Source organism: Brucepastera parasyntrophica, assembly GCF_022376835.1.
Taxonomy (GTDB): Bacteria; Spirochaetota; Spirochaetia; order Treponematales; family Treponemataceae; genus Brucepastera; species Brucepastera parasyntrophica.
The window spans coordinates 552,501-667,843 of record NZ_CP084606.1 but is presented as its reverse complement, the minus strand read 5'-3'; the positions used below and the strand labels follow the sequence as shown (position 1 = coordinate 667,843).

Below are 115,343 nucleotides of genomic sequence, written 5' to 3'. Positions count from 1 at the left end.
CCCTGACTTACGAACAGTATATGCTCGAGTTTAACAAAACGGTTAAATCTTCGCATAAAAAGCTTACGCTCATGCATAAGTCAAATGATATGGACAAGCTCGGTTCGGAAACAGCGACCGGCGCAATAAGCGGGAATTTAAACTATACCGCCAAAGTCCAGGGCGTCGGCGCCCGGATTACCATGCATTACAGTAACTATGCCGACTTTTATATTGAAAATGACAGCGCCAATGGGGTGTACTTCAGTGTGACCGGAGACACCAATACAACCGCAAACATGAGCGCGAACGGTTCAATGGACGGAACAATGGTTTGTACCGGAATGTATCCGGGGAAAGTATATTATGACGGTGTTGAAATTAAAGGCGGTTCGGCGGGCGGCGGATTATACGTAATAGAACCTGCAGGTTTTTTACAGGGTTCGGTCAGTTGGACAGTAGGGGAGAGATAAAATATGTTTTCTAAAGGAAAAAAGAGTTTGTATGCCGGGTTCTGCCTCACGGCTGTTCTTGCGCTCGCCGGATTTTTTTCGGCCTGCACAACGCCAAGTCCTCTGTACGGGAAATGGGCGGACAACAGAGGCGATACGCTTACTTTTGTAAATGACGGAACCTTTGTGGCTTCAATAGCGGATTTCGTTCAGGGCAAACTTAATTATGACGGTGATTATACCGTACTCCTTAATTCACTTGTGCTTACCTGTTCCACCGGCAAGCAGATTGTAACGGAATGGGATATCCGCGGAAATATACTGTATATGAACTGGACTGATGAAGACGGCAATCTCATCCCGCTCAGCCTGTATAAAATAGCTAATTAAGGAGCCCGAATTGAAAAAACGACTGACGCTCGTCTTATTGTTTCTCCTCCTGGTATTTGCTGTCAGCGCGGAGTCAAATAATGAAGAAGCTTCTGTTTCTGATATAAATGATACTATCGCGGCGCCGGACGCGGCGGACAATGCTTCCGCCGACAAAAAAACAGCATCCCGAATAGATAAAAAACCTTTCGTTGTATTTAATGAAGGTGTAACCGCCGCTTGGGTAACAAGAATCATTAGAAAAGAAGACAGGAGCAATTTTGTTTTTGTTGATTTTATGCCAGGGGCTTATTTCGGAATAAAAACTGTAAACATGCAGCCCCTTAACAGTATAGTCCGGCTTTCGGTTTATTACCCGCTTACCTTTACTTTCAATGAGGTACCTCAGGTTGCAAAAAATGTTATCAGATATGCTGTTGACCTTTTTGCCGGCGTGGATTTTGAGCTGAACATGTGGCAGTATGTCCGTTTTAACCTGTCGCCCGGTCTGCATGTATTTTTCCAGAATTCCGACCGGTGGAATTATGTGAATGTCGGAATCGCCGCCCTGGTCGGACTTGAACTGCCGGTAAGCCGGGGCTGGACAATTCTCCTGAATGGACTTGCTTCGCTTGATAACGGCAATCTCGGAACAAACGGTACTATGGAACCATACAATATTGTCTACCAGTATCAGATTGATTTTGGTGTCAGATACAGCAGGAAAAACCCGAATCTCTATCCGTACATCAAGCCCAAAAACAAATAACCTCCCGGTCGGATTATACGGATTGCTGTTCCATGTCTTTTTCCGGCTTCTGGGGAACAGCGTTCCCATGTTGTTCCGTGCCGACTTAACCAGCGCGGAAACCGCGTGAACAACCGCGTCCCTGGTTTCTTTATCTATGCTGCCGAGGCTGTGAACAATGGAGAGGCTGCTTTTCAGCCATGAAGTACTTAACTCCGGAACTGTCTGGGCTTCGGTTGAGCTGAGTACCTGATACAGGGTATCGGCAAACTGTCTGCGCTGTTCATTATTCAAACCGCTTATCCACTCGTTCATTGTTTTGTCCATAAAAGCGCTTCCGCTTGTAACAGTATGCAGACGAAGCACATCATTAGGCGTTACCTCCCAGGAATACAGATCATGCTGGAGAAGCCCCTTTTTCGTACTGCTGACTACCGTATAATTGTCTCCGTGCTCAAAAAGCATGCCGACTACCGAGCCCTGTGGTACAAAAGTCTGAATCCTTCCCACGACCTTCCGGTATTCTTTTCCGGTTACTATTTCTTCCCTGAAACCGGGGCCGTCATTATTGAAAATTCCGGTAATGCGGTTCTGGACATGCCTGCCGCAAAAAGCCGCCGCGTATACGGCAAGATTTCCTCCCTTGGAATGTCCCCCGGTCATCAGCTTTCCTTTGAACTTTTGGGCCGCGTTATTCAGATATTCGGCCGCGTCCTGCTGGGAAGGGATATGGTCGAGGAACGCCATATTGAGATCTTCCTTCCAGCCTACAATAGTATTATCTGTGCCCCGGTAGGAAACAAATACCGGACCTTTTTTCATCAGGATAGTGAGCGCGGCAAACTGTTTTTCCTGGGAGGCATCAACATGGTTAACAAACCCGGCAAGTCTGAAATCACGGAAGCGCCTGCTTTCCCCAAGGGCTTTCAGCAAGGCCGAGTCTTCCGGACGGCTGACACGCGCCGACAAGCTGTTTTCCCCATCCGCCGTAAGTTCACTGAACCGTTTCACCGCCTCCGAAACAGTTATTGTTTTTCTTTCGGAAGGCGGCGGAACAATACCTTCAAAAGGAAGATATGAAAGCCGTGAAAGGATAATGCTGTCAACAGCATTGAACGGTGCCTGTCGAAAATCAAGGTCTCCCCGCCAATTCAGATAATCAATAATATTCGCCATGAAATAACCTGCCTGTTTAAAATATATATAAATCAGCAAAATAGACAAGCACCGCCGCCGTTTTTCTTGTAGTCAATCGATAACCCTGTGAAGGACGGAGTATTAAGCCTGCATGCGAATAAAAGACGGGTATTTTTCAGATTCAGGAAATACTCCAGGAAAGATTTTTAATGTACGCTGTTATAAGAAACAGGACAGATTTGAAAATTTCCATACACATGGATTTGCAATTTTATGTGTATGGAAATTAACGCGCCGCTGGGCAATACGATACTGTATCGTATCCGGTATCGTATCGGTCCGGTTTCTGATTGGGCAGCCGGTCATCGGGGCAGGGATATACCCGCTCCTCTGCGCGGATACATACGGACAGCATAAAATACTGAAAGGATATAACCCTCCCATGCGGAAGAATTAAAGCAGGGATAAATATTCAGATGAGGTTTTATTTACGGCTGGAATTTAATATTCCGGTACTAACCCCGGGACCCACTCCACGGAAGAACGAAACACCCGCGGCTTTGCGGGGTGTTTTATTTCCGGAACGGAAAAACAGTATACAGGCTGTTAAAATGGATTCCGGAACCTTCAGGCAAATTCACGATTCACACCGGAACATACTGATTTTTTAAAAATAATCGGGCAACCCGGATTTGAACCGGGGACCCCAAGTCCCCCAGACTTGTACGCTAACCAACTGCGCTATTGCCCGAATGCTCAATACCTTAACATGAAAAAAACGCCTTGTCAATGACGGCAAAATGGTTCTTTTTTTCATTTTTTAGTTGAAGTATTCAGAAAAACGGAATAGACTTATTATGTGAGATTTTTTAAATCGCTGAAGATTTATGAAATTCCGGGAAAACAAAGATGTAAATACAATATGGAGCTGCTTGAATGAAGGAGTATATTTACGGATATACCTGCCCTGTTACTGTTTTCCCGCCTTTACGGCAGGCTTTTTCAACAAGCGACTATAAGGTTATACATGCCAGACTTGATAAATGATAGTCATACAAAAATTCTGATCGCCGAAAGTGACCCTATCGTTGCTCTTGATTTACAGGGTATGGTAATGAGGATAGGCTATGATGTAGTAGCCCTGGCTGATGCGTGCCCTGCAGTAATTACCGCGGTAAAGCGCTTTCTTCCTGACGTCGTGCTTCTGGATATGACCCTGAAAGGGGATCAGGATGGAATTGAAATTGCCCGTGAAATTCAAAAAGACTTTGACATTCCAATAATTTTCTGTATCACAACTCCCGATTTATCGGCGCTTGTAAGGGCCAAAGAGCTGACATATGCCGCCTATCTGCTGAAACCGATCAGTCCTGATAATCTTTCAACTACGCTTGATACCGTATTATACAAGTATAAGCTTGAAAAACGTATGAAGCAGACTGAAGCCCGTTTTCAGCAGCTTGCGGAAAAAGAAGAAATACTCCGTTTTTTCATGGACGACAAGTCAGCTTTTGTCTGGCACTGGGAAAAAGACGGGGGAGTTAAACTCGAAGATTACGATGAGTACGGCATACCCGAAAAGGTATTGGAAGATCACATCAATGCCGTTATCGGGGGTTCCGCAAGTGAAAAAATTGCCACCCTTCTTTCCATTAAAGCGGATACGGCGGGTGATACCTTTCAGTTTTTTACTGTGATAGCGGCCAATACCCCGGATGGCGACCGTTTTTCAGGACTGCTGATTCCCCTCAAGGAACCATAACTCCCGTGCCTTCACAAATCTTTCATGTTTTGGCAGGTGAAAAAGCCCTTGCCCTTTCCGGAACGGTTATTGAAAATTTTGACAGCGCTGCCTTCAGGCTGGGCTGCCAGGGGCCGGATATTTTTCTGCATAACAGGAGAACAAAACCGCTCGCGCTTGCATACGGGCGCCTTCTGCACCGCAGGGATTACGGCCGGTTTTGCGCTGAATTTGTTTCAGCTCTTCCTCCTGATATCCCCGCAGGCGTATTGTCCTGGTTTTATGGTTTTATAACCCATCAGGTCGCCGACAGGCTGCTTCATCCGTATATTGTTTACCGGTCATATACCGACGGAAAAACCGGAATACCGGGGGTTTCTTCAGCGCAGTTTCACGCTTTTTTCGAGCGTATCCTTGATTCCGAACTTTTGCGTAAAACTGAACGGAAAAAACTTGATTCCTTTGATACAGGTTCATCTTTCTGGCTTTCGGGTAATGAAATAGACCTGCTTGCGAAGGCTATAGCTCCGGTTCTTTCCGCTGTGTATCCGGGCGAGGCGGAAAAAGATCCCCAAATCCTGCAGAGGATCCGGAACGCTTTTACCGATTCGATTTATTATTATGATATATCGAATCCCCGGCTGATCAGTATACATGATAAAATGGGAATTATGTGCATGCGCTATTTTGTGGAACTGGGCGCCGCCGGCGTGGCCCTGCTTCATCCTGATGAGCCTGATCCGTCCATAGACTGGATGAATACTGAAAAGCGGGAATGGAGGCATCCGGTCAGCGGGGAAAAAAGCAGCAGCTCGGTTCCCGAACTGTTTGAAGCTTCGGTGCAGGAGTCCGCCCGGGTTTTTAAACTGCTGAGGGACCTGCTCGGAGGGAATCTCTCTTTTTCCGATTTTGAAACAGCCATCGGAAATGAGTGTCTCTCGGTAGCGGGCCCGGACGGAAAACTCGGGAAAGTCCGCTTCTGGGACGCTTTTGATCTGGGTTCCGCCCTGCTTGCGGAAAAGGAAAAGAGGCTTGCCTGGCTCGGGACTGCTTAGTTGACCGCCTTTCCGGGCGCTGATATGATGGTAATATGAATCTGAATGATAAACGCCTTGGCGCATATAATAAAGAAATAAAAAAAGGTTCCTCGCCGCAGGATCAGACACAGAAAAATCCCCGGCCGTTTACACCTGAACACATTTCACGTTCCCAGAGCGGCAATCCCGGAAAAACGGAGCAGGAAAAAAAGAAACCGGAAAAAACCAATACGGCCACGGCTCCGGCAACAGACGGGAAAATTATACTTCCGGGACTTGTTAAAATCCAGCGTGACCCTGATTCGCAGGAGCAGCAGGACGGGACTTACCGTAAAGTAGCAAAATTTCTGTTACTGATTGGGGTTGATGAAGCCGCGAAAGTAATGGCCCAGTTAACGCCTGAACAGGTTGATAAAATAGTACTCGAAATCGCGTCCATACGGAGAGTAGAGCCGGATGAAGCAGAAATTATTCTCGCGGAATTTCAGGCCCTTTTAAAGCAGGCCCGGGAACCTTCCGGCGGTGTTGCGACCGCGCGTTCCATTCTGGAAACTGCCTTCGGTGCTGAAAAAGCCGAAGCTCTGCTTCAAAAGGCCGTGCCGAATGTCCACGGAAAACCGTTTGACTATCTTGAGGGTATTGATCCCGAACGGATATATCTTATCATTTCCGATGAACTTCCGGCGGTCAAGGCCCTGGTTTTGTCCCAGCTTAAACCTGTCGAAGCAGCGGAAGTAATAAAGATTATGAAGCCCGAAGAAAAGAAGGAGACCGTTCTCAGGCTCGCGAAGCTTACCGAAATTAATCCTGAAGTTCTGCGCCGCGTTGATGAGGGAATGAGGGAAAAAATCCAGAATATCAATACTTCTTCCGCAAACCGGGTTGACGGCCGCTCCGCCCTTGCCGGCATTCTCAGGAAAATGGATCTTACCAGCGAGAAAATGATTCTGGATACCCTGTCCGATACTGACCCTGAACTGGGAAAAGATTTGCGGGAACGTCTGTTTACTATTGATGACATAATACATTCCGATAACCGCTTTATTCAGGAGTATCTCAGAACCCTGACCGAACATGATATTGCCGTCCTTATTGCAGGCAAGCCGGAGAATTTCAGGGAGAAAATACTCGGCAATTTATCGCGGACGCGTTCAGCCCTCGTTCTGGATGAAGAAAAAATAGTAGTGCCGGTATCCCGGGCCGAATCAGAACGCGTGACTTCAAAGTTCTTTTCAGTCATGCGTCGGGCATGGGAAAAAGGTGAAATATATGTCGAAGGCAGGGATGATAAAACAACATGGGTACAATAAAAAAAGGAAGTGAAATTCACGGATTTGAAATTACCGATATTCAGGAACTGCCGGAGATGAATGCCCGAGGTATCAGTGCGCGGCATACAGTTACCGGACTTGAAGTATACCATATTCTCAATTCAGATGAAGAAAACTTTTTTTCTTACGCTTTTATGACCCCGAGCAGCGACTCTTCCGGAACGCCCCATATTCTTGAGCATTCGGTATTATGCGGTTCCAAAAACTATCCCCTCAAAGATCCCTTTCTTGTTCTTGTAAGGCAAAGTGTAAAAACGTTTCTTAACGCCATGACTTTTTCTGACAAGACGGTATATCCGGCAAGTTCCATGGTGGAATCCGACTATTTCAATTTAATGTCTGTTTATGGAGACGCGGTCTTTTTTCCCGGACTGGAAGAATGGGTTTTCCGGCAGGAAGGACACCGTTTTGAAATTGATGAAGCAAGCGGAAAAGTTTCCATTCAGGGAGTTGTGTTCAATGAAATGAAGGGAAATTATTCTTCCTTTGACAGTATAGCCGGAGACTGGTCATTGAAATCCCTGTTAATGGGCACTCCGTATATGCATGATTCCGGCGGAGACCCGGCGGAAATCCCGGCTCTTACGTATGAACAGTTTAAGGATTTTCACAGAAAATATTATCATCCGGTGAACTGCAGGGTTTTTCTGTGCGGAAATATTTCCACGGAAAAACAGCTTGAACTCCTTAATGAACGTTTTTTACGGCACTTCACTCCGGCTGAAAAACCGGTGTTTGAAAGTATCCCGCAGAGTTTTGACCAGCCCAGGAAATTTGAAATCCCGGCCCCTGCCGAAACCGGACAGGACCCCGAGAAAACTACTGTTCTGCTTAACTGGCTCCTGCCTGACGCAACCGATCCTGTAGCAATTCTGGAAGCAAGTCTTCTTACGGAAATTCTTATGGGCCATGACGGTTCGCCTCTGAACAGGGTTCTTCTTGAGTCGGGACTGGGCGAAGACATAGCCCCTGCCAGCGGTCTGGAAACGGAAATTAAACATATGTGTTTCTCTATCGGGCTGCGCGGAGTCCATACCCGGAATACGGCCCGGGTTGAAAGTACTATACTCGAAACCCTCGCGGAACTTGAAAAAAATGGTATGCCAGAAAAAGATATACAGGCTGCCGTCCGGTCAATAGATTTCAGCAACAGGGAAGTACGCAGGTCCGGCGGTCCCTTTGCCCTGGCTCTTATGCGCCGCTCTCTCCGCGGCTGGATTCATGGATTCGGACCTTCACATACTCTGCGTTTTATTCCCGCCTTTGAGGAAGTAAAACGCAGAATTGACGGTAACCCTTCATATATAACGGACCTCCTGAGAAAATGGCTGGTAGGAAATAAACACCGCGCTGTAGTTGTAGTATATCCGGACCAGAATTGGGAAAAAAGCTTGATGAAACGCTGGCTTCCTATACTGACTCCTTTGAGAAAAGCCTAACTCCCGAAAGCAGAGAAAATTTTCTTGAAAAACAGCGGAACTTTTATGCCCTTCAGCGAAAGGAAGATTCTCCCGAACTGCTTGCGCTTATCCCTCATCTCAGGAGGGAGGACTTGTCGGGCGTTCCTGACCGCATAGAGACTGAAATCGGTTTTTCCGGAACCATCCCTGTTCTGACTCATGAGCAGCCGACAAACGGCATTGCGTATATGGATATAGGAATTCCCGTAGATACACTCCCGCCCGGATTCTATCCTCTGCTTCCTTTCTTTGCCTCGGCTTTTACTGGAATGGGTCTGTCAGCGGGGAAAAACGGGGAACCTGCCCTGAACTGGGCGGAAGCCTCCGCTCTGCTTGCGCAGACCGCCGGCGGATTCGGGACAAGCCTTTATTCAAGTTCCCCGGTTCAGAATACAAAATTACCTGAACTTCTCCCCGGGAATCTTACCGGCAGGGATCTTCTGATAATACGGATAAAAATGCTTGAAGAGCTTATTCCCGAAGCAGTTCCGCTTCTGTTCAGATTTCTGGAAAATATTGATTTTTCAGATAAAAAACGTCTGGAAGATCTTTTACTGGAGTATAAAAATGATCTCGGCTCGTCAATCGCTCCAGCCGGAAACCAGTACGCCATTTCCAGATCAGCCGCCTTTACCGGCAGGTCCCGGGCTATTGATGAAATATGGAACGGAATTTCACAAATACAGTACATCAGGGCCTTGTGCAAAAAAATACAAACCAAAAAGGCCGCGGCCAGGCTTGCGGCGGACCTTGATGAAATTCATACGAGGCTGCTTTCCGCCGGAATTATAATCAACATAACCGGGACTTCTTCAATTATTACTTCGGTATCGGCAATGCTTCCTCGTCTGACGGAACCCTTTGGAGCTCCTTCCGGGCCTGATTCCGATTCCTCCCGGGCTGAGCCGCATTTTGCGACCCTTCTGAAAATAAACGGCAAAAAGCGGTCCCGTTCAAAAAATCCGGAATTCGAATTCATTGTTTCTTCTTCTCTTCAGGTAGGATTTGCCGCGGCCGTTCTTCCGGCGCCTCCGTATGGTACCTTTGAGCAGGCCGTTGTTACAGTCCTCGGGAACTGGCTTGCAAACGGAGTCCTGTGGGAGCAAATCCGTACAACAGGCGGCGCATACGGCGCCTTTGCGTTTCCGGATTCTCTTGAGAAACTGTTTATTCTGGCAACATACCGGGACCCCCAGCCCCTGCGTTCTCTGGCTGTTTTCCGCGAAGCTCTCACTCTGGTTTCCGGACAGGCAATAGACCCTGTTGATCTCGAAAAAACAATTGCGGGGTGCTATAGCAGGGAAATCCAGCCCCGGTCACCTGCTGACAAGGGTTTTACAGCCTTTATAAGGATTTTATACGGTATTACCGATGAATTACGTTTGCAGAAAATAAAGCATATAATTTCTGTCCAGCCTGAAGATATACAGACTTCCGCCCGGAACCTTTTCAAAGAATTCGATACGGCAAAACAGGTTATTCTGGGGGGAAAAAAACAGATAAAGACTGCGAAAAAGACGGAATTTACTGGAAATAATACGAAAATTACTATATAATAGTGAACAATAATTGCTTGAGGAGAAACAGCATGAAACATCTGGATCATGAAGGTATTGAGATTATGAAACAGCTGGTTTCTGATATTCAGGGCGCTCCCTATCCTAATGTTGTTGACAACGAATTATACAGGATATGGTATGAGCATGTGCAAATCGTAGCAAGTAAATGTCTGGAATATATTGACCGAACCTTTCCTAATGAGAAAAAAACCGGAAAATCCCGAAATTCTAAATTTAAAAATCCCTGAAAATAGACATATCCCCATCCGAATTAGTATATTTAAAGTATGAATTTAGATAAATGTACATTAAAAACACGTGAGGCAATTCAGGAAGCAACCTCGATTGCCCAGAGAGATGATTATGCTCAGGTTGAAAGTGATCATTTGCTCCTTGCTCTTCTGCAGCAGGAGGGCGGGGTTATCCCTCCGCTGGTCGAAAAGATAGGAGTTTCTCCTGACAAGCTTATAAAGGAAACGGAAGACCACCTGGATACACTTCCGCGGGTAACCGGCGAATCGGCCCAGGTATATTTTTCACCCGCAACACTCAAAACTCTCGCCAAGGCGGAAAAAGAAGCCGCGGATCTTAAAGATGACTATGTTTCAACCGAACATTTACTGCTGGCAATGAGCCAGGCCTCTGACTCCGCGGGTAATCTGCTTCGGAAGGAAGGGATAAACAAAAACGCCATACTTTCCGCGCTCAAGGATATCCGGGGAAGCCAGCGGGTTACTTCTGAAGATCCCGAGGCGACCTTCCAGAGTCTTGAAAAATACTGCAGGGACCTGACAGCCCTTGCCCGGCAGGAAAAAATTGACCCGGTAATAGGCAGGGATGAAGAAATCCGGCGTGTTATGCAGGTTCTGTCCCGCCGGACCAAGAATAATCCTGTTCTCATCGGGGAACCCGGTGTCGGAAAAACCGCGATAGTCGAAGGACTTGCGCGCCGCATTGTTTCGGGTGATGTTCCCGACAGCCTTAAGGGCAAAAGACTCCTCGCCCTTGACCTCGGGGCTCTTGTCGCCGGCGCAAAATTCCGGGGTGAATTTGAAGAACGTCTCAAAGCTGTTATATCGGAGGTCCAGAAGTCAGACGGACTGATTATTCTTTTTATTGATGAACTGCATACTCTGGTCGGAGCAGGCGCCAGCGAGGGTTCCATGGACGCCTCCAACCTGCTCAAACCTGCCCTTGCCCGGGGCGAACTCCGCGCAATAGGCGCGACCACTTTAAATGAATACCGGAAGTATATCGAAAAGGACGCCGCCCTTGAGCGCCGTTTCCAGCAGGTTTACTGTCCTGAGCCAAGCGTAGAAGACACCATAGCTATTCTCCGGGGACTGCAGGAAAAATATGAAGTCCATCACGGGGTCCGCATCAGAGACGAGGCCCTTGTTGCCGCTGCGACCCTTTCCGACCGGTATATTACCAGCAGGTTTTTACCTGATAAGGCAATAGACCTTGTTGATGAGGCCGCCAGCCGTCTGAAAATGGAAATAGAAAGCCAGCCGACAGAACTGGACCAGGTTGAACGCAAAATTCTGCAAATGAATATTGAAAAACTTTCCCTTTCAAAGGAAAAAGATCCCGCATCCGTGGAACGCCTGGGCAAGATCGAGGCGGAACTTGCAGAGATGGGTGCCAGGCGCGATGCGATGAAAGCCCAATGGCAGAATGAAAAGGGCCGCATTGACGAAGTCAGGAAGTTCAAGGAAGAACTTGAACAGCTCCGCAATGAAGAAACACGCTATACCAGGGAAGGAAACCTGACAAAGGCCGCTGAAATTAAATACGGCAGTATCCCTGAAATTGAAAAGAAAATGCAGGCAGCAACCGACGCCCTCGAAAAAAACGCCGGCAACTCGGGCCAGCTTCTGCGTGAAGAAGTATCGGAAGAAGATATCGCAAAAATCGTTTCTTCATGGACAGGGATTCCCGTTTCAAAAATGCTCGCAAGCGAGCAGCAAAAATATCTCCAGCTTGAGTCAGTACTCCAGAAAAGAGTTGTCGGACAGGATGACGCCGTCAAGGCTGTTTCGGACGCAATCCGGCGCAATAAAGCAGGGCTTTCGGATATAAACCGCCCTCTCGGAAGCTTCCTTTGTGTAGGACCGACCGGCGTAGGCAAGACCGAACTGGCGAGGACCCTTGCGGATTTTCTTTTTAATGATGAAAGAGCCCTTACCCGCATAGATATGAGCGAGTATATGGAAAAACACGCGGTAAGCCGTCTTATCGGCGCGCCTCCGGGCTATGTCGGTTATGAAGAAGGCGGTCAGCTTACCGAGGCTGTCCGCCGCCGGCCCTACAGCGTCGTTCTTTTTGACGAGGTTGAAAAAGCCCATCCTGATGTTTTCAATGTCCTTCTTCAGGTGCTTGATGACGGGCGGCTTACTGACGGGCAGGGGAGGGTTGTCGATTTCCGAAATGTCATAATTATTATGACGAGTAATATAGGTTCCGATTATATCCTTACCGCAAAAACGCTTGATGAAATTAAACCCCGCGTCGCTGAACTATTGAAGGAAAATTTCCGTCCCGAATTCCTGAACAGGATAGATGAAATTCTGACCTTTAACCGGCTAAACAAGGACAATATTCTCAAGATCGCCGATATTCAGCTTAATTCGGTTGCATCCCGCCTTGAAAGCCGGAGACTTAAACTTGTTATTGATCCTGAAGCAAAACAGTATCTGGCCGATGTCGGATTTGATCCGCTTTACGGCGCCCGTCCTCTGAAACGGGCAATCCAGAGCGAACTTGAAAACCCTCTGGCAAAGCATGTGCTTGCCGGCGAATTCCCGGATGGGTCAGTAATTCATGTAACCTATCCGCCGGGAGCGGACGGGCTGGTTTTTGAAAAAGGAAAGGCCGCGCCTGCAAAAAAAATAATTTCCTGAATTCAGAAAAAAGAGCCAGCGGGAAGGAGGCTGTTAATAAAACAGCATAATGCAAAACGGAATTATGGCAGCTGCCTTATGGGGATGCAAATGACGAACAGGCGTATCGCTAAAAAGAACGATACGCCTGTCTTTTCACGCTTTAGAAACTTATTTTCAGGATAATCGGCGGCTAAACTACAAAACACCCCGGGTGTACATGCATTCTTAATCTATCCTGCATACAGAGTTGCGACCTTGTTTCTCTCCTGAAAAAGTGTGCATCCTCCATTATGTGTGTCCGCATTTTTTGCGATTTCTCTTAACTCCGCAAAATAGCCGGACTGTAACACGTCAAGAACAGAACATGACTTCAGGTTGTACTTCGCATAAGGTGAAAAGGGGCAGGGTTCAGCGCCGCCAACGGAATTAATGTGAAAAAAACCGCGTCCCGATGCCAGACATCCACCCATTGCCTCTTCGTCTCCGGGGAAAGAGAGGATAACCATATCAGACATATCCCCTCTCAGCGCTGAAACGGCATTGCCCAACTCGGCCAAATCCTCCTTGTCCAATGCAAGATGTTCCGTTTGTTCGCTTACAGGCACATACTCTACAAAGAATGCCAGGCCACAACCCATGTTCCTTAAATTAGAAATATAAGAGGGGTCTGTAACTGCCTGCATGTTTTCTGTTGTGACCGTTATAGAGACACCAAACAATATCCCTTTTTCCTGCAGACGGCTCATTGCCTTCTGTACCGCCGCGTATACACCTTCGCCGCGGCGCACATCTGTTTTCGCTGCATCTCCTTCCAGGCTGAAAATCGGGATTACATTGCGGCTGCGATCCAGCAGCGAAAGGCAGTCATCGTCAATCCGGGTTCCATTTGTGAAAACCGGAAAAATAATATCCCTGACGCGGGACGCGGCCTCTATAACGTCATACCGCAAAAATGGTTCGCCGCCGGCCAGCAGGATAAAAGGAATACCGAGCTGTGCCGCCTCATTAAAGATGGATTCCCATTTTGCGGTGTCAAGATCAGGCTGCGTTACACTGCTGCCGCAAGCGCCATTGGCTCTGGCATAGCATCCGGAACAATGCAGATTACACTGTGAAGCAATGCTGGCAATTAAAAATGATGGAATGTGGATACCGGCTTTTTCATAACGGTTTCGGATTGCGGCGCTTTTTGAACGCGGGGCAGCATGCGGGAAAGAAAAGCGCGTCCTTCCCGGCTGCTCATGTAATAACGCCTTACTGTTTTCAGAATATTGTTGATTCCTCGGTTCATAAAAATGTTCAGATTCATTTTACCACCCCGTTTCTAATTTGGTATACAATCGCAAACTGTTCAATGTGCCGCATGAGCAGCATAACCGCGTCGCCTTCTTTTTCCGGCATAGTATCATATTGGCAAAGGATCAGATAAAACGGAGCGTAAAATTGCAGCGCAATGATATCCGCGGGCCCTTTCCGAAAAAACCCCTGGGCAATCATTTCAGAAAAAAGCTCGGTTTGGAAATGCATCGCTGAATCAATAAACCAGTTCTGAAATGTTTTTGCTGCATTGCTGTTTTTGTATTGCTCGATCATCAACATTTTCCGAAACCGGGACGCTTTCGGGTCCTTGAGGAAAAACAAAAAGATTGCCTCGCATGCCTGCTTCAGCCAGACAAGGTCATTGCGGCCATATTCTGCGGCTACCCTTTTAATTTCACCTTGGGGAAGGCGATACATGGAAACTGTCTCCGCAAAGCGCGCATCCATTTCTTCCAGCAGGGAATCGTATATCTCCTGCTTGCTCTTAAAGTGTTTGTACAGCGAACTGTCCTTAATACCTACAGCATCGGCGATGTCCTTCACGGTTACACCGTCATAGCCGCTGACAGAAAACAGCTCAAGCGCTTCATCCAAAATTAATTGTTTTGTGTTTCTTCTTTCCACAGATATCCCCTGTATGCAGGCTAGTATTTACTAGCTTAAATATAGCTAGTAAATACTAGCCTGTCAAGAGGAAAAACCTTTTTTTAAATAAAAAAAACGGACAGCGTAATTACCCTGTCCGCAACAATTCTTGTCAGAATTAATGGTTCTACTGTATGTATCTAAGCCGGGAAAAAGTATGAGGTTTCTTTCAGGACTCCGCCTTGGCGGCGCGTCTTTCAGATATAATCCTGTTGATCCGTTCGGAGGGGATAAACATAAGGATACTGTAGGCAAGCAAAAAATACGGAAACAGGGAAAGCCCCATTTTTGACGCTATCAGACCAAACAGCGGAGGCAAAAAGGTTCCTCCCATATAGGCGAAGGCCATCTGCATTCCCATGATTTTCTGGGACTGCTGTTCCCCAAACCGGTAGGGTGTCTCATGAAGCATACCCGGGAAAACGGGAGCGCAGCCAAGCCCGATGATTATGATGCCGGCAAGAGAAAACCACGGACTGAAGGGAATAATCAGTAAAAGTGCGCCTGCTGTTACCAGAATCTGTCCGGCCCTTATCAGCACGGAACTGCGGAATTTCATGGTCAGAAAGCCGGAAAGAAACCGTCCGACTGTAATTCCCGCAAAGAACAGGGATATCCAGCGGGCTGCCGTCGCGGGAGAAAGATTTCTCGCTTCCACGAGAAAGGTGCTTCCCCAGTAATTTAACGAATGCTCCACGCCGCAGTAAAAAATAAAGGCCGCAAGGGATGCCTTTACTCCCCTGATTTTCAGCACAGGCCCGGAAAACTCTTCTTTTCCTGAAACAGGTTCTGCCGCTGATGTTTCACGTTTTTCATTTTTTTTCCATAGGGGAAGGGTCACCAGCAGCAAAAGAACAACAGCTGTCTGGATAATTCCCACAGTCAGGTATCCACCCCTCCAGTTATTTCCGTTCTGGATAAAACGGGCCATAATCATGGGTCCGGTAAAAGCTCCTATCCCCCAGAAACAGTGCAGCCAGCTCATGTGATGGGGTTTGTAATTCAGCGCAACATAATTATTCAGGGCCGCGTCAACGGAACCCGCGCCAAGTCCGAGCGGGACGGCAAGAAAGGCCAGCCACAAAAAACCGGGCGCGAACGAAAATCCCAGCAGGGCTGCGGCTGTCGCGAGTACGCTGAAGAACGTAACCGGTCCGGTCCCGAATTTCCGTATAAGCCTTTCACTCATCAGGCTGGAAAGGATAGTTCCTCCGCTTATTATCATTGAAATAATCCCTATCATCCCTATACCAGCGCCCAGATCGGGATACATGACTGGCCAGACAGAACCCAGAAGTGAATCGGGCAGGCCGAGACTGATAAAGGTGATGTAAATTACAATCAGAAAAAAAGTCGCCATTGCTTTCTCCTTTTATTTTTGCGGGACATATTCAGCCTATAGTTTTTTTTCCGTAATCTGGAGCGGGTACGAGGCAAAATCGAGGGCCATGGAAAAAAGCCCCCTGAAGTAATACCCGCTGATATCCGACTCAATATGAATCCCCGGCATATGTTCGCGCGGGATATCCTGGCGGCACTGGTGCAGTATGTCCCTGAGCATTTCCTTGCCGAGAAGGCTGCCGGTAAGCAGGATCACTTCCGGATTTAAAACAGCGATTATGGAACTTACAGCCTTAGCCGCAAACCCGGGGACCTCCCCGGGGTCTTTCAAAAGAAGCCGCTGCTTTTTTCTATTGAACCCATAGGGCAGAAAAGAAATTTCCCCGGCAAAATTACTGCTGCCGCGTATTATGCGGCCGTCCGCAACCAGCCCCGAACCTGGAAAATTGTCTTCAGGAAAGGTCATAACCACGGCGGATTCCCAGCCGTGCTGGCGGGCGAACCCCAGAGCGGTAAGATTCATATCATTTTCGAGAATAACCGGTACGCCGAATTTTTTCTCAAGGAGGTCAGCCATTTCAAGCTGTTCCAGACTTTCAATATCGCATATATCAATGGTCCTGTTTTTCAGGACAACTCCCGGTATGCCCAGCGCGATACAGCGTATTTCGGGATATTTTTCCAGGAGTGATGCCGTCAGCTGTTCAGCCTCGTCGTAGCCGAAGGCCCGGTAGCGTATATTCTTCCGCTCCGTTTCCTCTCCTTCAAGATTGCAGACAGAAAAAAAGACTTCAGGCCGCTGGCCTTCGTTTGTAAAAAACATGCACAGGATCCGCGCGAAATCCCCGTTATACCTGTACTGATGGGCGGGGCGGCCGCTCTCCGTTTTAAATTCGTCCAGGACAAGAATTTCGCCCGAGGCCGAAAGCTCGTTCAGTACGTTGCTGCAGGTCGCGTAGGAAAGACCGCTCCGCCTCGAAATGTCCGATTTTGTAGCGGTTTTAAGGGACCGGAAAATATCCCGGATTGTCTCGGTATTCATTTTTCTCAGCTGTTCATTGGTTCCTGTCATTCTGCCCCCTTTATTATAACACTTATTATAATACTTATAATAAGTGTTATAATAAGTCCTGTCAATAAACTTTCCGGTCAAGCTGCGGGGTGTCCCAGACCTGTTATTCTGCGGGGAGATTTGTTCAAGAGGAAATTTAAAATACAGGATTTTTGAAAGCGTTCTGTGATTTCAGCCGCAGTGAACTGCGGGGTATTCGCGGGTTATCAAAGCGGCCATTACATATGTCCCTTAACAGAACACGGACGCGGTCCGCATTAAACGGGACTTTCGAATAAAAAAATCCCTGAACCGGGGTCCAGGGATTTTACTATTGAGTGCCGCTTACTGGAAAATGGGCGTGGCATTACCCGACTGGACAATTTTGTAAATCTTGTAAACGTCGGGATCATCTTCCTTGAGATAAAAGGTGAAGCTGGTGGAATTTCCGTTTACCAGGACCGTATCCCCGCTGCGGGAACCATATGAAAGATTAAGGGCTGTTTCAAGTCTGGTCTCCCAGAAACTGGAGTTTGCCTGATTGTACTGGGCGGCGTCCGGATGGGTATGGGCTTTCAGACTGCTGTAACTTTTCGCGTTCGCGTCCGAGATAAACATTTTAACGCGTTCTTCCACACTTACCGAATCGGAGTTCATATTGCATCCTCCGAGGACGCACACCAGCGCGAGTATGATAACCGCGCCCGCAATATACCTTGTTTTCTTCATTATTTCCTCCAAAAAAGGGCCCGCAAGCTCTTAATAATCGTTCGGGTTTAATTCCGGCACGATAAATTCTTCATATTCCGCCAGCAGCTCGGCATGGCGCGTAAAAAACTGTTCAACCTCAGCCGGCCTGTTTACCGGATACCTGCTTTTCATTTCCATATACATATTCGAAAGAACATACCTTCTGACTGAAAGATAGTTCAGGGCGTAATATCTGATTGTCAGAATCAGATCGGCCCGTTCATCCTGCGCGGGAAAGAGTTTTTCCTGCTGGAAGGCCTTTATCGCCTCATCGTCTCCTCCGGCAAGAAGGGTTTTATATTCCTCAGCGGACTGCCGCCATTTTTCGGTGGCGTCCTGGTATGGCGCGTGAAGGGCGTCAAGGGAAGTCTGATATTCCTTCAGCATGACGGCCGCCTTTTCAAGGCCTCCGGCCGGATCCGCGATAAAGCCGTCGGTTTTTCCTTTATTCCAGTCACTGAAGTCAAGTTCCCGTCCGGGCCACAGGAATTTTTCCCCCGGAGGCTGTCCCGCTCCGACCTCAACAGCCTCGTCCTTGATCAGCGAAACCGTCTTTCCCTGGGCGGTTACGTCGACAATGCCTTCGATGACCGAAAGCAGGACCGAGCCGTCGCGGCCCGCATAGATGGTGAACTCTGTTCCCCTGACGCCTCCGACCATGCTGTTTGTCTGTATCAGGGGTGAGTTGCCGGCGGCGCGGTTCAGTTTAAAGGCAATCTGTCCGGCAGCCGCCGCAAGAACGGGCTGCGTATCGGCCCCCGAACCGGTATTCGAATAATTGAAAACCGAATTCGGCGTGACCCTGATGGTGCTCCCGTTTTCCAGGGTCATTTCCACGAGTCCGCCGCGGCCGGTAATTACCGATTCCCCATAGGTGACTGTATGTCCTATGGCCGCGTTTTTAGTCACTCCGGCGCCCGTTTTAATCTGCGCGCTCCCCTCAACATATACTACATTGGCCTTTTCGGCCCACACTGGTATGGTACAGAGCGTGAGTACAGTAAATAATAAACAGAATTTGTGTATTTTTTTCATTTTACCGGCCCTTTAAACCCTCTGATTTTCGGGTAACCCTTGACCTTGCGCTCAAGGATAAGATAATAACGACCGTCAGCGGTATCAATAGTGACCACGGAAGTATCCTTATCGGTATATTTTTCAAAGAAATTTTTCATGTCAAAAGTATCCGCAAAAATTTTGTATGAATCGGGGGTAATATGTTCGGTCTGGACAAATACCGCGTTTGACATTGTAAAGGAAGCCGCCTTCAGGTTTTTCCAGAGAGTTTCAATGTCGCTTTCCAGATAGAGGGTTTCTGAGTCAAGAACAAAGGGCGCCGGTGAAAGTCCCTCAACTTCCGTTACCTTTCCTTCGTTTATCAGCCGTATAAGTTTTAAAACATCCGCCTCTTTTTGAACATGGGGCGATGAACTGCACGATGCGAGTACAGCCAGCAATACCGCCAGTAACAGAATACCGGCGGTCTTTCCCGTTTTGTTGCTTCTTTTCACGGGATTCACCTCCAACCTTATTGTGATCTAATGCATTTAAAATACATGTTTCCTCTATCGGTTACAGTATACAGTGTATCACAGGGAACGGGTATATTCAAATATTCTTTTGGAATTCGGAGGCTTCCGGAAAGTTTTTTTCTCTGTTCCACAGACTCGGCGCAATGCCGGTTAAATCCCGGTGACTTCATGCCAGGCAAAGTCCCGCAGTTTTACACAATGGCCTTTGTCTGCCAGCGCTTGCTTTTCCAGCGGAAGAGCATGGCAATGGCGCGTATGAATTCATCGCTTCCCATTGCGATCCATATGCCTACCAGCCCGAGTCCCATTTTCATTCCCAGAAGATGGCTGCCGCCTACAAGAATAAGCCACATTGAAACAATGCCCCAGGAGACCGGATAACGGACATCCCCGGCCCCCTTGAGCGCGGGAATAGTGATGAGATTCACGGACCGGCCTATTTCTATATATATAGAATAAAGGAGAAGGCTTGAGGTAAGCGCGGCGATTTCAGGTTCTTTGGTAAAAAGTCCTATTATCGGGGTTTTTACCACATTCAGGAGTATTACGGCGGCCGCCGAAATGAGAGTGCCGACACCCTGGTAGAGATATACCCGCTTGTAAGCGGCTTCCGGCTGTTTCGCGCCGACAAAGTACCCTGTTTTTATCTGTACCGCGTTTCCGATTGCCGAAGCAGTGGCATAGACAAAGCGGACAATGGTCTGGGCGTATATCTGGGCCGACATTGCCCAGGTCCCGAAGGTGGAAATCATTGCCATTATTACAATCTGGGCAATATTATAGGACAGGGATTCGCCCGCGGTCGGGACCCCTATGGAGAGTATTGTTCTATATATATTCCGCGGGACCCTTGTTATACCCGCGAGCGGAAGCTGGACATCGGGTTTTACCCTGATCCGCCATGCGAGCAGAATGCAGGCGACTATCTGTGAAAGGGCAGACGACATTGCGACGCCCATTACGCCGAGTACCGGAAAACCGAAAAAACCATATATTGAAAACGCGTTTCCGATAACATTTACGATATTCGCGATAATTGAGATATACATTGCGTCCGAGGTATATCCGTAAGACCGGAGGATGGTCCCCTGGAGCATACTGAAGGCCGTAAACAGGGAACCGAATCCTCCGTATATGACCAGATAGGTCCAGGCAGCTTCCCTGACTTCTTCTTCGACAGTGTAAATACTTAATAAGGGTTTCGCCCCGAAAATCACAAGCAGAGACATAAAAAGCGCGACGGCCGAGACCATGACAGCGCTGGCCTGGGCGACCTGTTTTGCTTCATTTACTCTTTCCGCCCCAAGATACTGGCTGAGTACAATGCTTGTTCCAACACAGACGACGCTGAACAGGAGCTGGATGAAGAAGATATACTGGGAAACAAGGCCGACTCCCGCCACCGCGTGGTCTGAATGTGAACTGAGCATCATTACATCCACGGAGGATATAAGAATGCGGAAAAATGATTCAAATACGAGAGGAAGGGTAAGGGCAAACATGGGAAGTGCTGCCCGGTCAACTCCGCTGTTTTTCCTGTCACGGAAAGAGAATTTTTTCGGCTTATAATTTGTTTCTATCGGAACCATATTAATTCAGAGTGTACTGATTTTATTTGGTTGCGTCCAGAGGCGTAATTCATTATATTTGTGTTTATGAATACTATTCCTATAAACGATCCCGTTCTGATTGAACGGTTTTCGTCCATGCACCCTGACGGTATGACAATTTTTCTTCTCGGGAACGGCGCCATGCGCGGGGCTTTTTTTCATGGCACCCGATTTGTTAATCAGATGCGCGCCCAGCACCAGCTTGGGCTTCTTGAAACCATGGTTCTTGGCCAGGCCTGCCTTTGCGGAGCTCTGCTTATTCCGACCATGAAAGGTCATGAGCGGGCAATTTTCCGGTATGATACAAAGGGACCTGCCGCTGGGTTCAGCGTTGAGGCAAACAGCGAGGGATATGTGAGGGGTTTTTTGCTGCAGGACCCGATTCCGGTTGATGAACCGCCGGAAAACTGGGATCTTTCCCCGTATTTCGGCGAGGGGTTCGTAACCGTTACCCGTTTTCCCGAAGGCAGAACAGAGCCGGTAATCGGTTCCGTTGAAATAGTACACCGGAATATAGCAAAGGACCTGACTGAATATTTTCTGCGTTCCGAGCAGATAAGGACAGCTATTAATACCGGCATCCAGTTTGACCAGGAGGGAAGGGTAATCGGCGCCGGCGCGCTGTTTTTGCAGGTGATGCCGGGCGCGTCCCTGGACCTGGTTGAGGCCGCCGAGCATGCCTTTGCGTCCGCTCCTTCGCTCGGCCAGTGGTTTGCGGAAGGAGGGGACAGGGAGGATATCATTTACGGCCTGTTCCGCAACTGTGAGCCGTCCGCCGTTCTTGACAGGGAAATCCGTTTTTACTGTCCTTGTTCCCGCGAACGCTTTGAGCAGCATTTGCAGAACCTGAACAGGAAGGAACTGATTGATATGGCGGAAAACGGCCCTGATCCCATTGAAACGGTATGCCATAACTGCGGAAGCGTATATTCCTATCCTCTTGCGGAAATCAGGGAGTGGCTTAAAGACAGCGATCCCTCCTGATAGTATCCGGTTTTATGGACAAAACATTGAACCGGTCTTTCTCTGTAGTTTTCTTCCCAATATACATCCTTAATGCGCAGAATTTTCACGCTTGCAAGTGCATGTGAAAATTCTGCGCATGCTCTATGCCGGATACAAAGCAAAAAACCGGTAAAATTCCCAAATTTGATAATTTTCTGACGTTTTTTTCATAATGCCGGGCTGGCACAATTCTTGCTATATTTACAGGAAGGAGACTCACATAATGACAATCAGCAGATTTAATGTGACCATATTAGCGGCCCTTCTGGGGGGGCTGTTTTTATCCGGCTGCGCTTCAAAAAACGGCGCGAATACAAAAAATTACGAATACGGAACAATAACAAGAGGTTCCCTGGAAAAGACTGTGTCCGCGAGCGGATCCCTTAATCCGGTATCGACTGTCAGCGTGCTTGCGCAGATGAACGGAAAGGTCGAAAAAATCTATGTTGATTATAATGACGAGGTAAAAAAAGGAGATATTCTTGCCGAGCTCAATACCGATATGCTCAGGCTCCAGCGGGAACAGCAGCTTGCCTCCGTAACAAAGGCAAAGGCAAACTATGATCTCCAGCTTATTGCCTATCAGAATCAGGTAAGTCTTGCGGAAAAAAATCTCATAGCCGATTACACACTTAAAACAAGCAAAACCGATCTTGAGGTAAAAGCAGCGGAACTGTCTGCCGCCGAGTCTTCCCTGAAAGCTATAGAAACCGAAATAAACCAGTATGCGTATATTACCGCCCCCATTGACGGTATCGTCCTCGAAAAGAATATCAGTCAGGGGCAGAATGTAGTGGAAGGTTCAAGCAGTAATTCATCGAGTCTGTTTACTCTTGCGGAAGATTTGCGGGAAATGCAGATTGAAGCGGGCGTTGATGAACTTGATATCAAGGCTATCAGTCCGGGGCAGAATGTCCGTTTTACCGTTGAATCCATGCCATCAAAGAAATTTTCGGGAATTGTGCAGAAAATCCATTTTATGCCGGCTACAGTCAATAATGTAGTTACGTACACGGTAATAATAAGTGTTGATAACAAGGACGGAATGCTCCTTCCCGGAATGACCTGTGAAGTGGAATTTATCGAGGAACAGAAAAACAATATTCTGCTCGCTCCCAACAGCGCGCTTCGGTATGAGCCGAGCAGCTTAAGTACAAAGGAAATTTCTGACATGGTTTTTAACGCCGGACTTGCCGATTTGTCTGATGAAGAAAAAAAGGCCGCGTCCGAAGCCCGTGATCAGGCCGCGAATATTGAAGCATCCCGTAATACTTCAAACGGTCAGACCGGTTTGACCGGCCTTGTTATGGGCGGCAGTCCGATGGGCAGAGGCCCCGGCGGACGGCCTCCGGGAATGCCCGGACAGAACGCTTCCGGCAATTCCGCCGCGGACACTATTGTGACAAAAAATATCTGGTATATGAATGATTCAGGAAAGCTGTCCGTACTTGTAGTAAGAACAGGCATCACTGACGGAACTGTAACCGAGATTATTTCGGACCAGAATCTGGAAGGAATGAAAATCATTCTCAGGGAAAAGGTATAAGTCCATGGCAATGATTGAACTTACGGGAATAAGGCGTCTGTATCAGCTTGAAGGTATTGTAGTAAAGGCTATCCGAGGGCTTGATCTTTCGGTTGAGGAGGGTGAGTTTGTTTCTATAATGGGACCTTCCGGTTCCGGGAAGTCAACGCTCATGAATATTCTCGGCTGTCTTGACAAGCCAACTGAAGGGACCTACCGTCTCGATGGCATTGAAACTTCCGCCGCAAGTTCCGATGAATTTGCCCTTATCAGAAACAGCAAAATAGGTTTTGTTTTTCAGGGCTTCAATCTGCTTGCAAGAACCAGCGCGCTGGAAAATGTTGAGCTCCCCCTGTTCTATAACAGAAAAGCCAAAATAAAGGATTACCGGGAACGGGCGGAAAAAGTACTCCGCGATGTGGGGCTGGGCGACCGTATGTACCATATGCCTTCCCAGCTCTCAGGCGGACAGCAGCAGCGGGTCGCCATTGCCCGCGCCATGGTAAATGATCCTGCTTTTCTGCTTGCCGATGAACCGACGGGAAATCTTGATACTGAAATGTCGCTTGAAATTATGGCTCTTTTCCAGAACCTCAATGATCAGGGAAAAACTATTGTAATGGTTACCCATGAGCCGGACATTGCCACTTACACGAAGCGCGTCATCACAATGCGTGACGGAGCAATGATTTCCGACGAATTGCTGAAGGAGAAAAGAAGCGCCGCTGAAGATTTAGTCCTGTGGAAAAAAGAACATTCTGTTCTGGCAAAAGAAGCGGAGGTTGTGCGATGAGTCCCTATATATTATTGAAATCATCCTTCAGAAGTATTTTCCGGAACCGCATGCGGAGTCTCCTGACTTCTCTGGGCATTATAATTGGCGTCGGTTCGGTAATTGTTATGGTAGCTATCGGCCAGGGGTCCCAGTCCCAGATAGAGGCCCAGCTTTCGGCGATGGGAACAAATCTTCTGGTTGTTATGCCCATGAGGGGCCCGGGCCGGGCAAACAGACTGACAAAGGCCGATGTTACCAAGCTCCGGAATGAGGCCAGTTATATCAGCGCGATCTCGGGGATAAGCCAGAGAAGCTTTACGGTCGTCGGCGGGGAAACTAACTGGGATACAACCGTCATGGGTGTTGACCCCGATTATCTGACAATCAAAAACTGGAAAATAAAGGACGGCAGTTTTTTTGAGGAAAGCGATCTTGCCAGCCGGAATAAGGTTGCGGTACTGGGAACAACCGTTGCCACAAAGCTCTACGGAAACAGTGATCCGGTGGGACAGTCAATACGTATCGGGACTCAGCATTTTAAAATTATTGGGATACTGGACTCAAAGGGCGCAAGCGGCATGGGCAATGATGATGATGATGTAATCATGGTGCCTCTGGACACCGCAATGACCCGGCTTAACCAGACCCAGACCCTCAATAATATCCAGATCAGTGTAGTCCGTGAGGATTATATGGAACAGGCCCAAAAAGAAACGGAAGCTATTTTGCGGGAATCCCATAAACTCAGCTCATCCGCCGCCGCCGATTTTGATATTATGAACATGGCTGATGTTATTGCGACCGCCTCCCAGACATCAAAAACACTGACAACGCTTCTGGCCGCCATTGCGGGAGTTTCCCTGCTCGTTGGCGGCATCGGAATTATGAATATTATGCTGGTATCGGTCACCGAACGGACCAGGGAAATCGGTATACGGATGTCCGTAGGCGCCAGAAAACGGGACATCCTCCTGCAGTTTCTTTCCGAGTCAATCATACTGAGTCTTATGGGAGGAATCATCGGCATACTTCTGGCTTACGGAATATGCTCGGTCCTTTCGTTCTTTTCCATCGCTACTGTAGTTAACCCGATAATTATTGCCATTGCCGCGCTTTTTGCGGCTGTGGTCGGAATCTTCTTCGGATATTATCCCGCCCGGAAAGCCGCGCGCCTGTATCCGATTGACGCGCTCCGGTATGAGTAACGTGAAATTAAAATGGCAGAGCAGGAGAGTAATATAGGCAAATAATTTAAATTATTTGACCATTTCCGATTATAAGTGTTTCTGATATAAAAAAATAACTAATTCTTTATATCAGAAACATAAATTAAAGGGTGTATAATGAAACAGATTATATCAGTAATATTATGTGTATGTGCCGGGATGGGCTGTTTTGCCGGTGAAATACTTACTCTTGAAGACGCCAGAACTCTGGCGCTCGCAAATTCGAAAAGCCTTTCACGGTACAACCTTGCCACGGAAATCGCGCTCCTTGATGAACGGTCCCAGATGTATTCAAATTTGCCTTCTCTTTCTCTGGGAATTTCGGGATCTGCGACTCTTTGGGGCGGCGACGAATTTACGGACAGTCTTTCGGCAGGGGCCAGTGTCGGTCTGAACCAGACAATCTGGAGCGGCGGAAAAAATTCGGTTCTGAGCGCTATCAACAAGATTTCTACGGAGATAACAAGGCAGGACGCAATCGCGGAATATTTTAATGTGCTTGATTCGGTGGACTCGTCATATTATGGAATCCTGCAGTCAAGAGCTTCTCTTGACGCAGCAGCAGCAGCGCTGGATACGGCGGCGCTCGGACTTTCCATTGCTGAAATACGGTATGAGGGAGGTGTAATCAGCCCGGGCGATTATCTTCAGGCTGTCGCCGAACATGAATCGAAAAAAACCGCGCAGAACCAGGCAAAAAGGGATTTAGCCCTGAGCATAGCCAAGCTGAGATCAGTTACCGGTCTCTCATCAATACCCGATCTCGAGTCCATTGATTTTGAGAATTATGAAACACTCATCCAGGGCCTGTCCGTTCTTTCGGATGACGAGACAGACACTCTGTTTGCAGCCCTGTGGACCAAGCTCCGGACTGCCAATCCGGGACTTGCCAAAGCGGCCCTTCAGACTGAAAAGTCTGACAAGTCGGTCAGTCTTGCGAAAAAGGATTATTTTCCCAGTCTCAGTGCCGGTATTTCGACCGGGCTCAATTATTCATACACGAACGGGTTTGAAACTTCTTCGGGCAAACTGACCATAAGCGGAAACATTCCGCTTGATTTCTGGGTGACTTCCACAAGCGTCAACAGTAAAAAACTGGCCCTCGAACAGAGCCTTCTTGATTACAGCAGCGCCGAAAGTTCACTGGACCTGGAAGTAAGGACAGGGCTTCTTGACTGCATTGCCCAGGCAAGTTCGGTTATCTCTTCGAGGAAGGCCGCGGAATACGCACAAAAACATTTTGAAAATCAGCTTGAGTTATACAAGCTTGCCCAGGCCTCGGTCTCTGAACTCTCTGACGCCGCGGCCCTGCTGAGTTCAAACCAGACCCAGCTTATAAAGGCGCAGTACGGATTTCTGTCCTGCCTTTCCGTTATACGGAGCCTCGGAGCCTTTGAATCGGAAGATCAGGTTATCCTGTTCCTGTTGCCCGTATCTCAGCGATAGGATATGGTAATATATTCCCGTCATTTTGAATAAGGATGGGAATTCGGATTATAAGCGTTTGTCTGACAAACCTAAGTCTATGGAGTATATATGAAAATACCGGCCAGGACATTTTCACTGATTATCTCGCTTGTCAGTTGGATACTTCTTTCTGTCCTGATCATTTTTATTGCCTTTCTCATTCAGGACAGGGCAAGGCTTATCAGTGAAAGCACCAATGAACGGATCCTGAATGTCCTGTTTACCAGCCTTATCGATTATGACGATTTCGGGAGCGCCATAGAAGCCAGCCCGGCCCTGCAGGAGCGCATAGCGGGCGTGGGACTTTACGGAAATAACCTGCAGTCCTCATATATCTGGGGAAACGCTCCGGATTCCCTGGATAAGGAAATGGCTGAAACAGCGGAAAAACCCAGGAACGGGCGGTATACGGCGCTTGATAAAAAAAACGGTTCCATGCGGTTTGTGATTCTCATTGGCGGACCAATGGATTACCGGGACGGACCAAGAGACCGGCCTCAAACCCATCATAATGAACGGCCGGGAAAAATGCCGGGGCCTCCGATTTTCGATATGGTCAGGGGCGGGAAATATTTATACATTGAAATTATCCATTCCGAATACTGGCAAACCCGCCGAATGCTTGTAATTTTCATACCCATAATTGAGCTTCTTTTTGCCCTGCTTATATTTTATGTCAGGCGGCTGTATTTGAACAATGCCGAATACCGCCAGCGAATTGAAGATCAGAAAAACCTTGTATTTCTGGGGACGGCCGCGGGGACCCTTGCCCATGAAATAAAAAACCCCTTGCTTGCCATCCGGCTTGATACGGAAATTCTGCGAAAACTGTCGGAAGGAAGGGGCGAGGAAGAAATTAACTCAATTGACCGTGAAGTCGACCGGATATCTGCTCTGGTATACCGGATCAATGATTATCTGAGGGACGCGCGAGGCAATCCTGTTCCCCTAAACGCAGCTGAACTGATCGAGGAAACTTCTCTCCGGCTCTGCGGCAGAAATATACTTGCCGCAGATTCCTGCGATACCTGTATGATTTTTATGGATGACGGGAGGGCCCGTTCCGTGTTTGAAAATATAATAAGAAACGCCCTGGAAAGCGGCAGTCCCGAAACTGAAATCGGGGCTGCAGTCAGCAGGACCGGAGGAAACATCCGCATCACGGTTATGGACAGGGGCCGGGGCATACCTGTGCCGGATATGAAGCGGGTTTTTGATCCTTTTTTCACCAGTAAAAGTACAGGTACCGGCATAGGTCTCAGCATCAGTGAACGGTTTGTGTCCGCTGCGGACGGAACCCTTACGCTGGAAACAAGAGAAGGCGGGGGAATAGCCGCGGTAATTACCCTCCCTGAGTTCAAGGAAGCGGCTCAAAAAAGGCGGTAAACAATGAATGTATTGATTGTTGATGATGAACGCGGTATACGTGACGCGCTCGAAAAATATCTCAGCCTTGAACACATTGAATCAAAAACAGCGGAAGACGGCGAAAAGGCAAAAGCCCTTCTTGAAACCGAATATTTTGATGTCATTCTGCTTGACCTGAAACTGCCCGGCATAAGCGGGCAGGAAGTTCTTGAATGGATTCAGGCCAGAGGAATCCGTTCTCCGGTAATTATGATTTCCGCCCACGGGCAGATTGCTGATGCCGTTAAGGCTTTGACCTCGGGCGCAAGTGACTATTTAACAAAACCCTTTGAACCTGCCGAACTGCTTTTTAAACTGAAAAATCTGGTTGAAAACCGGCGGAGGGAAAATCTTCTCGAAGCGGAAAAGAGAACTGCGGCGCCTGAAAATGGTTTCATAGGAAACAGCCCTGTTATGAAAACACTTTCCGAGCAGATTGACCGGATCGCGGGTACGGACACAACAATTCTTATTACCGGCGAAAGCGGGACCGGCAAGGAAGTTGCCGCCCGGGAAATTCACGCCCGGGGAACTTCGAGCGCGGAACCTTTTGTCGCGGTCAATATCGGGGGAATAAATGAAAACCTTATGGAAAGTGAGCTTTTCGGCCATGAAAAGGGCTCCTTTACCGGGGCTTTTTCCCGGAAGCCGGGACTGTTTGAACTTGCCGGCGGCGGAACCCTCTTTCTTGATGAAATAGGCGAAATGCCTCTTCCTCTTCAGGTCAAGCTCCTGAGAGTCCTTCAGGAGAGAAAAATCCGGCGGCTCGGAGGCACTACGGATATTCCGGTCAAGGCCCGCATAATTTCTGCTACGAATAAAAATATAGAATTGCTTGTCCGTGAAGGACAGTTCCGCGAGGATTTATATTACCGCCTCAATGTATTCAGGATCCATCTGCCTCCTCTGAGGGAACGCCGCGAGGACATCCCTCTTCTTGCCGGACACCTTCTTGATAAAAACGCTTCCCGTATGGGAAAGGCCCCCCGTATACTTTCCGCTGCCGCTCTTGAAAAGCTGTCATCTTACTCGTTTCCGGGAAACATCAGGGAGCTTGAAAATATATTGGAACGGTCCCTGATCTTTGCGCAGGGAAATGAAGTATCTGCGGATGATATTGAACTTCCCCGGCTGACAGGTGAAAGCGGACCTGTATATACGGAACAACCCTTCAGGGAAACGGTTGTACAGGAAAACAGTATGTCTTCGCTTGAAGACATAAAAAAGAATACTATAAGGGAAGCTCTTCTCCGCAATGGAGGAAACCGGACAAAGGCCGCGGAAGAACTTGGAGTAAGCCGGCGTACAATAATCAATAAAATCAAAGCTTATGGTCTGGAATAATCCGTAGGCTGTCCATCGCAGTGTAAGCAGAAGTGTATAGCAGCTATATAGCTGCCGCAGGCTGATACTGCTTTCAGCTCAGTGTACATTCTTTTAAATAATGAATATATAAGTGTATAGGTACTATACGCTTATGCAGCAGTGATCTGTATTGTTTTGTATATTTTGCCAAATTATATATCCTGAATGTTTAGTACCTATACAGTTCTTTAACGTGAATCCGGTTTATTGGACCGGAATATTTTTTATATAGTGTCTGTATTATTCTGTATAGCAGCTAAACACAGATTATCCGGCTTCAGATTTAAGTTAACTATACATCCGCTAAGCCCGCCGCTTTCCAGGCGGACCGGAAAAAACGGCCGCGCCGGACTCCTGTGTCTGTTTTTCATATTCTTCCCAGCTGTCGAGCCTTTTGCTCACTGCCGAAAAAAAGCCAAGAATAATCTCCCTGCTATTGCCGCCGCCCGGTTTCATCAGTTTTGAAATAGTCCGGTCAAATTCGGCACGCATCTGTTCATGGTTTCTGTAAGCCTTTTCACCCCGCGCCGTTAAACCGATCTGTATGCGCGATTTATATTTACTGTCGGGTTTTTTTATAACCATTCCCTTTTGTCTGAGCCTGCCGATAACCTGTGATACGGCTCCTCTGGTAATATTCATTTGGTCCGCAATAGCCGATAGATGCATCCCCGGATTTTCACCGACTACCTTTATCAGATTGATTTCCGATTCATATAGTTTTGTGTCTGTTCCATAGTAGCGGCTGCGTTTTTCCATCGCCGAGAGTTTCCTGGAAACTTCCAGCAAATAACTGCTGAGATTTTTTCTGCTGTCCTGTTCTGTTTTCATATATACTCCTTTATGTAAGTTTCTGATGTAAAGAATTAGCTAATTCTTTACATCAGAAACATGTACAATCGGAAATAGTCAAATAATTTAAATTATTTGACTATATAAAGCATATAGCTGCTATACACTTTCTGTCAACAAAAGGCCGCTCCTGTCATTTGTTTTTATATTTTTCTCTTCCGAGTAAAACGGAGGACTTTTTTTTGTGTGTATTTTGCGCGGTCTGAAAAGAAACTGTGAAAAATATGCCCGGGTTTTCCGCATAAACAGGACAGAAATACAAGCCGATATCCGCGCTCATTTGTAAATTATCGCATAAAAAAGATTTAGTTTTCATATATCATTGGTTTCATATTTTTTTTAATATGGCACATTTCTTGCATAATATAAATGCAGGTACTATAATTTTAAAGACTGATGGATTGTTTGCACCACCAGTCTCCTTTTAGTTTTTCAAGGAGGATTGCAGTGAACTGTCTGAACCGTTATGGAAACCTGGCTTTATTTCTGGCCGCTCTTTTTCTGGCTGCCTGTGAAACAGGTACGCAGGAAAGATTAACAGCATCTCCGGGGACATCGCGTCCTGGCGAAAGCAACAGTACAGACACTATCCCTTCTATGCCCGATACCCATTCCGGGAATATTCGCGTTTTCCATTCGGCTTGGTATTTCTTCGTTATTAAACAATGCGGATTTTTCCATAGGACAGCTATATTCTAATCTTTTTTTGGGAACCGCAACCTCTCTTTGAGCAGGATATGAATAAATTTTCATACATTGCATTGGCAGGCGGCGGGAATTATACTGCTTGAAAAAACAAGCAAACCTATGCCGGATTTTCAATGTATCTGTTTTTCCTCTGGAAAATTTGAATAGAGTATACGGAAAAACTTTTTTTATGTTATATCAGTCAAATTTTTTGTATATTTATAATAGCATAACCGGAAGTATATTCCAATTTATTGAACATACCGGATAATACATATTTTGTATTCTTTTCGTAACAATATTCAATATCGTTTTTATTATGCGGGCATTACAAAATAAAAAACATTCTTAGGAGGCAGTATATGGCTTGGTTTCAAATGCAGATTAGTGCGGTTCTTGAAAAATTGGATGTTGATGCGGAACAGGGGCTTTCCCAGCCGGCCGCTGATGACCGCTTTGCCAAATACGGCGCCAATGCCTTTGAGGAAGAAAAAAGGAAGGACTTCCCGCAAAGATACTGCATCATTTAAAAGATATTTCCACAATAATTCTATTAATCGCTGCGGGTATTTCCGCTTATATGGCCATCAGTACCGGATATGGCTGGCCGAAAATCTTTGTTATTTTGTCCATCATTATTATTAATATCATTCTGGGGATTTCCCAGGAGAGCCGGGCGGAGAAAGCCCTGGATGCGCTTAAGGGAATGAATGCCCATCAATGTACCGTTGTCCGTGACGGTGTTTTAATGCATGTCGATGCCGGATATCTGGTTCCCGGAGATATCATTGAGCTGCATGCAGGCGATATGGTTCCGGCCGACGCAAGGCTTATCCATTCCAGCAGTTTACAGGTTGAGGAATCTATTCTGACAGGGGAGAGCCTCCCTGCTGAAAAGGATGCCGAAGCGGAGATTCCTTCCGACGCTCCTCTGGGCGACCATATCAATATGATCTATTCAGGCTGTCTTGTCTCTAATGGGCGTGCTAAAGCTGTTGTCTGTGAAACAGGTATGCATACCGAAATGGGAAAAATTGCAGGATTGCTCAACAGTACAAAAAAGCGGCTTACTCCATTACAGATCCGCCTCAAAGGACTTGCGAAGCAGCTTTCTCTTGTTGCCATCGCGGCCGGTATTATTATTTTTGCGGTAGGGGTTTTTGTTCATGGAGAATCCCTGCCCGAGATGCTTTTGACTGCAATTTCGCTGGCCGTTGCCGCCGTTCCGGAGACTCTTCCGGTTATTGTTACGCTGATTCTCGCAAATGGGGTACAGCGTATGGTTCAGAAAAATACGATTATACGCCGGATACCGGCTGTGGAAACGGTAGGAAACACATCGATTATCTGCTCCGATAAAACAGGTACCCTCACGCAAAACAAAATGATTATCAAAAAAATCTGGCAGGCCGACGGTGAACCAAATAATTCCGGTCACACTTTTACACCGGCGGAACAGGATATGCTTGAGCTCTTGGCTGTATGTACAAACGCAGTTCCCGGTGAAAACGATACCCCGCATACAGGTGAACCTGTTATCATAGGGGATCCGACAGAGGCGGCTATTATCCGTCTATTGATAGACAAGGGACTTGAAAAAGCCTCTCTTGAAAAAAAATATCCCCGGGTATTTGAACTTCCGTTTGATTCGGGCCGCAAGCTGATGACTACCGTGCATAAAACAGCACACGGATATATATCTGTAACCAAGGGGGCCTTTGACCGTATCCCCGTGAATTTTGACGATGCGTTGCTGGGACGAGCGGCAAAAGTACACGATGATTTTGCCGGCAAAGCGCTCCGGGTAATTGCGGTTGCAGTGAAGAAGTGGGAAACACTTCCCGCTTCAATGAATGCAGACACTTTGGAAAAGGGTCTTTCATTTTTGGGAATGGTGGGGATGATTGACCCGCCCCGGCCGGAAAGCCTTCGCGCAGTACTACAGGCCAAGAAAGCAGGGATACGTACTGTAATGATTACAGGAGATCATATAACGACAGCCTCTGCCATCGCCCGTGATATCGGAATTCTGGATGAAGACGGCCGGGCGATTACCGGTACACAGCTTTCCGCTATGAGCGACCGGGAGCTTCATGAACAAATCCATAGTATCTCTGTGTATGCCCGGGTCAGTCCTGAGGACAAAATCCGTATTGTTCAGGCATGGCAGGCCCACGGCGAAGTAATTACCATGACTGGAGATGGAGTGAATGATGCGCCGGCTCTGAAAGCCGCCGATGTTGGGGCTGCTATGGGAATTACCGGGACCGATGTTTCCAAAAATGCTTCAGATATCATTATCACTGATGACAACTTTGCAACTATTGTAGATGCCGTAAAGGAAGGACGTACTGCCTATGATAATATACGCAAAACAGTACATTTTCTTCTGAGTGTAAACTTTGCGGAAATTCTGATTATGCTTATCGGAGTTTTATTGGGCTGGGGCGTACCGGTTACCTCGGTACAGCTTTTGTTTATCAACGTTGTGTCCGATGGAATCCCGGGCTTTTTCATCAGCAGGGAACGGGCTGAAAAAGATTTGATGAACCGTAAGCCTCTTCCAAAAAAAGCCAGTCTGTTTGCTGGCGGTCTGGGCAGGCAAATTGCCGGCAAGGCTGTTGTTTTCATTATACTTACGCTTGCGGCTTTTTATATAGGCCGGTTTGTACCCGTCAATTCCGGTACTCCTGCTTCCTATGCAACAGGCATAACTATGGCATTTTTAGTACTGTCCTGGGCATCGGTGCTTAATATGTTTAATGTCCGCAGCAGGGAATCCATTTTCAGAACCGGACTTTTGACCAACCCCTGGCTCACATTCAGCATTATAGTCTCAGTTTTAGTTACTGCGCTTGTGGTGCTGATTGCACCCTTCCGGATCCTGTTTGATCTTTCGCCTCTCAGTTCTGTTCACTGGCTGATCGCAATCGGGCTCTCAATATTGCAGCTTGTTTTTGGTGAAATATTTAAACTGTTTAAAAAATAATTTCATACATTTTACCTGCTTTGACAGCCCTGTTATGTATAGCCGGGCTGCCCGTATATAAGTATGGATACGAGTAAGGTTTTTTTATTAGGAAAAGACCTTACGCTATTTCTGATGAGGCGAACTGAAGTCATCCGCAGTTTTGGTGGAGGGGTATATATCAGCGGTTTTATCCGCTGATTTTTTTAATTAGCCTGTTTATCCTGTTTGTGCAATCTTCTATTCTGTGTTCGTCTTTTCGCCATGAATCCAGCAAAGGAAGGCTTATTCCATCTTTTGATTCTTTTCCCAGGTCCCATTTATTCTGTTCGTTTCGATTTTTTCTGAGCCATTCCACTACAAATCGCAGCTGGTCTTTGCATTCCTGATTATTATACCTTGCGAGTAATTCTATGGCCCTTAAATAATAACCGGTATGTTTCGCGGAAAATATTTCCGGTACGTTTTTGATTTTCTTATTGTAAATATAATATATACCGGGTTCATGTTCCAGAATATATTTAAAATATACGGGTTCAATATTTTTATCCAGTATATTTGTTACCAGCGATACCTGATAAAATGTGACAAAATCTATGAACCTTCCGCCGTTTGGTTTTATTCCAAAAATGGTTTTATATTTTTCCATATACTCAGTATCGTTATATGCTTTTTTTCAAAAGAGCTGTTAATTATTTCCGCCCATTTATCCACGATACCATTTGCCATCCGGTCATCCTCGGTAAATACTCTTATCCATGTTCCCAGCATTAATTCCGTAAATAGTTCCCAATTATGTATTTTTTCTTTATAATCAGGCAGTTCCATTTCTCCGCACAGACATTTGTGCATATAGTTTATTGCTTTCTTTATCGGTTTATCATCTTTTGTGAACCCCAGTATTTCCAGCCTTCTTAATGCCTGTTCTGTAGTTATTGCCTTCCTTAATGACGGATTTGCCAATGAATGAAAATATCCCCATGATCCATCATCATGCTGTGATTGTATTATTTGTTTTGCCCATTTTCCATCTTTATAATCCATTGCTTTTCCCGAATCTATTAATTATGAAAAATGATATAGTACAATATCTGAAGATATATCTTTATTTTCACTGTCAAAAGTTTGGAAAAAAGTATCGATAACTGATTTCAGATCTTCACTGAGTATTTGTTTATACCCGCAATTTAAATATGCTTTCAGCGCGTTTTTTTCAGGCGTTGCGGAAAGAGTCCTGATTTTTAAATTATCTTTCGTTATTATCCCGTGAAGCAGTTTTATTACTTTTTCCTGAGTCATATCATCTGCAGGCGTTTGATACTGTATTGAAACGCCATATACCGGCTTTTTGCACTGTTTATTCAACTTCCGTAATATAGAGTCTTTCCACAAGGTGATTTCTCCGCAGGGAGTTTTATTGATAAGGATTATAAAAACTATTTTGTTTTTTAAATCGTTTTTAACGAGACGCTCAAATTCTTCCTGAGATAAGGTATATGCATAATTATCTTTGTAATAACTTTTTTGCCAGTCCAGATAAAAAAAAGATAAATCATCATTTTTTAAAGATCTGATTTCAATTCTATTATCATCCGATTTAGCATAATGTTTTTTTTCTTTTACAGTAATCATGCCTGAACCTTCCGTCCGGTTTTAATCAAATAAAATTACTATAGTTATTTTCTTTTCCAATAAATTCGAGATATAATGAAATCATTCCCCTGTGATGGGTTTGATGCTGTGATACATGCATTAAGCCGGTCGCCGGAGTATAGTTAAATTCCATCCCATCGAATTTTTCCGACATTTTTATATTAAAGTCATTTTCAGATAATTCATTTACGAAATTTATTATCATTTCGTCATATATCTTTCTTTCGGAAAGATAATCGTTAATACTTCTAAAAGTTAATGGAGGATATTCCGGATTTAATCTGCTGTCATTAAGACTCTTGGATTTATCCAGTGTTCTGAATTTCCTCAGCCATTTGTGGTCCTGACTCAATATATGCGAACACATTTCATGTATTGATTTATAATATGCGGGAAATTCCTTGTTCCATTCTTCATCGGAAAGAGTTTCTATTATTGCATTCATCTGCGAATTCGCTTCTTTATTATATTTTGCCAGTAATTCAAAAAAGTTTTGTCCACAATCTTACCTCAGCAGAATTACCATAATTTCGCATTTCATTTATCAATCCGTTCCGATGATTCCAACTGAAATGCCTCATACATTAGTATACATGAATTTCAGAAAAAAGCATTAAAAATGATAGGAAAACAGTCAAATCGGATGAATCCGGCAGGTAAATTCCGGAAAACAAATGGTTGTCAAAATATGGCTAAAAAGTTTGATTATGCTGTTTTATGTGATATACTGAACAATAGTACTGGCGTCAGAAGTTTTCTGCGACCAATTGTTTGTGAAATAATTTCCTTCAATACTAAGGGATTTATATACTGACTTTCAATAGGCAAGGGTAAGGAGGCCTGTAATGAAAAAGTGGTGTTTGTTTCTTGTTTTCTGCGGATGTATTTTTTCCTCATGTATTATCGATGGTGATTTTACGGGAGATATTGAAAGTATCAGCGGAACAGTAATAGATATAACCATTTCAGGTTCAGGATACTGGAATGGTCTCGACGGAGCCAGGATCAAATTAACCAATCTGAAAAGCGGGAGAACACATTCCGCCACTGTTGATAGCTATGGCGAGTATAAATTCTATATACTTCCATCCGGCAATTACCTTATCGAAGGTTCCCTGGCCGGTTATTCCTTTGTTCCGCAGTATATAACAGTTGCCTATGATGACGCGGCACTGCCGGCCATGATGGCTTTTCCGTATGATGCAAATGATATTTACGTTATCGTAAACTGGACAAACCGGAATTTTGATATCAACGCGTATATGGTCCGGGATGAAACCAATGACGGCAACCATGCAAACGGAGATAAGGTAGCGGGCGTCGGTTACACTGACCCCAACGGAAAAATTTCGTATTTGTACAATGCACAACCCAATAATTACGGTAAACCGCTGGTTGAGACCATAAAAATTACAGGAAAGACAGGCAGTAATTATGAAGAGCTCCGTTACTATCTCCATTTAAATACCCCCTTGGGGGATTCGCTGACCGGCAGCAGTACCGGTAATCCTGCGGGAGCAACCGTCTATGTAATGCAGGGATATAGTATATACGGCACATTTCCTCTGGCCCATGGAACCGACGAAAGGGTTCTGTCCGTGGTTACTTTTATGAGAACGTCCATTGGAGACGACTGGCGGGCCGGCTCAAGCGGAGGAGGATGGATCAACGGTGATACTTCTGAAATTAATCAGATCAGGTCCCTCCGGAATTCGGAATTTGTAACGATAAAGCAGAAGGAATAGGTTTATCACGGGAGTGTTCCATGCCCGGGGTTGGGCGATTAATATACCGGATTTATTTCTCAAGGAGATATAGTTTATTATGAAGAAATGTTTTTTTATTGTTTCCATTTTGCTTTCTTTTTCATTTATTGCCATGGCCCAGTCAACAATATCGCAGCCGGGTACCGGCGGCGGCACAACTTCCTATACTCTGACTATCAAGTCCACTCCCTCAAATGCGGTGGTATATGTTGACGGAAACAAAGTTTCAGGAAACAGCGTAAGTGTGACTCCGGGAACTCATGCCATTACGGCCCAGGCCTCCGGGTACACCGATTTTTCCGCGTCTGTGAATGTCCGGCAGAACATGACCTATTCAATTGTTATGACGGCTGCACCAGCCGCTGTAAGCCAGTATACATTGACGCTCCGGGTTTCCCCTTCAAATGCCACTGTATATGTGGACGGAAACAGGATATCCGGCAACAGCGTAAAAGTTGCCGCTGGGGCCCATATTATCACAGCGCGGGCCTCCGGCTATAACGATTTTTCCGCATCGGTGAATGTTCAGCGGAATATGACCTATTCAATTGTTATGACGGCTGCGGCGACAGCTGTAAGCCAGTATACACTGAATCTCCAGATTTCTCCTTCAAATGCCGCCGTCTATGTGGACGGAAGCAGGGTATCCGGAACCAGTATCCGGTTGGCAAGGGGACAGCATGTTATTACCGCCAATGCCCAGGGGTATGCGGATTATTCGGCGACAATAAATCTTCAGCAGAATATGACGGTACCCGTTTCCATGGTCCCCCTGAGTTACCGGCTGACAGTGACCGCAAATGTCTCCAGTGCTTTAATTTATGTGGATGGAACAAGAATCTCGGGAAATACCGTCACCGTGAGTTCAGGAATTCATACTATCCGGGTTGAGGCAGCTGGTTATCAGGATTATACAACCCAGGTTGAAGTAACCGGAAATACAACAGTCCCGGTCATTTTATCGGCGGCCCTTCATTCAATTACAGTGAACGCTTCAAATTTCCGCGGCGCCCAGGTCCAGATTGACGGCAGACAGGTCGGCGTAACTCCATACACTTCGTCCTTTTCTCCGGGAACATATACCGTTTCCATTACAGCGCCGGGCTATGAAACATATTCTGAACGGATCACTGTTAATGGTTCCTCCAGACTGGAAGTTTTTTTACAGCAGACAGGATATTCGACAATTTCTTTTATCCTTCCCGAGGGGATTGCGGTAGGGCAGGGGAACACAAGTTCAAGAGACCGGGTAGATATTTATGTTGACGGAGTACAGCAGACGTCCGGCAGCTTCCAGATACAATCAGGAACGCATACCATCCGTCTCCTTTCAGGAAATTTTACCATTGATCAGACCATCGAGGTTCAGTCCGGGAAAAGCTACATAATTCAGCCTATGCTTCAGGTTATTGTCCAATAAAAGGATGAAAAGTTAAAAACCCGGCTGTTTTCATGCGGCCAGGTTTTTTTGTCCCCAGAATATATCTTTAACTCTGAATCCTGTTTTTTTGCTGAAAAGCAGAACTTGGGCATTATTTAAACTCTCTCTGGTGTACAATTTTACAGGTTTTTCCCGGTATACAGCTTTCCTGCTTTGTAAAGCTCCTGGCAATACCGGCGGGCGGCTGATTTTGTCTTGCAGCCGGTAGCAAGACCGGGCGTTCGCTGTCCCGCGGGGTCGTATGTGCGATAATAATAATAAGTTCCAGATTTTAAGTGCCTGGGATAAATAGTGAATAGCTCTTTTTCTCGCGCCACAGTAACCTTCTTTAAAAGAATATTGGCTACGTTTTGGCTACGTGCTTCGTTTCGTTTTTCTTAATTCTTTATATTATAAAGAATTAACTTGCTGAAAATCATGGGCAATACTGGAATCGAACCAGTGACCCCAAGCGTGTCATGCTTGTACTCTAACCAACTGAGCTAATTGCCCGAATAATTTCAACAAATTTTATGCCATAATAATGGCTTTTTTTGTTTGCGTCAAGGTACAATTTGATTATAATGTAATTATACACTTATATGTAAATATCTTAGAAAAGGAGAAACTTATGAGAAGTGAGCCTATTTTTTGCCGCTGCAAACACTGCGGGAATATTGTAGGAGTTATTCAGGATTCGGGAGTTAAAATGGTTTGCTGCGGGGAGGAAATGGAAATTCTCAAAGCAAATACAACTGACGGAGCAAAGGAAAAACATGTTCCTGTTATTTCCGTTTCAGGAACTACTGTCACAGTAAAAGTAGGATCCGAGCCTCATCCCATGGTTCCGGAGCATTATATTCAATGGATATATCTTGAAACAGAAAAAGGCGGCCAGCGGCATATTCTGAACCCCGGTGATAAACCGGAGGCAATTTTTGCAGTAATGCCTGACGATACACCTTTGGCAGCCTATGAATACTGCAATCTTCATGGACTGTGGAAGGCCGATCTGTAATTTACTATAGGTTGTCCGGCAGTTATACATTATTAATTGTGCTGCCGGATAGTTTTATCATTCTTTTCTTTTTGAAAACCTTTCTACTTGACTTTTTGAGGAAGGTTTGTTACTGTTTTAAACGTTGAAAATGCGGCGATGGTGGAAGTGGTAGACACGCCAGCTTGAGGTGCTGGTGCCGCGAGGTATGCTGGTTCAAGTCCAGTTCGCCGCAGAAAAGTATCGGAGTTTTAACCTGGAAGAACTATCCTAAAGTCTTATTCGGTAAGATTTTAGGATTTTTTTTGCCTGAAATCATCGTTTTTTCATCCTTAACTATAACAGTGTGAGACCCAATTGTGAGATTTTTGGTGTTGAACAAGGATGAAATGATGAATGAAACAAGAGAAAATGTAACAAGACGCCCCTTTTCGTTTCATAAAAGAGGAAATGGCTATCTGTATGTTCAATTTTGGGACGCTGAAAATCAAAAATACACAACGGCCCGTTCAACAGGCTGTACTTTAAGAAAAGAAGCTGAAATCAAATGTTATTCATGGTTACGTGAATACGGCGGCTTACCTCCCATAACAAAACAGCCCAAAAACAATACTGTTTCCAATTCAGCAATTATAAAATCCATCAGAGAGTATTTAATCACCAATGGTATAATAAATAAAGATGAGGATATTTCAATCGAAACCCTGATGAATTATCTGTCATTAACCTTGAATGGAATTTCACTTACAAAGACTAATCCGTTTTTTGTTGAATATTTACTGGAATTCTGGGACTGGGAAAAAAGTGCCTATATTATTGACAGACTCGAATCAGGATTCTCAATAGGAAAGAGTTATGTCAAGGATAACCTCAGTAAAATAAAAAACTATGCAGTTCCTTTTTTCAATGAAAATCTTCGTATTCAGGATATAACGACTGATTTAATCGAGAAATTTAAGAAGCAATTACCCAGAGGCCAGATAACTAATAAGACCATTAATTCCATTCTCCTGGCAGTGAAAAAGCCTTTAGATGAAGCGAAAAGATTAAATTATATCTCCATTAACCCTGCCGATTCCGTAAAATTACTTGCAAATCAAAGCAAGGAGAAAGGGATTTTAACAACTGAGGAAGTTAGAAGATTATTCTCCTTTGAATGGCAGGATAAAAAATCAATGATTGCCAATATGCTAGCCTGTTCAACAGGTCTAAGGGCTGGTGAAATTGGGGCCTTAAGAATTCAGGATCTGGATACTGAAAAAAATATTGTAAATGTCTCTAATTCTTTTGAACGGAAAGAAAAGAAGCTAAAAAATCCGAAAAACGGGAAAACGAGAAAAATTGTTGTTGGTCCTGAGCTTATGCAAAAATTAGTAGCATTATATAAAGAAAATCCTTATGAAAACGGTGAATTTATTTTCTGGGGTTTGAAAGAAAATAGCCCAATGTATATTGGTTTATTCGCAAGAAGCTTACAGAAAAACCTCAGCAAAATAGGTATTTCAGTTGAAAAACAGAAAGAGAGAAATATAACATTTCATTCACACCGTCATTTTTGTAATACCTTGTTACGAAAACACATAACAGATAATACAGTGCGTAAATTTATAGGGCATTCTTCACAAGAAATGACTAACCATTATGATCATATAACTGAAGATGAGATTACCTTAATAAATGAAATCGTTACTGATAATATACTCCCTCTCTTTTCACCAGGAGAAAGGACTGCATGAACTTTTTACATATGGTGATTAACTATTATTAAGGAGAAGATGCTATGACAACGGAAAACGAGAAGGAAACAGCTTTACCCCGGAAGGAAGAAGTTGATATGGTCGCTTCCATAAACAAAATAACAGCCTTGTCAGTTCTTCTGAAAAACTTCGAGCCTGATTCTGACTCAAATCTCTGGGCTGTGTATAATGGCATCTCTCATATCCTTGATGAGATAGGTACTGAATGTTTTAAGTTCTTTGAAAATGTCTCCGAAGGGTCTAAATAAGGTGATAATTTGCCTTTTAACTATAATAAGAGGGACAGGGAAAATAACAGGTTAGGATGAAGTTTATCAACCCTGTCTCATCATATCATATATCATATATCATATATTGCATAACTATATTATTATAATATGATATAGAAAAAAGAATAATCATTCAGATAAATTCTCTTATTCCCTCCTTATTATCATCTTATATTCTGGAAAAATAGGAAAATTCAGTAATTCTAATTGATTTTTCTTCACAATTTCTCTCTGACTTACTATTTTTTCTCCTCATAAAGAAAAAAGAAAGGGTAGTTCAGAATTTTAGAGAAAAGAAACTATAAGAATGGATAGAAAAAAAGTTAAAATACCCCCTACTTTTTCTTATAGTTAAAAACATTATCAAATATATCATTGCAATAATTTGGATTATTCTTAAGTTCAGTGAGAAGATTTTGGGCTGATAGCACTTTTCCAAATGCATAATTCCTTTTAATTACCTCATATGTAAACCGTAATTCTAATTTACCAATATCAGGATTATTATATCTGTTATCTTTGATAGTGGTTTTTCACTATCAAAAGAATCTTTGTCAAATGGTCTATAGGCTACTAATGTTAATCCACTATATTTTCTTGAATGAAGATTGAAATATAATGTTTTTCCATGAATACTTTCTTTCGTAACCTCGGTAAAGGGTTGCTTCGTATCAGTTAATTGTGTCTTACTTTTAATTCCCTTTTCACAAATATGTTGAAATTCAGGACCTGATATTTTTTCAAGTTTACAGATATCAATCTTATGTAACATAATATCGTCTGCAGTAATTTGATAATTAAAAAAATTATAGATATAATTAAGAAGAAACTCTATCGCTTGTTTATTTGTATAGCTGTTTTTTCTTAGTAAATTAACATCAGCCAGTGTGAAAAAGTATGTTTTCTGTGTGAATCTAGTTTCTATAGCGATTCCTTCAGGGAGATTATCAATTTTAGTTTTTACATAACGAGATTTATAAACATTTGGCTTAATGTATATAAAAAATGGCATTTTTTCTATCGGTACTTTCAATGTCAATGAGTCGATTGATAAGGTTGAAAATTTCTGTTCAGTAAAATTTTTATTATGCCGGATTTCTTTAAGTTTCTTATATTCTTTTGAAACTCTTTTCTGCTTATTTATTACCTGTATATTCTCTTCTCCAAAATATTCACCTGTATTAAAATAGGGACATGAAGTTGATAAATACAGATTTTCTTTACATCTTATTAAACCGGTATATAAAACTTTGGCTTCTTCAAAAGAAAGATTATTATTAACTCCGATAATGAAAACAGTAGCCGCTTCTTTTCCTATATAGGAGTGAATACTTTTGACAATAAGCCAGTCATAATTATTCTTTTCTTTCCATTCCTTATATGGGCCATATAAACAGTTATTACGTCCAAGAATAGTGATTGATTCATTTTGATATCGCTTATGTTGTATTATTACTTCCTTTGTTACATGAGCAAATTCATCTTTCGTGTTTGTAAAAAAGTGAAAAGAAAATTTTGTATTCATTTCAGTATTGTTGCAGGAATAACAATAAGCGGGATCAGCTCCTAATTTATTAACAGCAAAATGATTTATCAGCCTTTGTATTGATGCAGAAGATCTATAATTATTTGTTAGAATTATATGTTCATTAATACTATGCTGGAAATCATTTTCAATAGTCTCAAAATTACTGTTGGAAATGTCTTCATTTTTATAATTATATAATCCTTGGTAAGGATCTCCATACAGGTAAAGATTTGACTGATTTTTTGATACAATAAGCAGCAGGATTTTTTTTATATCAGAATAGAAATTCTGATATTCATCCACAAATATGCTTATTCCATCTGAAATACTCATGAACCTTTTTTTCTCATTTGAAAAATATGTAATAAATGTTTCTTCAAGCTTTCTAAATTCACTATTTGATAAGTTTTTCCGTCCTTCAGTGAAGTCTTCAGGAAGTGCATTTGCATATTGTAATTCCTGGAAAATAAATTGATGTATTGTTTTACACTCAACCAAGCTTCTTAGTTTCCTTGTATGCTCTTCAGCGGTCTCTCTGTTATAAGTAAAATAAATAAGGTTTGTATTTCCGTTATTTCTCTCTTCTTTGCATCGGTTTTCAATAGCTGTAGATTTTCCAGTTCCACCAAGACCTGTTGTTAGTATTAATTTATTGATTTTTGTAGTATATTTTGTTGTTTTTTTATTCATTATAATGTCTTGTGCTTTTTTATTTATTTTTTTCTATATCAGTATCAGTCAGGTCAAGCCATTGTATGATTGTGTCTCTTCTGAAACTTTTTCTGCCTCCTATACATCCCTCATTCACGCCACCGTTAGGCTGTAAATGTTTTTTATTATAAGAAGTGTTGATATTAAGGCCTTTTAAGTCACATGCTTCTTGTAATGTAAACCAGGCTTTTTTCGGAACGATGTCATCTACATTATTCATTATATATTCTCCTTTATATATATAGTTACAAGGAGAATTAGGGATATTATTCGGGATATTAATGATGCTTAATATTATTATTTTAAAATAATTCCTGTCTTTTTTTCTTTGAAACTATATATGTATATTATTTTGAATGTTAGTTATGCTAGTTTAAAATTAGTTGAATAGTCTATATCATTTTTTAAATCCTCTTTCTATTATTAATATACTCATTTTTTTTAAAAAATGTAGGATTTACGTGAAGATTTTTCGATGATATATTTATGTCAGTATTATTTCTTGAAGGATATACATTATGAATATAGTCAAAAAGTTCTCTGTAATCTATGTTTTTTTTTATGTTGTATTTTTTGCTTTTCTGAGGCTCTTTTAGCTGAAGACTTTTTGTCAGGAAGGTGGCATTTAAAATAGATGTTAATTCAGAATTTGAAGCTTTTATATATAAAATATATGCTACTGATGTTTTTTCACGAAAATTTAAACCTGATGAATTAGGGGCAGCTGTTTTTCATTTGACCGATTTATATTGGGAGTCTTTTGAGGTGCCGGAAACATAGATGACTAGTCAGTGTGAAACCCACGCAGCCTAATGTGAATCATCGTATACTGTTTGTTAAGTGTAGTAACATAACATATCACTATGTTGTTGTTGCGATATAAAGCGGATACCCAAATGTATATACTATATTATGAATATCATCTTTCAGTATGTTTCTTTTTTTATAAAAGATTTCATAAACTACATTATCTGATAATGTACATCCTATATTCTTAAAAAATGAAATAGGTTCTTGGGCAAAATTTATTTTTGAGTTTTTAGAAATTTGTTTTATATATTCTTCATTGCATTCAAAATAATTTTCCATAACAACTTTGAAAATGCTATACCCAGAACTTCCATTCATCCAAGATATATTTTCATTTATATTATCTGGCAGCAATACTAACGGAGATTTTGACCCATATTTAGAAAAACTACGATTTTCTGATATATATAAACATAGTTCAGACAAGTTATGTTTAGTTTTTATTTTTGCTTTTTCAAATGTCACCTTTATAAAACATTGTTTTTCTAAACAATAATAATCATTATGATCAAAATGACAGCCATATTCCTTCAAACATCCTTTTTTTTCTAAGTAACTATATATTTTTATTATTTTTTTATGATAATCCGCTTGTATTGTTTCTTTTTTTATAGATACAGAAAATACTTTTAGAAAAAAGCCTATATTATATTCTAATCGATTATTTTGTTTTACCTGTGAATAAATATTGTCTATCAGCCTTTTATTTAAATACAGGTAATCTTTTACATTTTTATTAATCATCAGCTCAACTTCTCCTAATTATATATAATATTTCGTCTGATATCCTAGGTGAGTCCTACATCTTGTATTCATATTATATTAAAATTTCCTTAAGTTTATTCTTTAGATATTGTTTATCGGTAATATCATTTACAATATGCATTTTCGCATGGCAATTTGGACATAGTGCTGTTGTATTATTGATCGTATCACTACCACCTTCTGACAACCAATCAATATGATGGGTTTCAAGATAAGGTTCCCCATCCTTTTTATTAAAGGGAGCTTTTTCTCCACATAATTGACAAATCCCTTTAGCTATACGCTTTGCATATTCAGCTACAGCAATATCTCTTTCATATTGTTTAGTTTCTATGTGTCGAATTCCAGGAGTCAGATTTCCACGCTTTGCTATTCCGAAAAGCGTATTATCATCTAATTTCTTTATTTGCTTTTCTCTATTACGAAGATTTTTTTCAAAAATACTTTCTTCCAATAAGGGACTTTTGTTATCATTAAGTTTAACTGGAAAAATACATACTGTATGAACTCTATTATCTCTATCTGGTTGTTTTTCAAGGAAAGGAGGTTTTGCCAATACAACTTTACCTATAAAAATATATTCTTTTTCTATAAATACTTCAAACAAATAAACAGTTATTCCATTTGAATCAGAATTAAATAAAGTCTTATTTTGCATGAAATCAAAATTTTGATCACCTACAGTTCCCATTCCTGTGTAATAAAGAATATCACCTACCCATCTATCATTATATATTGAATTTATATGGCTAGAAACAATAACTAATGAGTTTGTTTTTTTTGATTTCCTCATTCCACCTTGTGGGCTACAATGAAAAATAGAAACCAACTTATTGTTACTTATAATTGTTCCTGGGATCAAATCAATCATTTTATTTGTAAACCTCGATATTTTTTTTTGCTATTGGGATATCAGCTGGAGCTAAATTATAATTTAACAATTCATCTATTTTAACCCACCTAAAATCTTCATGAACTTTTAAAATAATCCTTTCATCCAATAAATCAGTAAGTACCGCAATCAACTTTATTAATCCTGGTTCGTAATCATAAATACTTTCACAGAATATTTTCTTTGCCTTGCATTTTACAATAAATTCTTCAAATATTTCCCTTTTTGTGCATTCAAATATATCTTCATTTCCTTCTTGTTTTCCACCAGGAAATTCCCAATACCCTGATAGGTTTTCATTCTTCCCTCGTTGTGCAATCAACACAAAACAGTCTTTAATAAATATAGCCGCTGATATAATTTTCATTTCTTATTTGTTCCATAAACAGAGGTAGATAGTTATTATACCTAACATATTATAAACCCAGTTTTTATAAATGTATACAACTAAAATATTGGAACTAATAGCATATATTAGATTCCAATATTTCCCATTTGTTTTTGTTAAAAAAAAGACTGTTGATGAAACTGATTTATGTAATATTATAGATAATACTTTTAAACACCTTATTCAGTCTCTTAATCTTTTCTTCATTACCTGAAAAACCCTCATGAAGATAAAGCCCTTTATTGATTTCAAACATTATTGAACTAACATCCCTATTCTTTCGATAAAATTTCATAGGAATTATAGAGCCTGAATAGGGATAGTTTATTTCTACTGAAAATCCCGCATCTTCATAGGAATTCCGAACACTGTCAAGAAGGTAATCGGGTGTATGAAAGGTATCGATACCAATACAAATATCAGGTCTTTCACGCAAGGAAATATCTTTCTTTTTCATGTTTTCCAGTTCAAAGGGTAAGGGAGTATTATTAAAAGAGTGACAGTCAAAAATTATACAGAATCCTGCCTTATTAAGTTTTTGCTGAACAAGTTCTGTGAACTTAGTATGATATGAAGTGTATAGTTGGTATACGCTTTTTTTCTCTTCATCGGTAACTGTTCTACATATTTTGCCATCTACTGTTTTTTTGTATAGATAATTCCCCTGCCATATGAATCCATTTCATCAACAGGGTAAAAGCGTTCAACATCCATACACAGTCTTGATATTCCGGAACAAAGAGTTGTCAATTCAGAGGCAAAGATTTTATCTGTATGCCAGTCGGTTGATAAGTTGATTTCATTTTCAAGTAAATCCTTATCATAGCTTTCCTTGCCAAAGGGAAAAGTGTTTCCCGAATGAGGAATGTGAACTATAACAGCTTCCCGTAAATCTTTCGAAAAAGGATGTGTTTCAAGCATTTACAGTTTTCCTTATATCTTTTTTCAAAATATAATAGATTATTATCTTCATTATTTTCGAAAAGCATTAATGATCTGGACCGCATAAACTTTATCGGCAAATTTTGTTAGTATACCATTTGCTTTAGGCTCTTTATTACTGAATAGTGATACGGTTTCCAGAAAAACAACATTATAGTCCATTCGGAGAAAATTATACTTGATGATTACTGTACCCATTTCTTTGCTTTCAACAATAAAAGTAATAATAAATTTATGGTTATTTATTATAATATCTTCATACTTACAATAACCTTCTTCTAAGGTTTTCAATTCATCCGCAAAAAATAATTCATAAACTGTTATTTTCCCGTCAAAAATACCTGGACTGAATTGTACAAAAGACTCCATGAACCTGTCTTTTTCAGACATCTCTTCAAATTTTCTCTTTTTTTCTTTCTCTTTTTCATATGGCGGTATAGTATTTACATTTTGCAGAAAATCAGTAATGCAATTAGGCGATTGGGCATTACTGATATGTAAGCTTTCTTCATAAATAAATTCTATCTTTATTTCCTCTGAATGTGTAATCTCATTGGGCGATTTTATTGTTTTTAGAAAAACCAAAGTAAAAACTTGACGTGAAGCTTCTTTAGAATTCGCTTTTTTTTCATAAAATGTATATTCAAAATCTTTATATATGTATTCAATAATCTCATCATGAATGTCATTGGTATTCGAAGAATAGTTAAAAAAGATTAGAGACCTGTTAAAATAAAAATCATCTATGGTGACAGGGAATTCTATTTCTTCGAATTCAGTATCATAAAAAATATTTATTCGCGGACTGCCCCTGAAGATTATTGTACTACTTTTTACCATTTCAAGTGTGAGTGGTTCAGGCGGTGGTTCCGGGGCGTGTGTCGGTATAGTTTCTTCATTTTGTATTTGCTTTTGCGGTTGTGTTGTTATACAACCTGAACTGAATATGCAAATTAGTATAAGTAATATATGTATTTTTATAAACCATAAGGGTAGCTTTTTCATTTTTTCCTCCAATAAGTTTATTATACTCTTTATATGAACAACTCTTTTTCATAAGACAGACTTTTTATGAAATCTGAATAGTTTTCTATTGCATCATTTCTCATTTTTTATATTAGAGAATGTGTTCGGATCGGAACCAATAAGAATAGCTTCGAGTTGGCCAATGAGATTTTTATCGGATACCTCATAACAGGTCATATAGTTCACAATTTCTCCAAGTACAATAGATTGCCTTTTCTGGTTTCCTAATACAAGTTTTACCTCTTTAGTTCTCAACCTTTGAGTAATCTCGATATATAAATCCTGTTTCTCCGTTTTACCTACATAAACCAGTCGGCAGGATGAATCGTACAAAAGATAAATACCAATTTTTCCAGATAGATTCTCTTTGATTTTTTTCAACTCTGAACCATCTTTCTGTTTATCAATTCTCCAGACTGTCTTCTCAGCTTTTTCTGGATATATTCTTTCAAGATTATAAATAGTTTGAATTACATTTTGAATCGAGGTTTTACTTTTTTCTGCGTAATATCCGTCAATTTTTTTGATGATATCATTTAGTTTGCTTTGTTGAGGTTTGGTTGTACCATTTCTCCAGTTTTGTTCTGTGAGCTGATTGAGTCCGGTGGCCTTAAAGTAGTCATCTGCAAATAGTAGTTTTAATGAATCAAGAAACATATTCATTATTTCTTTTCGTGTATCTGCGATAATTTGTTCGGTATCTTTTTTCTGTAACTCTCTACAAGACCTTCGATAGAACGTTTAGTCAGTGTCGGGGAAAGTTTCTTTTGAAGATCATCAATAAAAAACTCTTTGTATTTTTGAGGAGATATGCTAAGGAATTTAGCCTGGTCAATATAGGATTTTAACCCTTCGGCTTCCAGTAAAGTTATTACAACCTGTTTAAACTCAGAATCGGACATAGAGGTTCCTCCTTAATGAAAATCGGGTATAAGCGTGAAGACGTTATAATAGAGAAGCAACTAATTTTAGTAACCACACAATTTGCCCGTTTTATTTTTCGTGTTTCCCATGCGGACTCTTGATACAGGAGCCTGATGACTTTGAGCCGCAATAAATACATTTATTGTTACCGTGCCCATGTTGATGGTTCCCATGAGGACTTTTTACACACGACCCATAAGAACTAGAACCGCAGAACACGCAATGTCTTTCATCACCGATATGTTCATGTTTCTTATGAGGACTCTTAGTACATGTTCCATACGATGATGAACCGCAATACTTACATTTGTCTGGCATTTAATGCCTCCTTCATATTGATTTTATACGTCATTTTTCAACACGTTCCTTCCTGATCAGATTCGTCACACGGAAAATTATGTTTTCTTTCATCAACTTTCTTCTGTGCCTGCATACCGGCAATAAATGTCGAAATTAATATGATTTCATCTTCAGAAGAAATAATAACTATTTTTATTATTTCCTTTTTAAGGTTTTTGTTTTTCATATTGAATAACTCCTTTTAAGAAAGTGATATACTACATTTTATAATCGGATTCTTCTTGTGTCAAGATAAAAGTTGACCATCTACATTTTTTATTGTATTCTTAGTTGTTAATAGTTAAAATAAATTTAGAAATTTGATTTCTTGGTTTCAGGAAGGAAAAATGGCTTTATCAGACAGAATAAGAACGATTATTCAGGAAACTGGATTAAGCCAGAAAGATTTTGCCCAAAGTCTGAATGTAACTGGCAGTTATATATCGAAACTACTCAGAAATGAATCTGGGGTATCAAACACAACCGCCATGCTTATTGAGAAACTCTATGGATATTCAAGTGAATGGATTATGGACGGGAAAGGGGCTTGCAAGCGTTTTCCTGCCGATAGTGAGAAGCGAACTTCTCTTCAAAAAAAAATAATTAGTAATGTTGAACAAATGGAGCCTTTGGAGTTAGAGTTTCTTTATAGTTTTATTACTTCCTTGAAAACATATATTGAAAAAAAAGGTGATATATAATTAGTGGAAGGTTACTTTTATATTTAATGATGATTATGTATAATTTAATAAAGAAAGGCCAAGGTATTTATAGCCAACAAAATGCAACATACCCGGTTAATGTTACGCCTTCGTCGATTTTTTTGTGACATGGGTTTGTTTCTCGTTTATTGGAATAAAAAACAATATAACCATTCATCCTCGAAAGAACTGGCTTTACTAAGAAAAAAAGATGGACCAGGAAGTTTCTATCTGTGGTTTTCTTTTATTCAAAATGCCAAACTGACTATGTTGAATCCTGAATATTATCTTTATTGTATTTTTGAACAGTCGTCCTATTGGCAGAATGGGAATGATTAGGATAATATTTCCATGGGACATACTGTGTGAGCAAGAATCAATGCTTGCACTGCAAAAAAGTCTGAGGATGCATCTTCGATGGAAAAAATGAATAACTTTGACCGTAAAACATTTGCACTTATTCTTTCAAAACTCAAAGCTATCGGTCCTAAGTGCTGGACTTCTGAAAACAAGGATTTTGTTCTGTACAGACAGGCACTTTTACAAGAAGTGCAAAAAAAGGATGACGCTTCTTACAAAGCTGTTTCTTTTTTGTTTTCTGATGAATATCTAAGATCTACAAATCTTTCAACATTAAATCTTCTTTGTAATGCTTTCTCTTTTTGGGTTGAAACCTTTGTAAATACACATCAATACACAAAAGCAACAATTCAGCAGAACTCCAGAATTGGTAATACATATTTTGATGAGTATGAGCAGGTTTACAGAGAAACATATATTCAGCTTTATATTCAAAGCTTCCGGCAGTTGCTGGAAAAGATTGTTGAAGAAATAATTGAAGAAGGCGAATATAAAAAATAAATTCAAGCCGTAAGTAAAAAAGATTATTAATTGTTAAAAGTCAAAGAACCTGCTATACTGGACTATATGAATATCCATTTTTAATATCTTCAGATAAGAAAAAACATACTTGAACCAGCTGTCTTTCAGATTCAGGTATTTCGTTCTTTATACATTATTGGAACTGCACATGACTGAGAAAATGGAAGAAGCAAAGGAGTATTTGATTTCAAAGGGTATTTTTGAGATAATACAGAAAGATGAATAATTTTAGCGGATTTCGTTTACAACAACATGGACTCTCACATATTTTTTTCAAGGATGGGAGATATATTCAGAATGAAAAAAACTACGCTTCAGGCGTTTCAAAATATATATTAGCGAAAAATGAATATACATTTTCTGCTATGTCATACGCGGATAATACACATGATATATTATCATTTCTCAAACCATTCCCAGTCAAAAAACAGCTTCCTATGTTTTCCTTCACAAATCCTGATACCATTTTTCCGGACACATTGCTCGCTGCCCAGGAAGAACAATTATTGGGGGATTTAAGTCTGTATATTTCCGAGAAGTATAAAGATATTGATTCCCATACGATACATTACTATAGAACGAGAGATAAAGAATGGGTATATGATTATATTTCTTCTGAAATCAAGTCTGTAGATTACTTTACTTATGGACTGCTTATTAACTTCCGGATAATAAAAAAGAAAACAGTTTATGACTCATTAAGTATAACAATACAATCTGATGAAAACGGATTATTTAGTTATGACAAAAACTTCTATATTGAGAAAATTGAAAAGGAAATTACAAAGCTTCACCGGATAGCCGACGCGGCGATTCCAACTACAGGAGTAAATACAATACTTCTTACACCTCAGGCCGCTTCAGTTTTTGTGCATGAAATATTCGGCCATCTGATGGAATATGATAATTACATTACACAGAATATTTATCAAAAAAATGATTCAGTAATACTTAATGAGAATATAAGCATTACTGATTACGCAAACAGCGCATTTGGACAGGCCTGCCCAACCCCGGTTTATTTTGATTCAGAAGGAACAAAAGCACGTGACGCAAAACTGTTTAGCAATGGCAGACTTTGCGAACAAATGAATAACCGATATTATTCTGAAAGAGATATTTTGGAACCAACAGGGAACGCACGTTCATCATTATACTCATCCAGTCCTTTAATACGCATGAGAAATACAGCCCTTGAGGTTAATCCAGAAATGGAACGGGATTTATCACAAATAGATTCCGCAATAGTTGTCGAAGATGTAAGTCATGGATTTGTTGATAAAAATGGGGTTATTGAATTAGGTGTAAATTTTGCTTATCAAATACATAATACTGAAAAAAGGTATCTGCGTAATTTTGCTATAACAGGAAAAATAGATGAACTGCTCAATTCAATTGCTGCTTCTGGCAATGATTTTGCATGGAGTATATCAAACTGTGGTAAAAACGGGAAAAGTATGTTTGTATCGCAAGGCGCGCCTTCTCTTTTATTAAAAGGAAATATCGTTGGGATTTAATGCTATTTTCAGAAAAAGACCATTCTTATTATTACCTTCCGGTGAAAAGCTTGATGTAAGCGATTCATTTCAGTTCAGTAATATGGAAGAAATAGTTTCCGGTGTAAAGCATGTTGATAAGTTGCTAACTATTCAAAACGATACAAAGCACATATATTTTTTGAACAAAAAAACAGGAAAAACTCAGCATTCAATACAGACTGAATCATTAACGGGATTACTAAATGATCAATTTGGATTTATTTTGTCAAAGCAATTATTTCTTTATAAGGTAAAATATTTTCATAAAGGAAATAGAGTATCAACATATACAATTAAAACTAAACTCCTTCATATATTGAACGAAATTCAGACAAGATTTCCAAACTTCAAGGATATCGAAATATCTCTGACTGGCAGAAATCGAGTATATGAAACATATGACATAAAAAAATAAATAGGAGTGAGCTGGTTTTTTATGAATTATTTCTGACTTTCTCTTTTCATTCTGAAGTTTTCTATTATACTTATTTGTTTTCTTCCTGCCCCGGAGAAATTGCAGATATAGGGAATACGGATTTTATTTTTCATTTATTATATATGAATCTGGCAATAAAACAGCCAGTAGAAAAAATGTATTCATTTATACTAGCTCCGAATGCATTAAATAACATTATTGGTTTTCTGCTGAGCAATTTCTCCCATGCAGAAAGCCTGAAAACATGGGATCTTAATAAGAAATACTTTGATGAGAAACTCACTATTATTTCAAATCCCTCAGATAACCGACATGTGTTATTTGATCAAATCGTAAACAAAGGTATAGCACCGGAAGAAGTCTTTATAATTGAAAACGGAATCCTGAAAAATTACCTATTAGATGAAAATGATTCTGACACATTACATATACCGTATTTAAATAATAGTTTTACACATCGTGAGGTTCAGCAAGGTTTTTCTTCGCTTGACGATATGGTCGCTTCATGCTCTGAATCTATATTGATAATAGAAATGCATGGTGAATTTGATCCGACTGGCTCTTTTTCCGGCATAATAAAACAGGGGTATTTCATAAAAGATGGCAAGATACATTACAGCTTGACCAACGTAACCATTAGTTTGAATGTATTTGATATCTTTAATGCCATTATTGATATATCAAAAGAAACCGTATCATTCGGCACGAAAATATTCCCCTATATTAAATTTAATGAGTTGTTGTTGGTAACAAATTAATAAGGGAAGTGTAAACCCAACTTGCTGCTTTCAAAAAAACATGGATAGCAAGCCACACTTAAAATTGACAACACTGCCACATTTTTTAACTTTATTACCCATTGTTTTTTTCAAATTCTACAAGTCCGTACCCTGCGCACTCAGGTATATCATTTTTATATGAAGTAATTTTCCAGTCCGGATATTCATAGTTTGCTAACAGTTCCTCCCAGTCGTTTACTGATTCCATTTGCACTGTTTGCCAGAGCAAAGAATCACCCGTTTTAAAATAAATGGTAAGGGACTTCGCTGTGATACGTAACAATTCAGATAAAGCAATTTCAGGTTTAACTGTCATTTCCCAGGCTCCGAATACAACAACCTGTTCATAAGCGTCTTTGTCGAAAAAGAGACATTCGAGCGTGTGACGGAGCCCCTTTGGATTAAATGCCGTGGTGGAAATAATATGTGCAGAATTTTGTGCTATAACCTCTGAAACATCCCCGGCAATAATCACTAAAGTTTCTTTTAAGTTTTTCCCCTGTTCTATGTTTTCCTTATAAAAGGACGCCAGTGAAGCGTTGTAGCGGGTTCGTGCTGATTCATCCGCATTTTCAAATTCCATCAGGACAGCAGCACTTTCAGATGAGGCTGCCAATCTCAGGTTTGAGGTTCGCCCCTGCATCAATTGGCGGTAAATATCGAGATGTGCTAATACACATCTCTTCCATGTCCATCCCCTGACCGCCAGTTTTCCTGCTTTTGCGATCGGTTTATACTTTTTGAAGTTATCAATAACTTCTTTCAGGACCTTTGCGATTCCGGGCGGGTCGCGGGGAATGTTTATGCATGTTTTACCGTTTACGGCATATTCATCCATGCCAAGTCCTTCCGTACACAGCAGCAGACAGCCGGAGGCCATTGCCTCAATACCGGTTAAACCGAACGGTTCATATTTACTCGGCATTACCATAATATGCGTTTCCGCATAGGCGCGGTACAGTTTTTTTCCCTGAAGAAATTCCACACGCGAGAATGCCGAAGTATCAACATCCGGGTGAATTTCTCCGTTTCCATATAAGCATACGCGAACATTTTTTGATTTCAGATATTCTTCACCCAGGATTGAAACGGCATGAATAAAATTCATAAATCCTTTCTGCCTGTTTTCAAATCGTCCGAAGTAGGCGACATTTAGCACATTTGAATCTTTTTTTTCATAGAAAGCATCCGCATTAAAGCCCAGCGGGGCCGATATCGGATAACAGGTCGGTGCTACATGCTTTATCCTTTTCCAGGCAAATCTTGAGTATCCTACGACTATGTCTGCGTTGTTCAGTGCGCATTGTTCGACTTTTAACTCGTGAAAATAGGTATTATCAATGTTGGCGATTCCCAGCATATCACAATACAGAAGATGGGAGGAGTAAACAACGTTTTTCTGAAAGCGGAATGGTAAATAGGTCTGTCGGTCATTACAGTGAATAATATCGGGATTGAATGTTTTAAAAACCGGTTCAAGCTGGGATCTGAATGACGCCGCGTTTTCAAGAATTGCGCCATCGAGTGAATTAACAACAAACTTCCGCTCCGGTGTAAGAACATAGTCTATGTCACCATCACATTCTGGAAGAGGTTTATTGGTAAGATGCAAATATACAGTCTTGACATTACAGTATTTGCGAAGTTCCCGTGTAAACTCACGGGTAAAAGCTCCAAGTCCGCCGTATAACGAAGCCGGATGTTCAGTTGTTATAAAAAGTATATTCATAATTTTCTGCCTTTATATTAATAGCTGTTAATAACTTCGAGAACATAATTCAGTTTGCATTCCAGATACTGGATGCGGGCTATATTTCTGTAACATTCCTGTAATTGAAGATTTAGTTCCGACAAACGTCCTTCACGGAACAGTATAACTGAAAGGTCATAGCGCTCTTCCTCAATTTTTTGCGTAAAAGCAGCCTGTTCCATGGCCCCTTCCAGTAACACTAGTATCTGTTTGCGGCTTTCAATTGTCTGGTGTTCTTCGAGTGTGAGACAGTATTTGTTCAGATCATATATATATATCTGTTTATTTTGTATTGTGAATTAACCGAATACCGGGCGTCCCAGGGTGATAAGGGAATATTGCATGAAACGGAAAAGGACCACCCCAACTCAGTATATCCATTCCAGAATCCTTTTACGCTTCGTAAAAAAGCGGGGGAATCTGTCATATCTGATGACGGATTAACAGAGAATGAATATTCAAATGTCGGAATGGATGTTATCGCGGACGCAATCGTTGTGTCTTTTGAAAGATCAAGCTTATACAATTCAACCATATGAGAAAGGCTTGTATTAATACTATATCCTTCTATATATTGCTCCCAATATGTGGTCCAGTCCTGTAAACTTATTTTCAGTGTCTGTGGATCAAGCCCAAGTAACGCTATCTGGTGACTTGCACTGAGCAAAGCTTTTCTGCTCTCAAGCAATTCATACCAGGAATCATGCCTTTTTTTATCATTAGCGGAAAGGTCAAGAAGCGATAACCGCCCATGACGGAAGAGTTCAGTATCATCTTCGGCCTGCAGCCGTAATAGCTCGTTCAGACGTTCCCGCACACTGCATAATTCATTCTGGATGAGCCAGGCATTTACACTGGATAAGGCGCGGGCAATACTTTTGTGCCGGGCTATTTCAAGTTCCGTTTCCGCTATGCGTTTTTGCATGGTGTACCTGTTCATAAAATTACTGAACGCGTCACCTGTTACCGAAGGCGCTGCAAAAAAGACGGGCATTGAAAGTGTCGCACTCCCTGTAGGTATATATGCGAATTTCAAATCATCGGTGGAAGCCATTTCAACTGATTGTTCCCATATAGCCGAAAGCGTCATTCCTGCCGGGAGTTTTTGTGAAAGGCCTGCGTTCAGGGAAAAGGTATGTGTTTTCGGATCTGTTTCATCATCAGTATATGTAACGGCAGGTGCGATAAAGAACTGCGGAATCCATTCAAATTTTGACGGCCGGATATTCAGTAATGACAGTTGGTACTGGTAAAATGAAGACAGATATAACGGATCATTCTGTGTTATCAGCTGTACATACTCAATATGGTCCTCGGCGGTATTTGATTCGGCTGACAGACTCAGAGGAAAAAGCAATATACACATAAAAAATATTTTTTTCATAACTCAATATCTATTTTCCTCAGGAGATAATTCAGAATAGTTTTTCTTTCAAGTACTATCCGCGCATCCACTTCAAGTCCTGTCCTTACCGGAAATTCATTTCCTTTCCGGTCAGCCATGGTCGTTTTATCTATATCGGTTATGACAGTAAAAAACAATTGTCCGTTGCTGTCTGCAGTCGCATCGGGGTTGACGGTCTGAATAATCCCGGTGGCTCCGCGGTATTCAAAATAGGGAAACGCCGGAAATCTCAGTTTTACAGTCATATCTTTTTTTATTCTTCCGGCATTTTTGGCCGGGACCTGAATATCAATTTTATATCCGGTTACTGAAGCCGGAACAATTTTAATTATTTCCTGCCCTGACTGCAGATAATCATCCTTATTGAGTGAGGATATTTCCAGGACAAAACCGTCCACAGGAGAACGCAGGGATGTCATATCAAGGTTAACCGTTGTCTGCGCCAGTTGGCTTTCAAGGTTTTCCTTTTCCACCAGCAGTGAATCCCGTTCCGATAATATTTGTGAAAGAAACTGTTTTTTATGCTTTTCAAGATTTATCCAGTATAATTCATTCTGATATTCGAGTTCCCGTATCCTGACCGGAGTGGTACCTGACGCCGGAATATTCTTTTCTTCCTCCCAGAGTTTTTGCGCCATTCTGGCTTGCGTCAACAGGCTCTTTTCTTCTATTAAATATAGCTCAAAGCGTGAGGCCGCATATGCGAGATGTTTCGGTATGACCGAATATCCGAGGTTATAACTTTTCACAAGATGTTCTGCTCCTTCAAGCCTGTTCCTGACATCCTGCAGCTGTGTTTCCAGTGAGCGCTTTTGGGCCTGTAATGGTTCCGGGTCAATTTGCAGGAGAATATCTCCTGCCAGTACTTCCTTTCCGGGCTTGTAGTGCAATTCTTTTATTGTACCGCCGACAACATTCCTGATCATTGACACATTTTCAGTCGGACGCACCACTCCCTGCGCCCTGACGACTTCCTCCATTGTGCCGAACACAATCCAGCAAACCGCAGCAACAATTACCGCAACTAAAACCCAGATACATATATGGAGCGCTGCCGGCTCGCGGCGTTTGAGAAGTTCCCTGCTGTAAATCAGATGTTCCGGCGGAACAACTTTTATCCGCCTAATCATTGTGCTGTGCGTTCCATAACTGTGTATATACCCCATCAATTGAAAGAAGGGCCGCGTGATCACCCTGTTCTACAATTTCACCATTTGCAAAAACAAAAATCCGGTCGCAGTGACGTATTGTTGAAAGCCGGTGCGCAATAATAATTGCAGTCATATCTTCAGTTACATGATAAACGGTATCCATGATTGCCCGTTCAGCTATGCTGTCAAGACTTGCAGTCGCCTCATCTAGAATCAGAATATTCGGTTTCCTGAGCAATACCCGGGCCAGGGCTATACGCTGCCGCTCACCGCCGGAAAGGGAGGAGCCTTTTTCCCCAATAACGGTCATATACCGGTCAGGAAGTTTTTCAATAAACGGATGGGCCTGGGCAGCTATAGAGGCTTTCAGAATTTCACGTATGTCGGTACCTTCCATTCCCCATGCGATATTTTCCCCGATAGTTCCGCTGAACAGAAGAATATCCTGAGGCACATACCCGATCAGGCGGCGGTATGATTCCGTATCCATATCTTTCAGCGAAACCGAATCGACACTGATATCGCCTTCCGCCGGCTGATAGAATTTCATCAGCAGTTTTACCAGCGTTGATTTGCCGGAACCGGACGCTCCGACAAAGGCTACCTTCTGGCCTGATTCAATTTCAAGATTGATATTCTTCAGGGTATATCCCCGAGTCCCATACGCGAAGGACATATTCTTTACGCTTATATTCCCGTTCAGGATCTCAGGCTTCATTATGCCAGGGTTCCCGTCCGTTTCTTCGGGCATATCAAGTATTTCGCTCAGACGGTCTGAAGCTACAAAGGCCTCCTGCAAGGATGGCTGCAGGGTAATCAGTCTGGTAAAAGGCCCGGTAAAATAACCGAGCAGTGTTACAAAAGAAATAAGCTGGCCCAGAGACATTTCCCCGTCAAGAATATACAGACTCCCGATCCAGTATATCGCCAGACTTCCAAGATGCGAAAAAAGAGTCTGCAAAGTACTTTGTATGTTCGACATTGAACCCAGTTTCATGCCCCGGTTAATGGAATCAACTATCCGTGTTTCAGCGCGTTCAAACGCGAGATCTTCAGTCGATAAGGCCTTGATGGTCGCGATGCCGTTAATGCTTTCCGCGAATGACGCCTGTTTTTCGGCGTCAACGACTGCCTTTGCTTTCAGTCTCGTTTTAAAGGGTTTCATAAAAAGCCAGGCAAGCAGTGTCGAGAGGATTATCGGGACCAGCGCAATCATAATAAGTTTTGACCCGAGCGTAAAAAGAAACAGACCGCCGAATATAAGCATCAGCGTGTCTATGACGAGTGTCAGGGTTGTCCCCGAGATCGCGTTCCGTACCGTGACCGTGTCACCGATGCGCGCGAGGATTTCACCAGTTTTCCGCTTAGCAAAAAAATCAATCGGCAGCCGCAAAATATGATTGAAATATTCAAATAGCAAAGAAGCGTCAATTTTGTTGCTCATATACATCATGAGCTGCGAACGGCAGAGATTAAGCAGGGCCTGAAAGATAATAACCAGAAGGTATCCCATGGAAAAAACTGTCAGGGCCCGGTTCATACTGCTGTATAATACTTCGTCTATGAGAAACCGGAAATAAAAGGCCGAAGCAACACCGAGAAGGCTCAGGACAAGACTGGCCGCAATGACTTCGACAAGGGTCCTGGTGTGCGGTTTAAGCAGATACATAAAACGGCCGAAAAGGCCCTTTGTTTCCTTTGTCTGCTCGAAATGTTCATTCGGAACAAGCAGAAATACCACCCTTGTCCAGACTGCATTGAATTGCTCATGGGTCATAGTGACAAGCCCTTCGGCAGGGTCTCCGATGAGGAGTTTCTTTTTGCCTGCTTTATGAATTACTACATAGTGATCGAGCACATCCTTGCGGACATGCGCTATAAGAGGCCACGGCACACTTTTATCAAGATTACGGTCTTTGACAATTACACCTTTGCAGGACAGTCCTAATCCTTTTGCTCCCTGTACAATACCAAGACCGGATGTTCCCATCTTGTCGGTACCTGACAATTGCCTGATACGGCTTATGGAGACTGTTTTTCCGTAATATTTTGCAATAGTAGCAAGACAGGCCGCTCCGCAGTCGGTTTCGTCATGCTGGAGTACAATACCCCTCCACAACATTTTTTCTCCTTATTTTGACTTCCTGAAGGACTTTTTTCATGTTTTTTGTTTTTCACTCTTCAGTGAGAGCGTTGCATAATTAGGTTACAGAATATCACCGGTTTTGGTGTATTGTAAACGGTTTTATTTCGTACTTTCCGGATATTTTCCATTAAAAAACACAAAAACAGCTTTTCACACTTGACAGGTTTCCAGAAGCTTTTTTATACTGCCCCTAATTATAGAAATGCCTGAATAATAACTATGTGTTTTACTTCAAAAAGCGCCGCCTGTCATTGAACAGCGCGCCCCACTGTTTTCGCTTCTTCTGATTTCACCGGTAATTATTATGAAGGCATTTGTATATCGCGAATACCAAAAAGGCATGTATAACGAAAAGCCTTTGGAATAAAGGCATAAGAAGGGATTCCGGAGAATCCTGAAAAAGGAGTGTGATGGATGAAAATGTTGCTAAAAAAAATCGTAGAAATGGAGTCATTTATTGAACATTACGGAGAACTGGAGCTGGAAGATCTGCTTGCGGTAAACGGAGGGTATTCATCGAGTTCAGGCGGAGGGAAATATTCGTCAAGCTCGAATATTGGCGGAGGCTCAGTGACTGTATCATCGAGCGGGTACAGCGGCTCAAGCGGCAGTGGATCAACGAACAACAGTACATCTGGAACAACGACCACCACGAGTGAGGCATCTCCGTCGTATTGCGCGCTGACGGGCGGGCTTGAAAACTATGTATATCCGGGAGTTGCGTCGTCAACATATGGGGCTGGATCAGGGTATGACGCGGCAACCGGAGGACTGGAACAGGAAACGGGCGAAGGAGAATCCGCTTCTGATTCATCAGGTACAGCAAACGATCCCTATCCGATACCGGATGCTCCTCGGAATGTTGAGGATACCGTTGATGGGACCAATTCTGAATATGAAGTGGGGATAACCTACATACCAATGGTAGATAAAGTGGATTTTTATTTTCTTAGTGGGGAAAAAGATGGTACAGTAGAAGCCACTATTTATGTGAAAGTAGCTGACGGAGATGGAAACGAATCCCTGATTACACAATATTATGCGAGTGATTATGGCGGCTTTGTCTATGGAGGAACAGCTAACCCCCCTTCAGATAATAATATATATGTCCCCAATGGATATAACTTTCTCGGAGCGTATGCCGATTATACGGTAATTACACCCGATGGAAGTACTGAAAGTGGTACCGTAGCATGGTGATTAGTAGTAGTAAGAGGGAAAATAACTTATGAAACAAAAAATGATTTATTCTATTTTCTTTTTTTTCATCTGTATTCTGTGTGGACTTTCTGCAGAAGATAATGGGTTTAAGTTACTGACTACGGAAGAAGCGCAGAATCTGGTAAGAGATCAGTCTGCTGCCTGCAATGAACTGGAACATCTTCGAAGCACCACGGAACTAGTAACGACCGACACCGATGAGGCCCTGTTTATTCTGCTGCCTGATGAAATGGTTGCTGATATTGTGAGCTATGAAAAAAATAAATTCAGTATCCGTATGCCTGGGAATACTCCTGTATTTGCACTGTGTGAGGGATCATTGATTAAGCCAGCATATGATAATATCGATGGAATTTTTGTACCTATACAAAGCAGAAACATTGTAATTTATTATATAAACCTTATGAAATCTATAGTTCCATTGTCTACTGGTATTGAAATCAAAGAGGGTGAACTAATAGCTTATTCAGGAAGGACAGGTGCCGTATTTGAGCATCAACTTGGCATCAGGATAGAAGTGGCGGAGGACAGTGACAGGGATTACACTATCTATCTTATAACCAGTAAATCGCTGAAATAGGGCATGACCTCAATAGTGTCATATATCAGGTTGTGCCACCGGATAACGAATAAACAGTTTTGAGGCTTCTAAACAACGCCATAGTATCAATTTCAGATATTATGGTGTTGTTTTTTCAAGAATCTAATTATAATAAAAGGAAGACCAATAATGAAAATGTTGCTTAAAAAAATTGTGGAAATGGAGTCTTTCATTGAACATTACGGAGAACTGGAGTTGGAAGATCTGCTTGCTGTAAACGGGGGATACTCGTCAGGATCAGGCGGTGGGTGGAAATATTCGTCAAGCTCGAATACTGGTGGAGGCTCAGTGACCGTATCATCAGCAAACTACGGCGGTTCAAGCGGAGGTTCAACGAACAGCGGCACAACCGGAACGGTCACCACGAGTGAGGCATCCCCATCATATTGCGCGCTGACGAGCGGGCTTGAAAACTATGTATATCCGGGAGCTTCGCCGTCAACATATGGGGCCGGATCAGGGTATGACGCGGCAACCGGAGGACTGGAACAGGATGCAGGCGTAGGAGAATCCGCTTCTGATTCATCAGATACAGCAACTGATCCCTATCCGATACCGGATGCTCCACGGAATGTTGAGGATACGGTAGATGGGACTAATGTTGAATATGAAATAGGGCTAGCCTATATACAAATGGTAGATAAACTAGACCTAATTGGACCAACAAATGGTTCTGTTACCATGGAAGCTACTATTTATGTGAAGGTTGCGGACAGTAATGGTAACGAGTCTTTGATTACTCAGTATTATTCAAGTGAAGCCGCTAGTGATATTGTTTATGCATCTGAAACTAATCCCGCTTCAAGTAACGCTATCAAGATCCCTGATGGGTACAGTTTTCTAGGCGCATATGCTGATTATACGGTAACTGCATTTGATGGGTCTGCCGAAAGCGGTACCGTATCATGGTGATTAGTAGTAAAAGGGAAAATAACTTATGAAACAAAAAATAATTTATTCTATTTTCTTTTTTTCATCTGTATTCTGTGTGGACTTTCCGCGGAAGATAATGGGTTTAAGTTACTGACAACGGAGGAAGCACAGAATCTGGTAAGAGACCAGTCTGCCGCGCGCAGCGAACTGGAACATTTGCGAAGCGAAACAGACACCAAAACAACAGAAGCATCTGAAGACCTGTTTGTCCTGCTACCTGATGAAATGGCTGCTGATATTGTGAGTTATGAAAAAAATAAATTCAGTATCCGTATGCCTCGAGGTATCCCTGTATATCCATTATGGGATGGATATACAGTCAGTTTACGTTATAGTATTTCTGATGGAAATTTTATAAGTATACAAAGTAGAGATATTATTATCAATTATACAAATCTTACACATATACTAATCTCGCGATCGAGACAAGATGAAATCAAATCGAGTGAACTGATAGCATATTCTGGAATGACCGGGACAATACTTGAGCCCCAGCTCGGTATCAGGATAGAAGCGGCGGAGGACAGTGATAGGGATTACACTATCTATCTTATAACCAGTAAATCACTGAAATAAGTCAGACCTCAATAGTGTCATATATCAGGTTGTGACACCGGATAACGAATAAACAGTTTTGAGGCTTCTAAACAACGCCATATTATCAGTTTCAGATATTATGGGGTTTGTTTTTTCAAGAATCTAATTATAATAAAAGGAAGACCAATAATGAAAATGTTGCTTAAAAAAATTGTGGAAATGGAGTCATTTATTGAACACTACGGAGAACTTGAGCTGGAAGATCTGCTTGCGGTAAACGGGGGATACTCGTCAGGCTCAGGGGGTGGCTGGAAATATTCATCGCCTTCGAACACAGGAACAACAACATCTAACTACGGCAGCTCAAGCGGCAGTGGATCAACAAACAGTAGTACATCCGGACCCACGACTACGACAAGTGAGGCATCTCCGTCGTATTGCGCGCTGACGGGCGGGCTTGAAAACTATGTATATCCGGGAGCTTCGTCGTCAACATATGGGGCTGGATCAGGGTATGACGCGGCAACCGGAGGACTGGAACAGGATGCAGGCGCAGGAGAATCCGCTTCTGATTCATCAGGTACAGCAACTGATCCCTATCCGATACCGGATGCTCCACGGGATGTTAAGGATACGATAGATGGAACTGATACCGAATATGATATCGGAATAGCCTACATTCAAATGGTTAATAAAGTAGATATACTTGGTCCAATTAGTACTTCCGTTGGTTTAGAAGCTACTATTTATGTGAAGGTTGCAGACAGTGATGGTAACGAATCTTTGATCACACAATACTATTCAAGTGAAGCGCCCGCCCTTATTAATGGCGGGGGACAAAACCCTGACGCAAATAATTGGGTGTATATCCCTAACGGATATACTTTTCTCGGCGCATATGTTGACTATACGGTAACTGCTTCTGATGGAAATTCTGAAAGTGGTACTCTGTCTTGGTGATCTGCTAGAACAAGGATTTAAGCCTATGAAACAAAAAATAATTCTGACAATATTTTTATTCATCTGTATTCTGTGTGGACTTTCCGCGGAAGATAATGGGTTTAAGTTACTGACCACGGAAGAAGCACAAAAGCAGATAAGAGATCAGGCTGCTGCCTGCAATGAGCTGGAATATCTGCGAAGTAATTCAGAATCTCTCATAGAGGATACGACGGAGCCCCTGTTTATTCTTCTGCCAGATGAAATGATTGCTGATATTGTAAGTTATGAGAAAAATAAATTCAGTATTCGCATGTACAATGGGAATCCCGTATATGCACTATCTGATGGTATTGTTTCTAGAGTACATTTTAATAGTTCTGATGGAAATTTTACTGCTATACAAACAGGAAATATTGTAATCAAGTATGTAAATCTTCGGAAAGTTGCAACTTTGTCTTCAAAAGGCACCACCATCAAAGTCGGAGATTTGATAGCGTTCTCTGGAGGAACAGGCGCCATATTCGAGCCCCAGCTCGGTATCAGGATAGAAGCGGCGGAGGACAGTGACAGGGATTACACTATCTATCTTATAACCAGTAAATCACTGAAATAGGGCAGGACCTCAATAAAACTATGTCAAGTCAAATGGATAGCAAACAGAGCGGCGAAGCTATTCTGTAATATCGTAGCATGGTGATAAGTAGTAAGAGGGAAAATAACTTATGAAACAAAAAATGATTTATTCTATTTTCTTTTTTTCATCTGTATTCTGTGTGGACTTTCCGCGGAAGATAATGGGTTTAAGTTACTGACTACGGAAGAAGCGCAGAATCTGGTAAAAGACCAGGCTGCCGCGCGCAGTGAACTGGAACATCTTCGAAGTACCGCGGAACTGGCAGCGACCGACACTAGTGATCCCTTGTTTGTCCTGTTGCCTGATGAAATGGTCACTGATATTGTGAGTTATGAAAAAAATAAATTCAGTATCCGTATGCCTGGAAATACACCAGTATTTGCAATATATGCAGGAAAGTCAATTAAATCAGTTTATAGCCCTATTGATGGATCTCAAGCAAGTATAAGAACAGGCGATATTGTAATTCGTTATATTTACCTTATGAGATCTATAGTTCCATTATCCACGGGTATTGAAATTAAAGAGGGCGAACTGATAGCATATTCAGGAATGACTGGGCCAATATTCGAGCCCCAGCTCGGTATCAGGATAGAAGCGGCGGAGGACAGTGATAGGGATTACACCATCTATCTTATAACCAGTAAATCATTGAAATAGGATCAGGTTCTGTAAAGGTTGTTTGAGAGGATCTAAATTATCATGAATAAAGCAAAACAGCTTCCTGTTATTCTTTTATTTCTCTGCCTGTCCCTGATCATTACAGCGGAACCAGTGGATATTGTCATCTTGACTGATACCGGAGAAAAAAAAATCCAGACGGTTGATTCGGAAGTAAAAACCTGGGGATTAGCCCAGACCGGAACAACAGGATATATTATTGCTGGTATTGAGAATCTTGAAGTACTTCCAGAGTTGGAAAATCTGGAATTTATAAATCTACGCGGAGTAAAGGATTTTTCATTTGTTCAGAAAGTAAAAAACTTGAAGAGATTGCATATAAGCGGCAGTGCGATAAATGATCTTACATTCCTTGAAAAGTTGACAAAACTGGAGTATCTCGGTCTGATTTTATCAAAAGAATCGGCCGCAATAAAAAAACTTGAGGTTGCGTCTGTCAATTTTTCCGCCCTCAAAAAAATCGCGTACATACAATTTATTTGCTCGGGCTATAAAAATCCGTCTGTTCCGAATTTTGTTAATGTTAGAAACAAACCATTTTTTGATTTAAGCAATAATCAGATTGAAACACTGGACCGTACGGATATTAAGCTGTTGAAGCAGTATTCAGGGATAAATCTGAAATATACCCCGGTAGCGGCGAATGATGTTGAGCGGGCAAAACTGAAAAAACTGCCTGTTCTGCTTGATGCGAATGATCCGGTTCCCGACTCTGCATTACGGGCGAAGCAGTGGCCGGAATGAAACAAAAAATAATTTATTCGATTTTCTTTTTTTTAATATGCATACTGTGCGGGTTTTCCATGGAAGATAATGGGTTTAAGTTACTGACTACGGAAGAAGCACAGAATCTGGTAAGAGACCAGTCTGCCGCGCGCAGCGAACTGGAACATCTGCGAAGCACCACGGAACTAGTAACGACCGACACAGATGAGGCCCTGTTTGTCCTGCTGCCTGATGAAATGGTTGCTGATATTGTGAGCTATGAAAAAAATAAATTCAGTATCCGCATGCCTGAAAATACACCGGTATATGCATTATGTGATGGATTTGCTGTCAAAAATCATTTCAATAGTAACGACGGAAATTTTGCGAAAATTCAAAATGGAAATATTATAATTTGGTATACAAATCTTACACACATTCTAATCCCTTCTGTTAATTCAGAGATTAAGGTAGGGGAGCGGATAGCACGTTCAGGAAGGACTGGCGCGATACGTGAACCCCAGCTCGGCATCAGGATAGAAGTGGCTGATGACAGTGACAGGGATTACACTATCTACCTTATAACCAGTAAATCACTGAAATAGGATCAGCGCTTGTATAAAAAACATGTCAAATGAATAGGTACCAAAAGAATGGCAAAGCTATTCAAAAGTATAGGATATGCATTACAGGCGAAGTAGTGGCCGGAATAAAACAAACCAGGATTTAGGACAATCTAAAAAACAGTGACATTCCCATGCGGAAGGCCTTTTTCCGGGATGTCACTACTTATCGGCTTAAATAAAGCTGATTGTGGTTATCAAAATCAACCATGTAAAAAACCACCAAAATCCCGTAAAAAGTGTGAGACTTTTGTGTAAGATTTTTGGCGGTTTTTTGGTGAAAAGCAGGGAACTCCAGGGAGTTATGGGGATATGCGGCAAACATCTTCAAGTCCAGTTCGCCGCAGAAAAATATCAGGATTTTAACCTGAAAGAACTATCCTGAAATGTTAGTTTACAGCATTTCAGGATAATTTTTGCCTGTATTTATGTAAGATTATTTGCCTGTAAAAGAATGAAAAATCGCTGCATACTCCTTTATGTACTTAACCGTAAACCTTACCGGCGGTTTTATTCCGGCTGAAAAAACAACATGTTCCTGTCTGAAATAACGAAAACCTTGCCTTAAAAATGGTAATTACGGTCATTCAGATTGCTTTTTTCGCTTTTTTTTTCTATTATTTGTATCATAACAGTATCAGAAAATATGTGATAACTGAAACACCATCCAAAGGAGACGTGTATGAAACCGATTATACGCATTGCTTTCTATGATACAAAACCGTTTGACCGTGTCTATTTTGAACAGTCCGCCAATTCGCCTGACTTTTCATCCGTAAAATTCGAATTTGACTTTATCGAAGGTAAACTGACTCCGCTTTCCGCGAAACTGGCAAAGGACCATGAAGTAGTGTGTGTTTTTGTCAATGACCATGTTACAAAGGAAATAGTGGACATCCTGTATTCGTCCGGGGTCAGAATGATTGCGCTCAGGTCTGCCGGATATAACAATGTTGATCTTGAGGCCGTATGGGAGAAAATCCATGTTGTACGCGTGCCTGCCTATTCTCCCCATGCTGTCGCCGAATACGCGGTAGCCTTGCTGCAAACCTTGAACAGAAAAATCCATTCGGCGTATAACCGGATCAGGGACGGCAACTTCCAGCTCAACGGACTTGTCGGGCGGGATCTGTACGGAAAAACCGCCGGTATTATCGGTACCGGAAAAATAGGAAAAATCTGCGCCGAAATTCTGAACGGTTACGGGATGCATATTCTTCTCAATGATTTGTATCCCGATCAGGCCTTTGCCGACCGCATAGGCGCAAAATATGTCGAACGCGAGGAACTGTACCGGAGTTCGGATGTTATCAGTTTGCATTGCCCCCTAACGCCGGAAAACTATCATATGATAAACCGGGACAATATCGCGCTGATGAAATCCGACGTTATTATTATCAACACAGGCAGAGGCGGACTGGTCGACAGTCAGGCAATGATTGAAGCCCTGAAAGAAGGAAGGATAAGAGGGGCAGGCCTCGATGTGTATGAAGAAGAAGACCAGTATTTCTTTGAAGACTGGTCGCTTGCTCCGATTCAGGATGATAATCTGGTCAGGCTCATACAATTTCCGAATGTTCTGCTGACTTCGCACCAGGCCTTTTTGACCAGCGAAGCGCTCGAAGAAATAGCAAGGACAACCCTGGAGAATATCCGGCTGTGGGTAGTCGATAAAAAACTCGCGAACGAAATATGTTATCAGTGTGATGAGCGCGGAAACAGGGATGACTGCAGGCGTGAAACAGACGGCAGCTGCTGGCCGGAAAAATAATCCATCAGAGTTTCTGAATGATAAAAAAACCGGTAATTGTTCTTTTACAAATTATGTTTCTTTCCCTGGTTATGCTTCCTGCTCAGGATGTTTTGCCGCCTGAGGAAAACACTCCCGGGCCGATATCCGGAATTTCTGAATCAGAAATTCCGGAGGAGGAAGAGATAACTGATGAACAGGATGAAGAAATATATTATGAAAAAAATTATGCGCTTTCTTTTACAAACGCAGCGTTCAGCAATATTGCCCTTCTGACTTTTAACCGCTATGCCCTGAATAAGGAATACGCGAAGATAAGCATTAATTCAATAATAACAAATCTTACCTCCCGGTGGGTATGGGATCAGGACGAATTCGCGGTCAATCATATAGGCCATCCGTATCAGGGATCATTTTATTATATAGCCGGTCGCGCCAACAATCTGAACTTTGCCGAATCACTTCTTGTTACATTATTCGGCAGCGTTATGTGGGAACTTTTCTGTGAAACGGAAACACCGTCGCTGAATGATTTGATCGTCACAACAACAGGAGCTTTTGCTTTCGGTGAAATGCTGCACCGTCTGTATATGGAAGCTCTTTCGGTAAATTTTCCGCTCGCATTTATTATAAGCCCCATGGATGCCCTCAACCGTCTTGTGTCAGGAAAAAATCCTCCCCGGCCGCCAAGCAGAATAACAGCCGCTTCATTTTATTTCGGTGCCGGGCCTATCATTGACAGAAACGAATTTGACAGCAGCAGAGCGGACGAGGAAAACAGATATTCCATGGTTCTTGAAGCCGGATATAATCTTGTATACGGAGAACCTTACGGATTGAGTACAAAGGAACCCTTCAGTCATTTTGAACATGTTCTTCAGGCCGCGGTTTCATCACAGTATTATTCCGTGTCCCTTTTTTCCGATGGAATACTTTTTTCCTTCGCGCCTTTCTATAAACCTGAAAGGGAAACTACTTTGGGCGCCTCCCTGCATTATGATGTTATTTTCAGTAAATACATAAATTTTTCCGCCCATTCAGTCGGTTTTACAATGAAGCAGAAATATGAGTTCAGCAAAGATGCGGTCCTTGCCTTAAGGCTGCATGCGAACTGGATTATAATGAGTGCCAATGACTATTTTTACCTGCGTGACGGGTCCTTCCCTGATCCTGATCCCAGAGTCGAGAGGCGTGATTATGATCTGGGAACAGGGGAGGGCTTTAAATTTTCCCTGCATTTTTCCCAGCCTGTTTTCGGGACTATCGGTTTTACCTTTATGTTCTACGGACTTCATACTATTCCGGCTTCAGTCCCCGACTACGGTTCCGAAGGATACACAATAATTAATATCTCGAATCTCAGTTATGAACATTTGATAACGAAAAAAATTTCGCTCGGACTTTTAAATTCACTGTATCACAAATATGGTTTTTATAATAATGCACCGAACATACATCATCTTGCTTTTTTTTCTACAGTTTATTTCCGGTACATTATCCGGTAACATGAGGTAAATAATTCATGAAAAAATTTGAAAGAGCTTTTTTTATTTTGATTTTGCTTTGTTCAGGTTTTCTTTTATCTGCCGAAACTGCGGACTCTGCGCCTGTTCAGCCCGGAACTGAAACAGCGGAAAACGTAATTGATAGTTATCCCGGATCCGCTGTCGCGGATATGCAGTCCGCTGACAAAAACTACCTGCTTGCCATAGTGAATTCCCAGTTCAGTAATCTTTTTTTGTTTTCAGTAAACAGATTTATCGGCCGTACGGAATTCTCGAAAATTTCCATCGGATCAATCAGGGAAAATTTTTCAAATCCCTGGCAATGGGACCAGAGCCAGTTTGTTACAAACCAGCTTGGGCACCCTTATCAGGGGTCGTTTTACTATGTTGCGGGCCGGGCAAACAATCTGAATCTGTATGAGTCGGCGCTTCTTACAGTGGCCGGAAGTCTTGTCTGGGAAATCGGCTGTGAAAGAAGCCGGTCTTCACTTAATGATTTGATTGTTACCACTTTCGGAGGAATTTCTCTGGGTGAAATCCTCCACCGCTTATTTCTGGAAGTGTACTATGCCGGCTCACCGCTTGCCTTTATTCTGAGTCCCATGGACGGATTTAATATGCTGGTCTCCGGCACAAAGCCTCCGGATCCGGGCAGGAAAATCCACTCCCTCTCCCTGACTGCGGGCGGCGGTTACGCGCTTGCGGAAGGAATACAGCCTGACGCCGGAATGCTGCACATGGGAACAATCAGGACAGGAGTTGAAGTAGTTTATGGTTCCCCTTTTGACACCGGGGTTCCGGTCAGGGATCCTTTCAGCCATTTTGAGCTGACCTTGAACGCAGGGGGCGGGTATCCGCTGTTTTATGACGTGCAGCTGTTTACCGACGGAATGCTTTTTTCATTTGTACCTCTTACTTCTTCCGGACATAAGGCAAATATTGGGATGAGTCTGCTCTTTGACTGTATATGGACGGGGAATGTGAACTTTTCTTCTGCCGCCCTTGCCGCTACAGCAAAATACAGATATGACTTTACGGAAACCGTTTTTTTTGAATCACGTTTTCATGCCGGCTGGATGATGCTGGGCGCTTCTAATATGTTTATTGATGATGAATCGGCCGTCAGGAATTATGGAACCGGCTGTAATGTGAAGATGGATATCGCTTTTTGTTTTTCACGGTTCGGCACCCTGCGCATTACCGGACTCTGGTATGGTATGGTTATGATAAATACTGAATATACTTCATACGGTGATATGGTTTCCTGTACCTATGCGAAGGCCTCCTATTCGATACCTCTTACGGATAAAATGGCCCTGGGAATATCCGATACCTTTATCTGGGAAGAAAGCTTTTTCAGCAAGTACAGCAGCGCGCGCCGGTGGACAAATTCCGCGGACCTGTTCCTCGAATGGAAGCTTATATAGAAAATACAGCGCCGCTTTGCGCCTGGCCGGTTTTATTCAGAATATCTAATACTGTTAGATATTTTTTCTGTGTAACCCAAATAATTTTTAAAATATGTTTACTGTGGTTTTTAACCCTGAGCAGATATATATGCGGGCTTTGAGAGTTTTATCTAACGCTGTTAGGTAATTTTTTCTGTATGATCTGAATTTACCTAATACTATTAGATAATTATCACAAAGGTGCGCGGCAGGGCTATTTTTGTCTACCGTTCAAATAATGCGACTATGTTCGCGGTCCGCAAAAAACATTTTCCGGTATTATGCCGCCGGGTTACCGCACAGCGGAAATTTGAATTTTCCGTTTTTTTCACTATATTAGATAATATGAAGAATATTTCGGAATTATCAATACTCAAACTGGTTACCATTATTAATTTTGTTTTCGCCGCCATAGGTATTGTACTCTCCTTTTTTTCACGTTCGTCGTCAGTTCTGTTCGACGCGCTGTATTCTTTTGTATCAAGTTTTTTTACCATTATCTCAGCCAGAGTTGTAAAGCTGGTAACAAGCGCTGAAAACCGTGACTACCAGTTCGGCTACGGTTCTTTTGAACCCTTCTTTATTATAATCAGAACAATGGTTATTCTGGTTATTTATGCGTTTCTGCTCGCGAATTCAATTTCAATTATCCGGCACGGAGGAAACAATGTTGATATTTCACTGGTAATGGTTTATACCATTGTTTCCCTTATTATCTGTTTTGTTATTTCAATGGCGCTCAGGCGGATTGCCCGGAAGCAGAAATCCCCTTTGCTGGTCGCCGAGTACCGGAGCTGGATCAATGATACCCTGCTCAGTCTTTCGGTTTTTGTAGCGTTTTCCCTGATAGTGGTCCTGCGCCGGACATCGCTGAATTTTATAACGCCCTATATTGATCCTGCCATTACCATTCTGCTTATTCTTTTTATGCTTCCGACGCTTATCAGTCAGTTTTTTACCAATTTGCGTGAACTGCTTGTTGCCGCACCTTCGCCTGAAATCCAGGATAAACTTGATCATATTATTGAACCATATATAGAGAAATATGATTTTGCGGGTTTCCAGGTATATTCGACCAAACGCGGCAGGAATCTGTATATGGTAATTCATATTTATATGAAAACAGATTCAACTGTGCGGCGCCTGGATAAAATAAGAAAGGCTATAATAAAGGATATAAAAAAATTCTGGCATTTCAGTGATATTGATATAATTTTCACTATTGATCCGAGCTGGATCCCCCTGTCTGTCCCTGTAATTCCGGCGGAGACCCCGGTTATTGCCGTGGAAATTGCCGATGAAAATGGTGATAAATAGATATTTTTTTATCAGTATAATAGGCTGACCCCGCCGTTTTTCCCGGTTCCGGGGAAAGATTCCTTTTTTATTTGTATGGAAGGGTTTTACTTCTTGTTCAAAATTGCAAAAAGGGATAAGATACAGGTACTTCTGGCGCATCAAGATGGAATCAACCATCGTGAAGCTCCCGCTTTCAGCCGCGCGCCTGGGTTGTTAATTGCGGAATACTTTGCATAGGGAGATTGCCATGATCAAATCACCGCTTAAAACGTATCTTTCGGAAACACCTGCCGACAGAATCAGTACCGCCTTTACCGCTTATATAGCGAATCTTGAATTGACCGCCGCGGTCGGCCCGGAAATCGCCGCCTCCATTGTCAATGAGATTGAAAACCAGCGGAGCCATCTTAAGCTTATTGCCAGTGAAAATTACTGTTCACTGAATGTGCAGGCGGCAATGGGTAACCTGCTCACTGACAAATATGCCGAAGGTTTCCCCGCGCACCGTTATTACGGCGGCTGCGCCAATGTTGATGCCGTGGAAACCTCCGCTGATGAGGAGGCGAAAAAACTGTTCGGCGCGGAACACGCCTATGTTCAGCCCCATTCCGGAGCTGACGCAAACCTTGTTGCGTATTGGGCTATCCTGAATCATAAAATTGAAATGCCCGAGCTGGAAAAACTTGGAGAAACAAATGTTTCAAAACTGACTGATCAGCAGTGGGCCGAACTCCGTGTAAAACTGGGCAACCAGAAGCTTCTGGGACTGGATTATTTTTCCGGCGGGCATTTGACCCACGGATACCGGCAGAATGTATCCGCCCGGATGTTTGACGCTTACACCTATACCGTTGACCGCGGGACAGGACTTCTGGATTATGACGAAATTGAGCGGCGGGCCATGGAAGTGAACCCCCTTATTCTGCTTGCAGGATACAGCGCCTACCCCAGGGCAATAAATTTCCGGCGGTTCAGGGAAATAGCCGATAAATGCGGCGCGGTCCTGATGGTCGATATGGCGCATTTTGCCGGACTCGTTGCGGGAAAAGTCTTTACCGGAGATTTCGACCCTGTAAAATGGGCCGATGTGGTAACAACGACCACACATAAGACCCTTCGCGGACCCAGGGGAGCCATGGTTTTGTGTACGGCCGAATATGCCGACGCGGTAAACAAGGGCTGTCCTCTTGTACTCGGAGGCCCGCTTCCCCATATTATGGCCGCAAAGGCCATCGCATTCAAGGAAGCCGCTTCCCCTTCATACAAGGAATACGCGCGGAATGTGGCCGCAAACGCGAAACTGCTTGCCGAAGAGTGCATTAAACTTGGAATGAAAATACAGACAGGAGGGACAGATAATCATCTGATGCTTCTTGATGTAACAACATTTGGTCTTACCGGCCGCCAGGCCGAGGACGCAATGTCGGAATGCGGCATAACGCTGAACAGAAACAGCCTGCCCTTTGATCCGAACGGTCCCTGGTGGACGAGCGGTCTACGCATAGGAACCCCGGCGGTTACTACTCTAGGTATGGGCGCACAGGAAATGAAACAGATAGCTGGTCTTCTAAAGCGAGTGCTGGAAAATTCAAAACCCGGCATGACTGATAAGGGTACTCCCTCAAAAGGCCGCGCGGTAGTGGATGAAACGGTAAAGTCTGAAGTCCGCGCCGAGGTCGATAGTCTGCTGAAAAAATTTGTTCTGTATCCTGAACTGGATCTGGACTTTCTCAAAAAGCTTTTGTTGAATAAAATACTCCGCCGCAGAACAGCGGGGTATTAAACCCTCGCCGCGAATAAATTCTGCTGCAGTGAAAACGGTCCGGCTGCCTGAAGTTTAATTATCGTTTTCAGGTATCCGGAACTGGCTGTTATACAGGTCCGCATAAAAACCCCCCGCATTCAGGAGACTTTCGTGGGTTCCGGTTTCAACAATCTGTCCCTTGTTCATGACCAGAATAAGGTCCGCCCCTTTTATTGTTGAAAGGCGGTGGGCTATGATAAAACTGGTCTTGTTTTTCATCAGCTGATTGAGCGCTTCCTGAATTTTAAGTTCAGTCCTCGGATCAACATTACTGGTGGCTTCATCAAGAATCAGCATGGGGGACTCCGCGAGAATCGCACGGGCTATCGTCAGAAGCTGTTTTTCGCCCTGGGACAGGGTCCCTCCATCTTCCGAAAGAACGGTATCATATCCGTTTTCAAGCTTCATAATAAAACTGTGAGCCCGCGCCTTTTCCGCCGCCTGTATTACCGATTTTTCACCGGCTGTTTTACATCCATAGGTAATATTTTCCTTTATTGTTCCTGTAAAAAGCCAGGTATCCTGCAATACCATACCAAAAGATTTGCGTACGCTGTCTCTTGTGTAATCGGTAATATTCTGTCCGGCTATATAAATCGCTCCGGAGTTGAGGTCATAAAACCGCATAAGCAGATTTACCATTGTTGTTTTTCCCGCTCCGGTTGGCCCCACGATGGCAACCATGCTGCCCGGTTTCACTTTTGTGGTAAAATCTTCTATTAATTTTGTTTGAGGCGAATACGAAAAAAATACATGCGAAAAATCAACAGCTCCGTTGGAAAAGCGTATATCAGGTTTGTTCCTGTCGGAAGATTCCTCCTCTTCAGCAAGCAGGGCGAAGAGGCGTTCCGCCGCTGCCAGGGCGGCCTGGAGCTGGGTCGAAATTGCGGTGACTTCATTCAGAGGTTTCGCAAACTGGGCGGAGTAGGTGAGCAGGGCGGAAATTGTTCCTATAGATAAACCGCTGGCCAGAGCTGAAAGACCGCCGATAAGGCCGACAAGCACATAGGCGATATTATTGATAAAGCGGGTTGACGGATTGACCAGTGAAGAATAAAACTGGGCTTTTTGTCCGCAGACATATAGCCGTGAGTTTATTTTCAAGGCGGCGTCCTGAGTATCTTTTTCAAAATTGAAAGCCCGGACTATTTTATAGTTGCCTATTGCTTCTTCAATATAACCGTTATATTCCCCGATCGTATCCTGCTGGAGTTTGAATAATCTTGCGGAACGCCGCGCGATAAAGGCCGCGATAAAAATTGCAAGCGGGGCTACTGTGATAACTGCCAGGGCTATCCGGATATCAAGAATGATCATCAGCACCATTGCGCCCACTATCGTAATAATGGCAGAAAAGGCCTGGGTTATAGCCTGAAGCAATCCGTCCGATACAGCGTCTATATCATTTGAAAATCTGCTCATGAGGTCGCCGGCCTTTGTACGGTCAAAAAAACTGACCGGCAGTCGGGTTAGTTTATTAAAGGTGTCCCGCCTCATATCCTTGACTGTTTTATTCGCTACAGAAGTGGATATCGCGGATAAAAACCAGAGCGAAAGCGAGCCGAAAATATATAATATAAAAAGCAGCAGTATATAGGGGAGGAGCAGTTTGAAATTTACCTCTCCCGCTTCTTTAATGCAATCAATAGCCCTTCCGGTAAAAAAGGGCGCCGCAAGTGTACATCCCCCGCTAATGAGCGCCAATATAAAAACCAGAACAATCTGCTTTTTGTACGGAGAAATATATGAAAGTATATTTTTAAAGGCTGTCTTTTTTTTCATATTTTTTTATCCACCGTAATATTCTGGGACAGACAAATTTCCCTGTAAACCTGATTTTCCTTAAACAGCTGTTCATGGCTCCCTGATCCGGCCAGTCTGCCGTCATCGAGAACCAGTATCCTGTCAGCGTCTTTTACAGCGTTTACCCTCTGGGAAACAATCAGGGTAACTCCGGTCTCAAGTTTTCTGAGAGCTGTTCTGAGTTTAAAATCGGTCATATAATCAAGAGCGCTTGAACTGTCATCGAGAATAAGAATAACAGGCTTTTTTATTACGGCCCTGGCAATAGTCAGACGCTGCCGCTGTCCGCCGGAAAGATTTTTTCCTCCCTGCGAAATTTCCGTATTATATTTCAGCGGCATTCTTTCAATAAATTCCGCCGCCTGGGATATTTCCGCCGCCTGTTCAATTTCGCTTTGCTGAGCGTCTCTTTTTCCCCATAAAATATTTTCCCGTATGGTTCCTGAAAACAGGGAAGCTTTTTGCGGAACCATGCCTATTGCATCATGGAGAACGTTCTGGTCATATTTTTTTACATCTATTCCTTCGACATATACAGTCCCTTCCGAGACGTCATAAAAACGGGGTATCAGATTAATCAATGTCGATTTGCCAGCGCCGGTCCCGCCGATAATACCTATTGTACTTCCACTCTCGGCGGAAAATGATATATCCTTCAGGGCCGGCTGACCTTCGCCTGTATACGCAAAGGAAACATTTTTGAATTCTATGACAGCCTTTTTCCCGTTGTCTTCCGGCAGGACAGTGACTGCGTTCTGTCCGGTGATTATTGAAGGCTGTGTTTCCAGAATTTCATTTACACGCTGCGCAGAGGCAAAAGCCCGGTTAAACAGTACTGCAAGATTAGCGACAACAATAAGCGCCAGCATAATCTGGGTAATATAATTGATAAAGGCTATCAACTGACCCTGAGTCAGATTACCTCCGTCAACCCTGAACCCGCCGATCCAGATGATAAGCAGGGCTGCCATATTCATAATAAGCAGGGTAAGAGGCGACATGAGGGCGGATATTTTACCGGCCTGTATTGCGGTATCCATCCAGTCCCTGTTTGCTTTCCTGAAACGTTCCCGTTCATCAACGGAGCGGTTAAATGCCCGGATAACCCTGACACCGGTCAGATTTTCACGCAGTACAAGGGACAGGGCATCAAGCTTTTTCTGCACGGATTTATACAACGGAATCGTTTTCTTCATGATAAGATAGAGTATCAGTATAAACACGGGAATAAAAATGAGCAGAATAACGGCAAGCTTCCAGTCAATCCGTATTGCCATAATGATGCCGCCGATACACAGAAAGGGCGCCCGGATAACCAGCCGGATTAACATGGCCACAGCAAGCTGTAACTGGTTCACGTCATTCGTTGAACGGTTAACCAGTGTAGTAGTCCCGTAACGCTCCATTTCCGCAAATGAAAAAGTATTGATCTTTTCCATAAGCGCCGAACGCAGGGAAGTTCCAAATCCCTGTGAGGCGATAGAAGCTGAATACTGGCAAAAAAGGGCGCAAAGTAGCCCAATAGCTGAAACGACTGCCATCTGGATACATTTGGTAATGATATATTCGCTGTTTCCTGTTTTGATTCCGGTATCAATCAGGTCCGCCATCAAAAGAGGCAGGACCAGCTCAAAAACAGCCTCAACCAGTTTCGCTGCGGGGCCGAGAATAAGCTGAATTTTATACGGTTTGAGAAACCTGGCAAGTTTGAACAAAAAAAACTCCAAAAAGTATATGCGGCCGGAAAGGGCCATATACTCAAGGTATAAAAGAATCGGCTTTTTTGCAAGGTTTTATTTTTCCGGACATTCTGACCGGGTATCAAATCAGGTTTGTGTGGCTTATCCGGAAAGTCCCGGGCGGGCGCCTTACGAAAACCGCTGGGGCGGAGTTACAACCCACAATGCCCTGAAAACTGTTTCGCCGGTGTTGACAAGAGTATGAGGAGCGGTTGCTGAAAAGGAAATACTGTCGCCTTTTTTCAGGATATACACATTGGTCTCATAGTGCAGTTCTCCTTCTCCTTCAGTGACAATACCGAATTCCCTTCCCAGATGGCCGTATGAACCTCGGTTCGTTTCGCTATTGGGCGGAATGCTGATATAGTAAGCCTCAATAGCATGGGAGCCGTCGGTTTCGAGAGGCTGTACAATTTCCTCATACCGCACATTGTTTTCCGTAATCTGCCTGCGGTTTTCCTCGGTTATCAGCCGGACCGGACGGTTTCGGCGGTGTTCAGAAAACAGGTATTCAAGATCGATTTCCAGCGCATCTGCCAGAGCGAGCAGGGTATCAATGGCGGGAGAGACCCGGTTTCGTTCTATCTGGGACACAAGACTTTCACTCACGCCCGCGGCCTGCGCGACCACTTTCAACGTATAACCCTTGCGCTCACGTATTGCTCTCAGTTTTTCTCCTACACGAAATGGAGTTTTCCGTGTGGCCATCTATTTTTTCTCCCTGTTTTTTTCGAAAATGAACTGCATGTAATGATCTTCCAGTGTTTTTTTCGGCCCGGGAGCTGAAAGCCTCTTGCGCGCGTCCGCATTATGACGGCGTTGTGTATATGCCCGGTAAAAAGTCCGGGGATCTTCTTTTCCGAGATGGGGGGTCCGGCCGATAAGATCAGGAACCTCATCCCTTCCTATGGCGGACAGGCCGCGGGATTTCAGTTCCTTTCTGATATAATTTATATCTTCATAGGATAATCCGAACAGAAATTCTTCCATGGAAGAGGCGATATCAGGATCTGCAATCCGGGTGGAAATAAAGTCATGCCAGTCATCGTCAAGGCCGATGGAAAGAAGCAGAAGTTCACTGGTCCCTATCATGGTTCCGAAATTGGGCATGATCTGGTCACGGACGCTCCATATGGCGTCAAGGACCGGAGCCAGGCTGGTTACATGCTGGTCAAGCCGGTGTTCCCACAGTTCCGCAAGCGACTCCGCAACATCCCTGCGGACATCATCATTTAAATTCGGGTCATCGAGAATGGCCATATATACATCTTCAGCCATAAGGGTAAACATAATGGTCAGATTCGCCTTCCGGAGTTCTTCAATTTCTTCTTCGGAAAAAAAAGAATTGACGGCGACCTTGGTAATCGAGGCGAAAACATGGAACTTCGCAACAAGAAAGCCCTGGCCAAGAATAGCCTTGGTCGGTAAATTGAGGAGCCTGTCGCCGTCGCCTATTTTACACAGGGCGTCGATAAGCGTTTCTGATGTCCGCGGCGACGAAGCAAGAACAGCTGTTTCCTGCATTGCAGGATACCGTGATATGGAAACTGATAAACGCTCAAGATCCATTATTCTGGTGGCAACGGCGACCATTGTTTCCGGAGAGTAGATACGGAGGTTTTCCAGAACCCGGTTAACCAGAGAGCGTTCATTTGTATTAAGCGCAACAATATCGGTTGAATACGAATCATCTTTCCGGCCTGAATTTCCCGCCGGATCCTGATCGTATAAATACTGGTCAATATCCATAAACCTCAGTATACCCCACTAATATACATTCTGGCTAGCAAAAAAACGCAACATAATACATAAAGATACCGGATTTTTTTTTAACTAAAACTGTACAAAATATGTACATGTCCCATTTTGTCCGGCTTATGCCTTCTTTTCCGGTCCGCTATCAGGAATACTGACAATACCGGCGGCCTTTGGCACGCCGATTACAAAGCAGATACCGTTTCCCGGCTTTTCAAGATCGCCGGCGTCATACACAGCCTGGAAAACCGCGTCGGATTTTGTCTTATCAGTCAGTATAAGGATCACTTCTTTTTCCGGCTGAAATGCAACCCCGAAGATTTTCATGCCTTCATCAGTCCCTGTTCCCCGTCCGTTCAGGATGGTTCCCCCTTCCGCACCTGCGGCCTTTGCGTGGTCCATGAGTATTTCGGCTTCGCCTTTTTTTACAATACCCACAATCAAGTCAAATTGTTCATAGCAAATGTTCATACACGTTTCTTCCTGTATTCTTTATATCGATAAATGAGCCCCAAACCCAAAACAGTTAAAATAGGCACCATTGCGACCAGGGCAATAATACCAAAACCGTCTGTCAGAGGGTTTGCCGTTTCTATTTGATTTGCGGCGCCGATTGCCAGGGAAAGAAGAAATGTTGCCGTCATGGTCCCTGTCGCAACCCCGCCCGAGTCAAAAGCTATGGACGTAAATACCGGCGGAACAAGATAGGCAAGCAGTATTGCCAGAGCGTATCCGGGTATAAGGAAATACCACAGGGAAAGCCCCAGAAGAATCTTCAGCATTGCCAGCGCGATAGCCACCGCAACTCCGAGACAAAGCGTCATAAACATTACTTTTTTGGGAAGGGCTCCGCTTGTTACCTTATCAATCTCCTGTACCAGCACATGCACTGAGGGCTCGGCCGTGGTTACGGTAAAGCCCAGGAAAAAGCCTATGGGGATCAGTATCCACCGGTATGGAAGCGCCGCAAGTTTTTCTCCGATAGCTGTCCCTACCGGGATATAACCCACATTCACACCCTGCAGAAACAGAGTCAGCCCGACAAAGGCTATCGCTACACCCAGCGATATTTTTATAAAATATCGCCGGTTCACTTTAAGGTAAAAAATATGATATACCGTAAAAATCAGCAAAACAGGAAGAAGGGCAATAGCGGTTTCCTTTAATACGTCTGTATAGCCTTCAAACAGAACTCTTATCATTTATTCACTATCCCCATAATAAGCAGTGTGATAACGGGCCCGAGCGAAGCAATGGCAAGAATCCCGAAATTATTCGCCGATTCGCTGTTTTTTGCCGTTACCGAAGCGACGCCGACGCCCATGGACATAATAAAAGGCACGGTCAGAGACCCTGTAGTCACGCCTCCCGCATCAAAGGCAAGACTCGCGAATTCGGGCGGACAAAAAGCCAGCAGAATAAATATCAGAAGGTAGCCCCCGTCAAAATATATTTGACACTGATTCCGGTGAAAATACGGAAAAGAGCAAGAGCGACAAAAATCCCGACCCCGACCGCTATACCAAGAATAAGTACCGGTTTATCTATGTTTTCCAGATAGGCATCAGCCTGGGCCGCCAGTACCTGCACATCGGGTTCCGGAAGGGTCACAACAAGTCCGATAATAAAACCGAACAAAAGGATTGTCCGCATTTTGCCGCCTTTTACAAGAGAGGCCCCGAACGATTCGCCGAACGGGATAAACCCGATTTCCAGTCCAATCAAAAACATGGTTAGTCCTACCGTTAACAGAACGGTCCCTCCGAGAAAATTGAAATAAAATTCCCAGGGCAGGCGGGCTATGGTAAATTGAAGCAGAGTTATCAGGAGCAGTATGGGTATGACTCCATACAGGACCTCTTTCAGGGTTGCCGTAATTTTTTCCAACACTAACCTCTATATTATAGAATAAAGTTATTCAGGAATTCCGGTTTTCGAATAACTTCCGCTGAAAAACGACTTGTATGCAGACAAATCCGCGAAACGCTGTTTTAACCTTGGCGGACAAATAAAATATACTATTTTTTATGCAGGAACTTCAACAAATATTTATGAAAAACGGCGGGACTCAGTTTTCAGTTCAGCACAAGATGTACGGCAAATCCGCCTATTTCCCTGTCCAGAAAAACCAGACTCAGTTTTCCGTTTTTCCGCCGGGCCGTTTCTTCGACGGGATGGAAGCCTAATTTTTCAAGATAGGCAAGGGAACGCTCAATACTGATGCATTTTATTCCTATATGACCATGGCCGCCTTCGCCGGGACCGTTCATTACTTCAATGAAATTAGTATTGAACCAGGAAATCCTGTTGTCGCGGGGAGTGAATCCGAACAGACTGAAAAGCCGGGACGTTTCCAGCGCTTCAGCTTCATTTTTCTGATTTATGCCTATATGTGCAAAACTGAAACCCTGGACCGCGAGGGCCGCCTCCCGGGAAAGTCCGGTGATTTTTTCCCAGTCTTCCGAGGCGATAAGATCGGTCCCTGCCATCCAGCTTCCGCCCGCCGAATGTACATTCGGCAGCCTGAGATAGGCCCCGATGTTTTCAGGGGAAATTCCGCCGGTCGGTATAAAACTGACCTGGGGAAAAGGTCCGGCAAAAGCCTGAAGCATGGCGATTCCCCCGGACGCCTCAGCCGGAAAAAACTTCAGAACGGTAAGGCCTTTTTCGAGGGCCTCCTGGATATGGGAGGGATTATTAACGCCTGGGATAACGGGCATGTTCCTTTCTATACACCAGTCAACGACCGAGGCGGAAAACCCGGGCGATACCACAAACTGCGCTCCGGCCTCGGCAGCCTGCCGGGCCTGATCAATGCTGATAACCGTTCCCGCACCGACGATCATGGAGGGGGCTTCTTTCCGTATGCGCTGTATGGCTTCAGCGGCAGCTTCAGTCCTGAAAGTTATTTCCGCGCAATTCAGGCCGCCTTCATGGAGCGCGCGGGCAAGCCCCGCCGCCTTTGAAGCGTCTTCAATTTTAATTACCGGTATAAGTCCTGTTGTCCCAAGTTCCTGTAAAACCGAAGTCATATATACACCTTTACGTTATGTTTCTGATATAAAGAATTAACTAATTTTTTATATCAGAAACACTTACAATCGGAAATTGTCAAATAATTTACATTATCTGACAATAAAACTCCCTGATCCGGAATAGACGGGACCCTGTTGTGTAATTTAAATACGTCTTGATTATAGCATATAAATACAAAGTGTGCAGGGGTATTATTCTGCCTTAAGGAAGCTATGGAAAAATCTTTCAAAAAATAGGCCTTCAATATAGATGAATTTGTTGATATTTCCGAGAATAATACATAATCGTTAAATGAGTCTATTCAATTAAATCTTTCAGCCTTATGATATGCTTTATTTCACCCTGCCCGAAGAACAGGGACTGCCCTGATGTCCTTGGATGAAAAATTGCTGGTCCTGGCGGAGAAAGAGAAGATTGAAGTAGTGAAATGATTTCGATGTAATTGTTTGTTTCTCTTTTTATCCTTATTTTGCTGGATACTTTCCTTCTTTATAAAGTGTATAGATACTATACACTTTATAAAAGTTTACACATCATTATGTGTAAACTTTTAAACCCGATAAGACCTGCCGGAAACCATTTCCAGCTTGGAAAGTCAAAGAATTTAGATGGTTTTAACCAAATACTACAGGAAATTTCGTGTTTTTTTCAGAAAATTGTGTTTCTTGTTTTATATTTTCATTGACACAGGCAGAAAAAAAGGGTATGTGTAAAAAAATAATTTTTAAAATTATGAAAAAGGAGAAAAAATATGAGAAAAATTATTTTTAGTCTTTTTTGTAGTGGCAGGTATTTTACTTGTAAACTCCTGCCGCAATGCGCTCTTGCCGGATACCGGCTCCAGTGCTAAACTGAAACCGGTTGGCACTTCGCTGAAAACAGTTGCTACCCCATTAGGTGAAATGAGAGTGGCTATGTATGATGGTGTCGAGGCCTCCGACATTGGCCTTACCTTTGAAGACCGTGCCGAAAAGCTTGCTTCCCTGTTATCCGAACAGTATGGAAGGGCAGTAAGTCCAAACATGCGGACCGCAATGACCGGTGAAAATACATCGGATTTAATTCAGGCGGCCGTTGACTCGGTACAGCTCCCCGACCTTCTTGAGCCGACCGAAGAAGATATTCTCCGGGTCTGCGAGGACTTCCCCGATCTGACCGAAGAAGAAATCATGAATGAATGGGAAACAATCCAGGATATTTATCTTGACCAGCTCTCCGCCCTTTCAATGCGAAATGTGCTTACCGGAATATATGAAGACCCCGCGGCGCGGGGTGTCAAATTTGAGGATGACGCCGTTTTTTATAACAGCAATAATGTTACTATTTATGAAATAGCCGCGATGCTGTGCTATCCGTTCAGCGCGCTTACGCTGGTAAAACAGCGGGACAAGGCCTATGAACTTACCCTGAAATATATGGGCGCCGCCAAACGGACGGACGACAAGTCCGACGCTTTCCGGCACGCGATATTATGTATTACCATGGCGAAGGAAGGCTGGGGCCTCAAAAAACATAAACTCGGCTGGGCAGCGGCATTCAGCACCGCCCATGAAGCTGGCAGCAAATATGAAGGAACCCCAAGCGAGATGGACCTCCACAACAACAATGTGGGCTTGCGGTATTATGACAGCGCCGCCTCAAAAAAATATACCAAAATCCTCTGGTTCAAGATAGAAACGGGCGTGAGCGAGCCTTCCTATGATACGGCCGCGAAGGCAATGAAACCCAAGGCAGTGAACGCGTATTTTGTCGACAGGGCCTTACCTGCCGGGACCGCAAAAACACAGATCAGGGCCATTCACGCGGATGAAATGGTGTATATTATTCCTGACGCGAACACCTATTAAGAGGGTCCTGTCCTTATAAGGTTTTCATGAAACAGCTTTTTGGGAAGCATCCGGCTGTTTCATGAAAGACGGATTATATATTTTCAGCCGCTGTAAATTGCGGGCGGCTGTTATCAATCGGGAACATGGTTTTCCCGGGGAGGATATTTTGTATAAGGTCTTTCCTTTACTATTGCTGACGCTGTATGTAAGCTGCTGTTCCTTCGGATGGGACAGTCAGATAACCGTAACCTTTAAAAACTCGGCACCTGAATCAGTAGTGCTGGAAACAGTTGATGAAAGATTTAAAGAGCATTCTCAGATAGATTTCCCGAAAGAAATCCCTCCGCAGTCTGAAATTAATCTATTTGCAAAAAATACCGGTACATGCTATTTTTCTTTTACATATAAAGACAAAACCTATAACGGCACTTCCGGTTATGTGGATGATTATTATAAATATACCATCCAGTTTGCCGAGGAGTCGGACCAGATAGTCTGCAAACTTTTTACCCGTACCGGAGAATTCGAACGCTATCTGGATATTACCGGGGTTGAGTAAATAAACTGGCTGTAATTTCCAGCCCGGAAACTGCGGCCGGCAAATCTGTCCGATACAGTCTTTTATTCCAGGCATTGAACAGATTACTTTGGACAATACGGCTGAAATACGCTATACTGCTTGTACGGAAAAACTTATGGACAGAATCATTACCTTCGGTGAAATAATGCTCCGGCTTAAAAGTCCCGGACATGAACGCTTTTTTCAGAGCCCATCGCTTGAAGCCGCCTTCGGCGGCGGCGAGGCCAACGTGGCCGTGTCGCTCAGCATGCTGGGTAAACAGGGCGTGTTTGTGACGGCCCTGCCTGATAATCCCCTGGGAAGGGCGGCGGCCCGGACTCTTCAGGGGTATAACACTGATGTGTCACATATCCGGTATGAACAGGGCCGTATGGGCCTGTATTTTCTCGAAGCCGGGTCTGACCAGCGTCCATCAAATGTTATATATGACCGGGAAGGAAGCAGTATTTCCCGGGTCAGGCCGGGAGATTTTAACTGGGTGGAAATCTGCTCAGGGGCAAAATGGTTTCACATTACCGGTATAACCCCGGCCCTTACTGAAAATGCCGCCGCCGCCGCGCTTGAGGCCGTCCGGAAGGCTTCCGCCGCCGGATGTACAGTTTCGATTGATCTGAATTACCGGAAAAAACTGTGGAATTATAGAGCCTCGCCCGTGTCCGTTATGACTGAACTGGTAAGGCATGCCGATGTACTCATAGCGAATGAAGAAGACATCCAGAACAGCCTCGGTATAGCGGCGGAACACGGGACCGCCGGGGCCGGAAGGATTGACTCCGCCGTATATGAAGAACTGACTGAAAAGGTCCTGAACAGCTGGCCGAATCTTTCTCTCACGGCCGTTACCCTCCGGGAGTCCCTTTCAGCGGACAGGAACAACTGGTCCGCCGTTTTGCGGTCAAAGACCGGGTTTTATGTTTCACGCAAATATGAAATAACTGATATAGTGGACAGAATAGGAGCCGGAGACGCCTTCGCCGCCGCCCTGATTTTCAGCTGTCTTGAATACCCCGGAGAGGAAGAACGCATGCTTGATTTTGCCGTCGCCGCTTCCTGTCTCAAACACTCTATTCCCGGAGATTTCAATCTTGTAACCCGTGAAGAAGTTGAAGCGCTGTGCAAGGGTAGCGGATCCGGCCGTGTCCAGCGCTGAGGTTAACAGCTGTTAACCTTAATATGAACAGCCGTTAACCTATTGTCCGGATCTAAATATTGTATATGAACAAGTGTTCACTTTTGGTTAACACTTGTTCATATACAAAGCCATACATGATATGCAAGGACCTGTCCGCAAAAGGAAAAAGTTTGACTTCAAAAAGTATTGTCTTTATATGCATAGGTCTGTTCTTTTTTTCCGGTTTGCAGTAAAACCGTTTGTTTCCATTATATACAGCGCGGTAAAAATAATGAGGCTTGGAAAAGTGGATGCGAAAATGGAAAAAAGAATAACAGTATTCTGTCCGGAAAGAAATGCGGAAAAACACTCAGGGATATTGCGGTCTTTTGGATAACAGGATTATTTTTTATTCTGCTTGTTTCATTTTCCCGAAATCTTCTGTTTATATTTTACGCGGGCTTTTTTTACGCTGACGCCCTGCTTGGCCAAATTCTGAAAAAGAAACTCCGGAAATTTCATGGCGTATATGAAAACGGAATCGTAAATGATAAAATTCTGATGTGGGAAAACATCCATTCATGGAAACCCCTGAATGAAGATTTTTTACTGCTCACACAGGAAAGACTCCGGTTTGAACTGAAAAGTATTCAGGACAGGACCGCTTTTGCCGGAATTCTGGCGGCAAACGGAATAAAAAAATAATACTTAAGCCGGAAAACAGTTCTCTGTGCTGAAACCTGTCAAAACAGAATAAACTACCTCGCCGCAGAGCGGCAAAGTATTTCGTTTTCCCGTGGAATTGGTTTCAGGTCTATTACTATGGAACCGATAAAAAACTAACGTTTGTATAGGTTTTTTATAAAAAACGCCGCAGGCTGGTTAAACCCTTGCCACGAATAAAAAACTTGCATGTCTGCGCGTCTTCCGGCTATAATACGGGCATGAATGTAATACTCCTGCGTCTTCTGCTCAGTCTCCTCGCCGGGCTTTTAATCGGCCTTGAACGGCAGATACATTTGCAGCCGGCTGGTCTTAAAACCCATATCCTCATCAGTACCGGTTCAACGCTGATTATGATTGTTTCCCTTCTGGTGTCGGGAGGCTTTACCGGGTCCGGCGCCGAGGCTATTCTGTTTTTGGCGTCGGCTCAAAACGGTGATCCGGGGCGTATCGCTGCCCAGGTAGTTTCAGGCATCGGTTTTCTCGGCGGCGGCGCCATAATACGGCAGGGCATGAATATAAAGGGCCTGACTACCGCGGCGACAATCTGGGTGACAGCGGCGATCGGCCTTGCGATCGGGCTGGGTGCGTATTTGCCGGCAGGCATAACCCTCGGCGGCGCAATCCTTACACTGGTAATTATGGACCAGATTGAACTTCATTTTTTTCCGGCAAAGAATGTCAAAACACTGCTTCTTGTATACAAGGAGGAGGGGTTTAATTACGCAAAACTTGAAAAAGAACTGGGCGAGCTGAAAATACTTATTTCAAATACAGACATTTCAAAGAACCTGTCTTCCGACAGAATACGGATTGTCCTTCAGGTCCATATTCCGGAGCGTACGGATATAATGCAATTACCCAAACTGCTTGCCGCAAACGGAAATCTCCTGAAAATGGAACTCACGTCAAATGAACGTCCGTCTCGATAAAATTCTTGGCGCGAACGGGTTCGGTTCGCGCAGGGACATAAAACGGATGGTGAGATCAGGCGCCTTAACCCTTAACGATAGAATTATTACTGATCCTTCCGTATTCGTTGATCCGCAGACAGACAGTTTTTTTCTCAATGGAGCTCCCCTGCATATAAGGACCTCGGTATACCTGATGCTGAACAAACCTCAGGGAACGGTCACATCAACAGGCGATCCTGTATATCCGACTGTAATGGATCTGCTCGGCGAACCCTTTGCCTCAATGTCCCTTTTTCCGGTAGGCCGCCTTGATTATGACACCGAAGGTTTGCTTATTATAACAAATGACGGACCCCTCACGCACCGGCTGACTTCACCGAAAACGGGAGTGAACAAAACGTATTATGTCCGCCTGAGGGACCCGGTTGACGACAGGCTTTTTTCTGAGTATGAGCAAAACTTCCGGAAAGGGATTTCTTTTCATAACGGGTACACCTGTCTTCCCGCTGTTATCGAACGGGCAGGGGACGGTCCCGGTTCAATGCTGCTGACTATACAGGAAGGAAAATTCCATCAGGTAAAAAAAATGTTCAAGGCGTCCGGAAATGAAGTTGTGTATCTCAGAAGAATAGCTATGGGGAATCTTTTGCTTGATGAACAGCTTCTCCCGGGTTCATACCGTGAATTGACCCGGGAAGAAATAGCCGTTTTATGTTCTGAAACAGTGTAAAGAAAGACACGCATTATCCGGTTACTTGATAAAATGCCAGGGCTTTTATATTCCCAGCGCGATCCTGTTCTCTTCCGTATCGTCATAGACGCGCCACTCTTTTACTTTTGTTTTTTCTATTTTTGCCGTCCATATGGCCCTGCAGTTAAGTTCTTTTTCCGCGCAGACTGAATAGCCCCGCATAATCACGGTCGTATCCCGGGAAGTTACGGTTTCAAAAATGTTCCGGTAATCGGGAAACAAATCAAAAAACTTTTTCCAGTTGGAGTTGTTTTTTTCTTTTCCGGCAATACGGTTATTTGCCCGGTCGATAAATAAATGATTGTCAGTCATTAATCCTGACAGACAGTCAGCATCCCTGCTGTTAATGCAGTCATTAAATTGCAGGGCAACTGTTACCGCGTCAGAAATTCTTTTATCCATGATTCTGTATCAATTGTGTGATACCGGCAAATGCCGGCCTTGCGCCGGTCGAAAAAGCAGGTTTACCAGCGTCCCGATGCTCCGCCGCCGCCAAAACGTCCGCCTCCGCCGGAGAAACCTCCGCCGCTGCGTCCGCCGCCTCCGCCGGAAAAGCCTCCTCCCGAATGGCCCCTCCCTGAGGAACCTCCTTTTCCGGAAGACAGGAATGACCCGAATAGAAAGGCAAAAAGGCCGCCACCTCTTCCTGAGGACATAATCACAATAAAAAGTATTACCAGGATGAATGTTATGAAAGGATTTCCCCCGTTTTCTTCCTGCGGGTTTTTTACCTCATCGGAAACAATGTCCGGGTCACCTGTTACAATGCCGACAATATTCCGTACCCCCGCAATAATTCCTTCGCCGTAGTCGCCCTTCTTGAAGTAGGGAACGATTACCTTTCTTATAATGAGGTCGCTTGCGGCGTCAGTGAGGTCACCTTCAAGGCCATACCCCGTTTCAATCCTGAGAGACCGGTCTTCCATACATACCAGCAAAAGCACCCCGTTGTCTTTTCCCTTTTGTCCGAGCGCCCACTTGTCGGCGACACGGATTGAAAAAGATTCGAGCGATTCGCCTTCAAGCGAATCTATGGTAAGGACAGCGATCTGAATGCCTGTCTTATCATTCAATTCATTAAGGTACGCCGAAAGCGATGCCCGTTCAGTTGAGGTCATTATGCGGGCATTGTCATTTACCGGACCATCCATTACAGGAACATCAAGAGCCGATAGTGTCAGCGGCAGCAGCAAAAGTATTAGTACGGCTGCCGCGGTTCTGCGGAATGTAATATGTCCGGTGTTCTTATTCATACTGGTTATGCTCCATAGACTTAGTGCAATACTGGCAAAATCTCGATGCCTTAAATCAGCATTGCCTGTCAGGCAGGTTTATAGATTGCCTTGCCTGACAAACACTTATAATCATTCTTGATGAAGACGGGATTAATCCTCGAGGATAACAATGCTGTCGGCCAGAATATTCCGGTTATCCTGCGTGAAAGGAAAATACTGTGCAAGCAGTTCGCCGCAGGAATGGATTGAATCAATCATAACCTCGGTCAAATTGTTTTCCGTTATGCCCTTTGCTATTTTCCCCGCTATCGCGTCCCAGTCTTCAGGCTTGATTTTTTCGCTGATCCCGGTATCGGCAAGAATTCTTACTTCCTGTTCCATGTATGAAATGAAAATGAGAATCCCCGACCGGTTATGGGTAGCATATACGCCGCTTTCAACAAAATGCTGAAGCGCCCGCCGGTATACCGATTTCCGCCGCTCGGCGCGCGGGATAACCAGACGGTCAACCGCCGGTATGTTTGTAATTACATAGGCCAGGGCGATGATCGCGAAAAACAGAAATCCATAGAGTGACGCTCCGAACCACGCCGGAAGGTGCCAGGAAAAATGATCGACGACAGCAATTATTGAATTATAGAAGGGCAGCAGTATCGCAAACCCGACCGCGCCTGCAATAAGAGAGGCGAATAATTCATGGAAGGCATACGAGGAACTTTCAGGGATAACCGCGATGGAAATTTCCCCGTCTGTTTTTTTTTCCGCTTCGATTATTGCCGTTTTAATGCGTTCAAGATCGGCTTCAGCAAGCTTTAATTTGGAAATCAGCCTTTTTTTCGTCATTCGAATGATACCGTGGGGGCTCTCTGCGCGCCTTCATCCGCAGTAAAATAGGCTTTCTGGGTAAATCCGTTCATATTCGCGATAATTGACCGCGGGAAATTGCGTATAAAACTATTGTAATCCTGTACAACGGTATTATAGCGGTTGCGTTCAACGGCGATTCTGTTTTCAGTGCCTTCAAGCTGACTCTGCAGGGTGAGGAAATTTTCATTCACTTTCAGGTCAGGATAATTTTCCGTTACGACAAGGAGCCTCTGGAGCGCGCTGCCCAATTCATTCTGGGCCTGCTGAAAACGGCGGAAGGCTTCCGGATCATTGAGAATTTCATCGGAAACATTCATTACGCCGCCTGCTTTTGCGCGGGCTTCGGTAACCTGAGTAAGGACCGCGGCCTCGTGGGACGCTGCGCCTCTGACAGTTGCGACAAGATTCGGTACCAGATCCAGTCTGCGCTGATACACATTTTCAACCTGCGCCCACTGGCTTTTTACGGCTTCTTCCTTGTTCACCATTGAATTGTAATTTCCAGCAAAAAACGAATACACACCGATCCCTATGACCAGTATAACGGCAACAACAATCAGGAGTGTTTTGGTCCCTTTTGACATACTTCCCTCCGGAAAAATAAAGTATTACTCAAGGGTATAAAAATTACGGTATAACGTCAACCTGTGCCGGCGGACACTCTGTGCCGGCGGAGATAAGGTATCTGTTTTTGTTTGAAAATATGACCCATCCGGGTTATAATGGAGTATCATAGTCAAGTAATTTGAATTATTTGACTATTTCCGGTTGTAACTGTTTCTGATGTAAAGAATTAGCTGATTATTACATCAGAAACTTACACGGAGCATAAGGAGAAAAAACAAATGTTTGTACAGGCGATTCAAAACGTTTCAGATTTTACCAGAGCGATTCATACCATCTCGAGGAATATTGACTCGCCCCATATTGAAACAAGTTCGGCGACCCTTTTTTTTGTCAATAAGGACGGCTGGGCCTTAACCTGCAAGCACATTGTTGACCAGTTTGTTCTTACTGCTGCCGTTCTCGAAAAAAGGCAGCGGTTTCTTGCCGAACTTGAGGCAGATAACAGCGGAAAGAATCCGAACAGACTGAGAAAAAAGCTGATGAAGGCATACGGTTATCCGAAAAAACCGTTATATGAAATATATAACTGCTTTATGGGATGTGTGGAAGGAAACCTTGAAATTGAATATTTTATGCATCCTGAAATTGATCTGGCTCTGATCCATTTTGTACATTATTCAGATCTCCTGTGCGACACTTTTCCGGTGTTTGCGGAAGACGGAAATTCGTTGCTGCAGGGAAAATATTTGTGCAAGCTGGGGTATCCCTTTCCCGAATTTACGAATTACAGGCTTAACACCGAAACAGATTCAATCGAATGGACCGAAATCGGGCGTATAGAGTCGCCCCGTTTTCCGCTTGAGGGAATGGTGACCAGACTTTTGATTGATGATGACCGTGAAGTCTTTGGTTTTGAAATGAGTACTCCCGGCCTTCGGGGCCAGAGCGGGGGACCGGTATTCGACCGGGACGGAAAGATTTGGGGAATGCAGTACGCGACAAGGTATTTTGATTTGAATTTCGATATAGAAGAAAATCTGAACAGAAACGGGAAAATGGTGAAAGTCCGGGAACATGAATTCCTATATGTAGGAAACTGTATCCATGTTGACGCCATAAAAGACTTTATGAGAAGCCACAATGTGGAATTTGCCGAAGGATAATTTCTGTCTCCGGAAATTGTATATTCGGAACAGAAGAAATAACAATGAAATGCCCGGAATGCTATTCTGAAAATGCGCGGATAACTCCCCTGAAAAATGCTGAGGACTGTCTGAAAAAACACCGCCAGTTTAAGTGCCCGGTGTGCGGGCGGTTGATCTGTATTGACGTCAGGGGTGAAAGAAAGGCGAGATGTTTTATGCCATTCAAATCCCCTGAGGAAGCCATCCTGTATCTGAAGGCGGCCGAAGTCATCAGCGGCAGTCCCTGCGGAATTTATGAACTTATATATTCCAGGGGCGAAAACAGGTACCGGATTTTTCCCGATGACGGCAAGCTCCTGCAGGCCGCCCTGTCCGGCAAAAATATACGCTGTGAAAACAGGGAACCTCTATACCGGAGCCGCAGCCCGTCCTCCGCAGGTACTGTTTTTTATCCTTCCCCTGATGAAATAGTCCAATACATGCAGGAACGGAAAGATAAGGGAATTATTGATTAATCAGTATACCCGCGCCGCAGCGCAAATTTATTGAGGCATAAACGCAATATTTATCCCTGAAAAATCATGATCGATTTCCATTTCATCAAGGATTTGCGATATCTGGCCCTGATGGTGGATTACGTGAACAATGAGCTGGTGGAAAAGAAAAAACAGCGGGACTGAAGGAGGCTTGCCTCCGTACCAGTCGAGTTTTACCGGGAGTTTTAAATCCTTTTCAGTAAGGCGGGACGCAAAATTAATGGTCGCGTGGTCAACAACCGCAAGCGCGGAAGTCAAATGCTCCCACTGTTCTTCCGTTATGGCCTTTTCAGGAATTTCAACAATATCCCTGCTTGCGTCAAGCGCTTTTAAGGCTTTAACCTTTGCGGGAAGGGAATCCCGGAAAAGGGAATGAAAATAAATAGTCCCGCCGAGAATATGCCTCACCAGTTCAGACAAGCCGCCGTAAAAACTTCCGCGGTCTTTTTCACGTTCTTCATGACTTATGCAGTTAAGCAGTGAAACGACTGTTTCATTTGTCTGTTTTATGTATTGCGTATACATGAAAATAATCTCTTGCATAACCACCTCCTGAAATAAAACTCTTTTTATACTATATATTATAGTATATTTTCAGAAAATTTACAGCAGGCTGCTGTTCAGGCTGATGTTTTTCATTGCCGGCGCGGCCGAGAAGGGGTCTTTGTCTGTTTCCGTTATGTCCGGCAGGAGCGGAGAAAGGCATATAACTCTGTTTCTGCCTGTTTTTTTTGCTTCATATAAGGCTTCGTCCGCCAGGCTGATAATATCTTCCTCTCTTCTTATTTTGTCGTCCGGCTGGATAACGCTTACACCCACGCTGACTGTCAGCGGAAGTATCTTTCCGTCATTCTCAAGCGGGCTTGTGATAATTGCCTTGCGTATCCGCTCCGCTATCTGGTATCCCTGATTGATATCAGCATTGACAAACAGAAAAATGAATTCCTCTCCGCCGTAACGGCCCATAAAATCCGCGCTTCGTAAAACGCCCACCGCGATTTTTACAACATGCTTTAAAGCTTCATCCCCAAGCAGATGCCCGTGTGTATCATTAAATTTCTTGAAAAAGTCAATATCAAGAAGGGCTAGGCAGCAGGGCATGGAATTGCTTTTGGCAACTTTCAGCTCGGCTATGACTCTGTCCATAAAGGAGCGACGGTTAAAAACCCCTGTCAGGGGGTCATGGCTCGCAAGATATTTGAAGCGGGCTTCGCTTTCCTGAATTTCCTCCATTGCTGAATCCCGGAGGTTAACTTCATTGCGGAGATTGTCAGTCAGGGAAAGGAGTTTTTTTTCATTCTGGTGCAGTGTTTTCAGCGTATTGTCCAGCCTGACAACCATATTGTTGAAGGCGGCGGAAAAGTCCCCGAGAAATTCAACGCGCTGGGTGAAATCGCCCTGTTCAACCTGCTGGACCTGCCAGACCATGTGCCTTAAATGGGCCTGAAGCGCTTTTATACTTCCGGCGATAAATCCCCGTGTTGAAACATAGGGGGAAAGATCCCCGCGGGAAAAAGAAAACAGAACATCCCGTATCACAACCAGCTGGTCATGCAATTCCTGCAGTCCGGAAACTGTTTTCAGTTCATCATCCAGTTCGGGGACTGAAGGGTCGTTCAGGAGTTTTTTATATGTTCGAGAGCCCTGTTCTCCAATTTTTCCATAAATATTCCGATTCGTTTTTACTCTGTATGTATACACCTTTAAGTTACGTTTCTGATAAAAAGAATTGAGTAATTCTTTTTATCAGAAACACTTATAGTTACCGACAAAATACCCGAATAAAGCCAGCAATATATGTATTCAGCAATATGCCTCTTTCGGATTGCATACCATGAATATGCATCAGTCAAAAACAAACCTGATTCCATTCGGTTTTTCTTCTTTAAATTGTCCCTGTTACTGTACAAACTCCGCTGTTTTAAATTTCAATACCGTATACTTATTTTCCAGGATACGGATTGTTAAAACCGGCAGTAAAAAATATTCTCAGACGCGGTTTTTTGCTTCAAAACGGCAGGTCCTTGATCCGGTACACCAGCAGTCAATTTCGCGGACATCAAAGCCTCTGCCGCTGAAGGATTCAAGAATCCCCTGAATAAAACCTTCATCATACACACAGATAACATCTGCGGTATCGGGTAAACCCGAACAGTCAAGGTCCTCATCTATCGTAAAAATAAAATGACCGTTATCCGGGGCCGCTTCTTCTACCCTGAATATTCCCATACCGAATTCACTAAATGAGTCACGTATTTTTGCCGCAAGTGAAGAAACATCCTTGGCATCACTCAGATACTGTTCAAAGAAAGAACGCCCGGCCAGCGCTCCGGCTTCCCTGAACAGGGTATCCGCCATTTCCGTGCCATAATGCTGTTCCAGTATATCTCTAAGTGTAAATTGAAACAAGCGGTATACTTCAATACGGGTATTCGGTCCGAGACTTGGTCTGGCCGCATTCATATCTGCGCCAACGGTATCTTTCCATGAAAATTTATACTTTCGTTCTTTATCCGGCATACACTTCTCCTTACATGGTTATATGATAATCGGTTTTCCAGCGGAACAGATTATCTTCTTTTATTTTAAATATAACTCCGGATAGATGAATTTTGCAAATCATTTCAGATAAATGTATTTTGAAAGCGTATTTCCCGGTCTCAGTCATAATTCAGGAAAAATTCACAATTTATTCCCTGTAACCTATGGAAAACAATATCCATAATACAGTATTATAAATTTGATACATAATATCACAGAGGGGTAGAATGAATTATTGCGCCGTAAAAACTGTCTTGTCCGGAATGTTAATTTTGCTGTTATGTTCTTCGTGTTCTTCCGGGGCGGATAATTCAGGACGGCTTTCAGATGAACAGCCTCTGTTATTTTTAACAGTCTCCTCGGAGCAGTCAGCCGAATCCATTCATCCTGTTCCCCGGGGCAAACAGGTTATTAATGCCCTGGCCGAAGGTTATCCCGAACGAATCAAACAGGTCGAATACCGGGATGATGACTGGGCTCTTCTGCTCGATGGAATCTGGTTTTATTATGCTGAAGGCAGAATGCTGCCTGAACACCTGCGCAAAAAATACGCGGATTATGATTCCATTCCCTTTTATATGTATCCGGCCGAGCTTCCGGAATGGGAAGCCCCTGACGCGGAAACCGGAGAACGTTACCGGAGAATGCAGAACAGAAGGCGGGAAAACCCTCCAAAACGGTCGAATTACTTTCTGGATACCCTGTGGCGTTCTTCCAGTCAGGCGGAGTCTTATGACAGACAGAAGTCCATTTATTTTTTAGGCAAACAGGTTCTGGTTCACTATTCCATACTTGAAGAACTTTCGCTCGTGGAAGAAACGATAAAAACAGCGGCAAGGACGGACAGTGCTGTCAGAAAGTGGATAACGGAACTTAATTCCGTTGTGGGCTATAACTGGAGGCAGATCGCAGAAACAGAGAGCCGCAGTTACCACTCTTACGGGGCAGCAGTTGATGTGCTGCCAAAACAGTATGACGGACTTGCCACATACTGGCTGTGGTCGGCCCAGTCCAATCCTGAATGGTGGGCAATCCCCTATGAAAAGAGGCTGCACCCGCCGGACGCGGTTATAAAAGCCTTTGAGTCATACGGCTTTGTGTGGGGCGGCAAGTGGGGGATTTTTGATACCATGCATTTTGAGTACCGTCCCGAAATAATGATCCTGAGCGGTTTTGAAGTAAAAAAATAAACGTTTCCGGATTATACATTTCTTTCCTGATCCGGAAATATACTTGCGTGTTTTACACAACAGAATATCCGTTTTCCTCCAGCGCCTGTATCGCTTCCTTCATCACTACAGCCTTTACAAGTATATAATCCGTATTAAATGTGGAGACAACAAAAACCGGTATCTGTCTTTCCGATAAAACAGAACTGATTCCCGCGATTATCCCGGTCAGGGAAAAATCGAGCGAGCCTTCTATTTTCAGTATTTCCCAGCCGTCTTCGCATGCCAGGACATTTTCCGGAATATGGTCCGACCGGCATACCAACGAAATTTCATCCTCTGTCTGCGCGAGAAAAACAAAATCACCGTGGAAAGAAAAAGGAGACGGTTTTTCCAGCTTGCAGACGGCGAATGACTGTCTTATGTGTTTCAGCTTCATATAGCATCCTGCCTGATTAATTATTCTTGAACCATTTTCCGTTTATTAGTACATTACACCTATGCAGGAAAAAAAATAGTACCGTATAATAATGAAGAAAGCGGTTCTTCCGGTCCCATGATGGAGATGTGGCCCGCTCTTTCTGATTATGCAAAAGTATTGACCATACCTGAAAAAAAGGAATCCCTGTTCTTTTATGATACCGGCAGCCCCGGTGCAAATGCAGGACTGCCGGTAATATTCATACATGGACTTGGAGATGAAGCTGATTCATGGCGTCACCTTATTCCCCTTGTTTCCGGAAAGAGCAGGGTAATTGCTCTTGACCTTCCCGGTTTTGGCCGCTCAAGGGCCGGGGGCAAAATTAATCTGAAAAGGCACGCGGAAGCGGTTCTTGAAATGCTTGAACTTACCGGTCCTGCGGTCCTTGCCGGCAGTTCCATGGGGGCGATTATCGCTGAAATGGCCGCGCTTCAGCGTCCTGAAAAAGCCGCCGGACTGCTGCTTCTTGACGGCTGTCTTCCGGCTTCGGGAAGGGCAGGCGCTTCCATGCTGCTGATGGCGCTTCCGGTTGCGGGCAAGCGCTGGTATAAGGCCTTCCGTAAAAATCCTGAAGGCGCATACAATTCACTGCGGCCGTACTACACTGACCTGGACGCACTTCCGGATCCTGACCGGGTTTTTCTCAAAAAGCGGGTAATGGACAGGGTTAACAGTCAAAGCCAGTTCCGGGCCTATTTTTCTTCTCTGCGAAGCCTGGTTGCCGCCGCCGCTGTCAGAAACAGATCCTTTTCACGGAAGATTGCGGATTATCCCGGAAAAATATATCTGGGGTGGGGTGATCAGGATATGATAATGCCGCGCGATTCAGCCGACGCCATAAAGGCTGCCCGTCCTGACTCGCAGATGTGCATATTTGCGGGGGCCGGGCATCTTCCCCATCAGGAAAACGCCCCTGCCGTTGCTGAATTTCTTCTGGCCCTTATAAGTGGGGCTGAACCAAACCGGAAATAAAGGGACAACGGCTGTTCCGGTATTTCTGATAATCAGGAAAATATATGAGCAGGACAATTGAAAACCTTCTGGCAAATTCCGGGCTCCCCGGTCCGCGGGGTAACCTGGAATTACTGTATTCTTTTTCAAAAACAGCGACGGAAAAAGAAGTAAAGGAATGCCTTTCGTATTATACGGACACGCTCAGCAATTCTCCCGAGGAATTTGTTGTAATGTGCGGAATTGTCGGCACCGCCATTCTGAATGCGGAAAACCCGGACTTGGCCCTGTCGCTGATAAGGAAATACGCTTCCCACTCAAGCTGGCGGATAAGGGAAGCCGTTGCCATCGCTGTCCAGGAAATCTCAGACCCCGGAAATATACAGCAAATCATCTCTATTCTCCGGGAATGGAGCAGGGGAAATGAATTTGAACAGAGGGCTGTTGTCGCGGCCCTCTGCGAGCCGAAACTCCTGAAAGACCCCGCAACAGTAAAAGAAGTTTTTCGGATACTTGATCGAATCACATCGGGTTTCGGAACTGTAACAGGGAAATTGACCGACGCACAGACCTCACTCCGGAAGGCCCTTGGTTATGGCTGGAGTGTAGCAATTGTCGCTCTCCCCGGACCGGGAAAAACCTGTCTTGAAAAACTGGCGCAAAGTGATAATAAAAATATCAGATGGATAGTTAAGGAAAACCTTAAAAAGAACAGACTCGCGGTTATGGACAAAGTCTGGGTAGAAAAAATGACCGGTATAATCAGCGGCGAAGGAACCTCAATGTGAAAAACATGGACCTGCTGAACAGCGGGTATTTTCTTCGTACCTGTGACAGCCGGAGCAGCGCCCCGACCGTCACGGAAAAATAAATAAGCGAAACCTTATTCCTCGGTCTGTGTAGACAGAAAAACCTGAAGAGACATCTGGTCAATCTGGTCCTGCAGTCCTTCAATATCATCAATATGTTTATCTTCGTCATTCAGTATTTCCTGAAGAAAATCCCGGGTAGCATGATCCTTTACTTCAGCAGCAAGAACAATGGCGTCATTATAATCCTTAATGGTATTTGCCTCTGCTTCATGATCATTTTTCAGCATTTCGGGCACGTCCTGACCAATATAAATCTTATTCAGTGTATCAACCTTTGGCCTGCCGTCAAGAAAGAGGATCCTTCCGATAAGTCTTTCGGCATGTTTCATTTCGCTAATGGCCCGCTTCTCAAAATGTTCATGAAGCTTTTCATAGCCCCAGTCTTCGCACATTTCGGCATGTACAATATACTGATTGATAGCAGTAAGTTCCCCGGCCAGCAGATAATTAAGCTTGTCAATGATTTTAGGATCGCTTTTCATATAATCTCCTTTTTAATACTGCAATTTGCAGTTAAACTATTTATAATGTAACATACCGGGCCTGATTAGGCAAATTCAGAAGCGGGCTTCCCGGCGGGGACTTTCTTCCGCCCGGTGTTTTCCCGGTTCCGGCGGAATTGCCGCATATGCCCGCCTCGGATCAGTTGTCCGGTTTTCGAAACCGCGTAAAAAGACTATACTGGCAGCAAGTAACTGAAACGGAGGCCTTATAGATGAAACAGAGGTGCATGTGGGCGCTTAACGCCGACAGCCTGTATACGGAGTACCATGACCGGGATTGGGGAACGCCTGTGCATGATGATAATACTCTTTTTGAATTTCTTGTGCTTGAAGGCGCCCAGGCGGGGCTTTCATGGGCAACGGTCCTTAAAAAAGGGAAAACTACCGCGCCGCCTTTGACCGCTTTGATCCCGCAAAGGTAGCAAAATACAGTGAAAAAAAGAAGCTGAACTTCTTCAAAATCCCGGCATCATCCGGAACCGGCTCAAGATAAAATCTGCGATAAGGAACGCAAAAGTCTTTTTGGAAATCCAGAAGGAATTCGGCAGCTTTGACACCTATATCTGGTCGTTTACCGGCGGAAAGCCGATACAGAACAACTTCAGTTCATATATGGATATTCCCGCGGCCACCGGACTTTCGGATACAATTTCAAAAGACCTCAAAAAACGGGGCATGAACTTTGTCGGTTCAACCATCATATACGCATTCATGCAGGCGGTCGGTATTGTAAATGATCATACAACCGACTGTTTCCGATACAGGGAAGTGAAAAAGCTTTGAGTTATACTCATTCTCATGGATAAGGATGAGGCAGTATACTGAGGCCGAGCAAAAAAAAAGAGCAGGAATATGGCCTGCTCTTTTTCAATATAATCAGTTCCTTCCCAGATTTTTATGGATTTCCCGTTTCAGTCTTACCGGATCTATGGGCTTCGCGATATGGCTGTTCATCCCGGCTTTCAGCGCAAGGTCAATGTCCTCCGAAAAGGCATCGGCCGTCATGGCGATAACAGGGACCTTCTTTGCATCCTTTCTGTCCATAGCCCTGATCTGTCGGGTCGCCTCATAACCGTTCATAACAGGCATCTGGATGTCCATCAGAATCAAATCATAATAGTTTTCCGCTGACCCGGCAAACAGCTTTACGCCTTCTTCGCCGTTTTCGGCGCAGTCGATAACCACTCCCGTATCGGCAAGAAGCTCCTTGGTAATTATCTGATTGATTTCATTATCTTCCACCAGCAGAATCCTTTTACCCGTGAAATTGAAAACTTCCCGGTAACCTGACCCTTTTTCAGTCTCATCCATGCGGAGTACATACTTTTTAAGACCGTTGAACAGGGCTGATTTAAACAGAGGTTTTGCGATAAACCCGTTTACTCCGGCCTTTCGGGCTTCATCCTCAATATCTGCCCAGTCGCATACGGATGTCAGCAATATGGGAATACCGAACCCCACCTGTTTCCTTATTTCCTTGGTCGTTTCAATTCCATCCATATCACGCATATGCCAGTCGATAATTATGGCGTCATAGCTCCGGCCTTCATTTTTCGCGGCCGCGACTTTTTCCGCCGCGTCCCTGCTTTTGTCTGTCCATTCGGCCTTCACTCCCAGCGAAGCGAGCGTACCCGAAACGGTTTCACAGGTCACGGTGTCATCATCAACAACGAGAATACGGAGGGCAGGGAGTTTCATGGCTTCAGCCGGTGCGTCGGCGATTTTGAGGGAAAGTTCAACAGTAAAAACGGAACCCTTGCCTTCCTCGCTCTGTACGGATATTGTCCCGCCCATCATATCAATTATGGTTTTGCAAATGGCCATTCCCATGCCGGAACCTTCCGCCGCTTCATCCCCGGTATCCCGTGAAAATACGGAAAAAATATCCTTCAGAAATTCGGGCTTCATACCTATGCCGGTATCGGCGCAGGTGAATCTGAAAAAGGCCGCTCCCTCTTCCCTGGGCGGCAATTCTTCTATATCCAGGGTGATCCGTCCTCCGTCCGGCGTGAATTTAACCGCGTTTGACAGAATATTTATAAAAACCTGATTCAGGCGAAGAAAATCACAGTAAAGTCTTTCATGTTCGACATTGTGGAGCCTGATATTCAATTCCTGGTCTTTTGCCTTGATTCTCGGCTGCATAATGGTGACTACGTTTTTGATGATCGCAGGCAGCGCTGTCTTATCATTAATAAGCGCCATTTTTCCGCTTTCAATTCTGGACATGTCCAGAATATCGTTAATCAGCTCCAGCAAATGGGTGCTTGACTGGGATATTTTTTTCAGCGAGTCCTGTACCTTTGACCTGTTATCAATATTTGCCAGCGCTACACCGGTCATGCCGATAATTGCATTCATGCGGGTACGGATGTCATGTGCCATATGTGAAATAAAATTGCTTTTTGCCTGATTTGTCCAGCTTGCCGCATCGAAGGCCTTTTGCAGCTCTTCAAGATTTTGATCATTATCATTCATAGTAATTCTTCCTCAGAATACGCTTTTTGCAGCGGTTAACCATAATTCTTATTCAGGGAAACGGTCCCCAAACCCTGCTGCCCGTTTTTAACAAATGTATATAATTAATTTTACTCCGGCAAAGGAAATTTTGCAACTGTTATTGGTTCCGCTCCCGCCTGAAAAAGTATTTTTTTCGGACATCCATGCGGAAATCGCCGGATTTTCCGGCATTCGCCCGTATTATCCGGGGCCTGTAATGCCGGTCCGGAGGCTTTCCGCACCATGAATGTTATACATAATACAAAAGCCGGAGAGTATCCCTCAGCGCCTGTCCGCAGAACCGGAAAGGCATTTCTTACACATAGTTATGTGTAAGAATACTTGACTTTACACATAACTATGTGTAAGATTTTTCAAAGGAGGAATTGTAATGGCAACAAATCTTGCGATTGATGACGGGCTGCTTGATGAAGCCCTGAAAATAGGCGGACTGAAAACAAAAAAAGCTACGGTTAATCTTGCGCTTGAGGAATTTATCCGGAGACGGAAAATGGATGATGTCATTGATTCATTTAATACGGCGGGGGCAATCCCGTCAGGCAAAAAAAGCCGGAGTAAAAATGAAAGTACTGGTCGATGCTTCAGTCTGGCTGGTTGCTTTCAGTAAAACGAGCAGAAATGCGCAGGCGTCTGAAATAACCGATATGTTGGCTTCCCTGATGCGGGACCTGCGGGTAATAATTACGGGACAGATCAGGCAGGAGCTTCTTTCCTCAATACCCGACAAAACAGTCAGGGATGTGATCAGGAGAAAAATGCTGGCCCTGGAAAACTATGATCCTGTCACTGAAGATTACGAGCTTGCGGCGGAATTGGCGCTCAAAAGCGCCGCTGCCGGCGTACAGGGAAATCCTGCCGATTTCCTGAACTGCGCGGTAGCAGTCCGGAACAATTGGGAAATATTTACCTGCAATGAAGACTTTATGCAGTATAAAAAAATTCTTCAGGTAAAAGTATTCAGGATGAAAAACACCGCAGTATCTGCCGGCAGCCGGACTCCGTCCCGGCCTCAATGAACAAACCGGTAAAAGGTCCGGGATATGAATGAAACAATAACATACAGGGCCGCCGGAAAAAAAGATCTCGGCGGGCTGATCAGTTTATACAAACAGCTCAATCCCGAAGACAATCCTCCTGACGGAAAAACCGTGAGGCGAATATGGAAAAAAATACTGGCGGACAGGGACTCACGGATATTTCTTGCCTGCGATTCTGATACCGCGGTCGGTTCCTGTTCGGTGTTTATTATTCCCAACCTTACAAGGGGCGGGAGGCCTTTCGCTGTGATTGAAAATGTTATTGTTGACAGCGGGTACCGGAATCTTGGAATAGGGCGGCGTCTTATGGATTCCGCTCTTTTATTCGCGGAAAATTCGGGCTGCTACAAGGTCCTTTTACTCAGCAGTTCGGGACGGTCCGGGTCCCACCGTTTTTATGAAAAAATGGGCTTTGACGGAAACAGCAAAAAAGGTTTTGTAATGCGGTTCACATAAGCGGACAGGGGATGGCTGTTATTTGAGCGGAGATGCTATGGCAAAAAATTTGTCCGATATGACGCCCGAGGAACTCGGGAAACTGTTTCCGGTGCAGCTCAGTGCGCCGAAGGAAACCTGGCCGGAACTTTTCCTCGATGCGAGGGAAAAACTCATCAGGCTTATGGGAACGGAAAACATCCTGAATATTGAACACATAGGAAGTACTGCAATTCCCGGGATTCTGGCAAAAGATACCATTGATATCCTTGTGCAGATCAGCGCCTCTGCCGGTATTCCTGAACTGAAAACAAAGATGGAAAACGGCGGGTTCATCTGCCTTCCCCAGCCTCGCAAACCGCCGCCCCATATGATGTTTGTATCGGGGTACACTATCAGGGGTTTTGTCGGTCAGGCCTATCATGTTCATATCCGCTATTCTTCCGACAACGACGAGATTTATTTCAGGGATTATCTGATAGCGCATTCCTCCGCGGCACGGGAATATGAGGCTGTAAAGACCCGCCTGGCGGAAGTCCACAAATACAACAGAGACACATATACTGACGCAAAGGGTGATTTTATCAGACGGATAACTGCACTCGCCAAAAAAGAAACCGGTTGAATTTCTTTTTTCGGGAAAAGAACGTATATTTACTATATGAATGATATTGAGGCAGTCAATGTTAGGCAGTCCCGGCGTACCTATTTAGCTCTTCCCATAGCGGAAAGCAAAGCCTCGTATATGAAAAAAATCCTTGCGGAATATAACGGACAGTCCGGTTTAAATATGGAATATCTGGAAGACGGAAGCGATGCCTTTAATGGTTTCGGAAAATCATACGGAATGTTCAAAGGCGTCCGCACGCTTATTGTAATTAAGGGACCTTCGGACGATGGTAACCTTAAGGAAAAAAGCGGCCATTACGGTGAAAAGGCTGTTCTTGAAGCAACAAAACTGGATCTCGGAACCTGCTGGGTCGGCGGGACATTTGAGAGGGAAAATCCGGTTTTTGTCCTGTCCGGTGGAGAAGAACTGGTCTGTGTGATTACTGCAGGAAATGTTCCCGACAGCTACTCTCTGAAGGAGCGGTTTTTTTATGGTGTGAGCCGCCGGCGGACAAAGGAAATCGGAGAAATGTACCGTTCAGATTCGGAGCCGCCGGAATGGTTTATCTCAGCAATGCACGCGGTGCAGAAAGCTCCGTCTGCGAAAAATACCCAAAAGGTATTCTTTGAGTACAGCGGCGGCACTGTAAGGGCCGGCGTGCCGGACGACTACCGGTTTGATTTGGTTGATCTGGGAATAGCCAAGCTCCATTTCGAGCTGGCGGCCGGCGGGTATTTTGACATGGGAAATAACGCTGTTTTTCATAAGACCTGACGCGTTTTTTCCATTATTTACGGTGTGCGGAAAGCCGGAATTTATGCCGCACCAAAGGGGGGCATATCAGCAATATAAAAATTAAACGGGTATATGATACAGAGTCGCCGGATGACGGATACAGGGTTCTGGTCGACCGCTTATGGCCCCGCGGCGTAAAAAAGGAAAATCTGCATTATGATTTATGGGCAAAGGACCTGGCTCCTTCTCCTGAATTGCGGGAATGGTTTCATGAAGACCCGGAAAATCGGTGGGATTCTTTTACTGAAAGATATACCGGAGAACTGTCCAGCTCCCAGTCTGTAAAGGACTTTATCAGAACTGCCGGATCACACAAAGTCATAACATTGCTGTATGCCGCAAAAGACAGCGATCATAATCATGCAGGAATATTAAAAACCTACCTCGAACAGAAAATATAGTTTTTACAATATAGTAACAATCCTTTCAAACAAAACTGTATCACATGTGTTATATTTAAATTGTATTTATTTCATATTTTTTTATCACAGAAAAAGTCTGCAATAGAGGAACCGATTATGCAACTGCTTATTAGAAATGAATTGCCGGCTGATTACAGGGAGACGGAGTTGGTTACACGCGACGCCTTCTGGGATATTTACCGGCCCGGCTGTGATGAACATCTGATCGTTCACAAGGCGAGAAAAAAGTCCTCTTTTATTTCCGAGCTTGACTTTGTTGCCTGTGACGGAAAAAAGATTATTGGTAACATTATATATACCAAAGCAAAAATCGTCAGCGCGGAGGGAGAGGAATATACCCTCGTGTGTATAGGTCCTTTGTCAGTATTGCCCGAATATCAGAATAAGGGCGTCGGGTCGCAGCTGATTCATACAAGCCTTGAAAAGGCAAGGGAACTCGATTTCAGGGCCGTAACCCTGTTCGGCGATCCGAAATACTATCGCAGGTTCGGATTCGTTAATGCAAAAAACTATAATATTACAACCAAAGACGGTGATAACTTTGAAGAGTTTATGATCCTCGCGCTGTCAGAAAACGGGCTGGACGGAGTTACCGGAAAAATGTATCAGGACAGCGTCTTTGACGTAAACCCGTCCGAGCTTGTACAGTTTGAAAAGCAGTTTCCCCACAGAAAAAAAATGTGAGACTCAGCACTATTACGCTGAGTCCCTGGTAATTTCCCCGTTTAAAAAGCCGGATGCGTCCCGGAAATATCCGTGGTGTTCCTGACGCGCTATTCTCCAAGCCCTACACGGATAACCGAACAGATTTCCCTTACACTGTCAAGCTTTTCCAGTTCTTCAAGCGCAAGCTTCATTTGCCGTTCCGTAACCGGATGCGTTATTGCGGTAATTGCGGCGGTATCTTTATGGCTGCCTATTTGCTGTATGCTGAGAATGCTGATGGTATGCTTGGCAAAAACTGCGGCTATATCGGCAAGTACCCCCGGTTTGTCTTCGACGGAATACCTGATAAAAAAGCTGGTGATGCACTCATCCATTGGCAGGATACTGCGTTTTTCCAGATCATATTCGTTGTCCATGGTAAAACCGTTCTCTTTGCGGAAGGCAAGATTCATTATGTCCCCAACAACAGCGGATGCCGTCGGAAGTTCTCCCGCGCCCCGCCCGTAAAACATGGAGTCTCCCAGATTATCGCCCCTGATATAAATCGCATTAAATACATCATTTACAGTCGCCAGAGGATGGCTGTTCTCAATCATAACCGGGTGTACATGCAATTCTATACTGTCCTTATGATTTATTCCCATGGCAAGCATTTTTATGGTATAGCCGAATTGTCTTGCCGCCGCAATGTCCTCCGACGATATTTTTGTTATGCCTTCACGGAATATCCTGCTGTAATCAATATCGCAGCGGAATGCAAGCGAGGCGAGAATTGCCAGTTTGTATGCTACATCATAGCCTTCAATATCATTTTTCGGATCAGCCTCCGCGTACCCCAGCTCCTGCGCTTCCTGCAGCGTTCCGGAAAAATCAGCGCCGGAAGCCGCCATCTTTGACAGGATATAGTTTGTTGTTCCGTTTACAATACCAAATATCTTTTCAATATTATTTCCTGACAGGGAATTCTGTATGGCATGGAGGACCGGAATTCCGCCGCCCACCGCAGCCTCATATAAAATGGAGCAGTCATGTTCTTTTGCAATCCGGGTGAAGTATTTGCCGTGTTTCGCAATAACTTCTTTATTGGACGTCACAACATTTTTCCCTGAAAGCAGGGCCTTTTCAATAAAGGCCTTTGCCGGATTTTCCCCGCCGATTACTTCCACAACGGTATTTATTTCTTTATCATCAAGTATATCCCGGATATCCGTACTGAGGATTGTTTTGTCAACGGAAATTCCCCGGTCGTTTGTTATGTCCAGATCAACAATTTTTTTCAGCTCCACAGGAATTCCTGCCCTGACTTCAAGCATTTTTTTTCGTTTAATAAAATTTTTACCACACCGGTTCCTACTGTTCCGAAACCTATTACCCCGACCGTCATTTTATCCATAACTGGCTCCTGCTTTTTCTGTTATGTAATACTATATCATAACAGGGGGAATTTATTAAAGACTCGGATAGGGATGATTTTCGCAATTTAAATGAATATACCGGGCTGTATATGACACTAGGCATAATCAGCCGGGTAGGGTAACATTTCAGCCAATAAGGATTTTGCATGATATGGACAAAAGGCAACTGTTAATCCGGCGTTTGGAGGATATAGGTCTTTCCCTTAAAAACTCGGGAAACGCCCTGGCTCTTTTGGCTCTTGGGTCCTGCGGTTTGGATCAGGACCGGCTGGATGAATATTCCGATCTTGATTTTTTTGTAATAGTCAGGAACGGGTATAAGCGGCAATATATTGAAAATCTCGGCTGGCTTGCTTCTGCAGCCCCTGTCGGGTATCAATTCAAAAATACTTCAGACGGCTATAAGCTTCTTTTCACGGACGGTGTGTTCTGCGAGTTTGCCGTTTTTGAAGAGCCGGAATTGGCAAAAATACCTTTTTCAGAAGGCAGACTGATCTGGCACGCAACTGATTTTGCCCCGTCAGATTGTGTCCCGGTAACAGCCGCCCGGCAGCAACAGGAAGCAGACCTGCAATGGATTATTGGTGAAGCTTTGACGAATCTCTATGTGGGGCTTTGCCGTTGCCGGCGCGGAGAAAAATTATCCGCATGCAGATTTATTCAAAATTATGCAGTGGACAGGATTCTGGACCTGACAGAAATTCTTGAAAAACCAAAAAAAGATGATAAGGATATTTTTGATAAAACCAGACGGATTGAAAACAGATACCCCGGCCTAAATAGTAACTTAAGCGGGTTTATTCAGGGATATGACAGGAATCCTGAGTCCGCAAAAGCCATTCTGGAATTTCTCGACAGGAACTTTGAAATAAACCCGCATATAAAAAAAGCAATAACTGAATTATTATAACTATGAGGCAGCAATAGCCGGAGAGACTATTCTGCAGTCTCTGAACTTTGCTCTTCCTGTGTTTCGGTAGGGACAGCCTTTTTTTTATTTGTTATCTGAAAAACAATAAATACAATAACCGAAATGGAGATACTGATGCCGAAAGGAATAAGAAATTCCTTTGAAAGAGGGGTTGTTATGGACCGGCCGGCAATAACATAGGGTATCATATATGGGCTGAGGCCGAGCAGAGAGAAAAAAAGAAAAGAAATATACGGCATTCCCGATGCGCCAAAAAACATATTTACCGGGTCGCTGGGGAAGGGTAAAAATCTGGCCAGAAAACAGGTTGTATTGGTATTTTTTTTGTGGACAGAAAAAAAACCGGCAAGTTTTTTGTTATTCCGGACCACCGCATCAATTTTATCTTTTCCCAGCTTGCGCCCGAGAACATAGCCCAGACTCAGCTCGCAGGTAAGACAGAAATAGGTTAACAGAAGCGCCCATCCGGTAGGAAAGATCAGTCCGGCGCTGATATACAGCGCGACGAGAGGAATAAACATGACAATCGATTTTACGCAGTAAATGCCCAGAATAGTAAGCGCGGCAAGAGGCAGCGACGAAGGGGTGTAATTTATAATATCATCAACAGTAATAGTAGAAAGCTTCGGAATCAAGGCAATTATTATGACAATCACCAGAATAATCGGTATCAGTTTCCAGTATTTTAAAAATAAATCCGTAATTTTTTTTTTCATTTTTCTCCGCTGTTATTTCAAAACATTCCGGAAAGCGCATCCCTCCGCTTCCCCGGTACACCGATTTATTCTTGACTGTATACAATCCCCCGGAAATTGTCTATAACAGTCTCCCTCCCGGCACATTACAGAGCGATTTATCACCTTTTACTGAATCCATCCGCTTACTTGACAGAATCTCCCGTTTTCTCCATCATTACATGAAAGTATGAAAGATATTGCACTGACCAGGGTTCATCTTGATACATTATCAACAGAAAAACTGATTGAATTGGCAGATTATTATAACATTGATATTCCCGAAGGGTTGAGCCGGAATTTTATTATCGGGGAACTGCTTGAAATAGGAGAAGAAATTCTCGCCGGTACACAGGAAGAGGAAGACCTCCTTGACGGTCCTATTGATGTTCCTCTGGATGAATCCCTGCCTGATTCATATAATGAAACAAGAATTACTGCCCTGATGCGGGATCCGGGATGGATTTTTGTGTATTGGGATTTTCATGCCCAGCAGTATACATCAATAGCCTCAAAGAATGGTTTCCAGTCATTTTTTCTGCGGGTAAATTATTTTTCGTCAGGTGAAGCCCAGGCCATAACGGATTCATTTGATATTGATATCAAACCATCTGACCGGAAATGGTATATTCATCTTGACGCTCATGAATATTCCTGCCGCATTGAGTTGTACGCCAGGAACAGGGATGAGCCGGAATATTTGCTTGCAAAAACGGCCGTTCAGCTGATTCCGGGATCGAATGAAAAAATACTGCATTCCCATGGAAAAATGTATCCGCCGCTGATTCAGTTATCAGGTATCGAGCAATTGCAGAAATTGCATTTCAGAAATCACCGGCAATCTTTCGGATAGCGGATCCGGCTCAATTATTACGGAGAAAACAATGGGGCAAATGTCTTTTCTTTTTATATTACATGCTCACTTACCATTTATTAAGCATAGCAATACTCCGGGGAGTGTGGAAGAAAGCTGGTTTTTTGACGCGCTTTCCTATACATATCTGCCGCTGCTTCGGAGCTGCGCCGCGCTTGAAGCGGAAGGAGTTCCCTTCAGATTTGCCATTGCTTTCTCTCCGACTTTTTGTGAAATGCTTGCGGACCAGACTCTGCAGACAAGATATGTCGATTATCTCGAGCATGCCATAGAACTGGGTATTTCAGAGCTTGAAAAGGATGATGTTTCTCCGGAGAAAAAGCAGCTTATAAAACAGACAATCGAAAGAATCCGGATTAACCTGCATGACTATGTTGAAGTTCATGAAATGAACATTCTCAGAAAATTCGATTATTTTGCAGGTTGCGGTTATATAGAAATTCTCGCCACAACCGCAACCCCCTGTTTTATTCCTCTCTTTATTGATATTCCGGAAACCATCAATGCACAGATAGAAACAGGCCTTGTTACATACCGCAAATATTTTACATCAATTCCTTCCGGGTTCTGGCTGCCTGCTCTCGGATGGGCTCCCGGGATCGACAGTATACTCAAATCTTACGGATTCAAATACACAATTCTTGAATCACACGGAATCCTGTTCGCGGACCAATCCGCCGATTCCGGAATATTTGCGCCCGCATACTGTAAAAATGGTTTTGCGGTTATTGGCCGCGACAAATTTGCCTGCCAGGAAGTTACCGATCCTGAAGAAGGTTTGTCCGCAAATCCCGTATATTTGGATATAAATAGTGATATAGGGTTTTATCTGGATAAAACAAGACTTTCCGGCCTGTATGATGTATCCCTCGGCCGCAGATCAACCGGATTCCGGTTTTATTCAAAGGAACGTTCTCCGGCGGGCGAAAGTATGCTCTATTCACCGGAACGCGCCGCTCAGCAGCTCGAAACTGATGTAAAAAGCTTTTTGCACAGACGTCTGGATGTCCTCCGCGAAGCGTCGCGGCTTGATGAAAAACCGGTATTTCTTGCCTGTGCCTTTCCGGCATCTTTTTTGGAAATGTATGGTACGAGGGCGTCGCCTGGCTTGAAAAGCTGTTCAGACAGGCTGCCGCAATTAACCCCTCTCTGTTCTCCCTGCCTTCACTGCATTTGACTTCCGAGGTTTCCGAAAAATGGATTAATCCCTATTTTTCTTCCTGGAATGAAAGCGGTTACGCGGAAGAAGTTCTTAACGGAAATAATGACTGGATGTACGTATATATCAGAAAGGCCGCCGAGCGTATGATTGACCTGGCCGACCGGTTTCCTGATGACAGCGGACTGAAAGAACGGGCGTTAAACATGGCCGCACGCGAATTTCTGCTTGCCCAGTCAATGGATTGGGCCCTCATGATGAACGAACCTGCTATGAGCGATTATGCCCGTTCAAATTTTGAAGAAAACATACGGGCCTTCACCGTAGTATATGAATCACTTGGCTCCAATTTTATCAGTACGGAATGGCTTACAACCATTGAAAAAAAACATAATCTGTTTCCGGAAATCAATTACCGGGTATTTTCCCGTAAAAAATAATTCCATACAGCGCTTCCCGGAAAGGATCCCCCGCTTTTTTTCGAAAACTGTTTATACGGACGGAAAAACAGCATAATTTTACTTTAAAAACTAACCACTTTCCCGTGAAATAGGGTAAAATAGGGTAACTCTATGCCTGCACATTAAAGCGAATGTTATTTTATTATGCTTCTATGCAGACTGAAAAAAAATGTAAAGGAGCTGATATTGTTACGCATAGCAAGTTTTGTATTGATTTTATCCGGCTGTATAATATTGATAACTGCAACAATACGATATCAAAGACTATTAACCTATAACAGAAAAGGAGCATACAACTGCCATAAAAGAGACGGTATAACCGATATTGTCTGCCTCGTTCTGCTCTATTTTTTTATTCTGGGATATATAATAGGCGCCGTATATTCTATTATATCAAATGTAGAACCTATTTATCTGCTGGTTGCTTCTGTCTTTTTCTTTGGAGGAGTCTTTGTATATTTTGCCGTACAGACCCAGATATCAATGGCTGAAATGCTCCGGGGCAAGGCCGTGGAGGTCATGAAGACTTTTGTTAATGCAATTGATCTGAAAGACGCCTACACTAAAGGACATTCGCAGCATGTCTATGAAATCGTTGACCTGTTTTTTGACAATCTGAATGACAGTTACAAGCGCCGCATAAACAAGTCAAAGCTCATGGACGCGGCCATGCTTCATGATATAGGGAAAATAAGCATCCGGGATGATATTCTGAATAAACAGGGTGCCTTGACAATAGATGAATGGACTGCTATAAAGACACATCCGTTTAACGGAAAAAAAATGCTGGATGATACCTGTTTTTCTGAAATCAGCGATTGGGTTTTATATCATCATGAACGGGTAGACGGCGACGGCTATTTTGGATTAAAGGGCGAGGAAATCCCTCTTGAATCCCGGATAATAGCTATTGCTGATACATATTCGGCTCTGTGTACTGACAGGGTTTACCGGAAAAAACGTACTCATGATGAAGCAATCGGAATAATGGAAGAAGTAACCGGAACTCAGCTGGATACACATTTAATGGCTTTTTTTTCGCTGATAGATAAAAATAATCTGACTGGACTGCTTGATTAGTTTCATGTTCTGATTTATCCGGAATAAAAACATTAAGACCGCGCCTTTTAGCTCATTTCTTTTCCCGCGAATTTTCTGTAAAAAAGAGCGAAAAAAGAGAAAAAAAGAGTTGACAAGAGCTAAGAAGGTGTAGTATATTCGATTCACTCGCGATTTTACCGAAATGGGGCGCGGGTATGCAGATCTTTGAAAATAAAGGGAAGGGAAAGAAGGACGCTGTTTGAACGGTGCAAACCGTTTGAAATGGTGAGGTTCAAAAGAGCATTGAAAGAAAGCCTCGAGGCTCACGCGGGAGAGAATCCTGCGTGAAACCTTGAAAATTCCTTAAAAATAAGAAAAAGGGAACTGGCTTGAAATGAGATATCTAGCGGTCTTCGGACCGATAGAGAATAAATCATGGAGAGTTTGATCCTGGCTCAGAACGAACGCTGGCGGCGCGTCTTAAGCATGCAAGTCGAACGGCAAGGGAGAAGCTTGCTTCTCCCCTAGAGTGGCGGACTGGTGAGTAACACGTGGGTGACCTACCCTTGAGATGGGGATAGCCATTAGAAATAGTGGATAATACCGAATACGCTTATTTTACTATGGTGAGATAAGGAAAGGAGCTAAGGCTCCGCTCGAGGATGGGCCCGCGTCCCATTAGCTAGTTGGTGAGGTAAGAGCCCACCAAGGCGACGATGGGTATTCGGCCTGAGAGGGTGTACGGACACATTGGGACTGAGATACGGCCCAAACTCCTACGGGAGGCAGCAGCTAAGAATATTCCGCAATGGACGAAAGTCTGACGGAGCGACGCCGCGTGGATGACGAAGGCCGAAAGGTTGTAAAATCCTTTTGCCAATGAAGAATAAGCATGGGAGGGAATGCCTGTGTGATGACATTAGTTGGTGAATAAGCCCCGGCTAATTACGTGCCAGCAGCCGCGGTAACACGTAAGGGCGAGCGTTGTTCGGAATTATTGGGCGTAAAGGGCATGTAGGCGGTTTTGGAAGCCTGATGTGAAATCCTGCAGCTTAACTGTAGAATTGCATTGGGAACTGCAAGACTTGAATCACAGAGGGGAAACTAGAATTCCAGGTGTAGGGGTGGAATCTGTAGATATCTGGAAGAATACCGGTGGCGAAGGCGGGTTTCTAGCTGATGATTGACGCTGAGGTGCGAAAGTGTGGGGAGCAAACAGGATTAGATACCCTGGTAGTCCACACCGTAAACGA

At 43.6% G+C, this 115,343-nt stretch carries 116 protein-coding genes, 3 tRNA genes, 1 rRNA gene and 1 pseudogene (2 of these 121 cut by a window edge); 68 read left to right on the top strand and 53 right to left on the bottom strand.

Translation table 11 applies throughout. The features are described 5' to 3' along the window. Both K7I13_RS03195 and K7I13_RS03190 read left to right on the top strand, forming a co-directional pair. A protein-coding gene (locus tag K7I13_RS03195; RefSeq protein WP_255947876.1) for a fibronectin type III domain-containing protein crosses the window boundary here: on the top strand, positions 1-452 show its end. Its footprint begins 1,735 nt before the window's first position; only the last 452 of its 2,187 coding nucleotides appear in the window; its start codon lies beyond the left edge, outside the window; the stop codon is at positions 450-452. A gap of 3 nt (positions 453-455) precedes the next feature. Continuing rightward, a complete protein-coding gene (locus K7I13_RS03190) occupies positions 456-821 on the top strand; it encodes a hypothetical protein (protein ID WP_255947875.1) in 366 nt (121 codons plus the stop codon). A 73-nt stretch (positions 822-894) separates the two neighbouring features. On the opposite strand, the gene K7I13_RS03185 is transcribed toward K7I13_RS03190, so the two are convergent. Beyond that, positions 895-2,724, bottom strand: coding sequence for a DUF2974 domain-containing protein (locus K7I13_RS03185; protein ID WP_255947874.1), 1,830 nt, complete (start codon positions 2,722-2,724; stop codon positions 895-897). A 638-nt stretch (positions 2,725-3,362) separates the two neighbouring features. Then, a tRNA-Pro gene (locus K7I13_RS03180) sits at positions 3,363-3,436 on the bottom strand. Positions 3,437-3,712: 276 nt separating this feature from the next. Here K7I13_RS03180 and K7I13_RS03175 point away from each other — a divergent pair. Genes K7I13_RS03175 through clpB form a run of 7 tightly spaced genes read left to right on the top strand, consistent with a single transcriptional unit; the run spans position 3,713 to position 12,716 of the window. Then, the gene (locus K7I13_RS03175) at positions 3,713-4,447 is read left to right on the top strand and encodes a response regulator (protein ID WP_255947873.1); all 735 of its coding nucleotides are present in this window, start codon (positions 3,713-3,715) and stop codon (positions 4,445-4,447) included. Between the two features lie 5 nt (positions 4,448-4,452). Further along, positions 4,453-5,481, top strand: coding sequence for a zinc dependent phospholipase C family protein (locus tag K7I13_RS03170; RefSeq protein ID WP_255947871.1), 1,029 nt, complete (start codon positions 4,453-4,455; stop codon positions 5,479-5,481). A 35-nt stretch (positions 5,482-5,516) separates the two neighbouring features. After that, positions 5,517-6,773, top strand: a complete 1,257-nt coding sequence (locus tag K7I13_RS03165) for a flagellar motor switch protein FliG (RefSeq protein WP_255947869.1) — start codon at positions 5,517-5,519, stop codon at positions 6,771-6,773. Then, entirely contained in the window at positions 6,761-8,233 is a 1,473-nt protein-coding gene (locus tag K7I13_RS03160; RefSeq protein ID WP_255947867.1) for an insulinase family protein, read from the top strand. Before K7I13_RS03165 ends, K7I13_RS03160 begins: the two co-directional genes overlap by 13 nt. Then, a complete protein-coding gene (locus tag K7I13_RS03155) occupies positions 8,173-9,810 on the top strand; it encodes an insulinase family protein (protein WP_255947866.1) in 1,638 nt (545 codons plus the stop codon). Before K7I13_RS03160 ends, K7I13_RS03155 begins: the two co-directional genes overlap by 61 nt. Positions 9,811-9,842: 32 nt before the next feature. Continuing rightward, complete coding sequence (locus K7I13_RS03150) at positions 9,843-10,061, top strand: hypothetical protein (RefSeq protein ID WP_255947865.1); 219 nt, start codon at positions 9,843-9,845, stop codon at positions 10,059-10,061. A 39-nt stretch (positions 10,062-10,100) separates the two neighbouring features. Further along, positions 10,101-12,716, top strand: coding sequence for an ATP-dependent chaperone ClpB (gene clpB / locus K7I13_RS03145; RefSeq protein ID WP_255947864.1), 2,616 nt, complete (start codon positions 10,101-10,103; stop codon positions 12,714-12,716). Positions 12,717-12,928: 212 nt separating this feature from the next. On the opposite strand, the gene K7I13_RS03140 is transcribed toward clpB, so the two are convergent. From K7I13_RS03140 to K7I13_RS03105, 8 genes are all read right to left on the bottom strand, one after another. Next, positions 12,929-13,801 (bottom strand): radical SAM protein, encoded by an 873-nt coding sequence (locus K7I13_RS03140; protein WP_439647473.1) that lies wholly within the window; start codon positions 13,799-13,801, stop codon positions 12,929-12,931. A 202-nt stretch (positions 13,802-14,003) separates the two neighbouring features. After that, positions 14,004-14,642: a TetR/AcrR family transcriptional regulator gene (locus tag K7I13_RS03135; protein ID WP_255947863.1), complete on the bottom strand. Its 639-nt coding sequence runs from the start codon at positions 14,640-14,642 to the stop codon at positions 14,004-14,006. Between the two features lie 190 nt (positions 14,643-14,832). Next, positions 14,833-16,023 carry an MFS transporter gene (locus tag K7I13_RS03130; protein ID WP_255947862.1) on the bottom strand — a complete coding sequence of 397 codons (1,191 nt, stop codon included), beginning with the start codon at positions 16,021-16,023 and terminating at the stop codon, positions 14,833-14,835. A gap of 36 nt (positions 16,024-16,059) precedes the next feature. After that, a complete protein-coding gene (locus K7I13_RS03125) occupies positions 16,060-17,076 on the bottom strand; it encodes an ROK family protein (protein WP_255947861.1) in 1,017 nt (338 codons plus the stop codon). A 324-nt stretch (positions 17,077-17,400) separates the two neighbouring features. Further along, entirely contained in the window at positions 17,401-17,784 is a 384-nt protein-coding gene (locus K7I13_RS03120; RefSeq protein WP_255947860.1) for a hypothetical protein, read from the bottom strand. Between the two features lie 30 nt (positions 17,785-17,814). Next, on the bottom strand, positions 17,815-18,840 hold the full coding sequence (locus K7I13_RS03115) for a FecR family protein (RefSeq protein ID WP_255947859.1): 1,026 nt from the start codon (positions 18,838-18,840) through the stop codon (positions 17,815-17,817). Continuing rightward, a complete protein-coding gene (locus tag K7I13_RS03110; RefSeq protein WP_255947858.1) occupies positions 18,837-19,316 on the bottom strand; it encodes a hypothetical protein in 480 nt (159 codons plus the stop codon). Before K7I13_RS03110 ends, K7I13_RS03115 begins: the two co-directional genes overlap by 4 nt. A gap of 212 nt (positions 19,317-19,528) precedes the next feature. Continuing rightward, positions 19,529-20,926: an MATE family efflux transporter gene (locus K7I13_RS03105; protein WP_255947856.1), complete on the bottom strand. Its 1,398-nt coding sequence runs from the start codon at positions 20,924-20,926 to the stop codon at positions 19,529-19,531. A 66-nt stretch (positions 20,927-20,992) separates the two neighbouring features. On the opposite strand from K7I13_RS03105, the gene K7I13_RS03100 reads away from it, so the two are divergent. The 7 genes from K7I13_RS03100 to K7I13_RS03070 all read left to right on the top strand — a co-directional run bounded on the left by K7I13_RS03100 (position 20,993) and on the right by K7I13_RS03070 (position 29,696). Further along, positions 20,993-21,931: an Hsp33 family molecular chaperone HslO gene (locus K7I13_RS03100; RefSeq protein WP_255949202.1), complete on the top strand. Its 939-nt coding sequence runs from the start codon at positions 20,993-20,995 to the stop codon at positions 21,929-21,931. Between the two features lie 244 nt (positions 21,932-22,175). Beyond that, complete coding sequence (locus tag K7I13_RS03095; RefSeq protein WP_255947854.1) at positions 22,176-23,498, top strand: efflux RND transporter periplasmic adaptor subunit; 1,323 nt, start codon at positions 22,176-22,178, stop codon at positions 23,496-23,498. 4 nt (positions 23,499-23,502) lie between these two features. After that, positions 23,503-24,270: an ABC transporter ATP-binding protein gene (locus K7I13_RS03090; RefSeq protein ID WP_305118716.1), complete on the top strand. Its 768-nt coding sequence runs from the start codon at positions 23,503-23,505 to the stop codon at positions 24,268-24,270. Next, a complete protein-coding gene (locus K7I13_RS03085; protein ID WP_255947852.1) occupies positions 24,267-25,457 on the top strand; it encodes an ABC transporter permease in 1,191 nt (396 codons plus the stop codon). The genes K7I13_RS03090 and K7I13_RS03085 overlap by 4 nt, the downstream gene beginning before the upstream one ends. Before the next feature lie 138 nt (positions 25,458-25,595). Continuing rightward, positions 25,596-26,924, top strand: a complete 1,329-nt coding sequence (locus K7I13_RS03080) for a TolC family protein (protein WP_255947850.1) — start codon at positions 25,596-25,598, stop codon at positions 26,922-26,924. Positions 26,925-27,014: 90 nt separating this feature from the next. Beyond that, a complete protein-coding gene (locus tag K7I13_RS03075) occupies positions 27,015-28,331 on the top strand; it encodes a sensor histidine kinase (protein WP_255947848.1) in 1,317 nt (438 codons plus the stop codon). Positions 28,332-28,334: 3 nt separating this feature from the next. Further along, on the top strand, positions 28,335-29,696 hold the full coding sequence (locus K7I13_RS03070) for a sigma-54-dependent transcriptional regulator (RefSeq protein WP_255947847.1): 1,362 nt from the start codon (positions 28,335-28,337) through the stop codon (positions 29,694-29,696). A 324-nt stretch (positions 29,697-30,020) separates the two neighbouring features. On the opposite strand, the gene K7I13_RS03065 is transcribed toward K7I13_RS03070, so the two are convergent. Continuing rightward, positions 30,021-30,548: a MarR family winged helix-turn-helix transcriptional regulator gene (locus tag K7I13_RS03065; protein ID WP_255947846.1), complete on the bottom strand. Its 528-nt coding sequence runs from the start codon at positions 30,546-30,548 to the stop codon at positions 30,021-30,023. Between the two features lie 1,070 nt (positions 30,549-31,618). On the opposite strand from K7I13_RS03065, the gene K7I13_RS03060 reads away from it, so the two are divergent. Both K7I13_RS03060 and K7I13_RS03055 read left to right on the top strand, forming a co-directional pair. After that, positions 31,619-31,786: a cation-transporting P-type ATPase gene (locus tag K7I13_RS03060; RefSeq protein ID WP_255947845.1), complete on the top strand. Its 168-nt coding sequence runs from the start codon at positions 31,619-31,621 to the stop codon at positions 31,784-31,786. A 50-nt stretch (positions 31,787-31,836) separates the two neighbouring features. Continuing rightward, complete coding sequence (locus tag K7I13_RS03055) at positions 31,837-34,245, top strand: cation-translocating P-type ATPase (RefSeq protein WP_255947844.1); 2,409 nt, start codon at positions 31,837-31,839, stop codon at positions 34,243-34,245. Between the two features lie 169 nt (positions 34,246-34,414). Here the strand turns inward: K7I13_RS03055 and K7I13_RS03050 are convergent, their stop codons facing one another. The 4 genes from K7I13_RS03050 to K7I13_RS03035 are packed head-to-tail and all read right to left on the bottom strand — an operon-like array spanning position 34,415 to position 36,322. Continuing rightward, the gene (locus tag K7I13_RS03050) at positions 34,415-34,873 is read right to left on the bottom strand and encodes a hypothetical protein (protein ID WP_255947843.1); all 459 of its coding nucleotides are present in this window, start codon (positions 34,871-34,873) and stop codon (positions 34,415-34,417) included. Continuing rightward, positions 34,843-35,268 (bottom strand): prenyltransferase/squalene oxidase repeat-containing protein, encoded by a 426-nt coding sequence (locus K7I13_RS03045; RefSeq protein ID WP_255947842.1) that lies wholly within the window; start codon positions 35,266-35,268, stop codon positions 34,843-34,845. The genes K7I13_RS03050 and K7I13_RS03045 overlap by 31 nt, the downstream gene beginning before the upstream one ends. Before the next feature lie 21 nt (positions 35,269-35,289). Further along, positions 35,290-35,856, bottom strand: coding sequence for a hypothetical protein (locus K7I13_RS03040; protein ID WP_255947841.1), 567 nt, complete (start codon positions 35,854-35,856; stop codon positions 35,290-35,292). Between the two features lie 25 nt (positions 35,857-35,881). After that, positions 35,882-36,322 (bottom strand): DinB family protein, encoded by a 441-nt coding sequence (locus K7I13_RS03035; RefSeq protein ID WP_439647461.1) that lies wholly within the window; start codon positions 36,320-36,322, stop codon positions 35,882-35,884. Positions 36,323-36,722: 400 nt separating this feature from the next. Here K7I13_RS03035 and K7I13_RS03030 point away from each other — a divergent pair, with 400 nt between their 5' ends. Together K7I13_RS03030 and K7I13_RS03025 are read left to right on the top strand one after the other, a co-directional pair. After that, entirely contained in the window at positions 36,723-37,622 is a 900-nt protein-coding gene (locus K7I13_RS03030; protein ID WP_255947840.1) for a carboxypeptidase-like regulatory domain-containing protein, read from the top strand. 79 nt (positions 37,623-37,701) lie between these two features. Continuing rightward, complete coding sequence (locus K7I13_RS03025; protein ID WP_255947838.1) at positions 37,702-39,063, top strand: PEGA domain-containing protein; 1,362 nt, start codon at positions 37,702-37,704, stop codon at positions 39,061-39,063. A gap of 439 nt (positions 39,064-39,502) precedes the next feature. On the opposite strand, the gene K7I13_RS03020 is transcribed toward K7I13_RS03025, so the two are convergent. Beyond that, positions 39,503-39,576, bottom strand: a tRNA-Val gene (locus tag K7I13_RS03020). 118 nt (positions 39,577-39,694) lie between these two features. On the opposite strand from K7I13_RS03020, the gene K7I13_RS03015 reads away from it, so the two are divergent. From K7I13_RS03015 to K7I13_RS03000, 4 genes are all read left to right on the top strand, one after another. Next, complete coding sequence (locus K7I13_RS03015) at positions 39,695-40,081, top strand: desulfoferrodoxin family protein (protein ID WP_255947836.1); 387 nt, start codon at positions 39,695-39,697, stop codon at positions 40,079-40,081. A 132-nt stretch (positions 40,082-40,213) separates the two neighbouring features. After that, positions 40,214-40,295, top strand: a tRNA-Leu gene (locus K7I13_RS03010). Positions 40,296-40,449: 154 nt separating this feature from the next. Beyond that, positions 40,450-41,796, top strand: a complete 1,347-nt coding sequence (locus K7I13_RS03005; protein ID WP_255947835.1) for a tyrosine-type recombinase/integrase — start codon at positions 40,450-40,452, stop codon at positions 41,794-41,796. A gap of 44 nt (positions 41,797-41,840) precedes the next feature. After that, positions 41,841-42,065, top strand: coding sequence for a hypothetical protein (locus K7I13_RS03000; RefSeq protein ID WP_255947834.1), 225 nt, complete (start codon positions 41,841-41,843; stop codon positions 42,063-42,065). A gap of 502 nt (positions 42,066-42,567) precedes the next feature. Here K7I13_RS03000 and K7I13_RS02995 read toward each other — a convergent pair. Both K7I13_RS02995 and K7I13_RS02990 read right to left on the bottom strand, forming a co-directional pair. Next, positions 42,568-44,304, bottom strand: a complete 1,737-nt coding sequence (locus K7I13_RS02995; protein ID WP_255947833.1) for an AAA family ATPase — start codon at positions 44,302-44,304, stop codon at positions 42,568-42,570. Between the two features lie 19 nt (positions 44,305-44,323). Beyond that, positions 44,324-44,545: a hypothetical protein gene (locus K7I13_RS02990; RefSeq protein WP_255947832.1), complete on the bottom strand. Its 222-nt coding sequence runs from the start codon at positions 44,543-44,545 to the stop codon at positions 44,324-44,326. A 398-nt stretch (positions 44,546-44,943) separates the two neighbouring features. Here K7I13_RS02990 and K7I13_RS02985 point away from each other — a divergent pair, with 398 nt between their 5' ends. Beyond that, positions 44,944-45,105 (top strand): hypothetical protein, encoded by a 162-nt coding sequence (locus K7I13_RS02985; protein ID WP_255947831.1) that lies wholly within the window; start codon positions 44,944-44,946, stop codon positions 45,103-45,105. Positions 45,106-45,186: 81 nt separating this feature from the next. Here the strand turns inward: K7I13_RS02985 and K7I13_RS02980 are convergent, their stop codons facing one another. The 9 genes from K7I13_RS02980 to K7I13_RS02940 form a co-directional block, all read right to left on the bottom strand. After that, positions 45,187-45,879, bottom strand: a complete 693-nt coding sequence (locus K7I13_RS02980; RefSeq protein ID WP_255947830.1) for a DUF7019 family protein — start codon at positions 45,877-45,879, stop codon at positions 45,187-45,189. A gap of 73 nt (positions 45,880-45,952) precedes the next feature. After that, positions 45,953-46,771 (bottom strand): HNH endonuclease, encoded by an 819-nt coding sequence (locus tag K7I13_RS02975; RefSeq protein WP_255947829.1) that lies wholly within the window; start codon positions 46,769-46,771, stop codon positions 45,953-45,955. 1 nt (position 46,772) lies between these two features. Next, the gene (locus K7I13_RS02970; protein WP_255947828.1) at positions 46,773-47,159 is read right to left on the bottom strand and encodes a (deoxy)nucleoside triphosphate pyrophosphohydrolase; all 387 of its coding nucleotides are present in this window, start codon (positions 47,157-47,159) and stop codon (positions 46,773-46,775) included. A 166-nt stretch (positions 47,160-47,325) separates the two neighbouring features. Next, on the bottom strand, positions 47,326-47,808 hold the full coding sequence (locus tag K7I13_RS02965; RefSeq protein ID WP_255949199.1) for an N-formylglutamate amidohydrolase: 483 nt from the start codon (positions 47,806-47,808) through the stop codon (positions 47,326-47,328). Positions 47,809-47,816: 8 nt separating this feature from the next. Further along, positions 47,817-48,101 (bottom strand): N-formylglutamate amidohydrolase, encoded by a 285-nt coding sequence (locus K7I13_RS02960; RefSeq protein WP_255947827.1) that lies wholly within the window; start codon positions 48,099-48,101, stop codon positions 47,817-47,819. Between the two features lie 51 nt (positions 48,102-48,152). Then, positions 48,153-49,127 (bottom strand): hypothetical protein, encoded by a 975-nt coding sequence (locus K7I13_RS02955; protein WP_255947825.1) that lies wholly within the window; start codon positions 49,125-49,127, stop codon positions 48,153-48,155. Positions 49,128-49,220: 93 nt separating this feature from the next. Beyond that, entirely contained in the window at positions 49,221-49,805 is a 585-nt protein-coding gene (locus tag K7I13_RS02950) for a hypothetical protein (RefSeq protein ID WP_255947823.1), read from the bottom strand. Positions 49,806-49,810: 5 nt separating this feature from the next. Then, positions 49,811-50,050: a hypothetical protein gene (locus K7I13_RS02945; RefSeq protein ID WP_255947821.1), complete on the bottom strand. Its 240-nt coding sequence runs from the start codon at positions 50,048-50,050 to the stop codon at positions 49,811-49,813. A 377-nt stretch (positions 50,051-50,427) separates the two neighbouring features. Beyond that, positions 50,428-50,598, bottom strand: coding sequence for a hypothetical protein (locus tag K7I13_RS02940; protein ID WP_255947819.1), 171 nt, complete (start codon positions 50,596-50,598; stop codon positions 50,428-50,430). Positions 50,599-50,758: 160 nt separating this feature from the next. Between K7I13_RS02940 and K7I13_RS02935 the strand changes: the two genes are divergently transcribed. The 5 genes from K7I13_RS02935 to K7I13_RS02915 all read left to right on the top strand — a co-directional run bounded on the left by K7I13_RS02935 (position 50,759) and on the right by K7I13_RS02915 (position 54,726). Further along, positions 50,759-51,112 carry a helix-turn-helix domain-containing protein gene (locus K7I13_RS02935; RefSeq protein ID WP_255947817.1) on the top strand — a complete coding sequence of 118 codons (354 nt, stop codon included), beginning with the start codon at positions 50,759-50,761 and terminating at the stop codon, positions 51,110-51,112. A gap of 417 nt (positions 51,113-51,529) precedes the next feature. Further along, positions 51,530-51,973 (top strand): hypothetical protein, encoded by a 444-nt coding sequence (locus K7I13_RS02930; RefSeq protein WP_255947815.1) that lies wholly within the window; start codon positions 51,530-51,532, stop codon positions 51,971-51,973. A gap of 239 nt (positions 51,974-52,212) precedes the next feature. Beyond that, entirely contained in the window at positions 52,213-53,511 is a 1,299-nt protein-coding gene (locus K7I13_RS02925; RefSeq protein WP_255947813.1) for a metallopeptidase TldD-related protein, read from the top strand. Further along, entirely contained in the window at positions 53,501-53,947 is a 447-nt protein-coding gene (locus K7I13_RS02920; RefSeq protein WP_255947812.1) for a hypothetical protein, read from the top strand. Before K7I13_RS02925 ends, K7I13_RS02920 begins: the two co-directional genes overlap by 11 nt. Before the next feature lie 143 nt (positions 53,948-54,090). After that, complete coding sequence (locus tag K7I13_RS02915; RefSeq protein WP_255947811.1) at positions 54,091-54,726, top strand: metallopeptidase TldD-related protein; 636 nt, start codon at positions 54,091-54,093, stop codon at positions 54,724-54,726. Between the two features lie 94 nt (positions 54,727-54,820). On the opposite strand, the gene K7I13_RS02910 is transcribed toward K7I13_RS02915, so the two are convergent. From K7I13_RS02910 to K7I13_RS02890, 5 genes are all read right to left on the bottom strand, one after another. Then, on the bottom strand, positions 54,821-56,476 hold the full coding sequence (locus K7I13_RS02910; RefSeq protein WP_255947810.1) for a glycosyltransferase family 4 protein: 1,656 nt from the start codon (positions 56,474-56,476) through the stop codon (positions 54,821-54,823). A 17-nt stretch (positions 56,477-56,493) separates the two neighbouring features. Further along, positions 56,494-56,679, bottom strand: a complete 186-nt coding sequence (locus K7I13_RS02905; protein ID WP_255947809.1) for a hypothetical protein — start codon at positions 56,677-56,679, stop codon at positions 56,494-56,496. Positions 56,680-56,756: 77 nt separating this feature from the next. Then, a complete protein-coding gene (locus tag K7I13_RS02900) occupies positions 56,757-57,881 on the bottom strand; it encodes a TolC family protein (RefSeq protein ID WP_255947808.1) in 1,125 nt (374 codons plus the stop codon). Further along, a complete protein-coding gene (locus K7I13_RS02895) occupies positions 57,878-59,032 on the bottom strand; it encodes an HlyD family secretion protein (RefSeq protein WP_255947807.1) in 1,155 nt (384 codons plus the stop codon). The genes K7I13_RS02900 and K7I13_RS02895 overlap by 4 nt, the downstream gene beginning before the upstream one ends. Beyond that, positions 59,025-61,175, bottom strand: coding sequence for a peptidase domain-containing ABC transporter (locus K7I13_RS02890; RefSeq protein ID WP_255947806.1), 2,151 nt, complete (start codon positions 61,173-61,175; stop codon positions 59,025-59,027). The genes K7I13_RS02895 and K7I13_RS02890 overlap by 8 nt, the downstream gene beginning before the upstream one ends. A 438-nt stretch (positions 61,176-61,613) precedes the next feature. Between K7I13_RS02890 and K7I13_RS02885 the strand changes: the two genes are divergently transcribed. The 13 genes from K7I13_RS02885 (at position 61,614) to K7I13_RS02825 (ending at position 75,861) form a co-directional block, all read left to right on the top strand. Continuing rightward, positions 61,614-62,399: a hypothetical protein gene (locus K7I13_RS02885; protein ID WP_255947805.1), complete on the top strand. Its 786-nt coding sequence runs from the start codon at positions 61,614-61,616 to the stop codon at positions 62,397-62,399. A gap of 28 nt (positions 62,400-62,427) precedes the next feature. Next, positions 62,428-63,000, top strand: coding sequence for a M23 family metallopeptidase (locus K7I13_RS02880; protein ID WP_255947803.1), 573 nt, complete (start codon positions 62,428-62,430; stop codon positions 62,998-63,000). Between the two features lie 180 nt (positions 63,001-63,180). Continuing rightward, on the top strand, positions 63,181-63,933 hold the full coding sequence (locus K7I13_RS02875) for a hypothetical protein (RefSeq protein WP_255947802.1): 753 nt from the start codon (positions 63,181-63,183) through the stop codon (positions 63,931-63,933). 747 nt (positions 63,934-64,680) lie between these two features. Then, positions 64,681-65,451 (top strand): hypothetical protein, encoded by a 771-nt coding sequence (locus K7I13_RS02870; protein ID WP_255947801.1) that lies wholly within the window; start codon positions 64,681-64,683, stop codon positions 65,449-65,451. 25 nt (positions 65,452-65,476) lie between these two features. Then, positions 65,477-66,046 (top strand): M23 family metallopeptidase, encoded by a 570-nt coding sequence (locus K7I13_RS02865; protein WP_255947800.1) that lies wholly within the window; start codon positions 65,477-65,479, stop codon positions 66,044-66,046. A 330-nt stretch (positions 66,047-66,376) separates the two neighbouring features. Beyond that, the gene (locus K7I13_RS02860; RefSeq protein WP_255947799.1) at positions 66,377-66,727 is read left to right on the top strand and encodes a M23 family metallopeptidase; all 351 of its coding nucleotides are present in this window, start codon (positions 66,377-66,379) and stop codon (positions 66,725-66,727) included. A gap of 42 nt (positions 66,728-66,769) precedes the next feature. Further along, on the top strand, positions 66,770-67,492 hold the full coding sequence (locus tag K7I13_RS02855) for a leucine-rich repeat domain-containing protein (protein WP_255947798.1): 723 nt from the start codon (positions 66,770-66,772) through the stop codon (positions 67,490-67,492). Next, positions 67,489-68,058: a M23 family metallopeptidase gene (locus K7I13_RS02850; protein ID WP_255947797.1), complete on the top strand. Its 570-nt coding sequence runs from the start codon at positions 67,489-67,491 to the stop codon at positions 68,056-68,058. The genes K7I13_RS02855 and K7I13_RS02850 overlap by 4 nt, the downstream gene beginning before the upstream one ends. A gap of 700 nt (positions 68,059-68,758) precedes the next feature. Beyond that, positions 68,759-69,847, top strand: coding sequence for a 2-hydroxyacid dehydrogenase (locus K7I13_RS02845; protein WP_305118715.1), 1,089 nt, complete (start codon positions 68,759-68,761; stop codon positions 69,845-69,847). A gap of 17 nt (positions 69,848-69,864) precedes the next feature. Beyond that, a complete protein-coding gene (locus K7I13_RS02840) occupies positions 69,865-71,331 on the top strand; it encodes a DUF3943 domain-containing protein (RefSeq protein ID WP_255947795.1) in 1,467 nt (488 codons plus the stop codon). Between the two features lie 17 nt (positions 71,332-71,348). Next, positions 71,349-72,758 (top strand): DUF3943 domain-containing protein, encoded by a 1,410-nt coding sequence (locus tag K7I13_RS02835; protein WP_255947793.1) that lies wholly within the window; start codon positions 71,349-71,351, stop codon positions 72,756-72,758. 366 nt (positions 72,759-73,124) lie between these two features. Beyond that, positions 73,125-74,096: a cation diffusion facilitator family transporter gene (locus tag K7I13_RS02830; RefSeq protein WP_255947791.1), complete on the top strand. Its 972-nt coding sequence runs from the start codon at positions 73,125-73,127 to the stop codon at positions 74,094-74,096. Between the two features lie 232 nt (positions 74,097-74,328). Further along, positions 74,329-75,861 (top strand): glycine hydroxymethyltransferase, encoded by a 1,533-nt coding sequence (locus tag K7I13_RS02825; protein WP_439647472.1) that lies wholly within the window; start codon positions 74,329-74,331, stop codon positions 75,859-75,861. 54 nt (positions 75,862-75,915) lie between these two features. Here the strand turns inward: K7I13_RS02825 and K7I13_RS02820 are convergent, their stop codons facing one another. The 9 genes from K7I13_RS02820 to K7I13_RS02780 form a co-directional block, all read right to left on the bottom strand. Continuing rightward, a complete protein-coding gene (locus K7I13_RS02820) occupies positions 75,916-77,664 on the bottom strand; it encodes an ABC transporter ATP-binding protein (RefSeq protein ID WP_255947787.1) in 1,749 nt (582 codons plus the stop codon). Further along, positions 77,661-79,400 carry an ABC transporter ATP-binding protein gene (locus K7I13_RS02815; RefSeq protein ID WP_255947785.1) on the bottom strand — a complete coding sequence of 580 codons (1,740 nt, stop codon included), beginning with the start codon at positions 79,398-79,400 and terminating at the stop codon, positions 77,661-77,663. The genes K7I13_RS02820 and K7I13_RS02815 overlap by 4 nt, the downstream gene beginning before the upstream one ends. 153 nt (positions 79,401-79,553) lie before the next feature. Next, positions 79,554-80,132, bottom strand: coding sequence for a helix-turn-helix domain-containing protein (locus K7I13_RS02810; RefSeq protein WP_255947783.1), 579 nt, complete (start codon positions 80,130-80,132; stop codon positions 79,554-79,556). Further along, positions 80,133-81,173: a hypothetical protein gene (locus K7I13_RS02805; protein WP_255947781.1), complete on the bottom strand. Its 1,041-nt coding sequence runs from the start codon at positions 81,171-81,173 to the stop codon at positions 80,133-80,135. 126 nt (positions 81,174-81,299) lie between these two features. Beyond that, positions 81,300-81,650 carry a P-II family nitrogen regulator gene (locus K7I13_RS02800; protein WP_255947779.1) on the bottom strand — a complete coding sequence of 117 codons (351 nt, stop codon included), beginning with the start codon at positions 81,648-81,650 and terminating at the stop codon, positions 81,300-81,302. Continuing rightward, complete coding sequence (locus K7I13_RS02795; protein WP_255947777.1) at positions 81,647-82,381, bottom strand: DUF1538 domain-containing protein; 735 nt, start codon at positions 82,379-82,381, stop codon at positions 81,647-81,649. The genes K7I13_RS02800 and K7I13_RS02795 overlap by 4 nt, the downstream gene beginning before the upstream one ends. Then, positions 82,378-82,593 (bottom strand): DUF1538 family protein, encoded by a 216-nt coding sequence (locus tag K7I13_RS02790; RefSeq protein WP_255949197.1) that lies wholly within the window; start codon positions 82,591-82,593, stop codon positions 82,378-82,380. The genes K7I13_RS02795 and K7I13_RS02790 overlap by 4 nt, the downstream gene beginning before the upstream one ends. Before the next feature lie 11 nt (positions 82,594-82,604). After that, positions 82,605-83,066, bottom strand: a complete 462-nt coding sequence (locus tag K7I13_RS02785) for a DUF1538 family protein (protein WP_255947775.1) — start codon at positions 83,064-83,066, stop codon at positions 82,605-82,607. 188 nt (positions 83,067-83,254) lie between these two features. Then, positions 83,255-84,211 (bottom strand): bifunctional 4-hydroxy-2-oxoglutarate aldolase/2-dehydro-3-deoxy-phosphogluconate aldolase, encoded by a 957-nt coding sequence (locus K7I13_RS02780; protein ID WP_255947773.1) that lies wholly within the window; start codon positions 84,209-84,211, stop codon positions 83,255-83,257. Between the two features lie 918 nt (positions 84,212-85,129). On the opposite strand from K7I13_RS02780, the gene K7I13_RS02775 reads away from it, so the two are divergent. The 6 genes from K7I13_RS02775 to K7I13_RS02750 all read left to right on the top strand — a co-directional run bounded on the left by K7I13_RS02775 (position 85,130) and on the right by K7I13_RS02750 (position 90,102). Next, positions 85,130-86,062: a DUF6973 domain-containing protein gene (locus K7I13_RS02775; protein ID WP_439647471.1), complete on the top strand. Its 933-nt coding sequence runs from the start codon at positions 85,130-85,132 to the stop codon at positions 86,060-86,062. Between the two features lie 148 nt (positions 86,063-86,210). Then, positions 86,211-86,603, top strand: coding sequence for a hypothetical protein (locus tag K7I13_RS02770; RefSeq protein ID WP_255947769.1), 393 nt, complete (start codon positions 86,211-86,213; stop codon positions 86,601-86,603). A gap of 136 nt (positions 86,604-86,739) precedes the next feature. After that, positions 86,740-87,774: a sugar kinase gene (locus tag K7I13_RS02765; RefSeq protein WP_255947767.1), complete on the top strand. Its 1,035-nt coding sequence runs from the start codon at positions 86,740-86,742 to the stop codon at positions 87,772-87,774. Between the two features lie 522 nt (positions 87,775-88,296). Then, positions 88,297-88,440 (top strand): hypothetical protein, encoded by a 144-nt coding sequence (locus K7I13_RS02760; RefSeq protein WP_255947765.1) that lies wholly within the window; start codon positions 88,297-88,299, stop codon positions 88,438-88,440. A gap of 185 nt (positions 88,441-88,625) precedes the next feature. Then, positions 88,626-89,390 (top strand): MgtC/SapB family protein, encoded by a 765-nt coding sequence (locus tag K7I13_RS02755; RefSeq protein ID WP_255947763.1) that lies wholly within the window; start codon positions 88,626-88,628, stop codon positions 89,388-89,390. Further along, entirely contained in the window at positions 89,371-90,102 is a 732-nt protein-coding gene (locus K7I13_RS02750; RefSeq protein WP_255947761.1) for a pseudouridine synthase, read from the top strand. The genes K7I13_RS02755 and K7I13_RS02750 overlap by 20 nt, the downstream gene beginning before the upstream one ends. Before the next feature lie 45 nt (positions 90,103-90,147). Here K7I13_RS02750 and K7I13_RS02745 read toward each other — a convergent pair whose 3' ends face one another. From K7I13_RS02745 to K7I13_RS02730, 4 genes are all read right to left on the bottom strand, one after another. Beyond that, complete coding sequence (locus tag K7I13_RS02745) at positions 90,148-90,525, bottom strand: hypothetical protein (protein ID WP_255947758.1); 378 nt, start codon at positions 90,523-90,525, stop codon at positions 90,148-90,150. Positions 90,526-90,587: 62 nt separating this feature from the next. Continuing rightward, positions 90,588-91,376, bottom strand: coding sequence for a TPM domain-containing protein (locus tag K7I13_RS02740; RefSeq protein WP_255947757.1), 789 nt, complete (start codon positions 91,374-91,376; stop codon positions 90,588-90,590). 132 nt (positions 91,377-91,508) lie between these two features. Then, positions 91,509-92,201 (bottom strand): TPM domain-containing protein, encoded by a 693-nt coding sequence (locus K7I13_RS02735; protein ID WP_255947756.1) that lies wholly within the window; start codon positions 92,199-92,201, stop codon positions 91,509-91,511. After that, positions 92,198-92,809 (bottom strand): LemA family protein, encoded by a 612-nt coding sequence (locus K7I13_RS02730; RefSeq protein WP_255947755.1) that lies wholly within the window; start codon positions 92,807-92,809, stop codon positions 92,198-92,200. The genes K7I13_RS02735 and K7I13_RS02730 overlap by 4 nt, the downstream gene beginning before the upstream one ends. A 261-nt stretch (positions 92,810-93,070) precedes the next feature. On the opposite strand from K7I13_RS02730, the gene K7I13_RS02725 reads away from it, so the two are divergent. Further along, positions 93,071-93,955, top strand: coding sequence for a trypsin-like peptidase domain-containing protein (locus K7I13_RS02725; RefSeq protein ID WP_255947754.1), 885 nt, complete (start codon positions 93,071-93,073; stop codon positions 93,953-93,955). A gap of 197 nt (positions 93,956-94,152) precedes the next feature. Next, a complete protein-coding gene (locus K7I13_RS02720; RefSeq protein WP_255947753.1) occupies positions 94,153-94,452 on the top strand; it encodes a hypothetical protein in 300 nt (99 codons plus the stop codon). Between the two features lie 27 nt (positions 94,453-94,479). Here K7I13_RS02720 and K7I13_RS02715 read toward each other — a convergent pair whose 3' ends face one another. The 3 genes from K7I13_RS02715 to K7I13_RS02705 all read right to left on the bottom strand — a co-directional run bounded on the left by K7I13_RS02715 (position 94,480) and on the right by K7I13_RS02705 (position 96,993). Continuing rightward, positions 94,480-95,016: a DinB family protein gene (locus K7I13_RS02715; protein WP_255947752.1), complete on the bottom strand. Its 537-nt coding sequence runs from the start codon at positions 95,014-95,016 to the stop codon at positions 94,480-94,482. Positions 95,017-95,076: 60 nt separating this feature from the next. Further along, entirely contained in the window at positions 95,077-96,174 is a 1,098-nt protein-coding gene (locus K7I13_RS02710; RefSeq protein ID WP_255947751.1) for a sensor domain-containing diguanylate cyclase, read from the bottom strand. A gap of 288 nt (positions 96,175-96,462) precedes the next feature. Continuing rightward, positions 96,463-96,993: a V4R domain-containing protein gene (locus tag K7I13_RS02705; protein WP_255947750.1), complete on the bottom strand. Its 531-nt coding sequence runs from the start codon at positions 96,991-96,993 to the stop codon at positions 96,463-96,465. A 293-nt stretch (positions 96,994-97,286) separates the two neighbouring features. Here K7I13_RS02705 and K7I13_RS02700 point away from each other — a divergent pair, with 293 nt between their 5' ends. After that, positions 97,287-98,204, top strand: coding sequence for a M15 family metallopeptidase (locus tag K7I13_RS02700; RefSeq protein ID WP_255947749.1), 918 nt, complete (start codon positions 97,287-97,289; stop codon positions 98,202-98,204). Positions 98,205-98,256: 52 nt separating this feature from the next. Here K7I13_RS02700 and K7I13_RS02695 read toward each other — a convergent pair whose 3' ends face one another. Then, positions 98,257-98,622 carry an ACT domain-containing protein gene (locus K7I13_RS02695; RefSeq protein ID WP_255947747.1) on the bottom strand — a complete coding sequence of 122 codons (366 nt, stop codon included), beginning with the start codon at positions 98,620-98,622 and terminating at the stop codon, positions 98,257-98,259. A 117-nt stretch (positions 98,623-98,739) separates the two neighbouring features. On the opposite strand from K7I13_RS02695, the gene K7I13_RS02690 reads away from it, so the two are divergent. After that, the gene (locus tag K7I13_RS02690) at positions 98,740-99,636 is read left to right on the top strand and encodes an alpha/beta fold hydrolase (protein ID WP_255947745.1); all 897 of its coding nucleotides are present in this window, start codon (positions 98,740-98,742) and stop codon (positions 99,634-99,636) included. Between the two features lie 44 nt (positions 99,637-99,680). Continuing rightward, positions 99,681-100,403, top strand: coding sequence for a HEAT repeat domain-containing protein (locus tag K7I13_RS02685; RefSeq protein ID WP_255947743.1), 723 nt, complete (start codon positions 99,681-99,683; stop codon positions 100,401-100,403). A gap of 95 nt (positions 100,404-100,498) precedes the next feature. Here K7I13_RS02685 and bfr read toward each other — a convergent pair whose 3' ends face one another. Further along, positions 100,499-100,969: a bacterioferritin gene (gene bfr, locus K7I13_RS02680; RefSeq protein ID WP_255947740.1), complete on the bottom strand. Its 471-nt coding sequence runs from the start codon at positions 100,967-100,969 to the stop codon at positions 100,499-100,501. A 233-nt stretch (positions 100,970-101,202) separates the two neighbouring features. Between bfr and K7I13_RS15545 the strand changes: the two are divergent. Next, positions 101,203-101,773: pseudogene (locus K7I13_RS15545) on the top strand (DNA-3-methyladenine glycosylase I). A 93-nt stretch (positions 101,774-101,866) separates the two neighbouring features. Here the strand turns inward: K7I13_RS15545 and K7I13_RS02665 are convergent. Continuing rightward, complete coding sequence (locus K7I13_RS02665) at positions 101,867-103,468, bottom strand: ATP-binding response regulator (RefSeq protein WP_255947736.1); 1,602 nt, start codon at positions 103,466-103,468, stop codon at positions 101,867-101,869. A gap of 412 nt (positions 103,469-103,880) precedes the next feature. Here K7I13_RS02665 and K7I13_RS02660 point away from each other — a divergent pair, with 412 nt between their 5' ends. The 7 genes from K7I13_RS02660 (at position 103,881) to K7I13_RS02635 (ending at position 107,493) form a co-directional block, all read left to right on the top strand. Then, positions 103,881-104,117 carry a type II toxin-antitoxin system VapB family antitoxin gene (locus K7I13_RS02660; RefSeq protein ID WP_255947735.1) on the top strand — a complete coding sequence of 79 codons (237 nt, stop codon included), beginning with the start codon at positions 103,881-103,883 and terminating at the stop codon, positions 104,115-104,117. Continuing rightward, positions 104,071-104,526, top strand: coding sequence for a PIN domain-containing protein (locus tag K7I13_RS02655; RefSeq protein WP_255947733.1), 456 nt, complete (start codon positions 104,071-104,073; stop codon positions 104,524-104,526). The genes K7I13_RS02660 and K7I13_RS02655 overlap by 47 nt, the downstream gene beginning before the upstream one ends. Before the next feature lie 24 nt (positions 104,527-104,550). Continuing rightward, positions 104,551-105,003, top strand: a complete 453-nt coding sequence (locus tag K7I13_RS02650; RefSeq protein ID WP_255947731.1) for a GNAT family N-acetyltransferase — start codon at positions 104,551-104,553, stop codon at positions 105,001-105,003. Positions 105,004-105,040: 37 nt separating this feature from the next. After that, entirely contained in the window at positions 105,041-105,607 is a 567-nt protein-coding gene (locus tag K7I13_RS02645) for a GrpB family protein (protein ID WP_255947729.1), read from the top strand. 36 nt (positions 105,608-105,643) lie between these two features. Next, positions 105,644-106,366 (top strand): nitroreductase family protein, encoded by a 723-nt coding sequence (locus tag K7I13_RS02640; RefSeq protein ID WP_255947727.1) that lies wholly within the window; start codon positions 105,644-105,646, stop codon positions 106,364-106,366. After that, positions 106,363-106,788, top strand: a complete 426-nt coding sequence (locus tag K7I13_RS15500) for a DUF488 domain-containing protein (RefSeq protein WP_369413720.1) — start codon at positions 106,363-106,365, stop codon at positions 106,786-106,788. The genes K7I13_RS02640 and K7I13_RS15500 overlap by 4 nt, the downstream gene beginning before the upstream one ends. Before the next feature lie 117 nt (positions 106,789-106,905). Beyond that, on the top strand, positions 106,906-107,493 hold the full coding sequence (locus K7I13_RS02635; RefSeq protein ID WP_255947725.1) for a GNAT family N-acetyltransferase: 588 nt from the start codon (positions 106,906-106,908) through the stop codon (positions 107,491-107,493). An 89-nt stretch (positions 107,494-107,582) separates the two neighbouring features. Here K7I13_RS02635 and K7I13_RS02630 read toward each other — a convergent pair whose 3' ends face one another. After that, positions 107,583-108,761, bottom strand: coding sequence for a homoserine dehydrogenase (locus K7I13_RS02630; RefSeq protein ID WP_255947723.1), 1,179 nt, complete (start codon positions 108,759-108,761; stop codon positions 107,583-107,585). A 280-nt stretch (positions 108,762-109,041) separates the two neighbouring features. On the opposite strand from K7I13_RS02630, the gene K7I13_RS02625 reads away from it, so the two are divergent. Beyond that, on the top strand, positions 109,042-109,800 hold the full coding sequence (locus tag K7I13_RS02625; protein WP_255947721.1) for a hypothetical protein: 759 nt from the start codon (positions 109,042-109,044) through the stop codon (positions 109,798-109,800). Positions 109,801-109,826: 26 nt separating this feature from the next. Here the strand turns inward: K7I13_RS02625 and K7I13_RS02620 are convergent, their stop codons facing one another. Continuing rightward, a complete protein-coding gene (locus K7I13_RS02620) occupies positions 109,827-110,537 on the bottom strand; it encodes a TVP38/TMEM64 family protein (RefSeq protein WP_255947719.1) in 711 nt (236 codons plus the stop codon). A gap of 208 nt (positions 110,538-110,745) precedes the next feature. On the opposite strand from K7I13_RS02620, the gene K7I13_RS02615 reads away from it, so the two are divergent. From K7I13_RS02615 to K7I13_RS02595, 5 genes are all read left to right on the top strand, one after another. Continuing rightward, positions 110,746-111,408 carry a DUF4912 domain-containing protein gene (locus tag K7I13_RS02615; RefSeq protein WP_255947717.1) on the top strand — a complete coding sequence of 221 codons (663 nt, stop codon included), beginning with the start codon at positions 110,746-110,748 and terminating at the stop codon, positions 111,406-111,408. Positions 111,409-111,514: 106 nt separating this feature from the next. Then, positions 111,515-112,606 (top strand): polysaccharide deacetylase family protein, encoded by a 1,092-nt coding sequence (locus K7I13_RS02610; RefSeq protein ID WP_439647460.1) that lies wholly within the window; start codon positions 111,515-111,517, stop codon positions 112,604-112,606. After that, positions 112,603-113,028 carry a 1,4-alpha-glucan branching protein domain-containing protein gene (locus K7I13_RS02605; protein ID WP_255947713.1) on the top strand — a complete coding sequence of 142 codons (426 nt, stop codon included), beginning with the start codon at positions 112,603-112,605 and terminating at the stop codon, positions 113,026-113,028. The genes K7I13_RS02610 and K7I13_RS02605 overlap by 4 nt, the downstream gene beginning before the upstream one ends. 255 nt (positions 113,029-113,283) lie before the next feature. Beyond that, the gene (locus K7I13_RS02600) at positions 113,284-114,129 is read left to right on the top strand and encodes an HD-GYP domain-containing protein (protein WP_255947711.1); all 846 of its coding nucleotides are present in this window, start codon (positions 113,284-113,286) and stop codon (positions 114,127-114,129) included. 393 nt (positions 114,130-114,522) lie between these two features. Further along, positions 114,523-115,343, top strand: a 16S ribosomal RNA gene (locus K7I13_RS02595) (it continues 724 nt past the right edge of the window).

Coding starts and splice junctions, on each gene's coding strand:
- clpB (WP_255947864.1), top strand. CDS start 10,101: ATGAATTTAGATAAATGTACATTAAAAACACGTGAGGCAATTCAGGAA.
- K7I13_RS03040 (WP_255947841.1), bottom strand. CDS start 35,856: ATGATTACTGTAAAAGAAAAAAAACATTATGCTAAATCGGATGATAAT.
- K7I13_RS02900 (WP_255947808.1), bottom strand. CDS start 57,881: ATGAAAAAAATATTTTTTATGTGTATATTGCTTTTTCCTCTGAGTCTG.
- K7I13_RS03050 (WP_255947843.1), bottom strand. CDS start 34,873: ATGGAAAAATATAAAACCATTTTTGGAATAAAACCAAACGGCGGAAGG.
- K7I13_RS02665 (WP_255947736.1), bottom strand. CDS start 103,468: ATGAATGATAATGATCAAAATCTTGAAGAGCTGCAAAAGGCCTTCGAT.
- K7I13_RS02715 (WP_255947752.1), bottom strand. CDS start 95,016: ATGCAAGAGATTATTTTCATGTATACGCAATACATAAAACAGACAAAT.
- K7I13_RS02870 (WP_255947801.1), top strand. CDS start 64,681: ATGAAAATGTTGCTTAAAAAAATTGTGGAAATGGAGTCATTTATTGAA.
- K7I13_RS02885 (WP_255947805.1), top strand. CDS start 61,614: ATGAAAATGTTGCTAAAAAAAATCGTAGAAATGGAGTCATTTATTGAA.
- K7I13_RS02730 (WP_255947755.1), bottom strand. CDS start 92,809: ATGTCAAAAGGGACCAAAACACTCCTGATTGTTGTTGCCGTTATACTG.
- K7I13_RS02660 (WP_255947735.1), top strand. CDS start 103,881: ATGGCAACAAATCTTGCGATTGATGACGGGCTGCTTGATGAAGCCCTG.
- K7I13_RS03190 (WP_255947875.1), top strand. CDS start 456: ATGTTTTCTAAAGGAAAAAAGAGTTTGTATGCCGGGTTCTGCCTCACG.
- K7I13_RS03165 (WP_255947869.1), top strand. CDS start 5,517: ATGAATCTGAATGATAAACGCCTTGGCGCATATAATAAAGAAATAAAA.
- K7I13_RS03080 (WP_255947850.1), top strand. CDS start 25,596: ATGAAACAGATTATATCAGTAATATTATGTGTATGTGCCGGGATGGGC.
- K7I13_RS03000 (WP_255947834.1), top strand. CDS start 41,841: ATGACAACGGAAAACGAGAAGGAAACAGCTTTACCCCGGAAGGAAGAA.
- K7I13_RS02640 (WP_255947727.1), top strand. CDS start 105,644: ATGAATGATATTGAGGCAGTCAATGTTAGGCAGTCCCGGCGTACCTAT.
- K7I13_RS02875 (WP_255947802.1), top strand. CDS start 63,181: ATGGAGTCTTTCATTGAACATTACGGAGAACTGGAGTTGGAAGATCTG.
- K7I13_RS03075 (WP_255947848.1), top strand. CDS start 27,015: ATGAAAATACCGGCCAGGACATTTTCACTGATTATCTCGCTTGTCAGT.
- K7I13_RS02935 (WP_255947817.1), top strand. CDS start 50,759: ATGGCTTTATCAGACAGAATAAGAACGATTATTCAGGAAACTGGATTA.
- K7I13_RS02910 (WP_255947810.1), bottom strand. CDS start 56,476: ATGAATATACTTTTTATAACAACTGAACATCCGGCTTCGTTATACGGC.
- K7I13_RS02645 (WP_255947729.1), top strand. CDS start 105,041: ATGGCAAAAAATTTGTCCGATATGACGCCCGAGGAACTCGGGAAACTG.
- K7I13_RS03005 (WP_255947835.1), top strand. CDS start 40,450: ATGATGAATGAAACAAGAGAAAATGTAACAAGACGCCCCTTTTCGTTT.
- K7I13_RS02745 (WP_255947758.1), bottom strand. CDS start 90,525: ATGGATAAAAGAATTTCTGACGCGGTAACAGTTGCCCTGCAATTTAAT.
- K7I13_RS02835 (WP_255947793.1), top strand. CDS start 71,349: ATGAAAAAATTTGAAAGAGCTTTTTTTATTTTGATTTTGCTTTGTTCA.
- K7I13_RS03150 (WP_255947865.1), top strand. CDS start 9,843: ATGAAACATCTGGATCATGAAGGTATTGAGATTATGAAACAGCTGGTT.
- K7I13_RS02690 (WP_255947745.1), top strand. CDS start 98,740: ATGATGGAGATGTGGCCCGCTCTTTCTGATTATGCAAAAGTATTGACC.
- K7I13_RS02635 (WP_255947725.1), top strand. CDS start 106,906: ATGCAACTGCTTATTAGAAATGAATTGCCGGCTGATTACAGGGAGACG.
- K7I13_RS02950 (WP_255947823.1), bottom strand. CDS start 49,805: ATGTTTCTTGATTCATTAAAACTACTATTTGCAGATGACTACTTTAAG.
- K7I13_RS03025 (WP_255947838.1), top strand. CDS start 37,702: ATGAAGAAATGTTTTTTTATTGTTTCCATTTTGCTTTCTTTTTCATTT.
- K7I13_RS02980 (WP_255947830.1), bottom strand. CDS start 45,879: ATGATTAATAAAAATGTAAAAGATTACCTGTATTTAAATAAAAGGCTG.
- K7I13_RS02930 (WP_255947815.1), top strand. CDS start 51,530: ATGGAAAAAATGAATAACTTTGACCGTAAAACATTTGCACTTATTCTT.
- K7I13_RS02850 (WP_255947797.1), top strand. CDS start 67,489: ATGAAACAAAAAATAATTTATTCGATTTTCTTTTTTTTAATATGCATA.
- K7I13_RS02840 (WP_255947795.1), top strand. CDS start 69,865: ATGATAAAAAAACCGGTAATTGTTCTTTTACAAATTATGTTTCTTTCC.
- K7I13_RS03070 (WP_255947847.1), top strand. CDS start 28,335: ATGAATGTATTGATTGTTGATGATGAACGCGGTATACGTGACGCGCTC.
- K7I13_RS02860 (WP_255947799.1), top strand. CDS start 66,377: ATGGTCACTGATATTGTGAGTTATGAAAAAAATAAATTCAGTATCCGT.
- K7I13_RS02915 (WP_255947811.1), top strand. CDS start 54,091: ATGAATCTGGCAATAAAACAGCCAGTAGAAAAAATGTATTCATTTATA.
- K7I13_RS02725 (WP_255947754.1), top strand. CDS start 93,071: ATGTTTGTACAGGCGATTCAAAACGTTTCAGATTTTACCAGAGCGATT.
- bfr (WP_255947740.1), bottom strand. CDS start 100,969: ATGAAAAGCGATCCTAAAATCATTGACAAGCTTAATTATCTGCTGGCC.
- K7I13_RS02705 (WP_255947750.1), bottom strand. CDS start 96,993: ATGCCGGATAAAGAACGAAAGTATAAATTTTCATGGAAAGATACCGTT.
- K7I13_RS03100 (WP_255949202.1), top strand. CDS start 20,993: ATGAATACTATTCCTATAAACGATCCCGTTCTGATTGAACGGTTTTCG.
- K7I13_RS02685 (WP_255947743.1), top strand. CDS start 99,681: ATGAGCAGGACAATTGAAAACCTTCTGGCAAATTCCGGGCTCCCCGGT.
- K7I13_RS02740 (WP_255947757.1), bottom strand. CDS start 91,376: ATGAATAAGAACACCGGACATATTACATTCCGCAGAACCGCGGCAGCC.
- K7I13_RS02805 (WP_255947781.1), bottom strand. CDS start 81,173: ATGGATATTGACCAGTATTTATACGATCAGGATCCGGCGGGAAATTCA.
- K7I13_RS03085 (WP_255947852.1), top strand. CDS start 24,267: ATGAGTCCCTATATATTATTGAAATCATCCTTCAGAAGTATTTTCCGG.
- K7I13_RS03125 (WP_255947861.1), bottom strand. CDS start 17,076: ATGACAGGAACCAATGAACAGCTGAGAAAAATGAATACCGAGACAATC.
- K7I13_RS02890 (WP_255947806.1), bottom strand. CDS start 61,175: ATGTTGTGGAGGGGTATTGTACTCCAGCATGACGAAACCGACTGCGGA.
- K7I13_RS02995 (WP_255947833.1), bottom strand. CDS start 44,304: ATGAATAAAAAAACAACAAAATATACTACAAAAATCAATAAATTAATA.
- K7I13_RS03115 (WP_255947859.1), bottom strand. CDS start 18,840: ATGAAAAAAATACACAAATTCTGTTTATTATTTACTGTACTCACGCTC.
- K7I13_RS02925 (WP_255947813.1), top strand. CDS start 52,213: ATGAATAATTTTAGCGGATTTCGTTTACAACAACATGGACTCTCACAT.
- K7I13_RS03030 (WP_255947840.1), top strand. CDS start 36,723: ATGAAAAAGTGGTGTTTGTTTCTTGTTTTCTGCGGATGTATTTTTTCC.
- K7I13_RS02620 (WP_255947719.1), bottom strand. CDS start 110,537: ATGAAAAAAAAAATTACGGATTTATTTTTAAAATACTGGAAACTGATA.
- K7I13_RS03185 (WP_255947874.1), bottom strand. CDS start 2,724: ATGGCGAATATTATTGATTATCTGAATTGGCGGGGAGACCTTGATTTT.
- K7I13_RS03015 (WP_255947836.1), top strand. CDS start 39,695: ATGAGAAGTGAGCCTATTTTTTGCCGCTGCAAACACTGCGGGAATATT.
- K7I13_RS02775 (WP_439647471.1), top strand. CDS start 85,130: ATGTATGATGGTGTCGAGGCCTCCGACATTGGCCTTACCTTTGAAGAC.
- K7I13_RS02750 (WP_255947761.1), top strand. CDS start 89,371: ATGAACGTCCGTCTCGATAAAATTCTTGGCGCGAACGGGTTCGGTTCG.
- K7I13_RS02975 (WP_255947829.1), bottom strand. CDS start 46,771: ATGATTGATTTGATCCCAGGAACAATTATAAGTAACAATAAGTTGGTT.
- K7I13_RS03095 (WP_255947854.1), top strand. CDS start 22,176: ATGACAATCAGCAGATTTAATGTGACCATATTAGCGGCCCTTCTGGGG.
- K7I13_RS02880 (WP_255947803.1), top strand. CDS start 62,428: ATGAAACAAAAAATGATTTATTCTATTTTCTTTTTTTTCATCTGTATT.
- K7I13_RS02895 (WP_255947807.1), bottom strand. CDS start 59,032: ATGATTAGGCGGATAAAAGTTGTTCCGCCGGAACATCTGATTTACAGC.
- K7I13_RS02765 (WP_255947767.1), top strand. CDS start 86,740: ATGGACAGAATCATTACCTTCGGTGAAATAATGCTCCGGCTTAAAAGT.
- K7I13_RS02990 (WP_255947832.1), bottom strand. CDS start 44,545: ATGAATAATGTAGATGACATCGTTCCGAAAAAAGCCTGGTTTACATTA.
- K7I13_RS02720 (WP_255947753.1), top strand. CDS start 94,153: ATGCCATTCAAATCCCCTGAGGAAGCCATCCTGTATCTGAAGGCGGCC.
- K7I13_RS02855 (WP_255947798.1), top strand. CDS start 66,770: ATGAATAAAGCAAAACAGCTTCCTGTTATTCTTTTATTTCTCTGCCTG.
- K7I13_RS02735 (WP_255947756.1), bottom strand. CDS start 92,201: ATGACGAAAAAAAGGCTGATTTCCAAATTAAAGCTTGCTGAAGCCGAT.
- K7I13_RS03045 (WP_255947842.1), bottom strand. CDS start 35,268: ATGGATTATAAAGATGGAAAATGGGCAAAACAAATAATACAATCACAG.
- K7I13_RS02650 (WP_255947731.1), top strand. CDS start 104,551: ATGAATGAAACAATAACATACAGGGCCGCCGGAAAAAAAGATCTCGGC.
- K7I13_RS02820 (WP_255947787.1), bottom strand. CDS start 77,664: ATGAAAAAAAAGACAGCCTTTAAAAATATACTTTCATATATTTCTCCG.
- K7I13_RS02940 (WP_255947819.1), bottom strand. CDS start 50,598: ATGAAAAACAAAAACCTTAAAAAGGAAATAATAAAAATAGTTATTATT.
- K7I13_RS02625 (WP_255947721.1), top strand. CDS start 109,042: ATGGACAAAAGGCAACTGTTAATCCGGCGTTTGGAGGATATAGGTCTT.
- K7I13_RS03060 (WP_255947845.1), top strand. CDS start 31,619: ATGGCTTGGTTTCAAATGCAGATTAGTGCGGTTCTTGAAAAATTGGAT.
- K7I13_RS02955 (WP_255947825.1), bottom strand. CDS start 49,127: ATGAAAAAGCTACCCTTATGGTTTATAAAAATACATATATTACTTATA.
- K7I13_RS02780 (WP_255947773.1), bottom strand. CDS start 84,211: ATGACTTCGGTTTTACAGGAACTTGGGACAACAGGACTTATACCGGTA.
- K7I13_RS03175 (WP_255947873.1), top strand. CDS start 3,713: ATGCCAGACTTGATAAATGATAGTCATACAAAAATTCTGATCGCCGAA.
- K7I13_RS02655 (WP_255947733.1), top strand. CDS start 104,071: ATGAAAGTACTGGTCGATGCTTCAGTCTGGCTGGTTGCTTTCAGTAAA.
- K7I13_RS02845 (WP_305118715.1), top strand. CDS start 68,759: ATGAAACCGATTATACGCATTGCTTTCTATGATACAAAACCGTTTGAC.
- K7I13_RS02970 (WP_255947828.1), bottom strand. CDS start 47,159: ATGAAAATTATATCAGCGGCTATATTTATTAAAGACTGTTTTGTGTTG.
- K7I13_RS03160 (WP_255947867.1), top strand. CDS start 6,761: ATGGGTACAATAAAAAAAGGAAGTGAAATTCACGGATTTGAAATTACC.
- K7I13_RS02695 (WP_255947747.1), bottom strand. CDS start 98,622: ATGAAGCTGAAACACATAAGACAGTCATTCGCCGTCTGCAAGCTGGAA.
- K7I13_RS03090 (WP_305118716.1), top strand. CDS start 23,503: ATGGCAATGATTGAACTTACGGGAATAAGGCGTCTGTATCAGCTTGAA.
- K7I13_RS02945 (WP_255947821.1), bottom strand. CDS start 50,050: ATGTCCGATTCTGAGTTTAAACAGGTTGTAATAACTTTACTGGAAGCC.
- K7I13_RS02615 (WP_255947717.1), top strand. CDS start 110,746: ATGAAAGATATTGCACTGACCAGGGTTCATCTTGATACATTATCAACA.
- K7I13_RS02810 (WP_255947783.1), bottom strand. CDS start 80,132: ATGGCCACACGGAAAACTCCATTTCGTGTAGGAGAAAAACTGAGAGCA.
- K7I13_RS02760 (WP_255947765.1), top strand. CDS start 88,297: ATGTGGGAAAACATCCATTCATGGAAACCCCTGAATGAAGATTTTTTA.
- K7I13_RS03120 (WP_255947860.1), bottom strand. CDS start 17,784: ATGAAGAAAACAAGGTATATTGCGGGCGCGGTTATCATACTCGCGCTG.
- K7I13_RS02795 (WP_255947777.1), bottom strand. CDS start 82,381: ATGATAAGAGTTCTGTTTGAAGGCTATACAGACGTATTAAAGGAAACC.
- K7I13_RS03035 (WP_439647461.1), bottom strand. CDS start 36,322: ATGAATGCAATAATAGAAACTCTTTCCGATGAAGAATGGAACAAGGAA.
- K7I13_RS02905 (WP_255947809.1), bottom strand. CDS start 56,679: ATGGAACAGGCTGCTTTTACGCAAAAAATTGAGGAAGAGCGCTATGAC.
- K7I13_RS02800 (WP_255947779.1), bottom strand. CDS start 81,650: ATGAACATTTGCTATGAACAATTTGACTTGATTGTGGGTATTGTAAAA.
- K7I13_RS02865 (WP_255947800.1), top strand. CDS start 65,477: ATGAAACAAAAAATAATTCTGACAATATTTTTATTCATCTGTATTCTG.
- K7I13_RS03130 (WP_255947862.1), bottom strand. CDS start 16,023: ATGGCGACTTTTTTTCTGATTGTAATTTACATCACCTTTATCAGTCTC.
- K7I13_RS03105 (WP_255947856.1), bottom strand. CDS start 20,926: ATGGTTCCGATAGAAACAAATTATAAGCCGAAAAAATTCTCTTTCCGT.
- K7I13_RS02960 (WP_255947827.1), bottom strand. CDS start 48,101: ATGCTTGAAACACATCCTTTTTCGAAAGATTTACGGGAAGCTGTTATA.
- K7I13_RS03065 (WP_255947846.1), bottom strand. CDS start 30,548: ATGAAAACAGAACAGGACAGCAGAAAAAATCTCAGCAGTTATTTGCTG.
- K7I13_RS02830 (WP_255947791.1), top strand. CDS start 73,125: ATGAAGAATATTTCGGAATTATCAATACTCAAACTGGTTACCATTATT.
- K7I13_RS03055 (WP_255947844.1), top strand. CDS start 31,837: ATGGCCATCAGTACCGGATATGGCTGGCCGAAAATCTTTGTTATTTTG.